Raw genomic sequence first — 115,343 nt, 5'->3', positions numbered from 1 at the left:
TGCGCCACCTGCGACGGCTTCTTCTTCAAGGGCCAGGACATCGTGGTGGTCGGCGGCGGCGACTCGGCGATGGAAGAGGCGATCTTCCTCACCAAATTCGCGGCCAGTGTCACCGTGGTGCACCGGCGCGAAGAGTTCCGCGCCTCCCGCATCATGCTCGAACGCGCCAAGGCCAACGAGAAGATCCGCTTCCACCTCAATGCCGAAGTCGTGCGGGTACACGGCGAGACCAGCGTCACCTCGCTGACCCTGCGGGACACTCGGACCGGCGAAACCTCCGAGCTCGCCGCCACGGGCCTGTTCGTGGCCATCGGTCACGATCCGCGCAGCGAACTCGTCCGCGGCCAGGTCGAGCTGAACGCCGAGGGATACGTGCAGGTCCGTGAACCGGGCACCCAGACCACCGTCGAGGGCGTCTTCGCCGCCGGTGACCTGGTCGACCACACTTATATGCAGGCGATCACCGCCGCCGGCACGGGCTGCCGCGCCGCCATCGACGCCGAACGCTGGCTCGCCGAAAGGGGCGATATCACCAGCAATACGCTCCGGAATGCCGACCAGCCGGTCGACGTCGCCGTAGCGAACTGACCCGCGGGCGCGTCGCGTCCGGGAAGATCGAGGAGAACACCCATGTCCGAAAGCACCAACACGGTCACCGTCACCGACAAGTCGTTCGCCGACGATGTGCTGCTGAGCGAGAAGCCGGTGCTGGTCGATTTCTGGGCCACCTGGTGCGGGCCGTGCAAGATGGTCGCCCCGGTGCTGGAGGAGATCGCCGGCTCGCACGGCGAGAAACTGACGGTGGCCAAACTGGACATCGACGCCAATCCCGAGACCGCCCGCGATTATCAGGTGATGAGCATCCCGACTATGATTCTTTTTGCCGGTGGCAAGCCGGTGAAACAGATCGTCGGAGCCAAGGGCAAGGCCGCTCTCCTGCGGGAACTCGAAGACGTGATCTGACGTCTCGAATACGCCAACAGGCGGCCGTGACACGGCGACGCGCCGTAGTATGCCCTGACCAAGATTGTCGAATTCCGGTCCGGGTCTGACAGAATCGACCACGCTCCGTCGTGCGAGGGTGTAGGCCGTCGCATGAGTGGGTACCCGGGATTGACGGAAGGAAGGGCCCTCACGCATGCACCGACTTCGTCACGGCGACACCGGTCCAGCCGTAGCAGAGGTTCGGAGCACCCTGGCAAGTCTGGGGTTCCTGCACGCGCACAACGGCGTGGACACCGATAGCGCGGGCGAATACTGGAAAGACACCGAAGCCACTTTCGATTACCCGCTCGATTCCGCGGTGCGTGCGTTTCAGCAGCATCGCGGACTCCTGGTCGACGGCGTCGTCGGTCCGGCCACCTATCGGGCGTTGAAAGAGGCGTCGTATCGGCTGGGCGCCCGCACCCTCATCTACCAGCTCTCCGCACCGCTCTACGGCGACGATGTGGCGACGCTGCAGCGCCGGTTGCAGGACCTCGGCTTCTACGTGCACCGGGTCGACGGGTTCTTCGGTCCGCATACCCACGAGGGATTGACCTCGTTCCAACGCGAGATCGGCCTGTCGGCCGACGGTATCTGCGGTCCGGACACGCTGCGTTCGCTGGAATTGCTCGGTGCCCGGGTCACCGGGGGCAACCCGCACCGGATCGCCGAGGAGGAAGTGGTGCACCGGGCAGGGCCGCAGCTCACCGGTAAGCGCATCGTCATCGATCCGGGTCTGGGTGGAGACGACCGCGGCCGTGCCATACCCACCGAATTCGGAGACGTGTACGAATCGGAGGTGCTGTGGGATCTGGCCAGCCGGTTGGAGGGCCGGATGGCGGCCACCGGGATGGAAACCTTCCTGTCCCGCCCGTGGGGGAGCAATCCGACCGATGTGGAGCGCGCGGAAACCTCCAACGCCTTCGACGCGGATCTGATGATCTCGCTGCGGTGCGCGTCCAATTCCAGCCCCATGGCCAACGGCGTCGCCGGGTTCTACTTCGGTAATTCGCACGGGTCGGTGTCCATGATCGGCCAGGTCCTGGCCGGGTTCATCCAGCGTGAGGTGGTGGCCCGTACCTCGCTGCAGGATTGCCGCACCCATCCACGTACCTGGGATCTACTGCGTCTGACCAAGATGCCGACTGTTCAGGTCGATCTCGGCTATGTCACCAACCAGTACGATGCCTCGGTGCTGGCCAGCCCCCGGATGCGCGACGTCATCGCGGAAGCGATCCTGATCTCGGTGAAGCGCCTCTACCTGCTCGGCCAGGACGATCAGCCCACCGGCACATACACTTTCGCCGAACTGCTGGCCGAAGAACTCGCCGCCGCCGACAGCGGCTAGCGAGTTCCCCGGTCGGCCGAGCGGCTGCTACAGCGTGAGGACCCGGGTCGGCACGGTCATCGACGCAGCCGCCAGCAGCTGATCGAGAGCATGCTCGACATCTTCCTTCCAACCGTGGTCGGAGTCGAGTTCGAGCCGCAACCGCGGGAAACGGTGGTGCGGTGCCACCACCTCGAATCCGACCTCCTCCAGGAAGTCCGATTCGATCATGCAGTTCTGCGGGCTGCAATCCATGCTGGATCCTCGCGAACCGCGGTCGGGGACGCCGATCCGTTCCATCAGGCGCATGGTCCCGGTGGGCCGATCGGACAGGGCGGTGCTCGGTGGGGTCCCGCGGATACCGAACGCTTCCAGAGCGCGCACACCCCGGCGGACCAAATCGGTGACCACGCCCTGCACCAAGCGGTAAGCGATATCGCCGTCCAGGTCGGGGTACTCCGTGCCGAGGGTGGTCAGCAGTACCGCGTCGGGGCTCACGGGGGATGTGGGGAAGAGGCCGGCACGCGGAACGACCCGGGGCGGCGCGTAGAGGGCGCAGCCGACGGTCTTGTCGTCGACGGTCGCCAATTGGCCGCAGGAACCCCATTCGAGCATGACAGTCGAGATCCAGGCTTCCTTCTCGAAAACCGGATCGCTGAATCCGCACGAGTCCGCGGCCACCGCGGGATCCATTTCCCAGAACACACAACGGCGGGCATGAGCCGGTAGCCGGCTGATGCTCTCCAGGGTTAGTCCTGTGACGCTGGTCGACACCGCTCTGCTCAGCCTCCAGCTATCCGATTCGTCTACGCTCACGCCGCATCATAATTTTCTCGACAGCCAGAATATGCGATCAAGCGAACCCGCCTCATTTCGCGTCACCGTGATCTTCGATTGATTCCCGTAGCCGCGCTCTGACCCCACGATCGACCACTGTCACAGTGACGTTTCAGCTCGAAGGGAGAGGTTACGCGGGCGACACGAGGCGAAGTATCAGTTTTCGAGTGCCGACTGCATCATCAGCTCGACAATCCGTTCCAGATCGTCGACCGATCCGAACTCGACCACGATCTTGCCTTTCCGTTTACCCAGACTCACCGAGACCTTGGTATCGAACGATGTCGATAGGCGGTCGGCCACATCCTGTAGCCCAGGGGAGTGGATCGGCGGCCGCTTAGGCACCGGCGGTTTGGGCGGCTCCTCCTCCCGGTTCGCCAACTTCACCGCCTCCTCGGTGGAACGCACCGACAACCCCTCGGCAACGATCCGAGCGGCAAGCACCTCCTGTGCGTCGGCACCACCCTCGAGACCCAGCAACGCTCGCGCGTGCCCGGCGGAGAGCACGCCCGCCGCCACCCGGCGCTGCACCGGGATCGGTAGCTTCAGCAGCCGGATCATATTGGTCACCACCGGCCGGGACCGGCCGAGCCGGGTGGCCAGTTCCTCCTGGGTCACCCCGAACTCTTCGAGTAGCTGCTGATAGGCCGCTGCCTCTTCGAGTGGGTTCAGCTGCACGCGGTGAATATTCTCCAGCAGCGCGTCCCGGAGCATGGCGTCGTCATTGGTCTCACGGACGATGGCCGGGATCGTTTCCAGACCGGCCTGCTGACAGGCCCGCCAGCGCCGCTCTCCCATGATGAGCTGGTAGCGGCCGCTGCCCGGTTCGATTTCCCGGACCACGATCGGCTGCATCAGCCCGAATTCCCGGACCGAGTGGACAAGCTCCGCGAGGGCCTCGTCGTCGAAATACTGACGCGGCTGCTTGGGATTCGCCTCGATCTTGTCCGGTGCTATCTCTCGATACACCGCGTCACCAGCCGAAGCCAGCTCCGGAACGTCCACGGGCTCCGGCACTTGATGAAGGTAGGTAGATGCTGGGCGGGGCCCGGGATCCAGCCCGATCACCGCATTGGCCGCCTCGGTCCCCAGACCCGCCGCGACCGGCGTCGGTCCCGTCGGGATCAATGCCGCCAGACCGCGTCCCAGCCCACCCTTTTTCGACTGACTCACCGGCCTACCCCTTCCCTTGCCCGCGTCCACAACCACACCCGATCACACTCGATCCGTTCACTCCGCGCCATCCGCCGCCGCGGCGTAGTTCACCGCACCGCGTGCGGCAAGCTCCCGGCCGGCATCCAGATAGCTCAAGGCACCGCGGGAGCCCGGATCATAATCCAGAACCGTCATCCCGTACCCGGGTGCCTCGGAAACCTTGACACTGCGCGGAATCACCGAGCGCAGCACCACATCGCCGAAGTGGCTGCGCACCTCTTCGGCGACCTGGTCCGCCAGCTTGGTGCGCCCGTCGTACATCGTGAGCACTACCGTCGATACATGGAGATCGGGGTTGAGATGCGACTGCACCAGGCCGATGTTCCGGATCAATTGCCCCACACCTTCCAGCGCGTAGTACTCGCACTGGATCGGGATCAGGACCTCACGCGCCGCGACCATCGCGTTGATGGTGAGCAGACCGAGCGAAGGCGGGCAATCGATCATGACGTAGTCGATGTCGTAGCCGGCGATATTGGCTTCCTGGATAGCTCCCTTGAGGCGCGCTTCCCGGGCCACCATGGAGACCAGCTCGATCTCGGCCCCGGCCAGATCGATCGTTGCCGGAATGCAGAGAAGATTATCGCTGTGCGGGCTCTGCTGGATCGCGTCCTGAACCTTGATCTCGCCGATCAGCAGTTCGTACGTGGACGGGATACCTGAATGATGTTCGACCCCCAGCGCAGTACTGGCGTTGCCCTGCGGATCGAGATCGATTACGAGCACCTTCATCCCGTGGTGCGCCAGAGCGGCGGCCAGATTCACCGTCGTCGTGGTCTTACCCACCCCGCCCTTCTGGTTGGCCACGGTGATGATGCGTTGCTCATGCGGTTTCGGCACTGTCACCTTTCCTGGATGCATTAGCTGGCTCGCGCGGTGCGCCTCGGCAGCAATCGGCGTCTCGGTGGGGGAGATGTGCCCGTATGGCGTACTCCCGAAGGCTTCCGGGCCGATATTGCTGTCGTCCAGCATTCCCGGTACGCGTGATGTTTCCCGTGAAACATTCGCTGAACCGCTCGACATAGACCGCTCCTAACGCGAGAACTGCAAGTCACGTGGCCTGACGGACGCCGGCGCCGTGTCGTCGAAACAAGCCGTACTGGTTCGAATCATGCTCCACGACGACGACCTCGGCATCTGCGTGAGGACCGGACAGCTTCGCAACGATGCGTGATCATGCGAAGCTACCTCCTCCGACGCTGACACTCAGTCGCCAGTCGACCGAGCGGAGCTTTCACCGCTGCAACACCAAGATTCCTACGTGGCACCGACGCTCACGCCCGACGCTCAATAGCTTGCCAGCCGCAGGCGCGATAAGAAAGCTGAATCGCGGCGACGCGCCTACGACACACACAACATTTCATGTTTCGGCGCCCAGCGACGGCCGCCAACGGGTCCGAGCGCGATGTTTCACGGGAAACATCGACCACGCGACGCATCGATCACTGGAAGCACTGTGGCGAACCGGCTTCCGAGACGCAGCCGGCGCCCCCTTCACCAACCACCGACGGCACGCCATTACGGCACTAATTTCCGATCCGGAGGAGGCGATCACAGGGTGGCGAAGACCGGTCCCGACGGTCAGCGCGTTGAGTGAAAGTTCTACTACCCCACCCTCGATAGCCAGCCATGTTGTCACAGTGACGGTTCGTTGGGTAGGTGTGGCTACACCCACCTCGGCCCCGCCGAGTCACTTTCCGCGCTACAGGTATACCTGCCCTTCGACGATCAGAAACAGCGGGCTCGACGGACTGGGCTCGGACGAGACAGTGCAGTCGACGAGGTGACGGCCCCCGGACCGGTCACCTCGCCTTCAACCCTTCCTGCCCACGCTTCAAGCTTCGTGACGCAGGTAGCTACCGGCCACCCCGTCGACCCACCACCGAAATCACTCCGGGTCTGTCCGAGCAACTGGCGTTCCGGCCTGCGATGCACAGCCACACTCAGACCTGTACAGCCCGATCATCCACGCCGGCCCGTGGAGATGAGCCGGAAATCGACCGAACAGCGAGCGACCGATGTTTTCGGATGACCGCACCACCACGAGCCGTAATGGCAGGAGAGTCCGCTTCGCGACCCCGTCGAGGCAAAGCGCAGCGACATTCCACTGCAATGAACTGCTCGCCCAGAGCGCGACAGCTCGGACTGCCGATCTCGAAGCAGCAGGTTTCGGCAGCCCATCACTTCGCCGCCGACTGCCGTAGGGGCCCGTCCCATCCCGTCAACAGCAACAGCAACAGCAACAGCAACAGCAATGATCAACCACCGGACTTGCCCAGCATTCGGATTCGCCCAGCATTCCAACCATTTCCATCGCACCGCGCACAACCACCAGCCCGCAGTCCAATCCGAGAACTGCGGCGGCCGAATCCGCGGGCACTTCCGAGCGCCCGGGCCGGGCGGTTCGCTGCGCCGACGCGCCGGCCGGCCGCGGCCCACTCCGTGACCCGCTTGCTGCGATAAGCCCGAGTGGGCTCGCCGAGCCGTTTCACGTGAAACCCCTCAGATGCGCGTCCGGCTGTCCCAGGCGACCCGACAACCAACGAACGGAAGATCGACTTCCTGTCGAACTGCGAGCGCTCGCAGGATCTGAGTCCTACGCCGTGAACCAGTTGCAGGCGTCGGAGTCGCACCGAGACTCATCAGGAGGGGAGCGAATCAACGAGCACCGGCGGACGAGAAAGTTCTGCCGAACCTCCCAACCCGGTCGAATCAGCTCCCAACATCCTCCCGCAACCCGAGTAACCGGGCCGCAAGTCGAACGGGCGGACGTTTCACGGGAAACATCATGCGCCGGCGGTCCGCCGTGGGAGGGGCGGTGTCGCGGGCAAGAAATATCTATGCCTTCCCCGGGTCGACCTGCGATTGCTGGTCGGCTGATCGCGGATGCGATGGTGTCGGAACCGTGGCGGGTTCGCTCCCGGCTTCCCGCCCTACTTCCGGCCGACCCGGCGCTCCGCTCGCGCGGCGCGCTTGATCTTCTTCGGCGCGCGCTCCGAGCGGCGCAGTCGTTCCGCCGACAGGACCATGGTGGGCGTGGCGACTATCCCGGCTCCACATTCCAGAACGGAGAAATTACCGGCACCGGCCCGCTCCACCGCGCCGCGGTCGCGTTCCAACTCCTCGGCCACACTGGATCCCTTGAGGGCGAGCATATGGCCGTGCTCCCGGAGCAGCGGAATCGACCACTCGGCCAGCCGCGCGAGGGGAGCGACCGCGCGGGAAGTGACGACATCCGCGCCGCCCGCCTCTTGGATGACACCGGGTTGTTCCGCCCGGCCGCGTACCACGGTGATCGCGAGTCCCGCCGCGTCGATGAATTCCTTCAAGAAGACCGTGCGGCGCAGTAGGGGTTCCACGAGGACGATACGTAGGTCCGGGCGGGCCAATGCGAGAGGGATTCCGGGCAGGCCGGCACCGCTGCCGATATCGACCACGGATGCGCCTTCGCCGATGAGTTCGCCGACGACCGCACAGTTGAGGATGTGCCGCTCCCAAAGGCGCGGCACCTCCCGCGGTCCGATCAGCCCGCGCTCCACACCGGCAGTAGCGAGTGCGGTCCAGTAGTCACGTGCCAACTCCAACCGGGCGCCGAAGACGATCTCTGCCTCGGCCGGCGGCAGCGATTCCGGTGGGCCGGCCTCCGGATCGCCGAGATCTGGTTTCACGTGAAACACCCTTCTGTGTGTAGTCGTGTCGACTCGCCTGACACGAATTTTCTCTACCGGCCCTCAACCGTAGTTGTCGCAACGCAGCGGCAAGGGAGAGATCTCGGAAACAGGCGAGGCCCGGGTCCACGGACCCGGGCCTCGCCCGACCACTCGGCGCCCGGCTACCGCACGGGCCGCGGCTTCATTCTGGTACCACTACCACTCGACGGTTCGGCTCGACGCCTTCGCTTTCACTCACGACACCCTCGATCGAGGCGACCGCATCGTGCACGATCTTGCGTTCGAACGGAGTCATGGGTGCGAGCTCCTCGGGTGCACCGGTCTGCAGAACACGCTGCGCGGCCGCGGCACCGAGCGCACTCAGATCAGTGCGGCGCTTGGCGCGCCAACCCGCTACATCGAGCATGAGCCGACTGCGAACACCGGTCGACTGCTGCACCGCGAGCCGGGTGAGTTCCTGGAGCGCGTCGAGCACCTCGCCACTGTGGCCGACCAGTTTCGTCAGGTCCTTACCACCGTCGATACTCACCACCGCGCGGTCGCCTTCGACGTCGAGATCGATATCACCGTCGAAGTCGAGCACGTCGAGCAACTGCTCGAGGTAGTCAGCGGCGATCTCACCCTCTTCGATGAGCGCCTCCTCGGCCTCGCTCACCGCATCGTCGGACTCGGTCTCCACGACGGTCGTGGATACGGTGGCGTCCCCACCTTCGGTCTCGAGAGTCATGTGTTTCCTTTATCTGCTCGCCGGATCCCGGCCTGCCCCGGCCGGGATCACGATCACAAGGGGTTGGGGGTAGCTCAGCGCCGGCGCTTCTGATTGGCCCGACCGCGGTTACCCGGTCGCTTCTGACCGCTCGACCGCCGCTGGCCCGACTGTTTACCGCCGGACTTGGTGGTCGGCTTCGCCGCTGCCGAACCATTCGTTTCCGCCTTGCCGGCGTCCGCCGTATCGGAATCCGTCTCACCGCCGGCCTTCACCGGCTTCTTCTTGATATCGACGGGTTTCGCGCCGGGCTTGGGTGCGTTCTCGGCCTGTTTCGCCGCTTTGGCCTGACGCTTGGCTTCTTCTTCTTTGGCCATCCGGCCGAAGACCAGGTGTTGCTGGCCGTAGGTCCAGATGTTGTTGGAGACCCAGTAGAGGATGATGGCGATCGGGAGGAAGGGACCACCGACGAGCACACCGAACGGGAAGACCCACAGCGCCAGCTTGTTCATCAGCGCGGCCTGCGGGTTGGCCGCGGCCTCGGCGCTCTGGCGGGCCACCGAGGCCCGCGCGTTGAAGTGGGTGGCGATCGCGGCGATAACCATCAGCGGGATCGCGACCGCGGCAATGCTGACCTTGCTCGGGATCCCGCCGTAGTCGGCGAAGGCCAGCAGCTCGTCTGCCGGTGCGGTGATGAACGCCGAGATCGGCGCACCGAAAATACGGGCGCTCAGGAAGGACTGCACATCGTCGGCGTTGAAGACATAGTTCGGAGTGTGGGCGTTGGTGTACGGGTCCATCCCGAGCTGACCGAATCCGTGACCGGTCCGGTTGAACGAACGCAGCACATGGAACAGGCCCAGGAACACCGGCACCTGCGCCAGAATCGGGAGGCAACCCATGAGCGGGTTGAAGCCGTGATCCTTCTGGAGCTTCTGCATCTCCAGCGCCATCTTCTGGCGGTCGTTCTTGTACTTCTTCTGCAGCTCTTTGATCTGCGGCTGCAGTTCCTGCATCTGCTTGGTGGTTCGAACCTGTCTCACGAACGGCCTGTAGAGCACCAAACGCAGCGTGAAGACGAGGAACACCACAGACAGAGCCCAGGAAAGGCCGTTGTCCGCCCCGAAGGCGAAGCCGAAGACCCGGTGCCAGAACCAGAGGATCCAGGACACCGGATAGTAGATGAAGTCGAGCACGGCTCTATGCACTCCCGTCGGTAGTGTCACCGATCACCGCGTGCGGTGATCCCTTACAAGCTTCGGTCCGCGGATCGTCGTGGCCGACGTTGCGCCGCCGCTCCGGTACGGGATCCCACCCACCAGGGTGCCAGGGCGCGCATTTGGCCAGTCGCACGGCCGTCAGTCCGAGACCGATCACCAGCCCACGGGTGCGCAGTGCGGTCACCGCGTACTCACTACAGGTGGGGGTGAATCGGCACACCGGCAAGCGAGTGGGGGAGACGTAGGTCCGGTACAGCTCGATCGAGAAGATCAGAATATTCGCGGGCCACCGGCGGACGGTCGCCGCGCAAGCAACCAGCGCGCTCATCGTGACGTACCCCGGCCGGCCGTCACGGCCGATAGAACACCGAGCTTGCGCAATCCGCTGCGCAGCTGGCGGCGCAACTCGCCGCTGCCGGCTGTCGCGGCTCCGGGAAGTGCGCGGATCACGATATCCACCTCGGCGGGGATGTCGGCGGTCAGTTCTGCACAGATATGACGCAGGCGGCGGGCCGTGCGGTGTCGTACGACCGCGTTGCCCACCGCCTTGCTGACGATCAGCCCGAATCGCGGACCACCGGAACGAACCGGCACGTCACGCAGTGCCTGGTCGCCCTGATCGGCCAGCACGTGAACGACCAGATCGCGATTTCCCATGCGCCTGCCGCGCCGTACCGTTCGGGAGAAGTCGGCACGGTGGTGCAGCCGGTGCGGCTCAGGAAGCACCCGGACGCCCGAGGCTCGTCGAAGCCGCCGCTGCGGCGTAGCTACCGGCGGCGTGGGTTACGGGGTTCGGCGGACCCGGCATCGGACACCGAATTCGACGGGGAATCAGGCGGTGAGGGTGCCGCGGCCCTTACGGCGGCGCGCGGAGACGATAGCGCGGCCCGCACGGGTCCGCATCCGGAGACGGAAACCGTGGACGCGCGCCCGACGACGGTTGTTCGGCTGGAACGTCCGCTTGCCCTTGGCCACGGTCAACACTCCTCGAATTGGTGGGCGCCCTGCGGCACCCGAAGCTTTTCGGTGATTCTGGCGATGTCTACCCGGCGCCGCGGTCCTGGCGAACGGTCAGCACAGAACAATCACCACGCCGGGGGGTGACTGTACGAGGGTACTTACCCAGTTCTACCGGGTCAAACTCGCCCCCCGGGTTGCGGCGTTCCTCGCGGACACCGGACGATCCGGGCGCCCGCCCGAGGTGGCGATGATCACCATGCGATCGTGGGGCACGCACAGGGGTGCAGGTCGGGCGCTCATCACCGACCCGCGCACAGCGCGGGACCGCGGGCGGCGGTCCGCCGAGATTGTCCCCATCTGTGGATAATTGTGTGGAAATACCCTGTGAATGGCATATTCGTAGGGCCGAAGGTGCCACGCCGCAGCCGGAAGATCGGGGATTCCGGGCAGCGTCCCCGGGCACCGTATCCATGGGATACGGCGGAGCGGTGGTGCGGACGTATGCGGTGTCACTGGGACGAACCAGTACAGTGGACGCACCGCGAGCCCCGGACGTCTGCGCCGAGCAACCGACTCCCGGGGAGGACACTGGATGGACGACGAGCAGAACGTACTGGCCACGGTGTGGCCGGAGGTGGTCGCGGAGTTGACCACCGGTTCGCCCGACGGTGCCATCGGCGCGGTGACCCGAGCTCAGCAGGCGTGGCTCAAACTGGTCAAACCATTGATGGTCGTGCAGGGCTTCGCGCTGCTCTCGGTTCCCTCCTCCCTCGCTCAGGAAGCCATTGAACGTGACCTGCGCGAACCCATTCTCCGGTCGCTCGGCCGCCGGCTGGGGCCCCAGGTGGAAGGTCTCGGGGTCCGGATAGCCGCGCCTCTGCCCACCGGCGCCGACAACGGTCCGGCCCGGCACGCCCGGATGACCAGCCGACCGGAGCCGGCCGGCCGGCCCGACCATTTCGGTAACGGTCGTTCCCGGCCCGCCCCGCCCTCTTTCCCCCCGACCGGACCGGCCGAGACCTCGTGGCCGGACGAGGCCGTGCGTGACCCCGAGGGGGTTGAGTACCCAGGGCGCGGATACCAGCCGGAACCCGGTTTTCCGCATCCCGCGGAGGCCTCCGGTGAACCGCGTTTTCCCGGCCGGGGCTTCTCCCATGAGGCCGAGCTGCCGCTGACCGGAGAACTGCCCCGCAATCCCACACTGCCGCGCACCACCGATCCGCTGCCGGGGGAGCCGCCGCGTCGGCCGACCCTGCCCGAGCTACCGCACGGCGGAAGTTTTCCTTCCGATCCGGTGCTACCCCGCGACACCGAGGATCCGATACGGGATCCTTATCCCGCACCACGGTCCTACCCGCGCGAATACACACCGTCCGCGGAATATCCGCGGGACACCGGATACGAGCGGGATCGGGAGTATCCGCCCGCGGAGTACCTCGACCCCTACGCGGGCAACCGCGGCGATATGGCCGACCCGGTGGCAAACGGCCGGGAGCGCGGTGCACCATCGGTCCGGGACGGCGGGCCCGACCTGGATCCGATCCTTCCGCCACGCCGTGCCGCCCGCCCCGCCCAGGAAACCCTGTTCGCACCCGACCTCGCCCCCGGTGATCGCGCACCGCGGGACGAGGTGCGCGATACCGATCTCGACAGTTTGCGCGAAAGTGTCCGCGACCCAGGGGTCGATCCGGAACCCGACGTGCCCCTCGAGGACGAGAAGGTGGTGAACGTCCGGGACTCCTGGCCCACATTCTTCGCGAAATCGCCGGGTACCGGGGATACGGCGAAACCGTCGGCCAGCCTGAACGCGAAGTACACCTTCGAAACGTTCGTCATCGGCGCATCCAACCGCTTCGCACACGCCGCGGCCGTCGCCATCGCCGAAGCCCCGGCTCGCGCCTACAATCCGCTGTTCGTCTGGGGTGCCTCGGGGCTCGGCAAAACTCATCTGCTGCACGCCGCCGGCCACTACGCCCAGCGGCTCTTCCCCGGGATGCGGGTCAAATACGTCTCCACCGAAGAATTCACCAACGACTTCATCAACAGTCTGCGCGACGACCGCAAAGTGGCGTTCAAGCGCCGCTACCGGGAGACCGACATCCTGCTCGTCGACGATATCCAGTTCATCGAAGGCAAAGAAGGCATCCAGGAAGAGTTCTTCCATACCTTCAACACCCTGCACAACGCGAACAAGCAGATCGTGGTGTCCTCTGACCGGCCGCCCAAACAGCTGGCCACGCTGGAGGAGCGGCTGCGCACCCGCTTCGAGTGGGGACTGATCACCGATGTGCAGCCGCCCGAGCTGGAAACACGCATCGCCATTCTGCGCAAGAAGGCGCGTATGGATCGTCTCGATGTGCCACACGACGTCCTGGAACTCATCGCCAGCCGGGTGGAACGCAATATCCGCGAACTCGAAGGCGCGCTGATCCGGGTGACCGCTTTCGCGTCGTTGAACGGGCAGCCTCTGGATCAATCGGTGGCCGAGGTGGTGCTGCGCGATCTGATGCCCGAATCCCAGGATGTGGAAATTACCGCGTCCACGATCATGGGCGTCACGGCCGAGTACTTCAATACTTCGATGGACGAGCTCACCGGGCCGGGTAAGGCCAGGCCGCTCGCCCAGGCCCGGCAGATCGCGATGTATCTCTGCCGGGAACTCACGGATCTGTCGCTGCCCAAGATCGGTCAGGCATTCGGGCGCGACCATACGACCGTCATGTACGCGGAGAAGAAAGTCCGCAAGGAGATGTCGGAGCGCCGCCGGGTGTACGACCAGGTCCAGGAACTCACCGCCCGGATCAAACAACGCTCCCGCTGACCGTCGCGTACGCGCGGTGTCCGGCGGATGTGCACCCGGATTTCAGTAGGCGATATCTTCACCCGATCGGCGATGAGCTGTTCGTGCGGGCGAGGTTCCCCGTCCGCATCGGCGGTGTGCCATACCAGGTGCCGATGCGGCGGCCGGGACGGCCCGGGCAGTAGAGCGGAGCCGAACCGGCGCGCGCGGCCGAAGACGCAGGGGAGGCGAGCAGAGATGTCGTTCACCGATCTACCGGTGGCCGCGGCATGGTCGCATCGGGACGCCCGGTCGGGCTTCGAGGTCGTCCACCTATGGCGGGACGGCGACGGCCATCGTATGGAGGGCTGCACTACCGCCGTCGAGGACGATCAGGCCTGGTACGTGCAGTACGAGATCACGGTCGATTCGGGCTGGACGACCCGCTCCGCGCGCATCACCGGCCGGTCGCCTACCGGATGGCATACGGTGCTGATCGAGTCGGACGGTGCCGGGCGGTGGGTGATCGACGGTACGGAGGCGCCGCATTTGGACGGCTGCCTCGACGTGGACCTGGAATCGTCGGCCATGACGAATATGTTGCCCGTCCACCGCCTGGCGCTGCCTGCCGGTGGCTGCGCCGCGGCGCCCGCGGTCTACGTGCGCGCGACCGATCTCTACGTCGCACGCCTGGAACAGAACTATCGGCGCACCAGCGACGACGGTACCCGGCAGCGCTACGACTACTCCGCCCCCGCATTCGATTTCGCCTGCCGGTTGATCTACGACGCATCGGGCCTCGTACTGAGCTATCCGGGAATCGCGACCCGCGTCGCCTGAGCGGCCGTTACCGCTCCCGCGCGGGTTGCCATGGGCCCGCGCGCGATTTCGAATTTATCGTCGCTCCCGGATCGATAGCGCGGACTCATGCCGAGAAGTTCGGTTCTCGGTCCGTTCTCGAGGCCGGCCCGCATGCGGGCCGGGCACGTGTTCTACCTCGTCCGGGCACCACTGCCACTCGGCAGGAGGCAAGAGAGCGGGCCTGGGTCGTCCACTGATCGAACCGCAATCGCCGACCGGGCGATCCGCCCCCTTTCGGGCGGCGACTCGTCGACCGCGGCGGACCTCCGGCTCGCGCGGCGAGCCCGGATGTTGTTCTGCCGCAATCCGCTTGCCCGACCGTTCGAATCACCTTTCTCCCGCTGCCGTACCCGAATACCACAAGCATCGGCGTGTCGAAAGCATCCACAGGTGTGTTGCTAACAGCTTGTGAAGGCCCTGAGCTGGGCATATGTCTTATCCACACCTGTGGATTCCCCAGGTTGTCCACCGGCTCGTCCACAGGATCAGGAGGGTACTGGGGGCAACTTGTCCACAAGCTGTTTATCCACAGTTTCCACAGGCGATTTGGTCCACAGCTACTGAGCAGCGACGTTCCGGTCAGAGGGCTGGGGACAACCTGTGGATTCCTCGAGGATTCCTCGAGGAATCCACAGGTTGTCCACGGATCCATGCACAGTGTGCACAACTGGCCAGAATCTGGGGACCGAGTTGGGGACGGCCTGTGGACGCGGTGTGGACAACAAAACCTGTCCACAGCCGCCTTCGATTCATCCTCGAGTTATCCCCTGGCCATCCACAGGCAGACACGCGGTGTGAGCTGGGGAAACCAGCGGAATCCACAGTTTCCACAGGGCCTATTACTACTCCTGTTCTTCATCTAGAGAATTTCTCTTCAAAACAGGTTGTGTGGACAAGTCTCGAGCGGACCGCGCCACCGCACAGAGCCGGAAAGAGAGACAAGGACAGCGAGGCAGACACGGGAAGTTCAGCGCTCACTCGCGGGCGGCATTCCACGGCTGCACAGATCTCCATCTGTTCGAAGACCCGGACCGGACTCGTTCCCCTGCCCGCCCTGTGGCGCTCTCACAACACCGCGCTCCGGCGCTCGTACAACGAGGTCCGGCTACGACCCACACGCCCCGTCCGAAGACCCGGAACCCGTATCGGCGATCGATCGCATATCGAGGCGCGGCCGGCGGCGTGCCGGCGTTTGCGCCACATCGATGAGAAGAGCAGCCGCCGGGCCGCCGACGAGAAGTGGTGATCCGGCCACCGCACGGGAGACCGGTTGCCCGGTTGTCCACACCGCTACCTATGAACGACTGTGGATACGGCCACACCAGGGAGAGCGCGCGGATATCGGCGACCCGACGCCCGGAGGTTCCACAGCGGCCGCATCCGCTGTTCATCCACAGTCGTACACAGCCGATCGGCCCAGGCAACGGCGATACGGCTCGATATGCCCGCCCGGCCTGGCCCGGGCACCGCCGCAGGACGTATCCTCCACTCGGAGGGGCAGCCGACCGCGTAGCTCGAAACGGGGTACGGTCTGATGTCGGCCGCTTGTGCCAGACTCCTGGGGCGGTCGGTCCGGATTTCCGGCCGCCGCATCGACCGCCGTGCCGGTGGCGGAGTCGGCACAGCGGGATACGCGGGGGCAGCACAGCCGTCGATCCACACTGAACGGGAGAGGACACCTCGGGCGATGGACCTTGCAGGCATGAAGTTTCGGGTCGCGCGTGAGGATTTCGCGGAGTCGGTCGCCTGGGTGGCGCGAAGTCTGCCGTCCCGCCCGCCGGTCCCGGTGCTCGGCGGAGTCCTGCTGGTCGCGGACGAGGACGGACTGACCGTCTCCGGATTCGACTACGAGGTCTCCGCGCAGATGCGGGTCGCTGCCGAGGTCGCCGGCCCCGGGCGTGTCCTGGTCTCGGGCAAACTGCTGGCCGATATCACCAAGGCGTTGTCCAACAAACCGGTGGACGTTTCCGTGGACGGCACCCGCGTGCTGATCCAGTGCGGTAGCGCCAAGTTCTCGCTCCCGACCATGCCGGTGGAGGACTATCCCCAGTTGCCGGAGGTCCCGCAGTCCAGCGGGGAGCTGGCGGTCGAGGTATTCGGTGAGGCGGTCGGACAGGTGGCCGTCGCCGCCGGCCGCGACGACACACTCCCCATGCTGACCGGTATCCGGGTCGAGATCGAGGGGCCGCAGGTGGTGCTGGCGGCCACCGACCGGTTCCGGCTCGCGGTACGGCACATCCAGTGGCAGCCCGCCCGCACCGATATCGAGACAGCGGTGCTCATTCCCGCCCGCACCCTGTCCGAGGCAGCCAAGACGCTGGGCGCCTCCGACCGGCTGGTGCAGTTGTCGCTGGGGTCCGGAGCGGGTGCCGACGGACTGCTGGGCATCGTCAACGGTGGTCGTCGGACCACCACCCGGCTGCTGGATGCCGAATTCCCCAAGTTCCGCCAGTTGCTCCCCAAGGAGCACACTTCGATCGCGACACTGGAGGTCGCCTCGCTCACCGAGGCGATCAAGCGTGTCGCGCTCGTGGCCGAGCGCGGTGCCCAGGTGCGACTGGAATTCTCCGGTGAAGGTCTGCTGCTGTCGGCGGGCGGCGACGACGCCGGCCGCGCCGAGGAATGGCTCACCGCCGATTTCCGGGGCGAACCGCTGACCATCGCCTTCAATCCCGGCTACCTGATCGACGGTTTGTCCGCGCTGCGCTCCGAGCGGGTCACCTTCGGGTTCACCACCCCCAGCCGCCCGGCTGTGCTGCTGCCCGCCCGCGACGAGGAACCGGAGCCGCTCGATTCCGGTGCGTATCCGGCGCTGGAGAGCGACTACATCTATCTGTTGATGCCGGTCCGGCTCCCGGGCTGAGCGGGCGTGGGTTCGGGAAAGACGAACCGGCACACATCCACCCGTTACGGCCGGTGTTGGTGTACCGTGCCTGCCGTAGCGGTCGGTAGCGATACCTCCGCAAACCAGCGCTGCGACCTGCGCTATCCCCGGTTATCCACAGCTGTGGATAACCGGGCTGTCATTTCCCGGATGGTGTGAACAGGTGCATATCCGTGCTCTGACCTTGCGTGATTTCCGATCCTGGGAGCATGCTGAGATCGAGTTATCCACAGGCCCTACGGTTTTCCTGGGGGCCAACGGTAACGGCAAGACCAACCTGCTCGAAGCGCTGGGCTATCTGTCCACGCTGGGGTCACACCGGGTCTCCACCGACGCACCGCTCGTGCGGGCCGGCGCCGATCGTGCCCGGATCGGCGCGAATGTGGTGCATCTGGGCCGCGAATTGCGGATCGATATCGAACTCAACCGCGGCGCGGCCAATCGGGCCCAGATCAACCGGTCCCCGGTGCGCCGGCCGCGAGAGATCCTCGGCATTCTGCACACCGTGTTGTTCGCCCCCGAGGATCTGGCGCTGGTCCGGGGCGACCCGGGGGAGCGCCGCCGTTTCCTGGACGAGTTGTGCACGGCGCGACGACCCGGTCTGGCCGGTGTACGCGCCGATTACGACCGGGTGCTGCGGCAGCGCTCGGCCCTGCTGAAGACCGCGGGACGGTCCGCACGGGCCGATCTCGGCACGCTGGACGTCTGGGACGGGCACCTGGCCGGCCATGCCTCGATCCTGCTCGCGGAGCGGTTGCGCCTGGTCCACGAATTCCATCCACATCTGACCCGCGCGTATGCGGCTCTCGCGCCGGAGTCCCGGCCCGCGGCGATCGGGTACCGCAGCGGGGCCCTGCCGGCCGAGTTGCTCGATCCCGGCCGGCCGCCCGAGCCCGGTGATCCGGCCCTGCTGGAGGAGATCCTGCTGCGTGAACTCGCCGCGGCGCGGGCCAAGGAGCTCGAACGAGGTGTTTGCCTGGTCGGTCCGCACCGGGACGAGTTGGAACTGATGCTCGGGGAAACCCCGGCCAAGGGTTTCGCCAGTCACGGGGAGTCCTGGTCGTTCGCGCTGGCGCTGCGGCTCGCGGCATTCGAACTCCTCCGCGCGGACGGGACCGAACCGGTCCTGTTGCTCGACGATGTCTTCGCCGAACTCGACCGGCGTCGCCGCACCGCCCTGGCCACAGTGGCGGCGGCCGCCGAGCAGGTGCTGATCACCGCGGCCGTACCCGAGGACGTGCCCGCCGAGCTGATCGGCGCCACTTTGCAGGTGACGACAACCGGTGACCCGGAGCATCGGATATCCGGTTTCGCGACCCGGCGCCCGGTCGCCGGTGGTGACCCGCCCGCGGCGATGGCCGGTGATCCGCCGGGTTGACGGACACGCGCCCGCCGTCGTCTTGCATGCGCGCCGGGCCGTTCGTAGAGTGAGCCGGTACACCGGGCCGTTATCCCCCGTCCGGTATCGAAAATCAGTTATCCACAGCCTGTGGATAACTTGTTCGACCAGGTCGTCGCCTCATACCCCGGACGGCTACCCGGTCCATTCGGAGACAACCGGCACCGGCACCGAAATACCCGTACTGAGCAGCAGATTTACCGAAAGATCGGCAGCGGTGCCGATCCCGGGGCGCGGAGTCGGGAGCGGGTTCCCGGATGTGCACAGCCTGAGGAAAAACCGGTCGAACCTGGGGATAACTCGCACCGGTGAGTGGAGCAGCGATGACCGACCAGCCCGGAACACCCGGTGGCGCCACGCCCCCGACCGAACCGGAGTTGCGCGGGATCGACCTGGCTCGCCGGGCGCTGGAGGAGGCTCGGGCGGCGGCGCGCGCCAGCGGTAAATCCGTCGGTCAGGGACGCTCCTCCCCACGCCGTGGTCTCCGTTCCGGCGCCCGCCGCCGCAGCGGATGGTCGGGTCCTCGTCCCGACGATCGCGATCCACAGCCACTGTCCAAACTCGCGACCTCGATCGCGCGCAGTCGCGGCTGGTCCACCAAAGTGGCCGAAGGCACCGTTTTCGGGCACTGGTCGGGTGTGGTCGGGGAGGACATCGCCGCCCATGCGAAACCGGTGGCGCTGGAGAACGGGGTATTGAGTGTCGCGGCCGAGTCCACGGCCTGGGCCACGCAGTTGCGTCTGCTGCAGGCGCAGTTGCTCGCGAAGATCAGCGCGGCGGTGGGGCCCGGTGTGGTCCGTTCATTGCGTATCTCCGGGCCGACGGCGCCGAGCTGGCGCAAGGGACAACGTCATATCCGGGGCCGCGGACCCCGCGATACCTACGGTTAGAACGCGGTTTCACCTCGAACGCGCGCAGTGCTCATCGTCCCCGCGCCTCAGTGAACTCTCAGGCCGAATCTGGTGCTTCGAAACGGCCGCATCGCGAGGGGACCCGTGCCGGTCCGATTTCTCTCACCCAGGAAGCCGTCAGGGGTGTCGCAGGTGCACTGTAAGTTGGGCCGCGAAGTAGGATGGAACTGTAAATCAGCGGCGATACCCTCGGCGCGTTGCGTGCAGCCCTGCGATCGGTCCCGGGCCCACGTGCGCTGTCCCACCGCCGTCCCGGGGATCAGCAAGTAAGGAGAGCTACCGACCAGTGGCTGCCAAAGACTCCAAAGCATCAGGCTCGAGCGCATCGGAAAAGCAGGACTACGGTGCCTCCTCCATCAAGGTCCTGGAAGGCCTCGAGGCGGTGCGGATGCGCCCGGGCATGTACATCGGCTCCACGGGTGAGCGCGGTTTGCACCACCTGATCTGGGAGGTTGTGGACAACTCCGTCGACGAGGCGATGGCCGGCCACGCCACCAAGGTCGAGGTAACCCTCCTCGCCGACGGCGGTGTGCAGGTCGTCGACGACGGCCGTGGTATCCCCGTCGCGATGCACGCCCAGGGCATCCCGACCATCGAGGTCGTCATGACCCAGCTGCACGCCGGCGGCAAGTTCGACTCCGACTCCTACGCCGTATCCGGCGGTCTGCACGGTGTCGGTATCTCCGTGGTCAACGCGCTGTCCAGCCGGCTCGAAGCCGAGGTCGATACCGACGGTTACCACTGGAGCCAGACCTACAAGGACGCGGTCCCGGGGCAGCTGGTCCAGGGCGAGCCGACCAAGGCCACCGGAACCACCATCCGGTTCTGGGCCGATCCCGCGGTCTTCGAGACCACCACCTACAACTTCGAGACCGTATCGCGGCGCCTGCAGGAGATGGCCTTCCTGAACAAGGGCCTGACCATCGTCCTGACCGACGAGCGCGTCAGCGATATCGAGATCACCGACGAGGTGGTCAGCGACACCGCCGAAGCGCCCAAGCACGACGACAACGGCGAGAAGCCCGCGGCCGAACCCAAGGTGAAGACCCGCACCTACCACTACCCGGGCGGTCTGGAAGATTTCGTCCGGCACATCAACCGGACCAAGCAGCCGATCCACAACTCGGTGGTCTCGTTCAACGGTAAGGGCACCGGGCATGAGCTCGAGGTCGCGATGCAGTGGAACTCCGGCTACTCCGAGTCGGTACACACCTTCGCCAACACCATCAACACCCATGAGGGCGGCACCCATGAGGAGGGCTTCCGCGCCGCGCTGACAACGGTGGTCAACCGGTACGCGAAGGAGAAGAAGCTCCTCAAGGAAAAGGACGGCAACCTCACCGGCGACGACATCCGTGAGGGTCTGGCCGCCATCGTCAGTGTGAAGGTCAGCGAACCGCAGTTCGAGGGCCAGACCAAGACCAAACTCGGGAATACCGAAGTGAAGTCTTTCGTGCAGCGTGCCTGCAACGAGCATCTGGCGCATTGGTTCGAGGCCAATCCGGCGGATGCCAAGACCATCGTCAACAAGGCGGTGTCCTCGGCGCAGGCCCGGGTCGCGGCGCGCAAGGCCCGTGAGCTGGTCCGGCGCAAGAGCGCGACCGATATCGGTGGACTGCCGGGCAAGCTGGCCGACTGCCGGTCGAAGGACCCGAGCAAATCCGAGATTTACATCGTCGAGGGCGACTCCGCCGGCGGTTCGGCCAAATCCGGCCGGGATTCCATGTACCAGGCGATCCTGCCGCTGCGCGGAAAGATCATCAACGTCGAGAAGGCACGTATCGACAAGGTCCTCAAGAACGCCGAGGTCCAGTCGATCATCACCGCTTTCGGCACCGGTATCCACGACGAGTTCGATATCGCCAAGCTGCGTTACCACAAGATCGTGCTGATGGCCGACGCCGATGTCGACGGCCAGCACATCTCGACGCTGCTGCTGACGCTGCTGTTCCGTTTCATGCGGCCGCTCATCGAGCACGGTCACGTGTTCCTGGCGCAGCCGCCCCTGTACAAGCTGAAGTGGCATCGGGTCGAGCCCGAGTTCGCCTACTCCGACCGGGAGCGCGACGGTCTGCTCGAAGCCGGTCTGGCGGCGGGGAAGAAGATCAACAAGGACGACGGCATCCAGCGGTACAAGGGTCTCGGCGAGATGAACCCCAAGGAACTGTGGGAGACCACCATGGACCCCTCGGTCCGGGTGCTCCGTCAAGTGACACTGGACGACGCGGCCGCCGCGGATGAACTGTTCAGTGTCCTGATGGGCGAGGACGTGGCGGCTCGCCGCAGCTTCATCACCCGTAATGCCAAGGACGTCCGCTTCCTCGACGTGTAGGGCGGTCCGCCCGCAGCGCTTCCGCGCGCGGTGACCTGCCGTATTCCGTCAGCACCTAGGAGATTCGCATGACCGACACCACCCTGCCGCCGGAGAGCGCAGGCGACCGGATCGAGCCGGTCGATATCCAGCAGGAGATGCAGAGCAGCTACATCGATTACGCGATGAGCGTGATCGTGGGCCGCGCGCTGCCCGAGGTCCGTGACGGCCTCAAGCCGGTGCACCGCCGGATCCTGTACGCGATGCACGACAACGGCTACCGGCCCGATCGCAGCTATGTGAAGTCCGCGCGGCCGGTGGCCGACACCATGGGTAACTACCACCCGCACGGCGATTCGGCCATCTACGACACCCTGGTCCGCATGGCCCAACCCTGGGCCATGCGGTATCCGCTGGTCGACGGCCAGGGCAACTTCGGCAGCCGCGGTAACGACGGTGCCGCCGCCATGCGGTATACCGAATGCCGGCTCACGCCGCTGGCGATGGAACTGCTGCGCGAAATCGACCACGACACGGTCGATTTCATCCCGAACTACGACGGCAAGACCCAGGAACCGGTAGTCCTGCCCAGCCGCGTGCCGAATATGCTGATGAACGGCAGCAACGGCATCGCGGTCGGCATGGCGACCAATATCCCGCCGCACAACCTGACCGAGCTGGCCGAGGCCATCTACTGGGTGCTCGACAACCACGACGCCGACGAGGAAGCCACCCTCGCGGCCTGTATGGAACGGGTGAAGGGCCCGGACTTCCCGACCGCCGGCCTGATCGTCGGCACCCAGGGGATCCACGATGCCTACACCACCGGCCGTGGGTCCATCCGGATGCGCGGTGTGGTGGAGATCGAAGAGGATTCCCGCGGTCGCACCACGATCGTCATCACCGGTCTGCCGTATCAGGTCAACACCGACAACTTCATCAACGCGATCGCCGAACAGGTCAAGGACGGCCGGATCGCCGGTGTCGCCGATATCCACGACGAGTCCTCGGACCGGGTGGGCCTGCGTATCGTGGTCACCGTCAAGCGGGACGCGATCGCCAAGGTCGTGCTGAACAACCTGTACAAGCACACCCAGCTGCAGACCAGCTTCGGCGCGAACATGCTATCCATCGTCGAGGGCGTACCGCGCACCCTGCGGTTGGATCAGATGATCCGGCTGTATGTGAACCATCAGCTGGAAGTGATCGTCCGGCGCACCCGCTACCTGCTGCGCAAGGCCGAGGAGCGGGCCCATATCCTGCGCGGCCTGGTCAAGGCGCTGGATCAGCTGGACGAGGTCATCGCGTTGATCCGCCGGTCGGCCAATACCGATACCGCGCGGACCGGCCTGATGGAACTGCTCGATATCGACGAGACCCAGGCCACCGCGATTCTGGATATGCAGTTGCGGCGCCTCTCGGCGCTGGAACGACAGAAGATCATCGACGAACTCGCCAAGCTCGAGGCCGAGATCGCCGATCTGAAGGACATTCTGGAGAAGCCGGAGCGGCAGCGCGCGATCGTCAAGGACGAGCTGGCCGAGATCGTGGAGCGCCACGGCGACGAACGGCGGACCCAGATCATCTCCGCCGACGGCGATGTGGCCGACGAGGATCTGATCGCCCGCGAGGACGTGGTGGTCACCATCACCGAGACCGGGTACGCCAAACGCACCAAGACCGATCTGTACCGCAGCCAGAAGCGCGGCGGTAAGGGTGTGCAGGGCGCGGGCCTCAAGCAGGACGATATCGTCCGCCACTTCTTCGTGACCTCGACCCACGACTGGTTGTTGTTCTTCACCAACAAAGGCCGCGTATACCGGGCCAAGGCATATGAATTGCCGGAGGCCAACCGCACCGCGCGCGGCCAGCATGTGGCGAATCTGCTGGCCTTCCAGCCGGACGAGAAGATCGCCCAGGTCATCCGGATCAAGTCCTACGAGGATGCCGCCTACCTGGTGCTGGCCACCCAGAAGGGCCTGGTGAAGAAGTCGCGCCTGGTCGACTTCGACTCCAACCGCAGCGGCGGGATCGTGGCGGTGAACCTGCGCGACAACGACGAATTGGTCGGCGCCGTACTGTGTTCGGCCGAGGACGATCTGCTGCTGGTCTCGGCGCAGGGGCAGTCGATCCGCTTCTCGGCCACCGACGAGGCGCTGCGCCCGATGGGACGCGCCACCTCCGGGGTGCAGGGTATGCGGTTCAATGCCGAGGATGCCCTATTGTCGCTGAATGTGGTCCGCGACGGGACATATTTGCTGGTAGCGACCTCGGGCGGCTATGCCAAGCGGACCGCCATCGAGGAGTACACCGCGCAGGGACGCGGCGGAAAAGGTGTATTGACGATCCAGTACGACACCCGGCGTGGCACCCTGGTGGGAGCGCTCATCGTCGACGACGACGACGAGTTGTATGCCATCACCTCCAGTGGAGGCGTTATCCGTACTGCCGCCCGGCAGGTGCGCAAGGCCGGTAGGCAGACCAAGGGCGTGCGATTGATGAACCTCGCCGAGGGCGATACCTTGCTTGCGATCGCACGTAACGCCGACGAGCCCGAGCAGATCGACGGCGGCGGTTCTCCCGAGCAGTAATCCCATATCGGCGGCAAAGAACGGATCCGAGGATTCCCATTGACCACTCCGAAACAGCCGAGCGACGAGCGGCAGCAGACGAACGGCGTGACCGAGCGGGTCACCCCGTCCCCGATTTCGCCGCGCCCGACTCAGCGGCCGGGCGAGGCCGCGGACCACGAACAGGCCGGCGGTAACCCGTCCGGTGGTTCGCCCGCGGCCGGCCCGCAGCCCGAAAAGCAGGAGCAGCAAGGCGAATTCCCGTCCGACTCGCGCAATGCCCCGGCGGACCGGAATCCCGGTCCGCCGGCCGGTGGCGGGCCGGGCGATCAGCAGGGCGGCGCGGGTAATCAGCAGGCCGGTAACGGTTCCGAGGCGAACCGTTACCAGGAGGGCTGGTCGCAGCTGCCGCAGCGGGAACCGCAGTCGAACCTCTCACGGCCCGGCCATATGCCGGTGGGCGGCGCCCAGCGGTCGGTGGGCCTGCAGGGCGGCGGCCTGCAAGGCGGCGGGGGTTTGCAGGGCGGGGTCACCAATGCCCGTACCACCAGCGACCTGGCGGCCAAGGCGGCACGTAAGGAAGCGGCCATGGCCAAATCCGTTGGCCTGGACGGGCCGACGCGCAGTATCGCGCGCCCGGAGCTGGTGAAGGATATGCCGGATCTTTCCGAGATCAGGCATCCCCTACCCCCGGAACAGCCACCCAACCAGCAGCACAACCCGTACACACCTCCGGCCGCACCCCCGCCCGCGCCGGCGGCGCCGCGTGGGCTGCCGCAGGCGGTGCTCGGCGGAGAACCGTTGCGCGCCACCGTCCAGGTGCGTCGGATCGATCCGTGGTCCACGCTGAAGATCACTCTGGTGATCAGCGTGGCCATGTTCTTCGTGTGGATGATCGCCGTCGCGCTGCTGTACATGGTGCTCGCCGGTATGGGCGTCTGGGAGCGGCTCAACAGCACCTTCACCGATATGGTGTCCCCGGACAGCGGATCGGTGGGGCTCATCGACGCGGGTACGGTCTTCGGCTACGCCGGGGTGATCGGGCTCATCAATGTCGTCCTGTTCACCGCGCTGGCCACGGTCGGCACGTTCATCTACAACCAGTGCTGCGATATGGTCGGCGGTATCCAGGTCACCCTGGCCGACCCGGACTGAATTCTTGCGTACCTGCCGGCCGGCGCCCACACCTGGGCGCCGGCCGGTTCGCTTTCTGCTGCCTCGATTCCGCCGGATCGGTCATCCGCTGTCCGTTGGTTTCGCATACCCGGGACCGCGCGGGTTCTTGGCCCTGGTCGGTGGTGGGTTGCGCTCACCGGGGCCGGCTACCGGCCTGCCCCATAGGCCCGCCCGTCACGCGCAGAGGCTCACAGGTCAAGAGTCAGCGAAGCTGATCCCGTAGGGACGCCATCGGCGCTCTCGAGTTGTGAGTGGCGCGGGATCACAATGCAGGCCACCATCGCTCAGGGTCACGCGGCCGAAGGTCGCGGATTCGGAATCCTGGTTGTTCATCCTCGGGGTTCTCGTTTGATCGATCATGTCTATGGTTGATGCGATACTTACCGGGTGCTCTTGGCATACCTAGACGAGTCGTACGACAAAGGCGTGTATTGGATTTCGGCCGTCATCTGTCCGTCGGACGAAGTGCTAGATCTTGCATCCCGTTTGGACCAGGTGGTGTCAGATGCGGCTGGCAAATGGCCAGTTGACGCTCGCGCTGAGTTACACGGAAACGACATGGTCCAGGGCAAGGGTGATTGGGCTGAGATGGCTCCGTTGGTTCGCGCGCGAATCAGCGTGTACCAAGCGGCACTAGCGGCGCTTGCGGCGACGCGGAATCTCAAAGTGATGCTCAGGGGTGTCGACCGGAAGAAGCTTGTGGCTCGGTACGAAGAGCCATGGCATCCACACCGGGCTGTCCTCGAGCACCTTCTGCAGCGGTTGAACGTGTACGCCAAGACGCAACGTCAGCCCATTTTGGTGATTGCGGACGAGGTCGGCGACCACGATACCCATCGGAAGAGCCTCTGGGAGTATCAGCACATCGGCAGCGGTCCTTGGGGTAAAAAATTGACCAACATCGCCGATACCATCCACTTTGCGCCGTCATACGACAGCCGACTCGTCCAAGCAGCCGACCTGGTCTGCTACTTGCATTACCGGATGAACTACACCACGATCACGGATGTGCGCGCAAAGAAGGCCAACGAGCTGCTCTGGTCGACTGTAGAGCCTCTGGTCACGAGCCGGCACCTGTGGGTGCCATAGATGCACGACAGCCCCGCGACGTGGGGCCGCAGGGCTGAAGGCTAATCGGACTTCCTTTGAAGTCCTGCAATGAAGTTACCAAAGCCGTCGCGGGTTCACAGTGTTATGGGTCACTTTTGTGGTCACACTATTGCATCGCTGGGCTGAAACTGTGTGCTTTACCAGCGGGAAGGCACGGGCGAGAGGAGCACCGCGCTCCCCGCGCCTCGGAGGTGAGCTGGCCACTGGAGTGACCACGGCCGGGTAACTGAACCGGATGCGCGAGCGTTCCCTGGCCACGAACCGAACCGCAACCTGTGCCCCCATGGCACCTCAAGGGGACCGGACCACAGCCAATTGACCGGGCACAGAGCCAGCGGACTCACGCTCGACTGCGGGAGGTAGGTCGGGTACGGCTCTCGTCGTGCCCACACTTCTCGGTTATCGAAAACTCGGCAATCTCGGATCGGCGGGTGTTGGCGCAGCGTGCGGCCGACGCACCGGCGCGCCGGGCGGTGAGGTACGAGCAGGGCCGTTGCGCGCCGTAGTGCAGCGCCGGCGCGCAGCGCCGGCGCCTCTTGATCCTATATAGCTGAATTCGGCAGCAACCCACTAACAGTTCGGGCGATGACTCCCCGGCGTTCACGCGACGGGCTCACGGCGGAGGGCCTCGACCAGCCGCTGAGCTTGCGCTCGCAGGGACTCGTTGTCCGGATCGTTCTCGATGATGGCGTGCTCGACCGGAAGGGCGCAGGAAGTTCCAGTCCGGCGCTGTACTTGTTCCAGTTCCAGAGTTTCCAGACTTGTTTCAGTTCAAAAGTTTCCAGGTGTCGCGGGCTGCTCCGCGTCGCCTCGGGTAGGTCGGCATCGTGTCGATCGAACACCGGACCCAGACGAATGGTGAAGTGTCCTCGGAGGTCTTCAACCAGTACGAGCACGCGGTTCGGCAAGTGGCCCTCAGGGAAGCCGGTGGGTTCCGGTTCCATGACCTGCGAGACTTTTATGGCACGATGCTGGCCGACCAGGGCTGCCGCCGCACAAGGTCGCCAAAGTGATGGGTCATGAGAAGTCCACGACCACGATGCAGTTCTACATCCGCCACCGCGACGACTTCGACGCCATTCGCGGAGCTCTGCGGGAGGAGGACGAAAGGGATCGGATTCGCGGGTAGGTGGCGGGCTGATGCTGCCTTCTCGCTGCGTGAGCGCCGGGATGTCTGTATTCTCGCCGGTCCGTAACCTGCGTTGCAGATCTCAGTCACCGGCCTTTTGTGGCTGGTCGAGCCAGGTTTCTGCAAGCGGTCTACCTGCCGTTTTGGTTGATATCATGAAATCATGTAACCTCTGTGCTCGGCGGTTGCTCGACATAGAACGACTGCCCCGCGGGTCTATAGCTCAGGCGGTTAGAGCGCTTCGCTGATAACGAAGAGGTCGGAGGTTCAAGTCCTCCTAGACCCACACTTGTACGAGAGCAGGCAGCCCCCGAACCTCACGAGGTTCGGGGGCTGGTTCGTTTCCCGGCCGGCCCGGATACCGTTCGGTCCGGAATTGAGCTGTTCCGGTGTCACAGGACTAGGCTCGAGAGTATGAAATACGTTCTCACCATCGGTCTTGTCGCTGCGGTTCTCGTCGGTATCAGCAAGCTGCGCCAGCGTGACGACGCCGACCTGTGGCACGAGGTCACCACACGCTGACCTCGTCCCGGGCGACGTTCTCCGTCGTCGCCGGCGGACTCGGTGACCTCCGGGTCCGCCGTGCTCACGGCCGGGCCAGCAGTTCGATGACCGAGTGCACCTGTTCGGTGGTCGGTGTCGGCAGATTGTCCCGGCCGTGGATCAGGCCGAGGCCGATGTAGACCATCGCGCCCGCCCGGAGCCCGGCCTGGTTCTCGTCGAACCCCAGGTCGAGCATCGTCCGGTAGACCGTTTCGAACACCCGCTGGTCGAGGGTGCGTACCGCATCGGCCACCTTGGGGTTGCTGCGCGACCATTCCCGCACCGTGGTCTCCACGATCCAGTGCCGATGGTCGACGAGCATGGCGGCCATCTTCTCGATCCGTTCCTCGACCGGAATTTCCGCGAAGCCGCCCAGCTCTCGTATCGTTTCGCTCTGTACCGCGCTCCAGCGGTCGGCCATTGCCGCCATGAGCTGTTCGATATCGTCGAAATGCCAGTAGAAGCTTCCCTTGGTTACGCCGAGTTCCTGGCACAACCGCGGAATCCTGATCGCCGCGACGCCTTCGCGGGACAACAGGTTCAGCGCGCCGTCCACCCAGTCGTCGTAGGACAACCGGGCAGTGCGCCGGCGCCGGGTCTGTTGGGCGCGAGCTTTTTTCGATCGGGGTCGTGGTGGCGCCGTCCGGTCGCCGGATGGATCGGGGTGCGAAGCCGTGGACGAACCCGCCGTCATCGGTTCGACAGGTCAACGCTGGGTCTCATACTCCGATGGTAGGGGAGGAGGCCGACGGCCTCGACGTATTCGCCCATCACGGCAGAGCGCCGGCCGCCCGGTCTGTGTCTCCGGGGGCCACGCGCGGATTTCTCCGGCGTAAATTCCATACCTTCAAGTACAGTATTTCCATACGGATTGGTATGGGTGGACCGCGCGCCATCGCGGGTACGCCACAGGTCCAGGGCGGCCGGCCGCGCGGTGAGGGGAGCAGCGATGTCGATACCAGCGGGGACACCGGGCGGCACGAAGACGGATGCGCAGTGTCCGGCCGCCTTCCGCTATTGGCAGGCACGGGAGACTCCCGCGGTCAGGCGGGCCGAGCGGGTCTTCCGGACGGTGACCGGGTCGGCGCTGTTCCCGACCGACGAGCAGGCGCGGGCGCTGTGCGCGGATATGTTCGCCGGCGACCCGGTCGCGGAACGCTTCGTGGCGGAGGTCATGCGCGGGGAGACCGGCCGTGAGTACGGCCGCCGGCTGCTGGAAACCGCGCTGCGCGACGGTATCGACGCGGTCCCCGACGCCCCCGCTTCCATGCGCGAGCTGTTCGACGAGTTCGAGACGGTGCCCGCCTGGGTTCGTCCCGAACTGGTCGAACGCGGCGCTGCGGTCTGGCGGCGCTGGGGCACGGTGCTGTTCAGTTTCGCGGGTGCGGAAACCTTGGAGATGTACACCGAATCCGCGGTCGCCACACCGCTTTCGCTGGCCGGTGGTTACGCCGGGGACAGCGCGTTGCGCCGTTTCCTGGAAACCTGCCGGTTCTGGATGGACGTCTCCCAGCCCGGCGCACTGCTGAGCCCGGGCTCGCCGGGGCGTGCCACCGCCTTGAAGGTGCGGATCATGCACGTCTCGGTGCGCGCGGGCGTGAAACGGCATCCGGAATGGGAGATTCAGCGGTGGGGGCTGCCGATCAGCCAGACCTACCAGCTGCTCACGCTGATCGCCGGGAGCACGATCCCGAGGCTGGGTCTCTGGGCGCTGGGTTACCAGACGACCCCCGCGGAGTTCCGGGCGCTTCTGCACTTCCAGAAGTACATGGGGTACCTCCTGGGCGTCCGGCTGAGCTGGCATCCGGAGACCGTGGCCGACACGCTGCGGGTTATGGCGATGACCATGGTCGCCCGGGCCTACGACTCCGGTGCCCAGGGCGCCGAACTCATCGAGTCCTATCCCGCCGCGTTCGCTCCGCGCCCGGAGCAGCGGGGCCCGGCTCGGCTGCGGGCGCACTACAACTATCGGATCAACTCGGCGTATGCGGCCCTCTACATGCTGCCCACCACCCGGCGCCGCTATCGGATGCCGGCGGCTTTCCCTTACGTGCTCGTCCCCATCGCCAGGATCCCACTGATCACCGCTGTGGAGTTCCTCCGCCGTGTCCCGCCGTTCGGCCGGGTGCACGAGCGGATCATGCTCTGGCACCGGGAGAACTGGTATCGCGAGCAGATGCAGGGCCGGGAAGCGGAGTTCGAGGCGACCGGCGCACTGCGGCGCTGATCGGTGCCCGCGGGTATCCTTGTTTGACGGTGTCCGTGCCGGAACGCTAGTGTTTCGCAGGCGACTCGCGGCTCACGCCGCACGGCTGCCCGGGGCCTTAGCTCAATTGGCAGAGCACTGCCTTTGCAAGGCAGGGGTTAGGGGTTCGATTCCCCTAGGCTCCACTTCCGGTGATCAGCAGGCGACTGCGGCCAGATGGCCGCGGTGCCTGTCTCCCCATTCCTCGAGCGGACGCAGCGCCTGCGCGAGCTCCTCGCCGAGCGGAGTCAGCGAGTATTCGACCCGCGGCGGCACCTCCGCGTACACCTCTCGCCGCACCACGCCGCTGGCCTCGAGCTGGCGCAGATTCTCGGTCAGCACCTTCTCACTCACCCCCGTCAGCGCCCGGCGGATCTCGCCGAATCGCTGCGGGCTCGCACCGAGGACCCACATCAGGTGCAGTTTCCACTTGCCACCGACCACATCGATGGCGAGCGACATACCGCACACCTGGTGATCCGCATCACTCACGCCGGCCACCTTCTCCTCCTGACGTCGTTACGGACCTGGCGGTAAGCAACCACATCCGCAGGTGCGTTCTTGTCCGACTCTACCCGCGTGACCAGCATCGGTATCGGCGCCGCAACCAGCTGAACCACTACCGAGAAGGACATCGAATGTCTCAGGAGAAGATCCGGTCCGTCAGTGTCATCGGGCTGGGGCCGATGGGCCGGGCGATGGTGCGGGCGTTGCTCGCCGCCGGTATCGAGGTCACCGTCTGGAATCGCAGCGGCGACAAGGCCGACGCGATGGTGGCCGAAGGTGCGAAACGTGCCGCGACCGTGGCCGAAGCGCTGGAGGCCAATGAGGTGACAGTGCTCAGCCTGACCCACTACGCGGCGATGTACGACGTGCTCGGCCCGGCGGTTTCCAGTCTGCCCGGCAAGGTGATCGCCAACCTGTCCTCGGATTCGCCCGACAACGCGCGTAAGGGCGCCGCGTGGGTGCGGGAGCATGGTGCCGAATTCCTTTCCGGCGGTTTCATGTCCGCGGGTGACAATATCTCGCACCCCGCCTCATATGTCTTCTACAGCGGACCGCGGGAGGTCTTCGAGGCCCATGCCGAACTCCTGCGGCCGCTGAGCCCGCAGGAGTACCTCGGGGTGGACGACGGTCTGGCGCAGGTCTTCTATCAGGCGCTGCTGACCGTCTTCCATCCGTGGATGCTCGCCTTCGACCAGGCGCTCGCCCTGATCGATCGCTCCGGTGTCGATATCGACCAGTTCCTGCCGTACGCCGTGCGGTCCAGTGAGGCGTACCCGTTCTTCATGACCGAGTACGCCGCTGCGGCGAAGGCCGGCGGCTGGGGAGATCTCGCGGCCTTCAAGATGATGGACGCGGGCGCGCAGCACATCATCGATGCCAGTACCGAGGTCGGCGTGGACGCCACCCTTTCCCGTGCGGCACAGGGGTTGTGGCGCCGGGCGCGGAGCGCGAGCGAGCGGGCCGGGCGTCCGGTACCCGTTTTCGAGATGATGCGTGGCAGCGACTCCGCATAGCTTCCGGCCGCGCCCGGCCTCCGCCGCTACCCGCGGGGGCCGGGTTCGGCTGCCGGATTCGCCAGCCGTGCCTTCTCGGTGATCTCGGCGGCGTATTCCATATGGTCGACACCCGGAAGCTGTTCCAGGGTCAGCCCTTCGATATCCCAGCGCGGCCGGGCATCGGCGATGAACCGGATGGCGTCCCGGACGAAGCGCTCGCCGGCCGGTCTACCGATATGGGCCGAGGGCGTGTACAGGCGGAGCCAGCCGAGCAGATCGGCTGCCGTGCCGTCGATTCCGGTGGCCGCCACATGCTCGTCGGCCGCGGCGGTATCCGGCAGCAGCAGGCTGGTCGGTGAGACGCCGAGCGCGGCCGCGAGCGCGATCAGATCGTCCACGTCCACCCGGCGCTCACCCCGCTCTATCCGGGACAGACCGAGTACCGGGATCGGCCGGCCGATGGCCTCGAGCCTGCGCGCGAGATCGGCATAGCCGAGGTTCATCCGGTTGCGATACCGCGTGACGTTCGCGCGCACAGTATCGCCTGTAGGGCCGAGCGGGTTCTTCTTGATCACCACCTGACCAGCGTTATCTATCGAAATGATGCCGTCAACTATCGTTTCGATGTAGAGATGGAGGCCACAGCAGTAGGGCTTTCGAGGGGTGAATAGATCAACCTGATACCTATCAAGTTGATGCTATTCGTGATCTTTTCGATAGAAAAGGTGGCTCGATCAACTCGAGCGGGTCGCCATCATGTAGGCCTGCGTAGTCCGCTCCCCGTCCTCGGCGCTACGGTCGAGCCGCAACTCGACAGTGAACCCAATCGTCGTAAGGGAATCGGCGAGCTCGTCGGTCGAGATGCGATGGAAGTCCAGCGATATGGCGTGCCCGTAGCCCTCGTCCAGATGCAGGATGTCGGTACCCGACTGGAAGGCCAGCAGCAGTTTGCCGCCGGGACGCAGAATCCGCCGGAATTCGGCGAGCACACCGCCGCGTTCGGCCGGCGGGATGTGGATGAGGGAATACCAGGCCACCACACCGGCCCGCGAGTCGTCCGGGATATCGAGCGCCGTCATGGATCCCACCTCGAAGTCGATCTCCGGATGGGTGCTCCGTGCCACCTCCACCATTGCCGGGGACAGGTCGATCCCGTGTACCCGGACCCCGCGCGCCGCCAGATGAGCGGCGATCCGGCCCGGGCCGCATCCGATATCGGCCACCGGGCCCGAATCACCGACCGCCTCGGCGAAAGCGGTCAGTACCGCCCGGTCCCAGAACCTCTTCTCCATCTCCCCCTCGGCGTGCTCCGCGTAGGCAGTGGCGATCGCGTCGTAACCGGCGCGAGTGCGAGAGAGAAAACAGGATTCGGTCACCGGTAAGACAGTAGTGTGCGGAGCGCAACCCGGGCAGCGGTCGTGACGTGCGCGGTGCCGGGGCGTAGCTTTGGTGGTGTCGACCCTGCACAGACGAGGGAGAAGACCTGGTAATGCCTGCTACGGATTTCAGCGGACCCGGGATCGACGGATCGGACTGGAGACGCGGGCGGGTCTTCTGGTTCGACTCGGAGAAGGGCTTCGGCTACATCAAACCCGACGACGGAACCGATCAGGTGTTCGTCGAATACCGGTGCATAGAGACCGACGGCTACCGCACCCTGCACGCGGGCCAGCCGGTGCTGTTCGTCAGTACTGCCCGGCCCCGGGGGCACGAGGCGGTGACGGTCCGGCCGGAGGCCGGCGCCGGCCTACCCGATACCACGCCGGGCGGCGGCCAGAGCCGGCATTAGCGCCGGACTCGCATGGCGCCACAGACCGGCGCCGGCCAATCCACCGCGGTGGTCGCCAGTTCCCGGTCGATGGCGGCCGCGGTATCGGAGGCGAAAGCCGCGGCCGCACGGCTGTGCAGATCGACGTGCACGGCGATGATCTCGAGGGTGCAGCTGAGTCGGCGGGTGGTGTCGTTGACCAGTAGTGCCATGACGTGTACGACCTTGTCCGAGCGGTCGACTCCGCGGACGTGGACCGAAATCTCCTCGCCGATACGGTTTTCGGAGTAGTACCGGATGTGGTGTTCGCCGGTGAAGAAGCCGGCGCCCCGGGTGGCGCGGTATTCGTCGGTGATCCCGGCCCGCTCGAAGACCCCGGTCGCAGCCGTTACGCACAACGCGAAATAGTGCGTGACGTTCATATGGTCGTTCTCGTCGCGATAGGCCTCCGGGACGGTGATCGGGCCCAGTTCGCGGGGCAGCGTCACCACCTGCTCGTAGCTGGGAATCGAAATCGTCCCGGTCATGATCAGCTCCTCCTCGTCCCCGGCGCAGTCTATCGGTACAGCGAACGGCCCCGGATCCATGGATCCGGGGCCGTGAACGCTGGCTCAGAGCGGTCGCACGTCGATGACCTTGCGCAACCGCGCCTTGTCGCGCTCGAGCCTGCGGGCCTCGTAGGCGATGGGGAAGTACCGCAGCCGTTCCGGCAGCAGCGGCACCAGCCGTGCGAGGAACCAGCCGAGGACACGCAGTTTGCGCTCGTCGGAAGCGGTCCAGGTGAGGCCCAGTTTGCGGCGTGCCGCCTCCGGCGTGGTGCCCACGGTGACGAAGTACTGCATCCGCCCGAACGGATCGGTCAGCACCCGCCACACCGGGTGCAGGGCCCGCGGCAGCTGCGTGGGCGGCGCGATGGTCCGGATGACCTTCAAATAGTCCTTCGAGGTCTGGGTTGCCTCCAGGTGGTTCTCCACCTGGTCGGCGAAGAATTTCTCGAAATCGGCGTAGGTCGCCGGCAGTTCTTTGGGCGGTACCGAGAAATTACGCATCAGCTGCAGGGCTTCGCGGTAGTAGTCCTCTTTCTCCGCCGCGGTGAGTGGACGCTTCGAGAAGTACTTCGCGTTCTCGGAGAAGGCGAAAGTGCCGGTGTGCAGCACCCAGGCCCACGGCCCGCTGGAGAGCGCGGTGTGCCGGACGCCTTTGGCGTCGGTGGTGTTGAGGGTGGCGTGCATCTTGCGTAGCCGGTCGGTCTCGCCCAGCGATTCCTCCCCGCCGTAAGTCCACATCATCACCGCCGAGAGGCTGCGGACCGCGCGGCCGATCGGGTCGGTGCGGAAGGTGGAGTGGGCATCGACCACTGCGGAGATGGTGGGTTCCATGGTCTGCAGGAGGAAGGCCGAGCCCGCGGTGAGGGAGAAGGTGATCAGGCCGGTTTCTTCCCAGGTCCGGGTACCGGGACCGAAGGGACGGCGCTCCACCGGAGCGTGGGTGTCGGTGGCTGCGACGGACGCGGTCATGCGGATCTCCCTTGATCTACTGCATCGATCTGATGAGACGATGATACTCCAAACATCTCACTATTGCGCCGGTGGATTTACGCGGGGCTCCCGATGGGGAGTGAGGAGTCGGCAGCTGCCGACCGTCGATGTCGCGGAGCGGAATATGGAGCGCGCCGAGGGGGAGCGGGTTCGGTTGTGCCGTGACGACGGAACCCGGATATGAGAGCGGGCCTCGGCGAAGGGGGGAGTTAGCCGAGGCCCGCGTAAGGTCGGCCCGGGGGGGAGGGGCCGACGCAAACGATCCTACGCGATATCGCGAAAATGCGCGCACAAGGCCCCCGAGAGTCTCGAACTTTTTCCGGTGCGGATCACAGTGCCGGGCCGGGGTCGGTGCACTGGGGTTGAAAGCGTTCGAAATGGTTGCCGATCAACGGGATTCACTCACCGGGCCGGTGTATTCCGCCCAACGGAACGCTGGGTGCGGGTGGCTTTCGCCGAGCGTTGCCGCGCCGACTTGTCGGACCCCGCTGTCACTATGCCGCTGTGCACTGTGAGCGTGCGCACGACCACATCCACTGTCGTGCTCGGTTGCCGGATCGGGTGGCCGCGAGAACCGCATCGAGTAGCGCGCCACGCGCGATTTCGAGACCGGGAGCGATGAATACGCGAGCCGTCCATCCCGTTTCCGTTACCCCGGGCGCGGCCTCCGGGTATGGCTCTGTGTACTGCGGGGAGGGAGCCGGGGAACCGGATAAATCGAATGAAAACGTCGGTGGCCGCGACGATACTGCACAGTATCGGCCGGGCGGCCGAAGCGCCTGAGGTCGGTGGTCCGCCACCGGCGATCTACGACTCGTCCTCGTCAATCACTCGATTCAGGAGAATTATGCCCGACGCAATAGTCGCCGAGGGTCTCGTCAAACACTACGGCCGCCGGGTTCGCGCACTCGACGGTCTCGATCTCACTGTGCCCGAAGGCACGGTCACCGCTCTACTGGGACCCAACGGGGCCGGTAAGACCACCACCGTACGAGTGCTCACCACTCTGCTGGTGCCCGATGTCGGCCGGGCGACTGTCGCCGGGATCGACGTACTGGCCCGGCCGCGTGCGCTGCGATCGCGGATCGGGGCCTCGGGTCAGTACGCGGCGGTCGACGAATACCTGACCGGCTTCGAGAACTTGGAGATGGTCGGGCGCCTCTACCACATGGGCACGCGACGCAGTAAGGAACGCGCGCGTGAGCTGCTGGAGAGGTTCCGTCTCAGCGATGCCGCAGATCGCCCGGTGCGGGGCTATTCCGGTGGTATGCGCCGCCGGCTCGACCTGGCGGGCGCGCTGGTGGCCAACCCGCCGGTCCTATTTCTCGACGAACCCACCACGGGTCTGGACCCGCGGGCCAGGCTGGACCTCTGGGATGTCATCGAGGAACTCGTCGCCGGTGGTACCACCCTGCTGCTGACGACCCAGTACATGGAAGAGGCGGACCGCCTCGCGGATGCCATCGCGGTCATCGACCGGGGCCAGGTGATTGCCCGCGGCACCGCCGACGAATTGAAGAGCATGGTCGGGGGCGACCGGATCGAATTGACCGTCGAGCACACCGACAATCTGGCCGTCGCCCAGCGAGTGCTCGCGCCGCTGGCCGACGGCGATATTCATGTCGAACCCGGGCTGCGTCGGCTGGTGGTCCCGGTCAGCGACGGTTCCCAGGCGCTGGTCGCGGCCATCGGAAAGCTGAGCGAGGAGGGGGTGAGGATCCAGGACGTCGGGTTGCGGCGGCCCTCGCTCGACGATGTGTTCCTCACGCTCACCGGACACGAGGCCGCAGAGACGGCCGGCGACGCCGGCGAATACGAGCAGGCGGCAAAGGCCGGTGGCGGCGGGCGCCCGGGAGAGGCCCCCGAGGCGGAAACCGCCGGTGGAGCCGGTCCGGCGCGTGAGATGGAAGCAATCGAGGCGATGGAAGGAAGAAGCAGATGACCGCGCTGGCGACCGTCGGCGATATCGGGGAGAACCCCACTGTGGTCGAGCGGCTGTCCATGGTGGTCAGCGACAGCCTGACCGTCACCAAGCGCAATGTGATCAAGATAAAGCGAGTGCCCGACGTGCTGATCTTCAGCACGCTCTCGCCGATCATGTTCGTCCTGCTGTTCGCCTATATCTTCGGCACCGCCATCAAGGTGCCCGGGATGGAGGGCGGCTACCGCGAATTCATCATCGCGGGCATCTTCGTGCAGACGGTGGTGTTCGGGTCCACGTTCACCGGGCTCAGCCTCGCCGAGGATATGCAGAAGGGCATCATCGATCGATTCCGCTCGCTGCCCATGGCCCCGTCCTCGGTACTGATCGGGCGTACGGTCAGCGATGTGGTGATCAACGTGGTCAGCCTGGTGGTCATGTCACTGACCGGACTGGTGGTCGGCTGGCGGATCCGAGGGTCGGTCGTGGACGCGATTCTGGCCTACATCCTCCTGCTGCTCTTCGCCTACGCGATCTCCTGGATCATGGCCGTGGTCGGCCTGATCGTGCGTACGCCCGAGGTGTTCAACAACGCCAGCTTCATGGTGATCTTCCCGCTCACCTTCTTGGCCAACACCTTCGTGCCGATGAGTGAGCTGCCGACACCGCTGCGGGTCTTCGCCGAGTGGAATCCGGTCTCGGCGCTCACCCAGGCATCCCGGGAACTGTTCGGTAATGCCGCCCCGCTGACCGCGGAATCGACGGCCTGGTCGATGCGGCACCCGGTGGCGACCACCCTCATCTGGGTGGTCATCATCATGGCCGTCTTCGTACCGCTGGCGCTGCGGCAGTACCGCAAGACCGTCAGCCGCTGAGGACGATCAGTCCGCGGTGGCTTCGGTATCGTCCGGTGCCGCCGCGGCGGCACCGTTTCGCGTATAGCCGATCCTCGGCGGCGCCGGGGCCGGTTCGGGTGGTTGCGGGCGCTTGCTGCGCACCAGCCACGCGGTACCGCCCGCCGCCGCCACCGCGGCGGCGGCCAGCAACCGGTAGCGCGAACGACTGGATGGACGCAGTGGCCTCGAGCTCATGGCTCAACTCTGGCACAGCCCGGCGGATAACGCAGACCGGCAGGTCAGGGCATTACCGGTGGCCACGAGGGCAGGACCGGCGAGCTACGGACCGCGGGCTCGCATGGCACGATGGGCTGGTGAGTACGACACGCCCGGCCAGGTCGGGAGCGCGCGGCGAAACAGCTCCGGCAACGACGCGGAGTCCGTGGTGAACCCGCAGCAGCCCTCCACACCGGCTCAGATGTGTGTCCGGCACGCCGACCGCCCGACCGGGCTGTCCTGTACCCGCTGCGGTCGTCCGGCCTGCCCGGAATGCCTGCGTCCGGCCTCGGTCGGCCAGCACTGTGTCGATTGCCTGCGCGCCGATCAGCGCAGCACCCCGCAGGTGCGGACCGTGGCGGGTTCGGCCGCTGCCCGCAGGGCGGTCCCGTTCGTCACCTACACCCTGATCGCGCTCAATGTCCTGGTCTACGCCGTGACCGCGGCACAGTCACGCAGTGTGATGGAGAACGAGCGCGGATCGGCGCTGTTCGTCGACTGGGTCATGTACCCGCCCGCCGTGGCCGGCGGCGACTGGTTCCGGGTGATCGGTTCCGGGTTCCTGCACTACGGGCTGATCCATCTGCTGCTGAATATGTTCGCGCTGTACATCGTCGGCCGCGATATCGAACTGGTGCTCGGCCGGGCCCGGTACCTGGCCGTGTATCTCGTATCGCTGCTCGGTGGATCGGCCGCGGTGATGCTGTTGGCCCAGGACAGTCTCACGGCCGGAGCGTCGGGCGCGGTGTACGGGTTGTTCGGCGCGATCACGGTCGTGCTGATCCGGTTGCGGCAGAACCCGAACAATATGCTGATCCTGATCGCGATCAACGTGTTCATCAGCTTCTCGCTGCCCGGTATCTCGCTGTGGGGTCACCTGGGCGGTCTGGCCGCGGGCACACTGGCGACACTCGGCATTCTGTTCCTGCCCGCCTGGGTGCGGGTCAGGACCCCGGAGCGGGCCCGGCTGGTCGGGTTGCTCGCGCTGGCGGCTCTGACGGTGGTGGCCGTGGCGGTGATTGCGCTCGCCACGATTTCGCTGCGCTGAGCCGCACCTACAGCTCCGATACTCCGGTGCGGATTCGCGAGTTCCGGCATGTTCAACGTGAAACATCGCGGCGCGGAGTTCGCGCGCCCACGATCCGGCCCAGGGTCGCTCAGCGTGCGGTGCCGCCGTGCAACCGAAGTTCCGTCCGCACCGTGTCGTAGACATCCTCGGGGCTGGTGCCCAGATCCCAGCGGCCGAAGATCAGCAGTCGTTCGGATCCCAGATGGTCCACGTCGATCTCCAGCATCGGCGATTTCCGGCCCAGGCGGCGGTAGCCGACCACCCGGGCCCGCAGGATCTGATCACGGTTGTACTCGGTGACGCCGGTGAGCGTGCGCAGCACCAACCGCGGGTTCTCACCGGGCACGACCGAGAGCCGTGGTCGCTGCCGCACGCCGAGTGCGGCGAGTCCCAGCAGTACCAGCGCGGCCACCCCGAGCAGGAATTTGCCGGGCAGCTCGGTCGTCAGCACCGCCGCGACCGCGAGCACCACTCCGCCTCCGGCGGCCGCGATCAACGCGGGCAGGGGCGTTGCCCAGGCAAGACGGGATTCGGTGCGGTCCGGCTGCACGCGGGTCTACCTCCATCTGAGGTCGAGGGTTATCCACAGAGTTATCCACAGGTGTGTATTAATTACACCGGTGTAATCCCTGGTAGGTGCGCTAGCGCCACCGCATCGTCATGATCAGACCCACGACCATCAGCCCGAACCCGATCAGGAAGTTCCAGGCATTGAGGTTGCTCATCCAGCTGATCTGATCGGCCGCGAGGTAGTAGACCAGCAGCCATACCAGGCCCGCGAGCATGAAGCCCAGCATGATGGTGACGTACCAGACAGGCGACGGTCCGGCTGCCTTCACCTTCACCGGCGTACGGCTGGCGGGGTTGATCGTGTAGTCGGTCTTCTTCCGGACCTTCGACTTGGGCATGATGTCCTCGTGTTCAGCGTGCAGGTCGTGTTCCAAGGCTATCCCACCAGGTAATCGGTGTGATGCCCAGCGGCCGAATGTTCCGCGCGCGGCGATGTCGGCGCAATCGCAGGCCGGACCGGGTATCTGGGCGTGCGAACACGTAATCTTTGGGCATGCGTGTACTGGTCGTCGACAACTACGACAGCTTCGTCTTCAACCTGGTCCAGTATCTGGGCCAGCTCGGCGTCGAGGCAGTGGTCTGGCGCAACGACGACCCGGAGCTGGCGGACCCCGCGGCCGTGGCCGGCGAATTCGACGGAATCCTGATCAGCCCCGGCCCCGGCACCCCCGAACGCGCGGGCGCCAGTATCGACCTGGTACGCGCCTGCGCCGACCGGAGCACCCCGCTGCTGGGCGTCTGCCTCGGGCATCAGGCCATCGGCGCGGCCTTCGGTGCCACGGTGACCCGGGCTCCGGAATTGCTGCACGGTAAGACGAGCTCGGTGTTCCATATCGGCACCGGAGTCCTGGCCGGGCTGCCCGATCCGTTCACCGCCACCCGTTACCACTCGCTCACCGTGGTGGAGAAAACGCTACCGCCCGAATTCGATGTCATCGGCCGTACCGAGACCGGGATCGTGATGGCCCTGCGCCATCACGAACTGCCGATCCACGGTGTGCAGTTCCATCCGGAATCGGTCCTCACCCAGGGCGGGCACCGGATGCTGGCGAACTGGTTGGAGGTCTGCGGCAAGCGCCCCGACGAGGGGCTGGTGCAGATGCTGGAAGCGGAAGTCGCCTCCCTGGCCGTCTGATGTACGAAACCGGGCGGCCGATTCACGGCCGCCCGGTTCCTACATCCTGCCGAGTCGCCGGGGCCGGGCCCCGGCAGCGGATCAGGGCGGTCCCAGCGGCAGAACGCCCGTATTGACCGTCACCGTCGTCGAGGAAGGCACCGTGGTACCGGCGGAGGGCTGCTGGCCGAGCACCTTGCCCGCCTGATCGGAGTTCAACGTGATCTGCGTGATCTGACGGACCTGGTTCGCGCTGCCCTGCCAGCCGCTCTCGCGCAGCTTGTCCACGACCTCCGCGGTGGTGAGCCCTACCAGATTCGGCATCGCGATCCGGTCGCTCTGCGCGACCTGGACCGTAATCGTGGAACCCTCGTCGGCCGTCGAACCGCCGGCCGGGCTGGTGGCAAGGACCTCGCCGCGCGGCCGGGTCGACTGGACCTGCTCGATCACGATCTTGAAGCCGGCGCCCTCGAGGTTCGGCTGGGCCACGTCGATCAGCTGGCCGACCACTTCCGTGACGCGGACCTGCTTGGGACCGGTGCCGATGGTCAGCGTGATCTGGCTGCCCGCGTCCATCTCGATACCGGGCGAGGGATCCTGCCCGATCACCTTGTCCTTGTCCTGCGCGCTGGACGGTTCCCGCTTCACCTCCGGGTTGGCCTGGAGTCCGACATTGTTGAGTTCTTGTTCGGCGTCCTGCTGCGACAGGCCGGTGAGCCGGGGAACCGGCACCTGCTGCGGCCCGGTGGACACCTGCACGGTGATGGTGCTGCCTTCATCGGCGCGCGACCCGCCCAGCGGCTGGGTGGCGATCACATTGCCGGCACTGATCTTGCCGTCGGGTTTCTCCTGGACGGCCACATCGAAGCCGAGCGAATCGAGCTTTTTCTGAGCTTCGGTGGCGGAGGTGTTGGACAGATCCGGGACGGCCACCTGGTCGGGTCTGCTACCCGGGCCCAGCAACACCCAGAACAGCCCGAATGCCGCTACCACCGCGGCGACCACACCCGCCGCGATATATGCCGTCCGGCGCGAACGGCCCGCGGAGTCGTGCCCGTAATCGTCGTAATGGTCGTCCTCGTCGCCGCCGCGGTAGCCACGGCCGGAACCGTCCGCGGGACCGAGCATGGTGGTGCGGTCCTCGTCGGTCATCACCATCGGCGCGCCGGGTTTCTGGCCGCCCAGCACCCGGATGAGATCCGCGCGCATCTCCGCCGCGCTCTGGTAGCGATTGGCCGGATTCTTGGCCATGGCCTCGAGCACGACCGAATCCAGCTCCCGCGGCACCCCCTCGTAGACGAGCGAGGGCAACCGGGGATCCTCCCGGACGTGCTGGTAGGCGACGGCGACCGGCGAGTCACCGGTGAACGGGGGCTGTCCGGTGAGGATTTCGAACAGCACACAACCGACCGAATAGACATCGGACCGGGCGTCCACCGTTTCGCCGCGCGCCTGCTCCGGCGACAGATATTGAGCGGTGCCGATCACGGCCGCGGTGGCGGTCATCGGATTGGCGGCGTCGGCGATCGCGCGGGCGATGCCGAAATCCATCACTTTCACCGCACCCGCGCGATTGATCATGATGTTGGCGGGCTTCATATCGCGGTGCACGATCCCGGCCTTGTGGCTGAAATCGAGAGCCGCGCACACATCGGCGACGACCTCCATCGCGCGCCGCGGCGGCAGCGGACCCTCGTTGCGCACGATATCGCGCAGCGTGTCACCGTCCACGTACTCCATCACGATGAACGGCAGTGGCCCGCCGTCGATCTCGGCTTCGCCGGTGTCGTAGACCGCCACGATGGCCGGATGGTTCAGCGCCGCGGCGTTCTGCGCCTCACGTTTGAAGCGCAGATAGAACGTGGGGTCTCGCGCCAGGTCGGCGCGCAGCACCTTGATCGCGACATCCCGGTTGAGCCGTAGATCGCGAGCTTTGTGGACTTCGGACATACCGCCGAACCCGATGATCTCGCCCAGCTCGTAGCGAGAGGAGAGCATCTTCGGGGTCGTCATGGCTGTCCTTGCGGATTAAGGGCCGGCGCGATGTTGTCGACAGGGTCTCCTGGGAAGGGGATATCGATCGTCGGGACCGGCGGGCGGCGACGCGTAGTGGTCTCCTCTTCTTCGCCGGTGGTCTCTTCGCTCGCCGTCGTCTCGGTCGTGCTCGGCGCCGTCGAAGTGGTGGTCGGCGGCTGAGTCGACGTGGTCGAGGGCTGCGGCGGGGTCGTGGTGGTGGGCGCGGCCGGCGGCGCAGTGGTGGTGGGTTCCACGGTCGGCGTCCATACCGGGGGTTCGGTCACCTCGTAGGTGGTGGTGACCGGCGGCGGCAGCGGGCGGGTGGTGGGTGCCGTGGAGGAGGTGCCCGGCGGAGTTCCCTCCGGGTTGGTGTCGCCGCCGAACAGCAGCCACACGACGGCACCGCCCAGCAGCAGCGCACCGATACCCAGCGCGATCATCCACTTCTGGTTCTTGTTGAGGCTGCCGCCGCGGGGGGTGTCGCGGTACTCGTCGTCGCCGGGGTCGTGTACGCCGCGGTCGTATGTGGTTGCCGGCGCGGCCATGGCGGCGGGCGGCGTGTTGTACCGGACGGTAGCGGCCTCGTCGTAACCCGGCAGTGGAGCCGCGATCACGCTGGTGGGCCCGGCCACCGGGAGATTGCGCGGCGGGGGCGGGCGGCGGCCCGAGCGTACCGCGGCGACCGCCTCGGCGAATTCACCGCCGTCGGCGTACCGGTGGGCCGGATCCTTGGCCAGCGTGATCTCGACCAGTTCGCGCACATTCGGCGGCAGGTCGGTGGGCATCGGCGGCGGCACTTCGCGGACGTGCTTCATCGCGACGGTGAGAGCGCCGTCTCCGGTGAACGGCCGCTGCCCGGCGAGCGCCTCGTATCCGACGACACCGAGGGAATACACATCGCTGGCCGCGGTGGCGTCCTCGCCGACCGCCTGTTCGGGCGCGATGTACTGCGCGGTGCCCATCACCATGCCGGTCTTGGTGACCGGTGAGGCATCGACCGCCTTGGCGATACCGAAATCGGTGATCTTCACCTGCCCGGTGGGGGTGACCAGGATATTTCCCGGTTTCACATCGCGGTGCACCACGCCGGCCAGATGCGCGACCTGGAGTGCGCGACCGGTCTGTTCCAGCAGGTCCAGGCCCTGGGCCACCGACAGCCGGCCGAGCCGGTTCAACACCGTGTTGAGCGGCTCGCCCTGGACCAGTTCCATCACCAGATAGGCGGTTTCCCCGCCCTGGGGGTCGTAGGTTTCGCCGTAGTCGTAGATACCCGCGATACCGGAATGGTTCAGCTGCGCGGTGGTCTTCGCCTCGGTACGGAACCGGTGCCGGAAGGTCGGGTCGGCGGAGAACTCCGACTTGAGGACCTTGACCGCGACCCGGCGATCCAGCCGGGTGTCCAGGGCTTCCCAGACCTGGCCCATCCCACCGGTGGCGATCAGCCGCTGCAGCCGGTAGCGGTCCGCGATCAACGCGCCGTTTGTCAGCATCGGGTTCCCCGCAGATTCACTCGCACATCCATCTCGTTCAGCGACCTCGCAGACCTGCGTCCAGCACCGCCCGGGCGACCGGCGCGGCGACCGACCCGCCTGTTGCCGCCAGCGCCCGGTCACCACCGTTCTCCACGATGACCGCGATGGCGATCTTCGGGTTCTCGGCAGGTGCGAAGGCTATGTACCAGGCATGCGGTGGAGTGTTCCGCGGATCGGCGCCGTGTTCGGCCGTACCGGTCTTCGACGCGATCCGATAGGACGTTCCGCCGCTGCCCGCGGTGTTCTCCTCCGAGGCGACCATCAGGTCGGTCAGCGTAGACGCTACATCGGCGCTCACGGCCTGACCGACCGAGACCGGTTCGGTGGTGGACAGCTCGCTCAGATCCGGGTTCTGCAGCTGGTCGACGAGGTAGGGCTCCATCCGGACGCCGCCGTTGGCCACGGTAGCGGCGATCACGGCATTGTCGAGCGGGGTGAGCGCGACATCACGCTGGCCGATACTGCTCTGCGCGAGAGCGGCGTTGTCCGGGATGCTGCCCACGGTGCTCTCGGCGACCGGCATCGGAATACCGCGGTGCGGTCCGATACCGAACGCCGCGGCCTCGTCTTCCAGGGCTGCCGCCCCGACATCGACACCGAGTTCCACGAACGCGGTGTTGCACGAGCGCCGGAACGCCTCGTAGAGGGTGGCGGTGGCGCCGGAACCGCAGGTCGAGCCGTTGTAGTTCTCCAGGGTCGTGCTCGTGCCCGGCAGGGTGATGTTGGGCGCCGCGGTGAACTGGGACTGGGGATCGGCCTTCCCGTTGGACAGCGCGGCCGCCGTGACGACCACCTTGAAGGTGGAGCCGGGCGGGTAGGTTTGCGAAATCGCCCGGTTGAGCATCGGCTGGTCCTCGTCGGCGCCGAGGTCCTCCCACGCCTGGGTGCCCTGGGCGCCGTCGTGCCCGGACAGCAGGTTCGGGTCATAGCTGGGGGTGGACACCATGGTCAGGATCTTGCCGGTACTGGGTTCGATCGCCACCACCGAGCCGGTGTAACCCTTGCTGGTGAGTTCGTTGTAGGCGACCTGCTGCATCACCGGGTCGATGGTGGTGACGACATTGCCGCCGCGGGGGTCACGGCCGGAGATCAGGTCGACCAGCCGGCTGCCGAAGAGCTGGGCGTCCGAACCGTTGAGCACCGGGTCCTCGGCCCGTTCCAGCCCCGTGCTGCCGTACTGCATGGAGTAGAAACCGGTGACCGGGGCGTAGGCCTGCGGATCGGTGGGGTAGACGCGCAGATACTTGTAGCGGTCGTCGGTGGCCACCGAGCTGGCCAGCACGGCGCCGCCGGCCGAGATCTGGCCGCGCTGGCGGGAGTACTCGTCGAGCAGCACCCGCGAGTTACGGGGGTCGGCGCGGTAGTCGTCGGCTTTGATGACCTGGACATAGGTCGCGTTGAGCAGCAGAGCGACGATCATCACCATGACCGCCATGGCGACGCGGCGTAATGGTGTGTTCAACGCTGCAGACCCCCTTGCCGTCGTGACACCATCACTGTCTGCGCTTCCGCCAACGGCGCCGGGGCCGGTTCGCGGCGGCGGGCCGGCGCGGGCTCACGAGCCGCGTCGGAGATCTTGATGAGCAGGGCGATCAGCACATAGTTCGCCAGCAGCGAGGAACCGCCGTAGGAGACGAACGGTGTGGTGAGACCGGTCAGCGGGATCAGCTTGGTCACGCCGCCCACCACCACGAAGACCTGGATGGCGATGGTGAACGAGAGCCCGGCCGCGAGCAGTTTGCCGAAACTGTCCCGGATCGCCAGCGCGGTGCGCATACCGCGCAGCACCAGCACCAGGAACAGGATCAGGATCGCGGTCAGGCCGATGAGACCGAGTTCCTCACCGATGGTCGTCACGATGAAGTCGGTTTTGGCGAACGGCACCTGCGATGGTCGTCCGGCGCCCAGGCCGGTACCCGCCAGACCACCGGTGGCCAGGCCGAACAGCGATTGCACGATCTGGTAGCCGGTGTTGTTGTAGTCGTCGAACGGATGCAGCCAGGTCTGCACGCGCACTCGGACATGCCCGAACAGCTGATAGGCGAAGACGAAACCGAGCGCGAGCAGACCGCCGCCGATGAGCAGCCAGCCCACGCGTTCGGTCGCGATGTAGAGCATCACCAGGACCGTGCTGAAGATCAGCAGCGAGGTGCCGAGATCCTTCTCGAACACCAGGACGCCGATGCACACGATCCACACGGCCAGGATCGGACCCATATCGCGGGCCCGCGGGAACTCCATACCGAGGAAGTGCCGCCCGGCCGCGGTGAACAGCTCACGCTTGGAGACCAGTACCGAGGCGAAGAAGATGATCAACAGAATCTTCGCGAATTCGCCGGGCTGCAGGCTCAGGCCGGGCAGCCGGATCCAGATCTTGGCGCCGTTGACCTCCGACAGCGAACCGGGCAGGAGCGCCGGGATCGCGAGAGCCACCAATCCGACGAGACCGAGGGTGTAGGCGTACTTGGCCAGTGTGCGGTAGTCGCGCAGCACCAGCAGGATCGCGACGAACATGACAATGCCCAGCGCGGTCCACAGGATCTGCTGGTTGGCGTCGGGGGAGGGGATCTCCCAGGAGTTGTAGGCGGCGGTCTGCTGATCGGCCAGATCGAGCCGGTGGATCAGCACGAGGCCGACTCCGTTGAGCAGCGCCACGATCGGCAGCAGCAACGGATCGGTGTAGGGCGCGAAACGGCGTACCGCCAGGTGCGCGACGGCGAAAAGGCCGAGATAGGCCAGGCCGAGCTTGGCTATATCCCAGGTCAGCGATTCTTCCTGGCTGGCTTCCACCAGTGCCAGTGCGGCGGTGGTGATCAGCGCCGCGAATCCGAGCAACATGAGCTCGGTATTGCGCCGGGTCGTCGGCGACGGCGCCGGAGCGAAACCGCCCGGGGGACTCGGAAAAGCCCCGGCGGACGGTGGTGCCGGTGCGGACATCAGTCCGTCACCCGGCAGTTCTCCCCGGCGATCTGGGGCACAGCGGTGGTCGTCGGAGCCGGGACGGTAGTGGTCGGGGGCGCGGGCGGCGCGGGGTTCTCACCGCCTGCGCCGGGCGCGGGCGGCTGGCCGGCCGGAGCGGGCGGAGCCGCGTCGGTGGGCGTCGGCGCGGGCGGTGCCGGAGCGGGAGCGGGGGTGGTGGTGACCACGCCCGGCTGGGCGGCCGAGGCATTCTTCTTGCACACCGGCAGCAGCTCACGGTCGGCCAGGACCGCCATCTGCTCGCGGGCCTTGTCCAGGGTGCCGGGCGGCAGCCCGCGCTCGACCTGGTCACGGCCGGTCTGTTCCAGATCGCTGACCTTCAGCACCCGGCAGCCCTGCGGCAGGGCGGCGCCGCTGTCGACAAGGCTGAGCTCGCCCTTGGCGGTGACGCAGCCGACCAGGTTCACCTCGTGGATCGAGTAGCCCAGGATCGACCCCGGCAGCCCCTGCATGACCACGACACTGTCGTTGTCGGCCCCGACGTAGTAGTTGGTCCGGATCATCTTGTAGCCGACGACCAGGCCGATCACGACCGCGAGCACGAGGGCGACCGCCAGCAGCAGCCAACGCAGTTTGTGCGACTTCTTCGGTTGCGGCTCGGGCTCACCGGCGGCCCGGCGCGGGGCGGCGGCCGGCGGTCGCATAGCGGCGGCCCGCCCGGCCGCGGTGTTCGGCGGCGGGTTGTCCTCGGCTTCCCCGGACGCGGCGCCGGCCACGATCGGATGACTCTGGCCGTAGTCGAGGTCGATGACATCGGCGACGACGACGGTCACATTGTCCGGACCGCCACTGCGCAGTGCGAGCTCGATGAGCCGGTCGGCGCATTCGTCGGTACTGCCCTCGCGCATCGTGTTGGCGATGGTTTCGTCGCTCACCACATCGGACAGACCGTCCGAGCACAGCAGATAGCGGTCCCCGGCCCGGGCCTCGCGCATCACCAGTGTCGGCTCGATCTCGTTACCGGTGAGCGCACGCATGATCAGTGAACGCTGCGGATGAGTATGAGCCTGTTCGGCGGTGATCCGGCCCTCGTCCACCAGCGACTGGACGAACGTGTCGTCGCGGGTGATCTGGGCCAGTTCGCCGTCGCGCAGCATATAGGCGCGCGAATCCCCGATATGGACCATGCCGAGCTTTTTGCCGGCGAACAGGATGGCGGTGAGCGTGGTGCCCATACCGTCGAGTTCGGGCTCTTCCTCGACCTGTTCGGCGATGGCGGCGTTACCCGCGTGGGTGGCCCGGTTCAGTTTGCCGAGCAGATCCTCGCCGGGTTCGTCGTCGTCCAGATGCGCCAGGGCGGCGATCATCAGTTGCGACGCCACTTCGCCGGCCGCGTGGCCACCCATGCCGTCGGCAAGGGCCAGCAGGCGGGCGCCGGCGTAGACGGAGTCTTCGTTGTTGGCGCGGACGAGGCCGCGGTCGCTGCGCGCTGCGTAGCGGAGAACAAGTGTCACGATCGGAGCTCGATCACTGTCTTGCCGACCCGGACAGGAGTGCCGAGCGGAACGCGGACTGCGGTGGTGACTTTGGCGCGATCCAGGTAGGTACCGTTGGTCGAGCCGAGGTCTTCGACGTACCAGTCGTCACCGCGTAGGGACAGCCGGGCATGTCGGGTGGAGGCGTAATCATCGGTGAGCACCAGCGTGGAATCGTCCGCACGGCCGATCAGCACCGGTTGGGTACCGAGCGTTATGCGGGTACCGGCGAGAGAACCTTGAGTCACCACAAGATATTTGGCGCCCTTCTGGCCCCGGCGTATGGACGGCAGTACCGCGGAACCACGCGGTCCCCGGGTCTGCAGTCGTTTACCGGAGGCCGCGTAGATATCACTGCGGAGGGTACGCAGGATTGCCCACACGAACAGCCACAGCAGCAGGAGGAACCCGGCTCGGGTCAACTGCAAGATCAATCCCTGCACGGCGCTCCACCTCCTGTTCGACCGTGTGTCGGTGCTGTAGGCGTGGTGCGACCCACCCCACTGCGATGCTCGTCCCGGCGGACCGCTGTGCGGTGCCGCGCGTGTGTTGGCACATCATAGGGCCGTCGGACGATACCGATCACGATTAGGCCGCCCCATTATGCGAGAGCCGCCCCGTGATCCGCACGGCGAGCCTACGGCATCAGACGATACGGATGAGGATCTCGGAGTGCCCGGCACGGATGACATCGCCGTCGGCGAGTTGCCAGTCCTGTACTGGAGACCCGTTCACCAGGGTGCCGTTTGTGGAGCCGAGGTCGGACAGCATCGCGGTCTGGCCGTCCCAGCGGACCTCGATATGGCGCCGGGAGACACCGGTATCGGGGAGCCGGAAATGCGCGTCCTGCCCGCGGCCGATGATGTTGCTGCCTTCCCGCAGCTGGTAGGTCCGGCCGCTGCCGTCATCGAGCGCGAGGGTCGCGGAGAAACCGGGCCCGGCCGCCGGCGTGTATCCGCCCGGTGCGCCGTATCCGCCCTGCTGGGCCTGCGGGGGGTAGCCCTGGCCCTGCGGCTGGCCGTAGGCCTGCTGGTCGTAACCCTGGTCGTAGCCGGGCTGCTGGCCGTAGCCCTGCTGGTCGTAACCCTGGTCGTACCCGGGCTGGGCATAGCCCTGCTGGTCGTAGCCCTGCTGGGCATAGCCCTGCTGGTCGTAGCCCTGGTCGTAGCCGCCCTGCTGGCCCTGGTACCCCTGGTCGTAGCCGGGCTGGCCCTGATAGCCGGCCTGGTCGTAGCCGGGCTGCTGGCCGTAGCCCTGCTGGTCGTAACCCTGGTCGTATCCGGGCTGGGCATAGCCCTGCTGACCGTAGCCCTGGTCGTAGCCACCCTGCTGGGCGCCGTAGGCCTGCTGGTCGTAGGCGGCGCCGCCCTGCTGGTAGTCGTAGCCGTTCTGATAATCCGGGCCGCCGCCGTAGGGCGCACCGGGACCGTAGTCCTCGGGGTACGCGCCGTTCTGCGGCCCGCGTCCCACGGGTCCGGGAGCGTACCCGCGATTACGTGGATCGGACTCCGCGTGCTCACGGCTCGGGTCGTAGCCAGAGTTCTGCGTCATGGGGCCAGCTCCTGGTTGCGGGTTAGCGGGTCGTTGTAGCGGTTCGGGGCGGTGAGCCGGTGCGGCTCCGCGGCCGGCGTCGGGGTCGACGCGACCGCTCGTCCTGAACATTCCGGTGTGCAGCGTAGGGGATGCCTCGAATGCCACGTGTACTTCGCCATAGGTCTGCCAGCCTTGCTCACGGATGTAATCCTGCAGATGTTTGGCGAAAGCGCGGGTTGTGAGGTCGTGATCGGCGTCGAGCTGCCGGTGGTCCGACGAGTTGATGGTGATCACGTAGCTGTTGGGTGCGAGCAGATGCCCACCACCGACATCTCGGACGTTGTCGGCGGCCTCACGCTGCAGCGCTGCCTCGACCTCCTGGGGAACGACGTTCCCGCCGAAGACTCTGGCGAAGACGTCACCGACGGCGCCCTGTAGGCGACGCTCGAAACGCGAGACGATCCCCATCCGGGCCCTCCCTTCGGTGAGTCTCTCCTCATTCTTTACGACGGCACGCGAATACGGCGTGTCGTTCTACGAGCACGTTCTCTGCATGATATCCACGTTCCGCTGTACCTGTAACTACCGCAACCGCCCCGGAGTTCCCTCCCTGGCTGCCGGCGGGCTCCGGACGCTGGTCGGCGGCGGCTCCGAAAACGTCGTGACCACGTGATTTCGCCTCGTGGACATCTCCGTGCTAGTGTCTGACCGTCGCTCGGGCGAGTGGCGGAATGGCAGACGCGCTGGCTTCAGGTGCCAGTGTCCTTCGGGACGTGGGGGTTCAAGTCCCCCTTCGCCCACCGAGAAGAAGCCGTGGATCCTCCGGGTCCACGGCTTCTTTCTTTTCTGCTGTCCAGGCGGCGGCCGGTCCGGCACGATGGTCTGCTACATCGGTGTGTCCTTGGTCATGATCGGCCGGCCGCGGTTCGTAGATCATCTAGAACGTGTTGCAGAAACATGCCGGAAAATCCGCCGAACCCGTTGACTCGCGATTCGAACCTGTTCTAATTCATGCCATGCGGAGATATGAAGGCCGTCGAGTAGTGGTGACAGGTGCGGGATCGGGGATCGGCCAGGGCGTGGCCCTGCGGCTGCTGGACGAGGGAGCGCAGCTCGTCGCCGCCGATATCAACGAGCCCGGTCTGGCGGCCACAGTGGAGAAGGCCGGCGACGCGGCCGACCGGCTCGGCACTGTGGTGGTGGACATCGCGGATATCGAGTCGGTGCGTGCGGCCGGCGAGACCGCGCTGGGAACCCTCGGCGGGTTGGACGTGCTGGTCAACTGCGCGGGGATTCTGAAACCGGCCCGCACGCACGAGATGCCGCTCGACGAGTGGAACCGGATCATCACCGTCAATCTCACGGGTACGTTCCTGGTGACCCAGGCGCTGCTGCCTGCCCTGCTGGAGTCCGGCCGGGGCGTGGTGATCAATCTGTCCTCGACATCGGCCTTCCAGTCGGCCCCTTATCTGGCCGCCTATGCCGCCTCCAAGGGCGGTGTGGCCTCGTTCACCCACGCGATAGGTTTGGAGTACGCGAAGCAGGGGCTGCGAGCGGTCAATATCGTTCCCGCCGGAATCATGAGCGGGATCACCACCGAATCCATCACCGAGCAGCCGGAGGGCGCGGACTGGTCCCTCTTCGCCCGGCTGACCGGTTGGCTGAACGGTGGTGCGCTGGGGAGCCCGGAGGATATCGCCGGGGTGGTGGCAATGGTCGGTTCCGATGACGGCCGCTACATCACCGGCACCGAGATCCGGGTCGACGGCGGCGCCCTCATGTGATCTCACGATGTTCCGAGGCCGCAACGGTGCTCGCGCCACTCGCGATCGCCGCTGCGGCCTCCTTCGTTTCGCGGCCCCGCCGAGACCGCGCCGGAAGAGTGTTCCGGCAGGTCGCGGCGGGGCCGCTGCGTTGGTCGCCCCGGCCGCGAACAGCGCGACGTACTCGCGGTATGCCTGAATGAGACCAAGGTCACACCAGAACTTTTCGATTGCGGCGGCGCTGCTGAGGGTTACCTCACCAGTCCGGTCCCGTGACCCAGTTCACGTCCCGGAATCGTCTTGGTTAACTACCGCGAGGTGTTTACCGGGCCGCCGTACGGGGGGTGCGGCGGGTTTGCGCGGGTTAAACAAACTCTAGGTATTTTTCGTTCCCTCCACCCGGCCGGCAACCGTGTTATCGGCGCGCGAACGCGCAGGTCGGCGTGGGGGCGGTCGAGTTAACGGCTGTTCGGGGGAACTGCGTGGCGAACCGGTTTGCCGTTATCCGTAACCATGGTTACGGATATGTCCGTGACCAGTAAAAACCAAATGTACTTGCAAATGAAAGCACCAATGTAAGCCCGCCACCGCCTGCTGGATGTTAGCTGAACGAGGGCCGAGTCGGGGGTGTCTGAATGTTTGCCGGACTGCGACACGTACCTGTGACCTCAGCCGCAACGGGTTGCGTAGGGGTAACGATTGTGTAGAGTCGACGGTAACGCTGGCCGCAGCTAGAGCGGCGACTCGCTGCGGCCAGCGGAATTCAAATGGGGGAATCCACGCAGGTCATTCGCTTCGCGTTGCTGCGATCACACAAAACGCCATCAATCGCTGTGTGCTCGAGGTTGTCTACCCGTTATCGCGAAAGTTGCGCTATCGCTACTTCTGCCTTCTTCGTCCCGGCGGGCCGGCCGGCGCGGCTGCCGGCGATGAAGATGTAGGCGAGAAAGGCTGTCTCGGCGGCCAGCCCGATGGTGATCCGAGTCGGCGTGGGCAGTGCGCTGGGGGTCACGAATCCCTCCAGAAGTCCGGCTACCAGCAAGGTCGGCACCAAGCCGAGGGCGATTGCGGCGGTGACGCGGCCCTGGCGGGCGACCGCTTCTGCCCGGCGCAGGCGGCCCGGATCGATCAGCGTCCAGCCCAGTTTCAGCCCCGCGCCACCCGCGATGAAAATGGCTGTCAGCTCCAACATTCCGTGCGGCAGCAGGAATCCGAAGAACGAATCCAGCCGGCCGGCCTCGGCCATCAACCCGGCCGAAATGCCGATATTCAGGGCGTTCATGAACAGTAGGTACAGTACGGGCACGATCAGCACGCCCAGGAAAAGGGCCAGCGCCGATACCCACGCATTATTGGTCCAGACCAATGCGGCGAACGCGTCGTTGGAATGCTCGGTGTAATAGGTCTCGAAAGCGCCACCGGGAGCAGTCAGGGCGCCGGTGTCGCCCCGCAGACCGAGGGTTTCCCGAGCCGACGGATCGTTCGCGATCCAGGTGGCGAACCCGGTGGACACACCCAGGAAAACCACGGCGACGGCGAGCCACCAACCCAGCGCCCGATACACCGCGCCCGGGAAACCGTGGGTGAGGAACCGGACGATCTCGGTCCAGGTGTTCGGTGCGCTGCCGACGATCCGGCCGCGGGCCCGGGCGAGCACTGCGCCGAGACCTGCCACCAGTTCCGGTTCGGGACTATGGGTCTGCAACCGGGCCAACTGCTGCGAGGTACGCCGGTACAACAGCACCAGTTCGTCGGTTTCGGCCCCGGTGAGGGCGCGTTTACGCGACAACATGTCCAGCCGGATCCACAGGTGCCGGTTCCTCGCGCTGTATGCGTCCACGTCCATGGGTTCGCCTCCCGCTCCCGCCTGTACCGCCGTCGGCTCCCCGCCGGTACCCGCCGAGGACTGCGCACAACGGCAGCACGGCCCCTACTCGGCGAACCGATGGCGACGGCTGTCCTTCCCGGGGCACCGACCCCGGGCCGCAAACCGGTCGCCGTGGAAGAATGCTATGCGATATGGCCGAATTCACGACGGGCGAAGCCGTGGCGATCGAACTGCCGGTCGCCCGGGTCCCCACCCGCGCGGCGGCATTCGTACTCGACCTTATCCTGCAGGCCGTGCTCGGGATCGCGTTGTTCACCGGCGTGCTGCTGCTGGTCCGCGGCGACGACGCCGACCCGTGGTTCACCACTTTGACCCTGGTTTCCCTGGTGACCGTGCTCGTCGGCTATCCGGTCGCGTTCGAGACCCTGTTACGCGGCGCCACCCCGGGAAAACTGGCACTCGGGTTGCGGGTGGTCCGTGCCGACGGCGGCCCCATCGATTTCCGGCACGCACTCACCCGGGGCCTCACCGGCGCCATCGTGGATTTCTGGATGCTCGGGCTCTTCGGTGTGATCGCGGTGGTGAGTTCGATGTGCTCACCGCACGCACGCCGGGTGGGCGATGTACTCGCGGGCACCGTGGTGGTGCACATGCGGCAGCGGCTGTCGGTACCCGCGCTGGCCGTCCCGCCGGTCCGGCTGACCGGCTGGTCGGCCGAACTCGACCTCGCGGCCCTGCCCGAGGATCTGGCCCTGGCCGTGCGGCAGTACCTGACCCGCATCAACTCGCTGACCCCGGCAGCGCAATACGAACTCGGTCACGCACTCGTCCACGCGGTGTGCGCCCGGCTACGGATCGCCCCACCGGCCGGGTACCCGCCGGTGCAGGTTCTCGGCAGCGTGATCGCCGAGCGCCAGCGTCGCGCACTACCGGCGCTCTCACCACCGGCGGCTTTCGCTTCGGCGCCCGTGTCGTTGCCTCCCGTGCGCTGAGGTCGACGTTGCCGGGGTCAGAGAGCCCCGCAGCGTTTGAGTTCCAGGTACTCGTCGGCGAGGGCAGCGGGCAGATCGGCTCCGGACGCCGCGACCACCGCGATCCCCATCCGGCGCAGCGATTCCTGCAGTATCGCGTGCTCGGCGATCCGCGACTCGGCGGCGGCTGCCCGGTACAGCGCCGGCAGGCTGCCGCGGTCGGCGGCCGCGGCGGCGATTTCGGGATCGGTGACGGACACGATCAGAACGCGATGCCGTTGGGCCAGGACGGGAAGCACCGGAATCAGGTTCTCGGTGACCGCCGCACCGTCGAGACCGGTGAACCAGACGATCAGGCTGCGCCGCCGGGCCCGCTGGACAGCGGCCCGGACCAGCCCGTCGGTGTCGGTGTCGACCAGGGCGGGAACGACACCCGCCAGGGCATGCATGAGCTTGGGCTGGATGCCGCGGCCGACACCGGTGGGCACCTCGGCGCGCACCGCCCGGTCGTAGGCGAGCAGACCGACCATATCGCCGCCGGCCGCGGCCAGACCGCCCAGCAGAAGGGCCGCCTCGATCGACATCTCCAAACGAGTACCCGTACCTACCCGTCCCGCGCTGGTCCGGCCGGTGTCCAGCAGCATGAGCACCTGCCGGTTGCGTTCCGGGCGCCAGGTGCGGACGAGTACATCGGTGGCTCGCGCGGTGGCTCGCCAGTCGATGGTGCGGACATCGTCGCCCGGTACGTATTCGCGGAAGGAGTCGAACTCGGTGCCCTGGCCGCGCACATCGGCCAGATTGCGGCCTTCCAGATGGTGCAGCCGTTTCACCTTGGCGGCGAGGAGCCGTTCGCTGCGGAACGGGGGCAAGGCGCGAACCCGGGCCGGGACCTCGCGGTGGAATTGGTACCCGGCCAAACCCAGCGGCCCCCACAGGCGCAGCGTCACCGGGCCGGCGGCGCGATCGCCGCGCCGGGCGGGAGCGAGGGTGGTACGCAGCCGGATCCGGCCGGACGCGGGGACGGTGATCCGGTGTTCGCGCTCGGTGGCGCGGGCACTGTCGGGCCAGTCGTCCCAGAGCAGACCCCGCACTGTCCGGGATCCGGTATTGGTCAGTGTCAGCTCGACCTCGGTGCGCGCGCCCAGCCGCAGCACCGACAACTCGGGCCGGTGCAGCGTGACATCTGCGCTCCGCGCGGCCAGTGAGCGGTCGGTCACTGCGAGCGCGAGAATCAGCGCACTGGCCACCAGGACCGTGACCCACGAAGGAGCCGGCAGCACGACCGCCGGTGCCGCGGCGGCCGCGACGACGACCAGCCGGCCGGTGACGATCACGGCCTACACCGGAACCGGGATCGACAGCAGCAGCGAAGTCATCACCTGTTCGCTGGTGACTCCATCCAGTTCGGCTTCGGGACGCAGTTGCAGCCGGTGTCGCAGAGCCGCCACGGCAACGGTTTTCACATCGTCGGGCGTGACGAATCCCCGGCCGTTCAGCCAGGCCAGTGCCCGTGCCGCGGACATGAGCGCGGTCGCGCCGCGGGTGGACGCGCCGTGCTGGACCGCCGCCGCGGTCCGGGTGGCGCGGCACAGATCGACGATATAGGCGAGAACTTCCGGACGGATCGTGATTCCGGCGATCGCCGAGCGGGCGGCGGCGATATGTGCCGGCCCGGCCACCGGCCGTAAGCCGGCCGCGGTGAGGTCGCGGGGGTCGAAACCGTCTGCGTGCCGCTGCAGAACGCGGAACTCGTCGTCCCGGCCGGGGAGATGGATATCGACCTTGAACAGGAAGCGGTCCAGTTGTGCCTCGGGCAGCGGGTAGGTGCCCTCCTGCTCGATGGGATTCTGGGTGGCGACCACGACGAAGGGGTCCGGCAGCGGCCGGGGCGCACCATCGACCGAGACCTGGCGCTCCTCCATGGATTCCAGCAGTGCCGACTGGGTTTTCGGTGGGGTGCGGTTGATCTCGTCGGCCAGGAGCAGGTTGGTGAACACCGGACCGTCGCGGAAGGTGAATTCGGCCGAGTGCGGATCGTAGATCTGTGATCCGGTGACATCGGCCGGCATCAGGTCCGGGGTGAACTGGACTCGGGCGTGCTGTAGGTCCAGGGCGGTGGCCAGTGCTCGGACCAGCAGGGTCTTCGCCACCCCGGGGACACCTTCCAGCAGTACGTGCCCGCGGCACAGCAGCGCCAGCACCAGGTACATGACGGCGTTGTCGTTACCCACCACCGCCTTGCCGATCTCGGTCCGCAGCGCCGCGAAGGCGGCGGCCGCCTCGGCGGGGCCGGGTGCCATGACTGCTCCCGAGTCGGCCTTACCGGTGTCAATGCTGGTCATCGGACCTCCGCTTCGATCCATTCGAGTTGCGCGGCAACGAGTTGCAAGGCCGATGCGTCGGGCACCGGCCCGTACAGGGCCGACCCGACGAGGGCCGGGTCGGCACCGATCCGCGCGGCGACGGCCGCCGTCAGTTCTTCCGGGGATGTCCCGGTGCCGAGCGCTCGGCGGAGTCTGCGCTCGGTCGCGGCGCGCAACACTCCCGCGATATGCGCGTGATCACCGGAGCGGCGGTAGAGCCCCGCCTGTCCGGCCAGCAGTTCATCGGCGGCGACCTCCACCGGCCGCGGTTCACCGACCACCGTGCCCCGGCGCCGCGCCCGCCACCAGACCAGCAGGGCGGCGGCGATCAGGAACTGCAGTCCGCCGTAGGCCAGCCAGCCGGGGGTTCGCCCGAAAAGGGAGTCGTCGCCGGTCGGCCGGGGCAGGTCCGGGTCGTAGTCGCCGCTCGGCGGGTCTATCGGAGGCGGGTCGATCGGCGGCGCGTCCGGGGCGCGCGGTGCGCTGGGCCCGGAGCAGCCCTGCAGGACCGCGTACAGGACCAGTAGGAGCAGGACCAGCGCGGCGAGGCCGGCCCAGAACCGGGGGTGGCGCAGTATCGCGGGCCACTCTCCCGAGCCTGGTCGCCACCACGATCCGCGGCGGGCGGGTTCGATATCGATCGGTTCGGCCGCCGGGGGCGGCGCCGCCGCGGAGAACCGGTCGGCCTGCGTCAGGCGGCGGTACTCCTCTTCATCCGCTCGGCGGCCGCCGTAGACGACCTCGTCGAACGACCTGGCCGCGGACGGAAGCTCACCGAAGTCCTCCGCGGACAGGCTCGCCGCCGCTTCGTGCGAGGTTTCGCGGGCGGTGCGCGATCGGCGCACCTCGAGCAGGCCGCGCTGTTCCAGCCCACGCAGCACCGCCCGGAAGCGTTCGCGCAGCGCGGTATCGAAGTCACCGCGGGCGGCCGCGTGGTCGGCGGCGGCCGAATGGACCGCGGCGGCATCCAGCCGGGGCGGCTCCGGGACGGTCCGGGACGGCTCGGTCACCGGCTACCTCCGCCGGGGATCCGGATATCGGCGCCCTCGCGCCGGCAGCGCAGATCCAGGTAACCGACCACCCGGGCGCTGGACTCCACGATCTCGGTGAAGGCCGCCGACAGCAGACCGGCGACGGTGACCAGTACCAGGAACGCCCACCGGTGGGTGCCCGAGATATCACCGGCGAAGAGTATGAGACCCAGCAGCGGTGCCACGAGCAGTGTGAAGAGCAGACGCTGACAGATCCAGAGACCGGCCAGGCGGGCGCGTAGGTTCGCGACCAGTGCGCCCGACCGTGACAGCGCCGCACGGGCGCCGGCACCCTCGGCGAACAGCACCGGCACGGCCACGAGATGACGCGCGCGCAGCCAGGCCAGCCAGAGCAGGCAGCAGGGGTAGGCGACCACGAACCAGAGCAGGCTGCCGAGGAAGGTGAACGGGAAGAGCACGGCGCTGATACCGAGGACCGCGATCCCGATCGCGGTGAACGAGAGCTGGGTGAGCAGCAGCGGGCCCAGCCGCCCGGCGGTGCGGCGCAGACTTTCCCGCAGCCCGATCGGCCGCAGGTCGGCCCGGGCCAGGCCGGTGCCGACCGTGACACCGCGCAGGACCAGCCGGATGACCCAGGCGCTACCGAGTGTCGCGAACAGCGCGGCGAGGGCGGTCCCCGTATCGGAGCCGTCGGTCAGATGCGAGATCAACCCGATCGACCCGGCCACCATGAGTTCTCCGGCCACCAGCAGCACCGCGGCACCTTTCGCCAGCGTCCGGATATCGGCCTGCAGGAGCGCGAACGGCGCGTCGAGCAGTTCCCGGAAACTCAGCGGGCGGATCGGAACCGTCGCTACCTGGGCTCGGCCTTCCGGATATGTTCCCGCCCCGACGGAACCGGCCGTATCAGCGGCAGGCTGCACGCGGCCGAGTCTAATGGGCGCCGGTTCGGTCCGCGCCGGTCCGGAGCGAAGGTGGCGATATGCCCGCCGGTGCGGTGGGTCGCGGCGCGCGGGCGGGCATCCGGCCCGCGCGGTGGTCAGCTGCCGGGGGGTAGTTCGCGAGGCGCGGCGATCTCGCGTTCACCACCGGCGGGCAGCGCGGCGGTGGTCCCCGGCTCGAGATGGGTCGTGGCGGAAACGATGGCCTCCGAGCCCAGGGTGATATCGGCGTCCACCGCGCCGCCACGGCGGCCGGCCCGACGGTCATCGACGATGCGCGAATCCTCGATACCGCTGTCCACGCTGACCTTTCGTGCCCGGCGCAGAGTAAAGGTGATCTCCTCGGCCTCGGTGAGTACCTGGCGAGCGGTGCGCAGCGGCCGACTCGCGGTATCGACGGCGGTGTCGATGGCCGAGCTGACGAAATCCGGGACCAGCGGGCCGATCCAGCGGGCGACGGTATCGGTGAACGGGACGGTGCCGATGATCGGGAGTTCCAGACCCGCCGGCTGCCGGCCCGCGATCTCCTTGCCCAGCGGGACCGGTAGGTCCGGCCGATCGCTTCCCGGCAGCGCAGCGTTGTTCCCGGCCGCCGCCGGCAGGGCGGGGTCGGGGTCGCGCTCGGTGACGCCGATCTCCAGTCCACCGAGCGCGGCGATGATCCGGGTGCGCTGGCGTTCCCGGTCGATGGTGGTATCGGCCTCGGCCGCGAGTTCGGCCGCGGTGAGCTGCTGTTCGAGTCGGACGGCGGCGGTATCGGCCCGGACCCGGGCCTGTTTCTCGGCGATCGCCGCATCGGCGGCGCGTTCGGCGCGGTCGCGTACGGTGTCGGCGGCCCGGCGCCGCTCCTGTGCGGTCTCACCGCGCCACCAGCGCAGGATCAGCGGCAGCAGCGCCAGGAGCGCGAAGAGCAGCCAGGTCAGCGCCCGTAGTCCCAGGGCGCTCAGCGCGCCGACGGTGTATTCGTGTGCCGCCGACCACCGCGCACCGAACCCGCGGTCCCCCTCGGCGGCCGCCAGCTGCGCGTCGCGCAGGGCCAGGCGGGCATCGGATACGCGCTGGTCGAGCGGGGCTACGCGGTTCTGCGCGGCGGTCAGCGCGGTGCGGGCATCGTCGAGCATCGCGTTGGCGGTTTGCGCCTCCGGTCCCCGGCCGGGGACCCCGGTGATCTTGGTCTGCGGACACTGCGGGGTCGGGTTGAACTCGCACCGGGCGATGATCAGGGCGTTGTCGATCTCCGCGGCGGCCGCGGCGATGGTCGCGTCCAGCGCGGTTCGGTCGGCGACCGCGCGATCCAGCTCGTCCTGGGCGGTACGGACGGTGGGGGCCGTGGCGGCCGCGGTCGCGGCACGCTCGTCGAGTAACCGGTCCACGGTGCCGCCGAACAGCACGGTCACCGCCATCTCGGCCACCACGACACCGGCCACCAGCGCGGTACCCACCCGCGTGGCGATGGCCGCGACATTGAGGGTCCCGGCGGGTAGATCGGGGCGGGCAGTGGGCTCGGCCCCGGCCAGTGCCCGGCCGAGCAGGCCCGCGAGGACTCCGGCCACCAGGGCGATGGCGGCGACCGCGCCAGGTGGTTGATCGGCGGCGCTCATGGCGGAAGCGGTGACCGCGCCGGTGACGAAGGCGAACAGCGCCACCCCTACCCCGGTGACGGTATAGCCCGTGCGCTCGTATCCCTCGGCGGTTTCGGCGGGCTGCCCGCCGCCGAGCCGGATGAACATGCCGGTGACGCTCATGGGGCCCATATCCTCTGCAGCTGTCATCGATTCGTTGTCTCAGCGTGACAGGCACGTGCCTGTCCATCGACCCTTGACGATCGGGTGTGGGGATCTTCACAAGGGTGTCGCGCAGCATACGGTGGCCGCTGTGCGAGCCGTGTCCGGGCCTTGCCGCAGACCTCCCCGAAACCCGCGCTCCCACAACGGAAGCGATGCGCGCCCGGGCCGGAAAAGTGTGTTGTAAACCACTCGAATGGTGGTTTGCTGATCATGTGCTGTGGGTGTCGAAGGCAAAAACAGGCCGAACGGTCGGATCATGTTCTGTGCTCGTCACGAGGCTGTCACGAACATCTCACCGGGGTGCGCAACAGTTAGCCGCAGGCCGATGGGTTTGCCTTCCGCGGCTGCCGGGAATTCATCTTCGATGCAGGTGAGCGTGGGTTCGGTAGATACGGCGCGGTATCGGGAAAGGCTCGCAACCGCTGAATCGCTGCTGTTCGGAGGGCCGATCCGGGATCGATTCACCCCCGAAAGCTGCTTTACACTAGAAAACGCGCATACGTGGAGGAACGAATGAAGAAGCCCAGCTAGATCCGCTTCTTAGGGCAACCTTGGTTGGTTGGGTCCCGGACCTGGCTTATCGTTTGCTCTTACGCCGCACATACCCGTGTCCGGCCGAAGAGCACGCTCGGGCGACCACCGACCAGGCCAGCCTAGTGGGCGAAATCCCGCTCCCGGGTTCCGAACGCGTAAGCGTTTCGTTACCGGCGGGTACCTGCGCACAGCGACAGGTGGAAAAACTTCAGACGTGACTGCACGCCGAACACCATCAGCGCGGCTGGTGTCGGCCAACGTACGAACGCAGTCCAAGCAGGGAGCGTTCGACAGTACCGGCGTTCGACAGGGCGTTCTCGCAAAGGCCGCACCACGTCGAGGTCGACTTTCTCGAAGGCAGAGGCATGACGCAACTACCTGGCCACAGGTCCCCCGGACCCATCGGGCTCTACGACCCGGCGAACGAACACGACGCCTGCGGTGTCGCCTTCGTCGGTGATATGCACGGCCGCCGCAGCCGTGACATCGTCGACAAGGCTATTACGGCCCTGTTGAATCTGGAGCACCGCGGTGCCGCGGGCGCCGAGCCGAACTCCGGCGACGGCGCGGGCATCCTCATCCAGGTACCGGACCGGTTCTTCCGGGCAGTCGTCGACTTCGACCTGCCGCCGGAGGGCTCCTACGCCACCGGTATCGCCTTCCTGCCGCAGGCCCGCCGCGAGGCCGCGCGCGCCTGTTACGGCGTGGAGAAGATCGTCAAGGAAGAGGGCCTGACGGTCCTGGGCTGGCGCGAGGTACCGATCGACGAGTCGTCGCTCGGCGCGCTGTCGCGTGATGCCATGCCACTGTTCCGGCAGGTGTTCATCGGTTCGCCCGCCGATTCGGCCGAGCCGCTGTCCGGGATGGATCTCGAACGGCGCGCCTACGTGGTACGCAAGCGGGTAGAGCACGAGCTCGGTCGCGCGGGCGCCGGTGAAGGCGCGGTGGGCAGGGAGTCGGTGTACTTCCCGAGCCTGTCCGGCCAGACCTTCGTCTACAAGGGCATGTTCACCACCCCGCAGCTGCGGGCCTTCTACCTGGACCTGCAGGACGACCGGGTGGAAAGCGCCCTGGGCATCGTGCACTCCCGGTTCTCCACCAACACTTTCCCGTCCTGGCCCCTGGCCCACCCGTTCCGCCGGGTGGCCCACAACGGTGAGATCAACACCGTCGCCGGCAACGAGAACTGGATGCGGGCGCGTGAGGCGCTGCTGCGTTCAGACATCTTCGGCAAGGATTCGGCCGGTAAGAACCGGCTGGACAAGATCTTCCCCGTCTGTACCCCGGGGGCCAGCGATACCGCGCGCTTCGACGAGGTCCTGGAACTGCTGCATCTCGGCGGCCGCAGCCTGCCGCACGCGGTGCTGATGATGATTCCCGAGGCCTGGGAACGCAACGAGAACATGGACCCGGAGCGCCGGGCGTTCTACGAGTACCACTCGATGCTGATGGAGCCGTGGGACGGCCCCGCATCGGTGTGCTTCACCGACGGCACCGTCATCGGCGCCGTCCTGGACCGCAACGGCCTGCGTCCGAGCCGGGTCTGGGTCACCGACGACGGTCTGGTGGTCATGGCCTCCGAGGTCGGTGTCCTCGATATCGACCAGTCCAAGGTCGTCCGCAAGATCCGCCTGCAGCCCGGCCGCATGTTCCTGGTGGACACCGCCCAGGGCCGGATCGTCGGTGACGACGAGATCAAGGCGCAGCTGGCCGCCGAACACCCCTACCGGGAATGGCTCGACGAGGGCATCAAGCACCTGTCCGATCTCCCGGACCGGCCGCATATCCACATGTCGCACGATCGCGTGCTGATCCGCCAGCAGATCTTCGGGTACACCACCGAGGAACTGAGCCTGCTGATCTCGCCGATGGCCAGGACCGGCGCCGAAGCGCTGGGTTCGATGGGTACCGACACTCCGATCGCGGTGCTGTCGGCGCGCCCGCGGCTGCTGTTCGACTACTTCTCCCAGCAGTTCGCGCAGGTCACCAACCCGCCGCTGGACGCCATCCGCGAAGAGGTCGTCACCAGCCTGCGCCGCCATATCGGCCCGGAGTCCGATCTGCTGCACCCGAGCCCGGAGTCCTGCCGGCAGATCGTGATCCAGCAGCCGATCATCGACAACGACGAACTGGCGAAGCTGGTCCACATCAACGACGACGGCAGCCAGCCCGGTCTGCGCTCGGTGGTCGTACGCGGCCTGTACGAGGTCGCGGCCGGAGGCGTCGGTCTGCGCCGGGCGCTGGACGCGATCAACACCCAGGTCTCGGCCGCCATCGACGGTGGCGCCCGGATCATCGTGCTGTCCGATCGCGAATCCAACGAGAAGCTGGCGCCGATCCCGTCGCTGCTGCTCACCGCGTCGGTGCACCACCACCTGGTCCGGGAACGCACCCGCACCATGGTCGGTCTGGTGGTCGAGGCCGGTGACGCCCGCGAGGTGCACCATATGGCGACGCTGGTCGGTTTCGGCGCCGCCGCGATCAACCCCTACATGGCCTTCGAGTCGATCGAGGACATGCTCGAGCGGGGCGCCCTGGAGATTCCCGGCAGCACCGGCGACCTGACCGCCGATTACCGCAAGGCCGTCGCGAACTACAACAAGGCCGCCAGCAAGGGCGTGCTGAAGGTGATGTCCAAGATGGGCATCTCCACCGTCGCCTCCTACAACGGCGCGCAGCTGTTCCAGGTGATCGGTCTGGCGCAGGATCTGGTCGACGAGTACTTCACCGGTCTGCGCTCGCACCTGGGCGGGATCGGCCTGGACGAGATCGCCACCGATGTGGCGACCCGGCACGCGGTCGCCTTCCTGGAGAACCGCAACGAGCGTGCGCACCGCGAGCTCGAGGTGGGCGGGGAGTACCAGTGGCGGCGTGAGGGCGAATACCACCTCTTCAACCCGGATACCGTCTTCAAACTGCAGCACGCCACCCGCAGCGGTCAGTACTCGATCTTCAAGGAGTACACCAAGCTGGTCGACGACCAGTCCGAGCGGCTGGCCTCGTTGCGCGGTCTGTTCAAGTTCAAGAAGGGCGCGCGCTCCCCGATTCCGATCGAAGAGGTCGAGCCCGCCAGCGAGATCGTGAAGCGTTTCTCCACCGGCGCCATGAGCTACGGCTCCATCTCGGCGGAGGCGCACGAAACCCTGGCCATCGCGATGAACCGCCTCGGTGGCCGCTCCAACTCCGGTGAGGGCGGCGAATCGCCGGCCCGGTTCGAACCGGAGGACAACGGCGACTGGCGGCGCAGTGCGATCAAGCAGGTGGCCTCGGGCCGCTTCGGCGTGACCGCGCACTACCTGACCAACTGCACCGATATCCAGATCAAGATGGCCCAGGGCGCCAAGCCCGGCGAGGGCGGCCAGCTGCCCGCGCACAAGGTGTACCCGTGGGTCGCCGAGGTCCGCCACTCCACCCCGGGTGTCGGCCTGATCTCGCCGCCGCCGCATCACGACATCTACTCGATCGAGGATCTGGCGCAGCTCATCCACGACCTGAAGAACGCGAATCCGCAGGCGCGGATCCACGTGAAGCTGGTCGCCGAGCCCGGCGTCGGCACGGTCGCGGCGGGTGTCTCCAAGGCGCACGCCGACGTGGTACTCATCTCCGGCCACGACGGCGGGACCGGCGCCTCCCCGCTGACCTCGCTCAAGCACGCCGGTGGTCCATGGGAGCTCGGCCTGGCCGAGACCCAGCAGACCCTGCTGCTCAACGGTCTGCGTGACCGGATCGTGGTGCAGGTCGACGGCCAGATGAAGACCGGCCGTGACGTGATGATCGCGGCCCTGCTGGGCGCCGAGGAATACGGTTTCGCGACCGCGCCGCTCGTGGTCTCGGGCTGCATCATGATGCGGGTCTGCCATCTCGACACCTGCCCGGTCGGTGTGGCCACCCAGAATCCGGTGCTGCGGGAACGCTTCACCGGTAAGGCCGAGTTCGTCGTGAACTTCTTCATGTACATCGCCGAGGAAGTCCGGGAACTGCTGGCGGAGCTGGGTTTCCGCACGCTGGACGAGGCCATCGGCCGGGTCGATCTGCTCGACACCGCCAAGGCCAAGCGGCACTGGAAGGCGAGCAAACTGGATCTGTCGCCCATCCTCGACGATGTCGAGACGGCGTTCATGTTCCAGGACCGCCGCCGGACCAAGGAGCAGGACCACGGCCTGGACAAGGCGCTGGACAATGAGCTCATCGCGCAGAGCCGCGACGCGCTCGAGTTCGGCAAGCCGGTCCGGATCGATACCAAGATCACGAACGTGAACCGCACGGTCGGCACCATGCTCGGTCACGAGGTGACCAAGCTCTACGGCGGCGCCGGTCTGCCCGACGACACCATCGATATCACCCTCACCGGATCGGCCGGCAACAGCTTCGGCGCGTTCGTCCCGGCCGGTATCACCCTGCGGGTGCAGGGCGACGCGAACGACTATGTCGGCAAGGGTCTTTCGGGTGGCCACCTGGTGGTCCGCCCGGCGCCCAACGCCCCGGCCGATTTCCGGGCCGAGGACAACATCATCGCCGGCAACGTCATCCTGTTCGGCGCGACCAGCGGCCAGGCGTTCATCAGCGGTGTGGTCGGCGAACGGTTCGCCGTGCGCAATTCCGGTGCCACCGCGGTGGTCGAGGGCGTCGGTGACCACGCCTGCGAGTACATGACCGGTGGCCGGGTCGTCATCCTCGGCGATACCGGGCGCAACTTCGGTGCCGGTATGTCCGGTGGCCTGGCATTCGTCTACGACCCCGACGGCACCTTCCCCGGCCGGCTCAACCCGGAACAGGCCGAAGCCGTCGAACCGCTGTCCGGTGACGATTTCACCTGGCTGCGCGACATCATCGGCCGGCACCGCGAGCAGACCGGCTCGGCGGTGGCCGAACGGATCCTGGGCGATTGGTCGCAGCAGGTCAACCACTTTGTAAAGGTCATGCCGCGCGAGTACAAGAAGGTACTGCTCGCCATCTCCGAGGCCGAGAAGAGCGGTAAGGACGTCGACGAGGCGATCATGGAGGCCGCTCGTGGCTAGTAAGAACATCAAGCAGGCGGCGTCGATGAGGCGCTGTGACTATTCGAGGCCGCTCGTGGCCGGTAAGAACATTCCGCAGGTGGCGTCGATGAGGCGCTGTGACTATTCGGGGGCCGCTCGTGGGTGACACCCAAGGATTTCTGAAGCACACGTCCCGTGAGCTACCCGCCCGCCGTCCGGTGCCGCTGCGCCTGATGGACTGGAAAGAGGTCTACCAGGAGGGTTTTCCGCACGAGACCCTGCAGCGGCAGGCCAGCCGCTGTATGGACTGCGGTATCCCGTTCTGCCACAACGGCTGCCCGCTGGGGAACCTGATTCCCGAGTGGAACGACCTGGTCTACAAGGACCGTTGGCGCGAGGGTATCGACCGGCTGCACGCGACCAACAACTTCCCGGAGTTCACCGGGCGGCTGTGCCCGGCGCCGTGTGAGGCGTCCTGTGTGCTCGGGATCAACCAGGATCCGGTGACCATCAAGCAGGTCGAGGTCGAGATCATCGAGAACGCCTTCGACGAGGGCTGGGTCGCGCCGGTCTACCCGACCCGGCTCACCGGTAAGAAGGTCGCGGTCGTGGGGTCCGGCCCCGCGGGCCTGGCCGCGGCGCAGCAGCTCACCCGTGCCGGTCACACCGTGACCGTATTCGAGCGGGCCGACCGCATCGGCGGTCTGATGCGGTACGGCATCCCGGAATTCAAGATGGAGAAGCGTTTCATCGACCGCCGCCTGGCCCAGATGGAGGCCGAGGGCACCATCTTCAAGCCCGGCGTCAATGTCGGTATCGATATCACCGCCGACGAGCTGCGCGAGCGGTTCGACGCGGTGGTCCTCGCCGGTGGCGCCACCCAGGCGCGTGACCTACCCATCCCGGGCCGGGAACTCGACGGAATCCACCAGGCCATGGAATTCCTGCCGTGGGCCAACCGGGTCCAGCAGGGTGACCCGGTGACCGACGACAAGGGTCTGCCGCCGATTCACGCGCACGGTAAGAAGGTCGTCATCATCGGCGGCGGTGACACCGGCGCCGACTGCCTGGGCACTTCACACCGGCAGGGCGCGGCCAGCGTGCACCAGTTCGAGATCATGCCGCGACCGCCGGAGGAGCGGGCCGGATCCACTCCGTGGCCGACCTACCCGCTCATGTACCGGGTGTCCTCGGCACACGAAGAGGGTGGCGAGCGGGTGTTCTCCGTGAACACCGAACGTTTCGTCGGCGCGGACGGCAAGGTCACCGGGCTCGAGGCGCACGAGGTCAAGATGGCCAACGGCCGGTTCGAGAAGGTGGAGGGAACCGATTTCACCCTCGAGGCGGATCTGGTGCTGCTGGCCATGGGCTTCGTCGGCCCCGACAAGCCGGGTCTGCTCACCGATCTCGGGGTGGGCTATGACCAGCGCGGCAATGTCCAGCGGGACAAGAACTGGGCCACCAACATTCCCGGTGTCTTCGTGGCCGGCGATATGGGCCGCGGTCAGTCCCTGATCGTCTGGGCGATCGCCGAGGGCCGCGCCGCCGCGTCCGCGGTGGACCGGTACCTGGAGGGTGAGACGGCGTTGCCCGCGCCGATCCCGCCCACCGCTGTCGCCCAGCGCTGATCTCGGCGCGGCGGTCCCGGACCGCTGAGCCGGGGAGGCTGCGGCACAAATGAATACGTTACGGCGCGGTGTTACCGGTTTTCTCCGGGGACACCGCGCCGACGTATTTCGGGCGGGGGCCGAATTCGGCACGCAGCCTTTCCGGTGAAATCCGGGCGATCGCTCGTCTCCGGTGGTCGGCCCGGGCTGGGCTGGCGATACCAAGATCGTCGCTCTATTGTTATCTGCGGTGTGTCCCGGTACGAGATCGTGATCCGATCGTGTAATTGTGACGCGTGGTTGTTGTTCACCTGTTACACACGTCGGTGTCATCGGCCGGGTTCAGCATCTTGGCGATGGCTTAACGGGAGCGTCCCGATCAGGGGCCAGGGTTGACTGGAGCAGAATGCAGTTCAAAAGGGTTGCCGCGGCGCTGAGTGCCTGTGCGGCGGTTGCGTCGGGATTGGTTTTCGGGGGATCGGTGGCCTCGGCCGACCCCGGATGCCCGAGTCTGTATGTAGTGGCGATTCCCGGGACCTGGGAAACCGGCCACGACAAGCGCCCGACGCCGGGCATGCTCGCCCGGGTGACCAACGGCCTACCGTCCTCGGCGAAGGTCGACTATGTCACCTACGCGGCAACCGCTTTTCCGTGGGAAGGCGATATCTACGCCGACTCCAAGAACGAGGCCGTGACCAATGCGCGCGGCATGATCACGAATATGCTCCAGCGCTGTGGTGCCACCAAGATCGCGCTGGTGGGTTACAGCCAGGGCGCCGACGCCGCCGGTGATCTCGCCGCCGAGATCGGCACGGGCCTCGGCCCGATCCGGCCGGAGAGCATCGCGGGCGTCGGGCTGATCTCCGATCCGCGGCGGGCACCCGGTGATATCCAGGTCGGTCCGCCCGCGCCGGGCGCCGGTGCCGGCGGCCCCCGCGTCGGTGGGTTCGGCTGGGTCAGCGATCGTACCCGCACGGTATGCATCCCCGACGACCTCTACTGCGCCACCGCATCCGACGATTTCGTCACCCGGTTCGCCGGGTTCCTCGCGCAGAGTTCCGACGCGAACCCGGCCAATATCTGGCGTTACCAGCTGGAAGTCGGTGCCATCGTGAGCGATCTGCTCGCCAACGGCGGTCTGCCGACGCTGCAGGCCCAGCTGACCCGCAATGCCAACGAGAAGCGGGTCAAGGATCTCGACACCTTCTACCGGTCCGAGTCGCATGTCGCCTACGGCAGCTACAAGGTCGGTGGCGGCCAGACCGCGCTGTCCTGGATGCATAACTGGATCGCCGGAATGGCCTGATCAGCCGGAGATATTGCGGGGAAGCAATTCCCAGACGTGTCCGTTCTCGTTCACGGTCGCCGCGGTGCGGCGACCGGTACGGGAGAACAGGATCCGGGTGATCGAGCAGTAATCGATCGGGAAGGTCAGCGGCCGGGCCAGACCGAGAATGTCCTGCAGGGTCACGTTGATGACGCCGCCGTGCGCGAACACCACCACGGTGTCGGCGGCGGGGGTGGTGGAGGCGATCTCGGTGATCGCGTCGTGCACCCGGTGCCGGAAGGCATCGGCATCTATCTGCAGCGGCAGGTGCCCGGCCTTGATCCGGTCGTAGGTGTCGCGGAATTCGACCTTGGCGTCCTCGATCGGGATATAGGACGGCAGGTCGCGATCGTATTCGGCCAGATCGTCCATGATGTCGACGGCCAGGCCCAGCTTCGCGGCCGTCGGCGCGGCGGTTTCGCGGGCCCGGCGTTGCGGGCTGCTGATCACCCGGACGATTCGGTGGGGTTCCAGGGCGGCCGGTACCCGTTCGGCCTGCTCCACGCCGACGGGCGCCAGGCCGGGGTCGGCGGCCTGTCCGGCATTGTCGACCCGGAGCGGCTGGCCATGGCGAACGAGTATCAATTGCACGCATCCACTCTGCCGCATCGGTCCGGTGGACCGGCAGCGAGGTCGCGGAGCCGGTCGGCCGATCGATGTAATGCCCGGTGGTATCCGAAAACACAGGGGCCGGTTCGCCGTGATCACGGCGAACCGGCCCCTGTGTACGAGGTGGGCCTATTGCCCGGTGGGCGGGTACGGCGGCTGGCCGCCCTGCGGGGGATTGGGGTAGTTCGGGTCGGACGGATAGCCGCCCTGCTGCGGATAGCCGCCTTGCGAGGGATAGCCACCTTGCTGGGGGTAACCACCCTGCTGGGGGTAACCGCCCTGCTGCGGATAGCCGCCCTGCTGGGGGTAACCCTGCGGGGGCTGGCCGGGCTGAGGGAATTGACCCGAGGAGTTGTTGTCGTTCTTCTTCTTACGGGCCAGCAGAATGACGCCGACGATGATCGCCACCACGAGCACGCAGCAGATCAGGCCGAACAGGCCGAAGCCGCCGCCCTTGCCCTTGCTCCTCTTGCGGGCGCTCAGCTCGACCGCGGACGCCAGCGTATCGGTGTTGGCCCAAGCCGAATAGTCCACCTGGCCGGCGTGGGTGAGCAGGTCCACGTAACTCAAATCGAACCCCGTTCCGAAGGTAGGCCCCTCCTCCCGGGGCCGAAGTCACTACACCGTACTTCCCCGAGCAGCGGGGCGGAAACATTCCATCCGATCAGTACGGGGAAGCCCTCGATCATCGCGGCCGGACCAACGGGAACGGCTGGGTCTCCCGGAGCGCGCGCCCGGTCAGCAGCATGATCACCCGGTCCACGCCGAGACCCAGACCGCCGGTCGGTGGCATAGCGTGTTCCAGTGCGCACAGGAACTCCTCGTCGAGTTCCATGGCCGCCTGGCCGCCGTCTGCCGCGATACGGGACTGGGCGGCGAGCCGCCGCCGCTGCTCCACCGGGTCGGTGAGTTCGCTGCACCCGGATGCCAGTTCGATACCCCACGCCACGAGGTCCCAGCGTTCGGCCAGTACGGGCTCGCGGCGGGCCGAGCGGGCCAGCGGCGACACCGAGCTTGGAAAGTCGGTATAGAAGGTCGGTTCCCGGGTGGCCTCCACCACCAGTCTCTCGTAGAGGGCGTAGACCGTCCGGCCCTCGTCCCAGCCGGGTTGCGCGACGATATCGGCCTTCTCGCACAGTTCCCGCAGGTCCGGTAGGGCGGTCCGGGGAGTGATATCGACACCTACCTCCGCCGACAGCGCCTCGTATATCGACCGCACCCGCCACTCACCGGAGATGTCCACCGCGTGCAGTGAACCGTCCGGGGTCGGCCGCATGGCGATCATCGAATCATTGGCGGCCAGTGCGGCCTGCTGCACCAGCTGCCGGCACAGCGTCATCATGCGCCGGTGATCACTGTGCGCCTCGTAGGCCTCCAGCACGGTGTATTCGGGCAGATGGCGGGTATCGGCGCGGGTGTTGCGGAAGCCCGGTCCCAGTTCGAACAGTTTCTCGACACCGCCGACACACAACCGTTTCAGCGCCGGCTCCGGAGCGGCCCGCAGATGCAGATCGGTGTTGTCGGCATCGATACGGGTGCGCAGACTGCGGGCGGCCGCGCCGCCGGGGCTGTGCTGCAGCACCGGTGTGGTGACCTCCAGGAATCCGCAGTCGTGCAAGGCATCGCGCAGGGCCCGCAGCACCGCACTGCGCCGGGCCAGCAGCTCGCGCGCTTCCCGGTCGATCATCAGGTCCAGGTAGCCGCGCCGCATCCGGACCTCCGGGTCGCTGAGGCCGCGCCATTTGTCGGGTAACGGGTGCAGGCATTTGCCGAGCATCCGCCAATCCGCCACCAGCAGGGAAAGTTCCCCGCGCCGGCTGTATCCCAGCTGACCGCTGACCGACACCAGATCTCCCAGATCGACGAGTTCACCGAATTCGTCGAGGCGTTGCCGGCCGAGCCGGTCGCGGTCGAGCAGCAGCTGGATATCGCTGGTCCAGTCCCGGACCACGCCGAAGATCACGCCCCCGTAGTCACGTCGGCGCAGCAGTCGTCCCGAGACGCGGACCGTCGTACCGCGCGGTGTCCGGCGCGCGGCGGCGACCGTATGCGTCGGCGGGAACGGCAGAGGATAGGGGTCGACGTTCGCCGCGGCGAGCCGGTCCAGTTTCTCGAGCCGCACCCGCACCTGTTCGGGGCGGTGCGCGGCGATCGGCTCCGGCTCGATCTCCGTCGGCCCGGTATGCGCGCCGGCGCGTGCGGGAGCCGGATGTTCCGGCGCGCCACGGTGCCGGCCGGTATGCGTGAAGGCTGTGGATCTTCCGTCCGCCCGCGGCAGCAGACCTTCGGCGCGCGCCGCGGCGACGGCGATCCGTGCCAGGTCGCGCGAGGAGTCGCACAGCACGTAGCGGGGATCCCACCGCGGCTGGTACCGCATGCTCGCGCGGTGCAATTGGGCCAGCTGCCACCAGCGCGAGAACGCCAGCGGCAGGGTGTGGGCACCGCGCACGAATCCGGCCGCGGTGTGCAGCGCGGCAGGTCGCTTCCGGGAGGTCGCCGGAAGGTACTCACGCGCCGCCGCCTCGAACACCGACCTGAAGAGGGTGAAGCTCAGCGAAACCTGGTGGACACCGTGCTGTTCGGCGCGCAGCGCGAGTTCCGCGATCAGCAAATCGGTCGTCTCCGTGGCGCTGCCGGGCGCCCGGCGCAGCAATTCCAATGTGACGCCCGTCTTTCCCCAGGGCACCAGGGACAGCATTCCCAGCACCCGGTCGTCGGCGTCGACGGCTTCCACCAGCAGACAGTCGCCGTCGCGGCGGTCACCGAGGCGGCCCAGGGCAAGCGGGTACCCGCGTTCGGTCTCACTGTGGCGCCACTGTTCGGCGCGTACCGTGAGCCGGGCGAGTTCGGCGGTCCCGATATCGCGGTGCCGGCGGATCCGCACTGTCACACCCGCTTTGCGGAGCCGCGTCACCGACTGCCGGACCGGCGCGAGTTCCGGGACGGCCAGGGAGAAGCTGCGGGTGTCGAGAACGGCCTCCGCGCCGGCGGTCACCGCGGTGAGCCCGGCACGCTGGTAGACCGGAACGGCGGATTCGCTCGCTCCGATCACCGCGACCCGCCAGCCGAAATCACGGGCGTGGCGTCGCCAGGTCTCCACCGCCTGCGGCCAGCAGTCACGCGCGCCGATCGGGTCACCCAGCGCCAGGCAGACCCCGTACTCCACGCGATAGCCGATGGCGGCCCTGCCGTTCGGCGTGAAGATCACCGCCCGGTCCCGCCGGGTCGTGAAGTAGTCGAGCGAGCCGGAGGGGTCGGCTCCCGCCAGTAGTTCGCGCAGCGCCGACTCGTCGGTGTCGGTGAGCGCGTACTCCGTGCGCTGGGTGCGGTGCAGGACCAGGGCGCTCGCCGCGACCGCCAGGGCGCCGAAGAGCCCGACCAGGAACTGGGCCGGGAAAGGCGGTGCGTCGGAGGTTTCCGAGGAGCCGGGTATCAGGTGCACGGTGAGTGCGGCGATCACCCACAGCGCACGCTGCGCGACGGACGTCAGCGATCCGGGGAGCGTCTGGACCACGCCCCAACCGGTGACGGCCGCCATCAACAGGCCGGCGGCCAGGGCCGACGCGGCCGGGCGCAGCGCGCAGCGGCGGATTCGCGCGCCGAACTCCGCGCGGCTCGAGACCAGTACGGTCAGTACGGCCGAGTGGATGAGCGCGGCCACAGCGGCATTCCGGTCGTGGGCGCGCACGAGATCGGCCAGGTTCGCCGGGACCCAGCCCGCCAGGTAGAGCACCAGCGCCCACCAAGCCACCCGCTTGCGCCCGGCCAGTCCGATCGTCAGCAATCCGAGCAGTCCGGCCCACAGCAGGTTGGTATCGGGTGCGTACAGGTAGTAGCGGTCCAGGTAGCGACGGGCGCCGGCGAGCGCCGCCGACAGGTCCGGGGAGAGACTCCACAGCAGGCAGGCGACCGTGAGAACACCCGAGACCAGCGTGGCGATACGCGGTATCGCCGCGAACCGCCCGGGCGTGCCGGATGGGCCGGGTGGTGCGGGGTGTCGCGGTTCCTGCGTGGATATCACGGGTCCAGTCTGCCGCCAGGAATCACCGAATCATTGGTGTGGCCCGGCGTGTTAGTGGTATATCGGGCCGGAAACGCATGTATTTCCCTGTGCGCGGGCGCGGTTGGCCGATATGGAAAACCGGGTCCCGGGCGTGGCGCGCGAAATGGCCGTGAAATGCCGGAAATGTCTTGTTGTTACGCGTCCGGCACGGTTCGCGCGCCGGGTGCCCGGGGCCGGTCGGAAAGCGCCGTGTTCGGGGGAGTAAGTATGAACCCATGTCGGATCCCATCGATGTGCCGATCGACGACGACGTCATACGGCTCGGGCAGTTCCTGAAGCTGGCCAATCTGATCGAATCGGGGGCGGAGGCCAAAACCGTTATCGCGGCCGGTCTGGTGCGCGTCAACGACGAGGTCGAATTGCGCCGCGGACGGCAGTTGCAGGTCGGTGACGTGGTCGCCATCGCCGGTCACTGTGCCAGGGTGAGCGGCGGATAACACCGGCCCCGCCCGTCGCCGGAGTCGGCCCGCGACGATCAGGGCTCGGCCCGGACCACGATGCCGTCGTGGTCGCTGTAGAGCATCTCACCGGGAATGAAGGTGACGCCACCGAACTCCACCGGTACGTTCTTCTCGCCGCTACCGGTCTGGGTGCTCTTGCGCGGGTTGGTGCCCAGGGCCTTCACGCCGATACCGAGGGTCCGCAGAATCGCGGAGTCACGGACGGCGCCGTTCACCACGACCCCGGCCCAGCCGTTGTCGACCCCGCGGCCGGCGATGATATCGCCCACCAGGGCGGTGTGCACACTCGCGCCGCCGTCGACGACCAGGACCTGCCCGGCGCCGGGCTCCCCGAGTGTCTGCTTGACCAGCAGATTGTCCTGGAAGCAGCGGATCGTGGTGATCCGGCCGGAGAAGACCTGGTGGCCGCCGAACTGGATGAACTGGGTGTCGCAGCTGCGGATATCGGGGCCGATCTCGTCGGCGAGATCCGCGGTTGCCACCTGCTGCTCTGATTCGGTCACGTTCCGATTGTGCCGGGTGCGTCGCGGCAGCCCACAGCAGCCCCCGTGCCCGGGTCCGGTCAGCCCCCCGGCGCGGACTGGTGCCGATAGCGCAGGTTGTACACCTCACGATCGCAGTCCTTGCATTTCTCGTGATCGACCAGATCCGGATCCAACCCGTGCTGGACCAACCGGTACCGGCGCCACACATACGTCAGTGCGATCGTGAAGATGATCAGCGGAACGATCATCATGACGATCAGGCCCAGCTTGAGGGTCATCGGTCCCGGGAAGAGCAGGATCAGCACGAAGAAGGGGATGATCGGGCCGACGAAGCGGATGAGGTAGCGCTGCATGGCACCGCGGCCGACGACGTCGTGGAGCACCCACTCGTGCAACTCCGCCGGCAGTTCGCTGCCCAGATCGTAGGCGATCCGTTGCTTGAAAGTCGGCTTGTCCATAGCTCCAGGCTATTCCTGTGTGATATGGCTCACCAGGGGTAATTCGGTTCGTTGGTCAGCCTCTGCCATGCCGTCGCTCGTAGGCGGCGCGCTCGCGCTCGGCACGGCGGCGGACATCGGCATCGGCCAGCGCCGGATCCAGTCCGTGCCTGACCAACCGGTTGCGCCGGAAAACGTAGGTCAGCGCCACGGTGAAGTAGATCAGCGGCAGCAGGAGCAGCGCCATCATCGACGCTCCCATCCACAGCGGGCCGGGGACCAGCAGGAACAACAGAAGCACCAGTACGAGCGGCACCAGCATCCGCACCAGGTAGCGGCGGGTCGCACCCGGGCCGGTGAGATCGTTCAGCACCCAGTCGGAGTATTCGGCGGGCAGGGTGCGGCCGCAGATGTACCCGATCCGCTGGAAGAGATTCGGAGTCCGGGCACCGGCAGCCATGCACCCAGGCTATCCCGTGATGGCCAGGGACGCCGCCAGCCCGAACACCACCGCCATCACCGAAACCTCCACCACAGCGCGCCGCAGTGAGCCCTCCGCCGGCATCTGGTGCCGGGCCGCCGCGACCACCCAGCTTCGCCGCCACCACCAGCCCAGCGCCAGCAGCACCGCCAGCAGTACCGTCTTGGCGAGCATGATCCGCCCGTAGCCGGTGGTGAACACCGGCGCGATACCGCCCAGGCGCACCAGACCGTTGATCACGCCGGTCAGCGCCACCGCGGCCATCATGGGCAGCGCTACCGCCGAATACCTGGGCAGTGCGTCGGCCCAGCCGCGGCGGCCACGGACCACCAGGGCCAACGCCAACAGCAGGCCGAGCCAGGCCGATGCCGCCAGCGCGTGCACCCCGGCCAGTACCGACCCGGCCGGTTGCTGCGACATATGCCCGGTGATCGGCCGCAAGGTCACGCTGACGGCGGCGAACACCAGCACCAGATCCGGTGAGCGCTGACCGGACAGCCGGAAGGCGATCGCGGCGTACACCGTGATCGTCGCGGTGGCCAGCAGGATGACCAGGCCGATCTGACCCGCGCTTATTCGCGCGAGATAGGTGCCGAAATCGGCCGGGCCCAGCGCCGTGACCCCCGAACCGACCACCTCCCCCGCGGCGAAGACCAGGGTGGCGAATTCCAGGCAGCACCACAGTCCGGCCAGGACCGCCACCATCCGCCAGGGGAGTTCGATCCGGTCCGCCAGCCGGGGCAGGGCGGCCAGGCCGAGCACCGCCGCACCCGCGATATCGGCGCAGAAGCGCACGGCCGACGCCGCCGGAACCCCGCCGAGCGCCCAGGCCAGCAGGACGCCGAGCAGGCCCGCCGGTATCACGAGTCCGAGCGCGAACCGGTCCACGGTCGCGCTCGGCACACCGTTTCTCACCGCTGGTTCTTGCCCTTGCCCATGTTCGAGCCGAACAGCGCGAACGCGAGACCGCCGCCGAACAGGACGATCGCACCCGCGATGTACACCCAGACCGGGATACCGCCGCCCGAGCCGCCGCTCTCACCGCGGGCGTTCGCGGCCGGACCCGGAGTGCCGTTACCCGGCTTACTCAGCGTGAAAGCGCGTTCACCGTTGACCACGTGACCGTCGGCCGAGGTGACCCGGAAGGCCATCCGGTACTCGCCGGCCGGACCGAGTTCACCGACCTCGACGCTGAGATTCCTGCCGTCTACGACCGGTTCGCCCTTCGACCACAGGTTGCCGTCGGGGCCCACCACGGTCATGGCCGGGAAGTCGGGCTGCAGCGGTTCGTTGAAGGTGATGGTGGCGCGCTGCGGCCCCACTTCGACGGTCGCACCGTCCGCGGGGTCGCTGCCCACCACCGCGGAATGGGCGGCGGCCGGTCCGGCCAGCGCGCCCAGGGTCACCATGAGCAGCGTGGCGACCAGCGCGAAGCGCCGGCCCCACCGGGCCCTACGCTGGTTCATCGCCGGCCCCGCACCACCGCGCCGACTCCGGTGCCCAGCGCCAGTGCGCCCAGCGCCAGCCCCAGGCCGCCCAGCCAGCGGGCGGTGGTGTCGCCACCGTCGTCGGCGGGCGCGGCGGCGGCCTCGTCACCGTGACCGCCGTGATCGGCCTCGGCGCCGGTCAATGTCAGGACAGGCGAGGGGTGTTCGACCGAATCGTGGTCACCGGTCTCGTTCCAGCGCACGACGGTGCCGTCGCTGTAGGTCTGTTCGGCCGGGAAGGCGACCGAATCCGAATCGGGGAAAGGCCCGAGTGAGACCGCGAAGCGCTGGAATTCACCCGGCCGGATCCCGGGGGATCCCGGGTTGGCGGTCCAGGTGACCGCGGTGACCTGATCCTTGTCGTTACGGTCGATTTTTGCGGTCCAACCGGGCACCGGTTCGGTGCGCGCGGTGGAGAACCCGGGCACGGTGATCCGTACCGAAGTGGTGGCGGCGGTATCCGATTCGGTCGGGACGCTGAAGGTGGCGACCGCGCCGTGACCGGGTGTGGCGTCCGGTGCGGAAACGCTCACGTGCGCGGCGGCGGTACCGGCCGCGGACAGTACGAAGCCCGCGGCGAAGGCCGCGGTCAGACCGCGGCGAAGGACGGGGGAGATCCCGTGGGACATGTGTTGGAAGCTTTCTCTCCGGGGGAAGGGGCGGCGGGGTCGGTGCGCGCGGGTGGTGCGCGTGGACCCGGTACTCCCTTCGGAGAGCGATGGGCCGTGACCCGGGTGGTCGCGGTGATGCGAGCCCGAGGTGGGCCAGGGATGGAGCGTGGCGGTTCGAGCAGTGCGCGCAGGACCGAGGACACACAACGGTAGAGCCGCTCGGCCGCGGTGATCGCCAGCGCGCAGACCGCGACGGCGAGCAGATGGAAGGCAACCATCGCCACACCGGACAAGGCCTCGGGGCCCGTCTCGGCGGGGGAGCCGTGATGGCCGGTGAGACCGGTCAGCGCCCAGTGACCGGCGAACTGCCCCGCCGTGAGGGCGATAAGGGTGGTCCGGCCCGGGCCGGCCCGCAACCGGTCCGATACACCGATGACCGAACCGGCGGCCGCTCCGGCCACCAGGGCCGTCAGCAGGAGCAACGCCGCTCCGGCGGAGGTCGGGTATCCGCCACCCGCGACGCCGTGGGCGGCGATGGCCAGGATCCCGGTAGTCGCGCCCACCACACAGCCGCGCAACGGCGCGGGAGAGGAGCACGTGCTGGGCATCGCGGACTTTCGGATTCAGCCGACCTGACCGGGCCCGGCTGGTCGGGGAGGGGGCAGGGCAGTGTCCATGGTCGCCGACCGGCTCCGGGTGCGCGCACCCGACCCGGAGATCGGCCCGAGAACGCCCACTCGATGACCGGCCGGAGTCAGGCGACGCCGAGGCGAGCGAGCACGTCCGCCTCGATCCGGGACAGCTCGGTGGTGATGGACGCGTACACCGAGCGTCGCCGCCCGGCGGGCAACTGGTCGGCGGTGCGGACAGCGGCGGTGAGTGCGTCGAGCCGGTTACGGGCGTCGGCCACGAACTGCTGGATGTCCTTGTCCTTACCGGACTGCCCACCCGCGATCTTGTCCAACGCGGCCTCGGTATTGCCGATCCGTGCCTGCAGCCGGCCGCCGTGCCCGGCGTAGTCGCCGAGCTGGCTCACCCCCACGCCGAGTTGTTTGGCGCGGCGGGCGTCGAGCTGCCCGCGCAGATAGGTCGCGCCGCGGTAGGCCAGCGGGGCGAGCACCGGAACCAGCACCCGTGCCACTCCGATGTATTTCCTGATCTGGGCGGGGCTGAAGGGATCGCGTTCTGCCCGCGCGGCCGCTTTGAGGGCCGCCTTCTCCTCGGCCTGCAGGGTGGCGACCTGGGCCTTGGCGACCTTGCGCTGGGAACGAGCCTCGGCCCGTTGGCGTTTGCGATCGTTCTTCGCGCCGAGTTTGGCCTCCATGGCGGCCTTGTGCTTGAGAGCCTTGGCCTCGGCCCGCCGACTCGGCCGCCGTTTGCGCTTGGTGAACAACCCCATCGAAGGCCCTCCGTAATGCTGGTTCGCTACGGCGATACGACACGGAAAACCGCACCGTCCACCCGTGTCACACGGTTCGCCGACACCCTATCGGGTTACCGGCCGCGGCGGCGAGAGACGCTGCCCTCGGCGGTGCGGCGAGGCTGTTCCCGGATGCTCGATTGGGTGGTCTGTCGGGGACAGGGACCATACTGCTTGCGTGCAACCGGGCAGTGTCGACAGCGAAGACCCCTCCCACGCCGATCACGAGCGGCGGGAGTCCGCCACGCCCGCAGGGCGGGTTTCCGCCGGTGCGGGCCGGCTCGCGTTCCTCGACGCCCGGGGTCTGATCGGCTGCCGGCACCGGCTCGGGATGGACGCCGCGCACCCGGAACTGCTCGCCGAAGTACGCGAGGACACGGGGGTGCAGCAGCGGCGCGCGGCCGCCCAGGCCCATCGCGAGCGGGTCCGCGACACTCTGGTGGCGGCCGACCCCGATGGCTGGGCGATCATCGACCCGGCGCTGCCGGCGAGCGCGCGTGCCGAGGCCACCCTGCGCGCCTGCGCGGCGGGCACGCCCCGGATCTGGGGTGGACTGCTGCCGCAGGAGCCCGATACCGGACGCCGCGGCGGCGCCGAGATCCTGCTGCGCGACGAACGAGGCGGTGGCTATATCCCGGTCATCGTGGTCAACCACAAAGTGACCGACCCGCGCCGGCCGGATCCGGCCGAATTCCATCCGCTGACCTCGGACCTGTTCTCCTGGAACCCCGTCCTCGATCGCGCCCGCAAACTCCGCCAGCAACCCCGCGACCAGCAGCGGCTGGCCCATGTGTACCGGATGCTGGAGCGGCACGGGCTGGCGCCGGCCGCCCGGGTCGGCGGAGTCATCGGTTTCCATTTCGACCGTATCCTCGTCCACGACCTGACCGCGGTCCTGCCCGAGTACGACAGTCGTTTCGCAGAACGGATCGCGGTGGTGCGCGGACAACTGGAGACCGTGCCGTCGAAGGTCCCCGAATGCCGCCAATGCATCTGGTGGAACCGCGGCGCCGAGGGCGGGTGCCAGGCCTGGCTGAACGAGCATCGCGATGTGAGTGTGGTGGCGCCGGGGTCGCGCGCGGAGGTGCTGCGCGGGCACGGGGTGCGGACCATCGACGAACTGGCCGCCTGGTCCGGGCCCGAACCCGAGGATTGGCAGCACGGGCCGTTCGATGAGGCCGTGGTCACCGCCCGGGCATGGCTGGTGCAGGCACCGCTGGTGCGCCGGTTCGACCGGGTCTGGGTGCGCCGGGCCGATGTCGAGGTGGATGTCGATCTGGAGAGTTACCAGGAGGAGGGCGCTTACCTGTGGGGGACGCTCCTCGACGGGCGGTACCGGGCGTTCGTCACCTGGGACCCACTCCCCACCGAGGACGAGGGCCGCTCCTTCGGCGAGTTCTGGACCTGGCTGATGGAGGTCAGGGCGCAGGCCCTGACGGCCGGGAAGACCTTCGCCGCGTACTGCTATTCGCGCAGCGCTGAGGACAAATGGCTCTACGAGTCGGCGCGGCGGTTCGCCGGGCGTCCCGGGGTGCCCACCGAAGCACAGGTCACCGAGTTCGTCGATTCGATCCACTGGGTCGATATGTTCCAGGCGGTCACCGATCAGTTCATCTGCCCGAGCGGTAAAGGGCTCAAGAAGATCGCGCCCGTGGCCGGTTTCGCCTGGCGCGATCCCGAGGCGGGTGGGGAGGCGTCGATGAGCTGGTACCGGCGTGCGGTCGGTTACGACGCCCAGCCCGACCTCACCCAGCGCACCCGGCTGCTGGAATACAACGAGGACGATGTGCGGGCCACCGCGGTCCTGCGTGAGTGGATGAACCCGCGGGTACCGCGGGAGCACAGCGCCGAACGCGAGGTTCCGGCATTGAGTGATTTCGCCGCGCCGCCCGGAACACCGCCCGGCCTGCGGACGAGTTCCGCACAGGCTTGATTACCATTGTCCAGCGTGACAGAGCACGTCGAACAACTCGAGTTCCAGGCCGAGACCCATCAGCTGCTCGAGCTGATGATCCACTCGGTCTACTCCAACAAAGACACGTTCCTGCGGGAGCTGATCTCGAACGCTTCCGACGCGCTGGACAAGCTGCGGCTGGAGTCCTACCGGGACAAGGATCTGCACGTAGACACCGACGACCTGCACATCGAGCTGGAGGTCGACAAGGATCAGCGGATCCTCACCGTCCGGGACAACGGCATCGGCATGTCCCGTGCCGAGGTGGTGGACCTGATCGGTACCCTCGCCAAATCCGGTACCGCCGAAGTGCGCCGGAAACTGAACGAGGCGAAATCCGAGGCCGCGGCCGGGGAGCTGATCGGTCAATTCGGTATCGGCTTCTACTCGACCTTCATGGTCGCCGACAAAGTGGTGCTCACCACCCGCCGCGCGGGGGAGACCACCGCCACCCGCTGGGAATCGACCGCCGGATCCGGCACCTACACCATCGAAACCCTCGACGAGGCCCCGCAGGGGACCGCCGTCACGCTGCACCTGAAGCCGGCGGACCCCGACGACCATCTCTTCGACTACACCCAGGAGCACAAGCTCCGCGAGATCGTCAAGAAGTACTCCGATTTCATCGCCTGGCCGATCCGGACGCAGGTCGAGCGCACGGTTACCGAGGGCGAGGGTGAGGAGAAGGAGGAGAAAACCGTCGTCGAGGAGCAGACGCTCAACTCGATGAAGGCCCTCTGGACCCGCCCGCGCAGCGAGGTGTCCGAGGAGGAGTACCAGGAGTTCTACCGGCACGTCAGCCACGCCTGGGACGAGCCGCTGGAGATCATCCCGCTCAAGGCCGAGGGTACGTTCGAGTATCAGGCGCTGCTGTTCCTGCCCTCGCAGGCGCCGTTCGATCTGTTCACCCGCGAACACAAACGCGGTGTCCAGCTCTATGTGAAGCGCGTGTTCATCATGGACAATTGCGAAGAGCTGATGCCGGAGTACCTGCGCTTCGTCAAGGGTGTGGTCGACGCGCAGGACCTCTCGCTCAACGTGTCCCGGGAGATCCTGCAGCAGGACCGGCAGATCCAGATGATCCGCAAACGCCTGGTCAAGAAGGTGCTGAGCAGTGTCAAGGATCTGCAGGGCGCCGAGGACCAGGCGAAATACCGCACCTTCTGGCAGGAATTCGGCCGGGTGCTCAAGGAGGGCCTGCTCTCCGATTTCGACAACCGGGAGACCATCCTGGAGGTCTCGTCCTTCGCCTCCACTCATTCCGAGACCGAGGCGACCACGCTGGCGCAGTACGTGGAACGGATGCCCGAGGGGCAGGACGCCATCTACTACATGACCGGCGAATCCCGTGAGCAGGTGGAGAAGTCGCCGCATCTGGAGGCGTTCCGCGCCAAGGACCGCGAAGTGCTGATCCTCACCGATCCGGTGGACGAGATGTGGGTCGGCTCGGTCACCGACTTCGACGGTAAGCCCTTCCAGTCGATCGCCAAGGGCGAGGTCGATCTGGAGACCGAGGAGGAGAAGAAGGAATCCGAGGCCCTGCGCGAACAGCAGGACAAAGATTTCGCCGAGGTACTGACCTGGCTGGGCAAAACCCTCGAGGACAGCGTCAAGGAGGTCCGTCTCAGCTCGCGCCTGACCAGTTCGCCGGTCTGCCTGGTGGGTGATGTGTTCGATATGACCCCGATGCTGGAACGGATGTACCGGGCTTCGGGCCAGGAGCTGCCGCAGTTCAAGCGGATCCTCGAGCTCAATCCCACCCATCCGCTGGTGACCGGTCTGCGCGATGCCTACGACACCCGCAAGGACGATGCCGACGCGGGTAAGGTTCCCGAGCTCACCGAGACCGCCGAACTCCTGTACGGCACGGCTGTGCTGGCCGAAGGTGGGGAACTGAAGGATCCGGCCAAATTCGCCCAGATCCTCGCCGACCGGCTGACGCGTACGCTCTGAGGGGTGCAGCCGGGCATCTCTCGTCCGCGGATCGCTTACGGCAGTAGACGAGCGCGGGCGGCAGACGCCCGGCCGTATCGGGAGACCGCGGCCGCTGCCGCGGTCTCCCGGTATGCGTTGAGGAATAGACGAGATCGGATACGACCGTGCCCGAAAACCCACTCGCCGCCGTGGATCCGTGGGATCTGGTCGCCGATGACTATGCGGTGTCCACCATTTCGGTGATGCGCCCGTTCGCCGCCGAGGCGGTGCGACTGGCCGGCCTCGCCGGACATACGCCGCGTGCCCGCGTGATCGATGTCGCGGCCGGTCCGGGCACGCTGAGTCTGCTGGCCGCGGAGCACGCCGAGCGGGTGGACGCGATCGATTTCTCGGCGCCGATGATCGAGCAGCTCGAGCGCGCGGTGACAGCGGCCGGTGCGAGCAATGTGGTGGCGCGGGTCGGTGATGGGCAGGAGTTGCCGTTCGCCGACGCCGAATTCGACGCGGCGTTCTCCATGTTCGGGCTGATGTTCTTCCCCGACCGTGCGCGCGGGTTCGCCGAACTGTCCCGGGTGCTGCGGCCCGGCGGGGTCGCGGTGGTGTCGAGCTGGGCGCCGGCCGACCGGTCGACCTGGATGCAGATGTCGTGGCGTGCGCTGGGCTCCGCCGACCCGGATATCCGCCCGCCGGTACCGAACTCCGAAAGCCTGGAGAACCCGGAAGTATTCGAGCGTGAGATGTGCGCCGCGGGTTTCGAACGGGTCTCCGTGGTGCCACATACGGTGGAAATGGTCTTCGCCGATGCCGACGCCCTGCTCGCCCGGCTCACCCGCGGTAGCGCCCCCTTGGAATTGATGCGGCGCAGTATCGGCGACCGAGCGATGGCCGGGCGTATCGAAGCCATGCGCTCCTACCTGACCGAGCATTACCGGCCGGGCAGCCCGCTGACCACCACCGCATATCTCGGGGTCGGTTACCGGTAACCACCTGTGCCGCCAGGAGAGCAGCGCGAGTTGCCCCGGAGCGGACCGCCTCCCGGATCGGGCTCGAACCGCCTCGCGGACACGGTGTTTCAGCAGTGAGCAAAGGATGCTCACCTGCCTTTTGTAAAGCGTCAGGGAGCGTGGACGATAGATCGTCCGGAACACGCGGATCGTGTTCCGGACAGGAGATCGATTATGTCGGCCACTACTGTGGCGCGCCGCGGAATGCGCCACGCCTCGCTTCGGATAGCGTTGCTCGGCGCGCTGATCATCGCCCCTGCCCTGGCGGCGATACCGGCGTCGGCGGAACCGAGCGATGCCCCGATCACGACGCACCCCACGCCCGCGGCCCCCGGAGCCGGCCTACCGGAACCGGGGGGACCGGTCACCACGCTGCCCGCCGTCCCGGAGGTCACGCCCCCGAGTGCTCCGGAAACGACGGTGCCGAGCCTTCCCACCACTCCGCCGCCGTCACCGGCCCCACCCGTGGTGTGTCCGGGTGGGGCAGCGCCCCACGGAGCCGTATGTCCCGCGCCGGAACCGCAGGATCCTTTCGGCCCCGATGGCTACGACGACTTCGGCTACGACCGCGCCGGCTTCGACCGCTTCGGCTTCGACCGCTTCGGCTACGACCGCGCCGGCTTCGACCGCTTCGGCTACGACCGCGCCGGCTACGACCACGCGGGGTACGACCGCCTCGGGCGCGATCGATTCGGATTCGATCGGTGGGGCCGCGACCGCGGTGGCTATGACCGCAGCGGACTGGACCGTGAGGGGTATACGCGGGCGGGATGCCGTGCCGACGGCAACGACCGGCCGTGGGCAGACCGCGCGGTCTGCGACAGATGGCGGGCGCGCCCGGCGACCGGAAGTGCCGGGTGACCGGTGTGGGTATGCCGCACCCGCAACACAAACGCCCGCCGTCCCGGCTTTCCGGCCGGGGCGGCGGGCGTCGTGGGGGCGGGAGGGACTACCGCGGCGCCATCCGCAGGGCGCCATCCATGCGAATGGTCTCGCCGTTGAGGTAATCGTGTTCGACGATGTACTGCGAGAGCTGCGCGTACTCATCCGGCCGGCCCAGCCGGGACGGGAACGGCACACCGGCCTCGAGGCCCTGGCGGTATTCCTCGGTGACACCGGCCAGCATCGGGGTGTCGATGATGCCGGGGGCGATGGTGTTGACCCGGATACCGTACTGCGCGAGGTCACGCGCGGCCGGCACGGTCATACCGTGTACGCCGCCCTTGGACGCCGAGTACGCGATCTGGCCGATCTGGCCCTCGAACGCCGCCACCGACGCGGTGTTGATGACGACACCGCGCTGTCCGGCCTCGTCCACGGCGTCGGTCTTGGCGATGGCGTCGGCGGCCAGGCGCATCACATTGAAGGTGCCGAGCAGGTTCACGGTGATAACCGTGCGGAACAGCTCCAGATCGTGCGGACCGTTCTTGGACAGGATGCGCCCGGCCCAGCCGACCCCGGCGCAGTTGACCACGATACGCAGCGGCGTACCCGATTCGACCACCTTGGCGACAGCGGCGGCGACCTCGTCGTGGCTGGTGACATCGGCGGCGAGCAGGGTGACCCCGTCGGGGACATTGTCGCCGGCGCGCTCGATCGACTGCGGTACATCGAGCCCGAAGACGGTGGCGCCCAGATCGGCGAAACGCTTGGCGGTGGCGGCGCCCAGACCGGACGCGCCCCCGGTAACGATGGCGGCGGAACCCGAAATCTCCACGATGGTCCTCTCGTTCGTGACAAGCCAGTTGGCCTAACGTCAATTGCACCCTAACCGGTGCGGGCGGAGAGTTCGTGGACGGTCCCCTTGCGCTGATCGGCGAAATCGTACTCAGTAAAGGGACTAGGCCCGGTGCTGCGGAATTCCGGTGACGGCGGCCTCGGTGACGAGCCGGTCCGCGGCCGTACGACGGGCCCGCAGCAGCCACAGCGCCAGGGCTGCCACAGCCGGTACGAGCAGGGCGATACCGGCCGCACCGGCGAGCGCGAGTTCCGGGAATGCGGTGTTCATGCCGGTGAGCGTCCCGATGAACAGGAAGAGCAACCCCGACCCGAAGCCGATGGCGCGTTCGGGCAGGTGCTTGCCCACCAGGATGCCCACGGCGATGGCCAGAGCATCGGCGGCGACCATGCCGATCGTCGAACCCAGCCAGACGGCCGCCCAGTTGTTGTCGGTGGCCAGCGCCGCGGTGGCGAACATGGTGCGGTCACCGAGTTCGGCCAGCAGGAAGGCCGAGAGCACGACCAAGAAGGGCGCCGTGGTGGCGAACCGTGACGGAGCCGGCTCCTCCTCGTCGTCCGCGCCGCTCACCAGCTCACGCAGTGTCCACAGGCCCACGGCGAGAAAAGTGATCGATGCCACCGCCGCGATGGCGGTGGTGGGCAGGGCCGCGCCCAGGAAATGCCCGATGGCGACCGAAATGACGTGTACCGCGGCGGTGGCGGTGGCGATTCCACCCAGCACCACCCACCAGCGGTAGCGCAGGGCGAACGTCAGGGCCATGAGCTGGGACTTGTCACCCAATTCGGCCAGGAAAACGATGCCGATGGCGAGTCCGACGGTGGCGATCATCTGACGAATGCTCCCGATCCGCCGGCCGGAAACGGGTTCGCCTCCGGCCGACAACGAAATTGCTGTAGGCCGAAGGTCTCGCCCACCGGAAGGACCGGTTCACACGACCGGACCCACCGACGAGCGGCGGGTCAGTATGTCGACCGCGTGATTGAGGGCTACTCCCCTTCGCTGTCGGCAACTCTACCGCACCCACTCCGGTGTCGCAATTACGCAACGGCGAAAAATGGCTTCTGACAATAAGTTTGGTTAAGGTAGCGGCATAGTTAGGGGGGCCTGATAACTGCTGTCCGGTCACCCGGAACGGATTTATGGCATCGCTACAGCAAACAGATCGAGAGCCCTGAACCCCGACGTGGGGGCCGCGACTATCGCACCGGGGACGGAAACGTCCTTATGAGTCATGAAGCGCTACCGGCCGCTGAACAGCCGGATCGCCGAAAGAAATGGTGCCGCGAGACCGGACGGAAGCTCGACGGAACCGGTCGATCGGTAGACTACCGACCAACGAGAGGATCACTCCAGATGTCGATCGAGAACCGCCTTGCTGTCCTGGAGGCCCAGGTCGTGCAGATCATCAACGAGCGGGATCGGGAGCCGGAATCGGTCCGGGCCCTTCGCGCTCGGATCGACAGCAACCACAATGCGGTGCTCGGCGAACTCGGGAGTCTGCACGCAGACGTCCAGGATCTTCGGACCGGCCAAGCCCGGCTCGAGGCGGGGCAGGCGAAGCTGCGTGGTGACGTTCAGGAGCTGCGTGGCGACGTTCAGGAACTGCGTGGCGACGTTCAGGAGCTGCGTGGCGGACAGGCCCGACTCGAAACGGGGCAGACGAAGCTGCGTGGCGATGTCGAAGAGCTGCGTGCGGGGCAGACCCGGCTCGAAACGGGCCAGCAAGCTCTCATGGACAGACTCGCGGAAGTCTTGTCGAAGCTGCAGTAGCCCGCGGATCGGTCGTCGAGGTCTTGCCGGACCGGCGTCGACGCCGGTCCGGAGCCTTACCGGCTCAGGCGGCCAGCAGCATGGCCAGCACAGCGGTATCGGGGTCGCTGATCGGGTCCAGACCGACCCGGCTCACCAGCGAGGTCACGGTACCGTCCGCTTCCGCCTCGGCCCAGGCCGCGCGGTGTTCGAGCCCCAGGTGGGGCAGGCCCGGCAGCAGTACGCACCCGGAGGCGGCGCCGGTGCACTCGGGCAGGGACGGATTGGTCTCCGCCGGCGGGTGCAGCATGAACAGGGCGGGTGGAATGTGCTCGGCGAATCGGCCGGGCCGTACCCCGTCCTCGCCGAGGACCGGCCCCTCGGCGATCACCAGGCCGACGGTATCCGGCTCCGGCTCGTCGGGTAGTTCCTCACGGACTCCGAAAACGGTCGAGGTTGTCAGCAGGCCGGGCATGGATGCCACTCGTACGGCGAGTACCAGCAGCTGCGACCACTCTTTGGTGGTGTCGGGCCAGCGTCCGGAGATGACGAACCCGCGTAGCGTGCCACCGGCGTGGAACGGCGTGACGCCGATCGGACTGTTGCTGCGCATGAGGCCTCCCGTGCGTAACCGGGGGCGGCTTTGCCCGTCCTCGAACTGTCGTGGAAGAAGAGGATCGCGCAGAAGGTATCTGGCACACAAGTACCAGAGAGTGCCAATTCGGGCAGAAAAGGCAAAAGACCCGCGGGCTCGGCAGCCCGCGGGTCTTTCAAGAAATGGTCGCTCAGCCGAAGATGAGACCCTGCGCCTGGCTGGTGGCCTTGGCGAAACGCTCCTGGACGTCGGCCCAGTTGACCACGTTCCAGAAGGCCTTCACATAGTCGGCCTTGACGTTCTTGTACTGCAGGTAGAAGGCGTGCTCCCACATATCGACCTGCAGCAGCGGGATGATGCCGAGCGGCACATTGGCCTGCTGGTCGTAGAGCTGGAAGGTCAGCAGCTTCCGGCCGAGGGTGTCGTAACCGAGCACCGCCCAGCCCGAACCCTGCAGTCCGTTGGCGGCAGCGGTGAACTGCGCCCGGAACTTGTCGAAGGAGCCGAACTGGTCGTCGATGGCGGCGGCCAGTTCACCGGTCGGCTTGTCGCCACCGTTGGGGGAGAGGTTCTTCCACCAGATGGAGTGGTTGACATGGCCACCGAGGTGGAAGGCGAGGTTCTTCTCGTGCAAGAAGATGGCGCCGTGATCATCGGCTTCACGCGCGGCTTCGAGCTTCTCCAGCGCGGTGTTCACTCCGGCGACGTAGGCCGCGTGGTGCTTGGAGTGGTGAATCTCGTTGATCTGCCCGGAGATATGCGGCTCCAGGGCGCCGTAGTCGTAATCCAGATCTGGCAGCGTGTACTCAGCCACGAATGTCCCTTCCTTGTCGGGTCGAGTGCGTCCTGTACGGGATGCTCCCGACCATTCGTACACCCGATCGGTCCAACTCGCCCCGACGCCCCACCATTCCACATCGGGTCACCACCGACCATTCGACATCGAACCGGTGCACGCCGCGCGGCCCGGTGGCACCTGCCCGCAGTAGTACCGAGTCGGCTCTCGGGCACGCACCGAACGCGTGGCGTAGCGTCGTCCGGCTACTGCCACCCCGTCGCCGCCCGTACGGTATCCGGCCGATACACAGTTCGCGCAGCGACGGAACCCTGCTACAGCGGCGGCGCGATACCGGGATGGGTGGCCCGGGGATCGCCTTTGGCGTGCGCGACCCACCAGCGTTCGGCCCCGGCGACCAGTTCCGGCAGCGGAACGGGTTCGCCTCCGGTGGTCCGGGCGGTGACGGTGTCGAACCACACCCGGATATCGAGAGCCCGGGGATCGACGCCCTCCTCCTGGGAGAACTCCAGCACGTGCCGGGCGATCCGGGTGTCGATGGTGGTATCGAAACTGAGCAGCTCGCTCCACAGGGTCCAGCCGCTGTCGTCCAGGTCGACGAACTCCCAGCCGTGCAGGCGGCTACCGCCGAAACTCGCTACGGCGGCGGGTAGTTCGGGCAGCTGCAGCGGCAGGACCCGCGGTTGTAGATCGTCCCACCGCTGGATTCGCAACGATGCGGCAATCCTGGTGACTCCCTGGAACACCAATCGCACCCGCCGGTGGCCGATACCCGAATCCGGTTGCGGTTCCGATATGCCCGATATTTGCTGTGGCAGGCTCAATACCTCTAGGTCGAGGTCCAGTCGTTTGGCCTCGGAATCGATTTCCAATCCCAGACATCCGGCTTCCGACAGTGCCTTGTCGAGGCCGGCCACGTCCAATCCGTCGAGTAACCCCCTGATCGCTGTCATGGCGCCAGATTACCGAGGTCATGGTCGGAAACCGGGGATTTCGCCGATTTCCGGTTCCCGGGGAACCGATCCGGGTCTCCTCGCGTCCAACTCGATATCGGGTCACGCAACGGCGCGTGACCCGATCGAGTGGCCGGGCGGCCGCTCCGGGATTTTTGGAGGGGAGTACCGGATCGGCCGTACGGTTGCATCATCAATGCAGGTCAGAATGCCTTTGATGGGTCATCCGAGATGATGGTGCGCTGAATGATAGCTGATACCAGCGAATTTGGTGGTGGGTTATGCGCATAACTCATGAGATGCTGTCGACGTCGTACTCGCATCCGTCTGCTGTCGGCGAGCCGCGTCGCCCTCGGCGAATGCACCGCATCGTCCGGCGTGTCGGCGGCCGTGACATCCGGCCGGCGAGGTCCGGGCGAGCAGGTCCCGCCCGGACGCCCGCTCCGACGAGAGCCGGGCAGCCGCCGAGGTGGTTATGGCAGGATCAAGGGGGTGACGAGCTTCGGAGTCCCGTCGGTACCGGTCGAGGCCGTACCCGCTGAATTCGACCATCCGCCCGGGGAGGCGGCTGCCGCCGTCCTGCTCGACGTGCGCGAAGACGACGAATGGCAGCTCGGCCACGCACCCGGTGCCGTGCACATTCCGCTCGCCGATGTTCCCGCGCGCTACGGCGAACTGGACCCCGATGCCGATCTGTACGTGGTCTGCCGGCAGGGCGGTCGCTCGCTCGAGGCCGTGAAGTTCCTCGCGAACGTGGGCTATGAAGCGGTGAACGTGGCAGGCGGGATGGTGGCCTGGCAGCAGACCGGTCGTCCGCTGACCGGCGAGGGTGACGAGCCCGCGAAGATCTACTGACGAAAAGCGAGGTGCGCGGTGAGTACGGTGGTGCAGCCATGTGCCCGCTGCGGTACGCGCTGGGCGGTGCAGGGCCCGCCGATGCACTGGTGTCCGCGCTGCCGCGGGGTACTGCTCTCACCGGGGCCGATCGATGCCCCGCCGGAACGCCGTAACTACCGCTGGGTCGCCCGCCGCCCCGGACGGCGCACCCACCCACACCGGGGCGCGGTCACCGGCCGTGCGAGTGCCGGGACCCCGCGCTACACCGAGATCCCGCGGTGGGGTCTGCGGGATCGGCCCGCCACCGATCGCGAAGCGGACCGGCACCGCCCGCTCAGCACGCTGACCCGCTGGGCGCACACCGCACTCTTCGCCACGGCCGTCCTGTTCGCGGTGTCCGCCGTGGCCGAATCGATCCGCTACCTGATCCTGCTGCGCAACCGCACCCGCCTCATCGAACCGCCCCTGCTCTGGTTCTCCGACGCCCTGGTGAACACCGCGGCACTGTTCGCGCTCATCATGGCCCTGGTCGCCGCGGTGGCCACGCTCGGATGGCTGATCGAGGCCCGGCGCGCGGCCTTCGCGGCCGCCGGCCGCCGCGACCCCCGCTCACCCCGCATGCTCGCGCTGGGCTGTCTGATCCCGGTGGTCAATCTGATCTGGCCCGGGGTTTTCCTCACCGAGGTCGTGTCCGGCCGTACCGACCCGCGGGCCCGGATCGCGGTCCGCGTCTGGTGGGCGGCCTGGGTGTTCGGCGGGCTGGTCGCTGTCGCGGCGCTGTACTGGCGGACCGCGGACTCGCTGCAGGCGAAGGCCGACGGTGTGCTCTTCACCGCATTCACCGACGCGGTGGCCGCCGCCGTCGCGGTGCTGACGCTGTGGGTCCTACGCACGCTGGAGGGCCGGGACCTGCGCGGTCGCAGTCGGCTCGCCCAGCGCTGGGTGATCGCCGTAGACCCAGCGACACCGTTGATCGAACCGGTGCACCCGGGGACGACCGCTACGGTGAGCACCGCGGCGGACGCCGACAGCGCCGATTCCCCCGACGGCGCCGACCGAGCACCACAGGAGGTTGTGGCCAAGTGAGCGAGGGCACTGACCAGTCGGTTCAGAACGGCCGCGCGCCGTTCGTGGTCGCGCATCGAGGTGCCTCGGCGGCGCGCCCCGAGCACACCCTGGCAGCCTATGAACTGGCCCTGGAAGAGGGGGCCGACGGAGTGGAATGCGATGTCCGGCTCACTCGGGACGGACATCTGGTGTGCGTTCACGACCGGACGGTGGACCGTACCTCCACCGGCAGCGGTCTGGTCAGCGAGCTGACGCTGGCCGAACTGAAGGACCTCGATTTCGGTGACGGCGTCCCCGCCGGTGTCCTCACCCTGAGTGAGTTGATCGGGTTGGTGCTGGACTGGCGCAGCCGGCCTACGAAACTGTTCATCGAGACCAAACACCCGGTCCGGTACGGCTCCCTGGTGGAGAACAAGGTGCTGGCGGAACTACAGCGCTTCGGCATCGCCACCCCCGCCTCGGCAGCCCATTCACGCGCGGTGGTGATGTCCTTCGCCGCCACCGCGGTCTGGCGGATCCGCCGCGCGGCACCGCTGCTGCCTACCGTGCTGCTGGGCGAATCCTCGCGCTATCTGGGTGGCAGCGCGGCGACGACAGTCGGGGCGACCGCGGTGGGTCCGTCGGTGAAAACCCTGCGTGAACACCCGGATCTGGTCGACAAGGCGGCCGCGGCCGGCCGGGCGACCTACTGCTGGACGGTCGACGAACCCGACGATATGCAGTTGTGTGCGGACCTCGGCGTGAGCTGGGTGGCGACCAATCATCCCGGCCGCGCGAAAGCCGTGCTGGCCAACAGCTGAAGTGTGTGGCCTGCGGCTGATCCGGTGCGGTGCCGTGTAGTTTGACCAGCCGTGGGTAAGAGCAAACGCAATAGTCCGAAACCCGGCGGAAACCGGGCCCAGCGGCTGGCCGAACGCCGGACGGCGTTGCAGGAGGCCGAACAGGCCGTCGTGCGGCCGTTCCAGGGCTTGGCCGCCGAATGCGATCTGGTCGCGCTGCGGGAGTTCGTGCCGTCGGCGACCGCCGAGCTGAAGCTGGCCGACGGCGTGGCCGCCGAACGTGCCGTGGTGCTGGCAACTGTCCTGCCGGGCGCGGTTTCCGCGCTGGTGCGGGCCGGGGATTCGCCCACCGGTTACGTCGGTGTGCAGGTGCAGACGCCGAGTTCGGATCCGGGCGCCGATATCGCCGCCTCCATCCTGTGGACTCAGTCGGCCGATCCGGGCGATTCGCTGGCTGTGGCACATGCCGCGCCGGGTGGGCCCACGCTGGCCGATGTGCTGGTGGCCGACGCCGCGCTCGAATTGACCGTGCACCAGGACTTCGACTGGTGGGTGCCCGAGGGCGTGCAGCCCGATCCGCAGATCGCCGCGACGATCGAACAAGCGAAACAGGCGATCATGCCGACGGATCGACTGGATCTCGGCGCGGACGCGATCGGGGCTCCCTGGTGGGTCGACGCCGGGGAAAAGGCCCACCTGCGCTGGGTACGGCCGGAATCCGAAGACGACCTGATGCTGGCGCTGGCCCGGTTGCACGCCGCCGGTGGGTTGCATCTCGGGGAGGGCTCGCGGTTCGCGGGCTCTTTCCGCACCCACGGCCTGCTGGTGCCGGTGTTCGATCTCGACCCGGACCGGCATGTGAGCGAATGGCGCTCTCCGGCAGTGGAGTTCGGGGCCCGACTGGCCGACGCGCTGGCGACGGACACGCCGCTGACCTCGGAGCAACGGCGCTCGCGGGACGGTCTCCGGTCACGGCAGGTCACCCTCCGCTGAATAAACCGGAATATTTTTAGAAAAACTCTTCTTTCCGGCGGCGATCTCGGCTAGGTTTCAGAGGTCGCCGTTTCTGGAACCCCCCGGCGACACAACGTCAGCCGACACAACGACCCGGCGCCGGCTGACGTAACGGAGCATCGGCCGCCCGACCTCGGCGCAGTGGGCCGGGACGGCCGATGCTCCAATCATCACCCGGGGCCGGCATCGGCCCGCCGCGGTTCCGTGCTCACGAAACCCATCGGCGGGTGGACGCGGACCGTTACCGATCAGACATGGCCTCCGGCGGCCGAGGGCGCACCCGACACCTTCGACGGGTCATCGCTCATCTCACGCGCGATGAACTCCTCGAGATCGAACAGGTTCGAACCCGCGCGGTCGGCGACCGTGAGCAGGGTGGTCATCTTCGCCACTTCCTCGACCTGCTCCTTGAGGAACCACTGCATGAACTGCTCGCCGAGGTAGTCGCCCTCTTCGCGGGCCGTGCTGGCCAGCTGGACGATCTGATCGGTGACCGTCTTCTCCTGTTCGAGCGCCATCGCGATCGGTTCCCGGGCATTCTCGAAATGTGATTTCGCCGCATCGATACCCGTGAGATCGACGCTGATGTCCCGATCCAGGAAGTACTGGACGATCATCATCGCGTGATTGCGTTCCTCCACGGCCTGCGCGTAGAAACGCTTGGCGAGCTGGGGAAGGTCGGCATTGTCGTACCACACCGCGATGGCGATGTACTGGTGCTCGGCATTGAACTCGTGCCGAATTTGGTCGTGCAGCAGTCCGTGGAATTTGCTGCGGGGACTCTCCGGATGATTGGACATGCCTTGACATTAACGCCGGAAAGTGAGGCTGTCATCCAAGTGCAGCCTTAATGAGGATAGTGTTGCCTCACGGAATTGAGGATAGTGTTGCCTTATCGATTACGGCCCGCCCCAGCCATTTTGGGCACGGATTGATTCGCCACCGGAACCGTCGAACGCAGCTCCCGCGCCACGAACTCCTCCACGTCGAGAAGGTTCCCGGCCGCCCGATCCGTCACAGCCAACAGTGTAGACATACCGGCCACATCCTGTTGCCGGCATTCGAGCAACCAGCTCATGAATTGCTCACCCAGAAAATCGGACCATTCTCGCGCCAAATGCGCCAACTCGGTGACCTGATCGGTTGCGGTCTCCTCTCTGGCCAGCAGGAAAGCTATTGCCGCGCGCGGCGATTCGAAAGTCTGCCGAACTTCCCCCAAACCCCCGATGGTGATCTCCAGCTCGCGGTCGATCAGATACTGCACAATTCGCAACGCGTGCCCGCGATGCTGCTCGGAACGCGCATAACAATGACCGGCCAATTGCGGTAACCGTTGGATATCGAAGTAGACCGCGGCCGCCAGGTACTGCTGGGAAGCGGTGAGTCCGTGCCGTACCTGCGCGCGCAACTGGGCGATGAACGGCTGAGCCAGATCGCTGTCGTGCATGTGATCGACGTTACTGTGTTTTCGGCGCGCCGAAAACACAGCCGGGGCTCCTATTGGTCACCCGCGAGGTCGGCCGGGATCGGGTCGCCGTCGGCCAGGGCCTGGAAGAAGCGGTCGGCGTCGGGGTCGGCCCACAGGAGCACATTTCCGCTGTCGGTGTCGGTGAAACCGCCGACCGGGACCGTGGTGGCGAGGGTATCGCCGCGTAGTGCCCAGGCGAGGCGGGCCAGGTCCCAGATGTGATCGCCCTTGTCCACGGTCAGGGAACCGGCGGTGTCACTGACCATGGGCCACAGGGCGAAGGGATTGGCCAGGGTGGCGGGGCTGGTCGCCTTCTCCAGCAGGGCGGACAGGAACAGGCGCTGGTTGTTCATCCGGTCGATATCGGCCAGCGCGGTGGCGCGGCTGCGGACGAAACCGAGGGCCTGCGGGCCGTTCAATTCCTGACAGCCGGCCGGGAGGTCGATACCGGCCAGCGGGTCGTTGATGGCCTGCGGCACGCAGACGTCGATACCGCCCAGCGCGTCCACGACGCCGGCGAAACCGGCGAATCCGATTTCCGCGTAGTGGTCGATCCGTAGTCCGGTCGCGGTCTCCACTGTTTCGGTCAGCAGCGGTGCGCCGCCGAAGGCGAACGCGGCGTTCAATTTGTCCTGTCCGTAGCCCGGGATAGCGACATAGGAGTCGCGGGGCAGGCTCACCAGCGTGGTGCGGCCCGACGGCGGGACGTGCACCAGGATGATCGTGTCGGTGCGCGGATCGCCGACCTCGCCGCCGGTGGCCAGACCACTGGTCTGCTCCTCGGAGAGTCCGGCCCGGCTGTCCGAGCCGACCAGCAACCAGTTGGTGCCGGCGGTGTTGCCGACTCGGTCTTCGTAGTCGGTGAGTGCGTCGATTCGGGTGAGTGAACCGTCGACCTTCACGACTCCGTAGATCAGCAGCGCCAGCAGGGCCAGCGCGATGGCGAGGAACCAGCGGCCGATATGGCGCTTACGGCGCGGACGCCGGGACGGCGGTGCCGCCGGGCGGCGGCCCGGTGGATTCCCCGTCGGCGGCGGCCGGCGGCGGTCGTCGCGGAACGGGACAGGGCGCTGGGTGGGGGCGTGACCGCCTTCGCGGTACGGCACCGGACGTTGCGTCGGGGCGTGGGTGGGCGGGTGCGGTTTGCCGCCGCGGCCCGGCGCGGGCGGCCGAGGGGGAGCGTGACGACCCTGCGGCGTCTGCGACCAGGCCTGTGGCGGTTCGTAGCGTTCGGTGGGACGGGGCTGCCCCGGCCCGGGATTACGGCGCGTCACCTGCGGCGGTTCGACCGGGGGCCGGCCACCCTGCGGAGGTGGGGGGCGGCGCGCGCCGGCTCGTCCGGGTCCCCCGCTGTGCGGCGGCACCCGGCGCATACGTGGGTCGTCGCCGTTCATCATCATCAAACTGTACTTATCGATCGGGACCTGTTCTGTCAGCGCAGGCGGGCGTCCGCTCGACCCGCAGGTGAGCGCGCTGCGCCGGTATAGACGGCTTACCCCGCTACGGCAGCCAGGACACCCGGCCGTGCAGCAACCCGTAGCCGACATAGGCCACGATGTCGATCACGGCGTGCGCGATGATCAGCGGCCACAGCCGGCCGGTGCGCTGCCAGAACCGGCCGAAGATCACCCCCATCACCACATTGCCGAGCCCGCCGCCCAGGCCCTGGTACAGGTGGTAGCTCCCGCGCAGGAGCGCGGACGCGGCCAGTGCCGAATTGTCCGACCAGCCCAGTGCTCGCAGCCGGGTCAGCAGAAAGGCCACCACCACGATCTCCTCGGCCGCCGAATTCGCGCAGGCCGAGAGTACGAGGGCGGGAATGCGCCACCAGTGGTCGCTCAAGGCGTCGGGCACGATCGTCACATTCACGCCGAGCGACTGCGCGACGAGATACAGTCCCAGACCCGGCAGCCCGATAGCGGCGGCGAGCGCCAGACCATACAACCAGTCGGGCCGGAACCGGGCGCGCGCGAGTCCGATCGCCCGCGGTCCGATGCCGCTACGCCACAGCAGGTAGAGCGCCAGTCCCGCCCACGCCGCCAGCCGCAGCACCCCGAGCAGTTGGAAGAGCAGATCGATGACCGACCGGGTGGCCCGCGAGGAATTCAGCGCGACCGTTTGCCCGCCGACCCCGCCGGGCGCGAGGGCGCTCTCCAGCAGTGACAGCGCCGCGTTCATACCGCTGAGCCCGAAGGTCACACCGAGGACCACCAGGATCTCGAGCCGGATCCCTCGCTGTTCGCCGGTCCGGTCGTCGACCGGGCTGCTCTCCCGCATGAACAGAATCTACGTGTGATGTGCTGTGGGCCATCCAGGGAGCGGTGACCATCGAGTCACTGCGGCGACCGCGTCCACCGTTCGATGCCGTGTGGCGGGGACATGTCGCCCACCGGTCCGCGGCGCCGCAGGCGAGGCAATGGATCGCTCAGCGGCGTAGGCCGTTCAGGAATGGGCAGCCGGCCAGGGTGCGGACGGCGCGTCCCAGGGCTTCGACGTCTTCGGCCGGGGTCGCGAAGGGGAGGCGGAAATCGTGGTCGCCGTCGATTCCTTCGATGCGCAGGGTCAGGCCGTAGCGGTCGACGGCCAAGGGGTGGATGCGGCCGTGGCGGAGTTTCGCCGGTAGATGCCGGGCCAGCTGGGCGACCACGTCGGCATGGTCGGCGTCGAGGTGCTGTAGCCAGGCCGATTCCATTCCGCAGAAAGGGTCGGGGGTGGCCAGTCGCAGTTCGTCCACACAGACGGATTCGGCTCCCGATGAGTCGGCTACCACGGCCGAATTCAGTACCAGGCGCAGCAGGGTGGTGGTATGGCCGATATCGAGCAGGCCGGGGTGCGGGTGATCCTCGGCGACGGCGCTGACCAGTGTTCGCTGGGCGCGGGCCGGTACGCCGCGGAGCCAGCCGCGTAACCAGACCAGGGCCCGTACCGGTTCCCGCAGGGGCAGTGGTGCGTGGTCGGTGAGCTCGAGAACGGCGGGTGCGCCGGCGATGGCGGTGCCGGCCGCGTACACGGCAGCGCTGTCGTTGGGTACCGCGATCACCACGTCGCCGCACTGGCGCAGGAAATGCACCGATACCGGGGTCGGGTCGGCGCCCGGGAGTGCGAGTACTGCCTGCTCGGCATGTACGCAGGCGTTGCGGACGCGTTCGGCGGTGGACGGGGCGGGTGCGGCGGCGGTCGGCGCCATCGGTACCTCCATTGCGGGCGTGCCCGACTTCACAAGCATTGATTTAGGTAAACCTAAGCTAAGTTAAACTCCGATATGGCGCAAGAGCGTCGACGCCGCCGGTGTCGGCAGGCGCATCCCCGCGCGCCGGGTATGCCCGGCGCGGCCACGGCCGCACCGGGCATACGATCTGGGTGTGGTAGCTGGGGAATCGCAGCCGGTACTCGTCGAATTGACCGTCCCGAAGCGCACGACCGAACTCGGACTGGTCGATGGCCTGGTGGTCCCGACCGGAACCTACGCCGGGGTGCGCATGGTCGAGCCGGCACTTTCCGACGAAGGGGTCGCCGACCTGCTGGCCGAGGTCGCGCACAGCCCGGACGGCTTCGCGGCCCGCGGCGACAGCGTCACCCGTGCGCTCGCCATCGTCGCCGCCACCGCCGCGGCGCTGTGCGGCGACGATATCCGCACCGCCCTGCGCAGCCCGGATACCGCCTTCCTGTCCGGCCTCTCCAGTGGCGCGGTCGACGCGGTCCGCGAGGTGCTGCTCGGAATCGAGAGCGACGAGCCCGCCGAACTCGAGCGGGCGCTGCGGGCCGCGTTGGGCTGACCGGAGTATGGCCCCGGAAGCGCCGGTCCGACAGGCCGAGCAGGTTCGAACACGCCGGCCCTGAGGCCCGTCGGTAGTAAGCCGGTCCGGCGGCGCACGCCCAACCGGTCCGGACCCCGTCCGTGGTCGCGCGATCGTCCGGAATCCCGTGGTCGGCGGGCAGGGCGCACGCACCAGTAGTCTCGTAGACGTGCCGCGTATCGCGTATTTCGGTCCGTCCGGAACTTTCACCGAGATGGCCCTCGCCGAATTCGAACGCTCGGGGTCCTTCGACGGGCCGGTCGAGCGGATCGCCGCGCCCAGCCAGTCCGCCGCCCTGGATCTGATCCGGGCAGGCGAGGTGACCGCGGCGGTGGTGCCGATCGAGAGTTCGGTCGAGGGTTCCATCTCGGCGACCCTCGATTCCCTGGCGATCGGTCCCCGGTTGCAGATCATCGCCGAGGTCGAACTGGAGGTGACCTTCACCATCGTCGCGCGTCCCGGTACCGGAATCGGCGCGGTACGCACGCTGGCGGCTTATCCTGTCGCGCTCGCGCAGGTCAGGCAGTGGGTCCAGCACACCCTGGGCGACGTGGCGCTGCACACTTCGAGTTCGAATGCCGCGGCCGCCGAAGATGTGCGGGCCGGTCTGGCCGACGCCGGGGTCTCGACCATGCTCGCCGGGGAGCGGCTCGGGCTGACCGCACTGGCCTCCGGCGTCGCCGACCACGAGCAGGCGGTCACCCGGTTCGTCCTGGTCACTGCCCCGCGGGTGGCGCCCGCGCCCACCGGTGCCGACCGGACCTCCATCGTTATCGAGGAACTGCCGAATATGCCCGGCTCGCTCATGCGCGCCTTCGCCGAATTCGCGACCCGCGGTGTCGACCTCACCCGTATCGAATCCCGGCCGACTCGCACCGGAATGGGCACCTACCGCTTCTACCTGGACTGTGTCGGCCATATCGAAGACGCCGCGGTCGCCGAGGCGCTCAAGGCGCTACACCGCACCGCGCGGATCCGATTCCTCGGATCCTGGCCGGCCACCTCGGCGACCGGTACTCCGCCGCCGTCGGACGAGGATGCCGCGATCTGGTTGACACACCTACGCAAAGGGGTGGGCGACCTGTGAGGCGATATTGCGGTACCTCCGCGACCGTTGCGGTCTCCGCGGACCGCGAGCAACGGCGTCGAAGGAGGCGCGGTGACGCGATTGCTTCGCCTTCACTGCGAGTTGTGTGGCCGCGAGCGAGCGTGACGAAGGAGGCGCTATGAGCGCGAAACTGATTCTGGTGCGGCACGGGGAAACCGAAGGCAATGTCGCCAAGATCCTGGACACGAAACTACCCGGCCTCCCGCTGACCGAGCGCGGCGCGGCGCAGGCCAAGGCATTCGGTTCGGCCCTGACCGCCCCGCCCCGTGCGCTGTTCCACTCGCGGGCCCTGCGCGCCCGCCAGACGGCCGGCTATATCGAGGCCGCCACCGGTGTGGCCGCGATCGAGCGCGACGGCGTACACGAGGTGCAGTTGGGCGCTCTGGACGGGCTGAGCACCAAGGAGGCCCACGACCGGTTCCAGGCGGTGTACCGGTTGTGGCACGAGGGCCGGCTGGACGAGCGTCTCGACGGCGGGGAATCCGCGCAGGATGTGCTGGACCGCTTCGTTCCGGTGGTCACCGAGCTGCGGACCGAGTTCCTCGACGGCAGCGACGGCGGTGATGTTCTGGTCGTCACCCACGGCGCCGCCATGCGATTGGTCGGCAGGTTCCTTGCCGGGGTGGCGCCACCGTTCACCACCAACAACCATCTGGACAACACCGAGACGATCGAACTCGTCCCGCGCCCGGACGGCGGCTGGGGATGCGTCCGCTGGGGTCGATTCACTCCGCCGTTCGGGGTGAAGGCGGAAGCCGGCGCCGACGACCCGATGGGCTGACGCCACATCAGGCGAGGTTCGGGTTCCGGGGGAACTCCGCGCGTTCGGGCAGCGAATTGATCAGATCCTGGAGCGCGATCCGGAGCCGGGCGCCGGTGCCACTGCTGAACGAGGTCCACTTGGTGCCGTCATCGGCCGGACTGGCCGTCGCGATGAACCGGCCCGCCCGGGTGTTGAATACGGCGATATGGTTTTCCGCGATATCGCGGCTCGCGTCGCCGTACACCACGCCGACGATCTCCGCGTGCGATTCGCAGTGCGCCATCGCCGAGGCGATCACCTGCGCGTCCCGCGGGGGATTGCCGACCTCCGCCAGCCGGGCCGCGGTGGCCGCCGGATCTCCCGCGTCGTCGAAGATGGGCACCAATTGCTCGGTGGGGGCGTTCATCCCGGTCAGTTCCAGCGCTTCGGCAGGGCCGAGCGCCATGATGACAGGGCCCGGCAGATCGTCGGTGGCCTCGTCGATCACATAGGTCTCCGGACCGCGCAGGGCGACGGTCACCAGATCGTCACCCTTCGCCAGACACATCCGGCTCACCTGCCCCGCCACAATCAGACGTAGCGCGACCACCCAGTGCGGCCGGTACAGGCCGCGGAGGCGCTCGGCGAGTTCCGGATGGATGCGCTCACCATCCAACAGATCCCGGTCGGTGAGCGACCGGGCCGCGGCGGCCATCGCGGCGTCGTGGTCGACCTGATTGTCATAGCGACCACGCGCATCGAGCACGACGGGTACCTCGTCGATTTCCAATGCCTCGAGGAGGTACTGCATTTCGTCGAGGGACAGCGTGACCGCCGCCAGTGTCGACGGTCCGCGCCCTGCTCCGAGCACTGTCACTTGTCCGCTCGTGGCGGTTCGCCGCCGATCACGCCGTCCGCGATATAGCGACCGTCGGCGAAGTGATCACCGCGCAGGTACTCGGCACCGTCGTGTTCCTGGTCGTCCTCGCCGGCGGCGCCGCGCGAATTGCCCAGCAGGGGACTGGTGGACGAGCCGGTGCCGGCCGGACGTACCGGCGCGGCCTCCCCTCGCGCGACCGCGACGGTTTCCGTGGCCCCGACCGTGGCATTCGCCGCCGGGGCGCCCCAGCCCTCGGGTACCTTCAGGCCACCGTGGTTCAGGCCGAGTGCCGAACCACCGGGCATCCCGCCCGCCCGGGTGGCCGCCGCGGCGGTGGCAGCTACGGCTCCGGTGACCATCGAGGGCGCCAGCGGCGCCACCGCAGCCGAGGCCGGGGCGGAGGTGGAGGCAGCGACGAGCGCGTTGGCCCCCAGATTGCCGACCGTGGTCACGCCGGTGGTCGCCACCGAGCCGGCGACATTCGCCGCCTGCGTTGCCGCACTGGCCAATCCGGGATTCTGCGCCAGCGCGGTGCCGGCGGCGGCCAGCATCTTCACCGGATCGCCGTTTGCCTCCTTCATGGCCTCTTCGGCGGAGGAGGAATCGACCTGACCGGCGCCGTTGGCAATCGGCGGCGGATTGAAGAACTCACCGGGGGTCAGCACAGTGGCGCTGATGGCCGCCTCGTAGGTCTCCATGGTGAGCGCGGCCCGCAGATCCAACGCGGCCTTGGCGGCCTCGGCCACCTCGGAGGTGCCGTTCAGGACGCCACCGGTGGAATGTGCCGCGACCCGAGCGGCATTGACCGCGGCGATCTCGGGCAGGCTCGGCATGGCGATCGAGGCGACGGTATAGGCGGTGGCCTGTGAGGCGGCCTTGGTGCCGAGGGTCGCGGCCATCGCGCCCTGCTGCTCGGCCCATCCGGTGAAGCCGACGAGCCGGGCGAGGGCACCGATACCGTTGACGCTCTGCATACCCACGCCGAGCTCGGCCATCACCCGGACGACGGTGGCAGTGGCATCCACCCACGCGCCGGTGAGCCCACCCCATGCCCCCGCGGCCGCGCTCATCGGAATGGCGTGCGAACCCGCGTTCAGCGCGATCGAATTCCCCTCGGCGAGTCTGGGCAGCCAGAACACCCCGGTGATACCTGCGGTCATGCTTGTTTCTCCCCTTGTGAACTATCGATGGTGAATCGGCGGTCTCGCCGCATCTGCGTGGTCACCGTGTTCCGCTCCTCGGCCACGGCCCTTCGTGGGTGGGCCGGCCGTGCCGCCGCGTCCGCTCCGGCCGCGGACGAGCCTCGCCCGACAGCATCACTAGACGGCGATCGACCCGAACGGCGCGCCCGTCAGCGCCAGCACACCCGCCGAAGCCGCATCCTGGACCAGGTACTGGGCCAGCTGGGTGCGCAGGATCGCGGCCGTGTGATGCAGTTCGAGGACGGCCTGGGCGAGCGAGGTCTGATGGGTGGCGGCGGCCTTGTTCATATGCATCGCACCGTGGATCGAGGCCTCGTCCGCGCCGGACGGCGCCACATAGGTGGCCGGAACGGTGGCCGCGGCCACCCCGGCCAGCCTGTCGGCGAGCAGATCCAGCTCGACCGCGGCGGCGAGGATGAGTTCCGGTGTGACGTCGACGTTGCCAATCATGTCCTCGACTCCTTCTGGTGGCGGCTCTTGGGCGGAACCACGAGAATTCCCCCTACGAGTAGATCGGACGCGATACCCCCGCCGGCGGTTCCATCGATTCCGAACTTCTTCTGTCGGCCCAGCCCCCGCCCGTGCATCCCCTGCCGGCTCGTTGCATGGACCAGACTGAGCTTAACCCCATCCCAGCTGATGAAGACGGTCTTCGTCAATCCCGAAATAGTGTGCGATTTCGTGGATCACGGTGATCCGCACTTCCTCGATCACCTCCGGCTCGTCGGCGCACACATCCAGCAGGGCGTCCCGGTAGATGGTGACGGTGTCGGGTAACGAGCCGCCGTAGTGGCTGTCGCGTTCGGTCAGCGCGATTCCGTGGTAGAGGCCGAGCAGATGCGGGTCGTCGGGATTGCGCGGTTCGATCAGGATCACCACGTTGTCGATGGCGCGGGTCAGCTCGGCCGGGATCTGGTCCAGCGCATCGCCGACCAGTTCCTCGAATCGTGCCTCGGACATGCGGACCGGCATCGTCGTACTCCGCCTACCTGGGCGCGGGACGCGGTTCCGGCTGCGGGGGCAGCGGTGCGGCGCCGGGCAGCGGCTTGGGGGTGGAGCGTCCGGAGTTGGGCGGAGGCACGGGTTCCTGGCCGTTGATCAGCAACCGGCCGCGCGCCGGACCCACGATCGGGGCGAAACCCTCCTGATCGGCGCCCTTTCCGATCATGCAGTCGAGTTTGCGGCTACCCGCCAGCCAACTGCGCACATCGATGAAGTCGAAGAACACCGTGAGCGTCTTGTCGCGGAGCACATGGGGGCCGCCGAGGTAGTCGTTGGTGAGCCGGCCGCATTCCTCTTCGAGATACTGGTCCTGATCCTCCTTGGCCGGTGGCCCGCCCGGGAAGCGCTGGGACAGATCCACGGTGGCCGCGATCTCGACCGCGTGCTCCTGAGCGCAGTCGATCGGATCGGTCGGCAGGTTCTGGCTGATGCCGAGGCAGACGCCGGGTTGGTAGACCTTCGACTGGTCGCCGTCGGACACCCGGCCGGTGGTGGCGATCGGGTTGCCGCTCAGGCCCGGCACCTGCAGCCCGCAGCGCAGGATACGGTCGCCGGAATTGAGCCAGCCGTCGTTGCTCGGGTACATCAACCCGACGGCGTAACGGCCGCGCGGATCGAGCCGCCCGTCGAGATAACGCTGCGCGGCGGGCACGCAGTGTTCCTCGCGGAGTTCGGTGAGCCGCAGGGAGTCCGGCCACGGCGCTTCGGGCCCGAATTCGGATCCGGGGTAGACACTCAGGTCGACGGTGTCGGTGACCTCGAAGAGATGGTCTTCGGCGCAATCGAGTTCGACCAGATCGGAATGGTCGGGTTTGGTCCAGGTGAGGCAGTCGCCGGTGCCGACGGAGGCGAACACCTTCTCGGCCTTGGCCACCGAACCGCCCGGGCTGCGGGCCTGCAGATTGGAATCGTTGTCGAATCCACTGACCAGCATGGTGCCCAGTGCCGCGATCACCGCGCCCACGGCGACCGCGAGCAGCCCCCAGCGCAACCGGGGCGCCGGTATCCGCCGCGGTTTCCCGCCGGTCCGGCGGGAACTGCCCGGTGCACCGGCGCGGGGCCGGCCGCGGCGTTGCCCGGCCGCCGCGCTGCGGCCTGGAGAGTCCGGCGATGCCGGTCCGTCCGACCGCGGACGCGCGGCATCGGTCCTGCGACCGCGGCCCGGGCGGGCGGCACGCGAGCGCAACGATTGGGCGCCGCGAGGGCCGCGCCGGCTGGTGGGCTCAGTTTCGGAGGACATCGCGGTCCATCATGGCAGCGCTGTACCCGAACGTGCCACGAACCCGGCCGATCGGGATGGCGTGCGTGTTGTCCGGAGCGCCTCCGCGGCCGGGCGTGGCGATACTCGGTTGAGGCGGGAAATCCGCGACCATTACGCTGGTCAGCCATGATCGACCTCCGCCTCCTGCGCGATGATCCCGAGCTGGTCCGCGCCTCGCAGCGAGCCCGGGGCGAGAACCCGGCCCTCGTCGACGCGCTGCTCACCGCCGACCAGGCGCGCCGGTCCGCGATCGCGACCGCCGACAAATTGCGTGCCGAGCACAAGGCCATGGGGAAGCAGGTCGGTAAGGCGAGCAAGGAGGAGCGCCCGGCGTTGCTCGCGCAGGCGCAGGAGATGTCGGTGCGGGTCAAGGAGGCCGAGACCGCCCAGCACACCGCCGAGGCCGAGCTGCAGGAGGCGCACCGGGCGATCTCGAATGTCGTCCAGGACGGGACACCCGCGGGCGGTGAGGACGATTACGTCCTGCTCGAGACTGTCGGCGAGGTGCCCGAATTCGATTTCACACCGCGTGATCACCTCGAACTGGGCGAGGCGCTGGGGCTGATGGATATGGAGCGCGGTGCGAAGGTCTCGGGGTCGCGGTTCTATTTCCTCACCGGGTACGGCGCGCTTCTGCAACTGGGTCTGCTGCAACTGGCGGCGCAGCGGGCGGTGGCCAACGGTTTCACCATGATGATCCCGCCGGTGCTGGTCCGTCCCGAGATCATGGCGGGTACCGGTTTCCTGGGGCAGCACTCGGCCGAGGTGTACCACCTGGAAGAAGACGATCTCTATCTGGTCGGTACCTCAGAGGTGCCGCTGGCCGGCTATCACGCCGACGAGATCCTGGATCTGGCCGCCGGGCCGAAACGCTACGCGGGCTGGTCGTCGTGTTTCCGGCGGGAGGCCGGTAGCTACGGCAAGGACACCCGCGGCATCATCCGGGTGCACCAGTTCGACAAGGTCGAGATGTTCGTCTACTGCCGTCCCGAGGACGCCGACGCCGAACACCAGCGGTTGTTGTCCTGGGAACGCGATATGCTCGCCGCCCTCGACGTGCCCTACCGGATCATCGATGTCGCCGCCGGTGACCTGGGCAGTTCGGCCGCGCGGAAATTCGACTGCGAGGCCTGGGTGCCCAGCCAGGGCACCTACCGCGAGCTGACCTCGACGTCGAACTGCACGACCTTCCAGGCCCGCCGGCTATCGGTCCGTTACCGCGACGAGAACGGTAAGCCGCAGACCGCCGCGACCCTCAACGGCACCCTCGCCACCACCCGGTGGCTGGTCGCGCTGCTGGAGAATCATCAGCAGGCCGACGGTTCGGTGCGGGTTCCCGCAGCTCTGGTGCCTTTTGTCGGAACCGAGCTGCTCACTGCGCCGAGCTGATGTGGTTGTGCGGCGAGGAATCGGGGTACTTCATATCCCCGGTTGAGTCGCCGCCGAGCTGATCAGTTGTTTAGGCTGTTCATCGTGCGAGGAAGCGGGTCTCGCGGCGATACCCGAACGCGGGTACGGGCCGCGTCTGGTGTGGCCACGGCCATGGTCATGTCCCGGACCACCGGGGCCTTCTACGTCATGGGCGGGGTCCTCGGACTGCTGGTGACCGCTCTCGCGCCCACCCAGGTGCTGCACCCGGGCGACGAGGGCAACCGGATGCTGGTCGGTTCGGCCGCCGCGGTCGCGCTGTTGCTGGGGATAAGCCTGCTCGGGTGGGGTCCTCGGATGCCGCACTGGCTGCACCACGTCTACGTCGTCGCGGCGACGGTCCTGGTGACCATCGCCGTGCATTCGTTCCCCAACACGGTCGCGGCGATCACGCTCGCCTCCTTCTATGTCTTCGTGGCCTGTGACGCCGCGCTGTTCTTCGCCTGGACACAGGCCGCGGCCCATATCGCGCTGTGTATGGCGCTGTGCCTGTGGGTGCTGCCGACCCGCGCCGGTCTGCCGTGGTGGTCCGGGCTCATCCCGGCGGGTATCACCTTCGGTGTCGGGGTCGTGGTGGGCATCCTGACCCGGATGGCGTCGGAGGCCGATATCGACACCCTCACCGGGTTGCTGAACCGCCGGGGTTTCGATCGTGCGCTCAATACCGCGCTGGAACAGGCCGATCGTTCCGGCCAGGCGCTGGCGCTGGTGCTGGTGGACCTGGACCGCTTCCAGAAGGTCAATGATCATCTGGGCCACCGCGCCGGTGACGCGGTGCTGCAGAAGGTCGCCGATACCTGGGCGGCCCTGCTGGGGCCCGATCAGCGGTTGGCCCGCTATGGCGGTGACGTGTTCGCGGCGCTGCTGCCGGGCACCACTGAGCAGGCCGCCATCCTGCTCACCGAGCAATTGCGTGCCGCGGTCAGCACCGGATGCTCGGCGGGAGTCACCTCCTGGCAGCCGGGGGAATCGGCGTCGTTGCTGGTCAGCCGGGCCGATGTGGGTCTGTACCGGGCAAAGCAGGCGGGTCGCAACCGCACAGTACTCGAGTCGGGGCACCGCACGCCGCTGGCCGTGGAACTGCGCGAAGCCATCGACAACGGCGCTTTGGACGTGCACTACCAGCCGATCGTCAGCCTGAGCGACGGCGGCGAGAAGGCGGTGGGGGTGGAAGCGCTGCTGCGCTGGTCCTCCAGCGCCCAGCCCGATGTCACCACCGAAGGGCTGATCCGGGTCGCCGAGGAGTACGACCTCATCGCCGACCTGGACGAACTGGTGCTGCGCCGGGCCTGCGCCGATGCCGCACAGCTGCAGGAGACTTTCGCCGCCCTGGAGCTCACCCTGAACGTGAATGTGAGTGGCCTGGAACTGGCGGAGTCGGGATACGCGGACAAGGTGGCCGAGATTCTCGAGACCACCGGATGGGCCGCGGAGCAACTGGTGCTCGAGGTGACCGAGACCGAACTGGCCGCCGAATCCGATACCGCCATCGCGAACCTGCATACGCTGCGCGACCGTGGTGTGCGGATCGCCATCGACGATTTCGGCACCGGGTACTCCTCGCTGAGCCGGCTGGCGACCCTGCCCAGCGACATCATCAAGGTGGACCAGTCGTTCGTGGCCGCCATCCGCTCCGATTCGCCCGCCCCGCCGCTGCTCGGCGTGATCGCGGCCCTCAGCAAATCGCTGGATTTGCAGGTCATCGCCGAAGGCGTGGAGACCGAGCACCAGGCTGCCGTGCTGACCGAACTGGGCTTCGCGCTGGCGCAGGGCTATCACTACAGCGATTCGCACCCGGTGGCCGAGCTCATCGGCGATATGAACAGCGGCCGCCTCGGCGGTGTGAACACCCGCGCGCTGGGCGATGCCGCGGCCGACGAGAACGGCTGGGTACCGCTGTGAGCTCGGGCTCGAGCCCGTAGGGACCCGCTCGCACAACGTCCGCGGTGCGTACGGGAGAAATCCGCTTGACCCGTACGTAGGTCTCGCGAATGCTGATCGCTATGCGACTGGTCTTCTACCACCGTTGAGTCCGGACCACGGATTCCGGCCGCAGGTCTGGACTACGCGCGCTCGCCCTGCGAGCGACCCTGTTCGCTGCGACCGGAGACCTGGTTCCCTATTACGCGCTGTACGCGCTCCTCTTCGCCGACCACGGCTTCGGTCCGGGGCAGATCTCGCTCCTGCTGGCCTTCTGGTCGGTGACGGCCTTCGTGTTCGAGGTCCCCTCGGGCGCGTGGGCGGATACGGTGTCCCGGCGTGGGCTGTTGATTCTGAACGGCTTGCTGATGGCGGCCGGTTTCGTGGTGTGGACGGTGGTGCCGTCCTATGTGGGCTTCGCGCTCGGATTCGTGCTGTGGGGTGTGGCCGGCTCGCTGCGCTCGGGAACTTTCGAGGCGCTGCTCTACGACGAACTCGCCTCCCGCGGCGCGGCCCGTGCCTATGCCCGGGTGATCGGTTACACCCGCACGGGGAGTGAGTCGAGCGCGGTGCTCGCGATCCTCGCCGCGACCCCGTTGTACCTGTGGGGCGGGTACGAGCTGGTGGGCTGGGTCAGTGTGGGCTGCGCCGTATTGCACACCGCGCTGGCCGCGAGCCTGCCCGTGGCGCCGAGAACCGTCTCGGCCGCCGAGGTGGGTGAGTTGGAGGAGGCGGATGCGGAGAGGGCCACTCCCGCGGTGATCGCCCCGGGCCCCCGGCCGGTGCCCACACGTCCGGGTGTCTCGCCCACGTCCGGGCCGGGAACGCTGGGGCGGTATCTGCTCATGCTGCGTACCGGTGTCACCGAGACGGTCCGGGTCCGGTTGGTCCGGCGCGGGGTGGTGCTCGGGGCACTGCTCTACGGGATCACCGCGTTCGACGAGTACTTCGGCCTGGTCGCCGGGGAAGCGGGCGCGGCCACGTCGTTCGTACCGGTCCTGGTGGGTGTGACCGTGGTCGGTTCACTGCTCGGTTCGCTGCTGGCCGGGCGGTCGGAAGCGCTTCCCGCGCGCATCCTGGCAGGGGCGCTGGGGGCGGCCGGTGTGCTGTTCGGTGCGGGCGCGGTGGTCTCCGGGCTCGCGGTGCGCTGGCCGGGCGAGGTCTACCTGTGCACCGGACTGGGTTTCGTCTCGATCGCCGCCGCCTACGGGATGGTGTACAACGCGGCGATCGTCGCCGAGGCCCGGCTCCAGGACGCCATCACCGGTCCGGCCCGGGCCACCGTGATGTCGGTGTCCGGACTGCTGGAGGAACTGCTGTCCCTGCTGGTTTTCGGTTTCGTCGCGGTGGCCACGCTGTGGCTGTCGGTCTCCTCGGCGATCGCGCTGCTGGGCGTCGCCATCCTGGCCCTGGGCGTGCTGACGCCGCGCTGGCTGCCGCCGCGACCGGAATCGGAGAGCGACACACAGACCTGAGTCGTGGGCGGCCGGTCCGGGCGGGGCGCCTCGGCCGCGTCGGTAGGGTGCGGTCATGGTTTCGCGGCGGTGGGGTCTGGGTTCCGGGTTGTTGATCGGAGCCGGGGTCGCCGTCCAGGGACGGATCAACGGTGAGCTGGGGGCGCGGCTGCAGGACGGGGTCGCGGCGGCGGTGGTGAGCTTCGGCAGCGGATTCCTGGTGCTGGCGGTGGCGGTGCTGTTCAGTTCCCGGCTCCGGGCGGGTCTGCGGGCGGTCCGTCGCTCGGTCGCCGCGGGGGAACTGCGGCCCTGGCAGTTGCTGGGCGGGTTGTTCGGCGGGTTGTTCGTGGCGAGCCAGTCGCTGACCGTCGCCGCGCTCGGGGTCACGGCGTTCACGGTCGCGGCGGTCTCCGGTCAGTTGCTGAGCAGTCTGCTCGTGGACCGGCTCGGGGTGGGCCCCGGCGCCCGCACTCCGGTCACCACCGCGCGGCTCGGCGGTGCGGTGCTGGCGGTCGGCGCGGTACTGCTGGCGGGCTCCGGTGGCTCGGCGCCGGCATCGCTGCGCACCTCGTCCTGGCTCGAAGGTGTCCCGGGACCGCTGCTGTTGCTGCTGCCCGCGGCGGCCGGCATCGGGCTGGCCTGGCAGCAGGCGTGGAACGCCCGGATCGGCGCGACCGGGAGCCCGTTCGCCGCCACGGTGATCAACTTCGCCGTCGGCCTGCTGGGTTTGCTGGTCGTGGAAGCGCTGGTGGTGGCCCGGACCGGTGCGCCCGCCGAATTCCCCCGCGAACCGTGGCTGTACCTGGGCGGTGTGATCGGAGTGCTGTTCATCGCCGCCGGAGTGCTGGTGGTGCGGTGGGTGGGGGTGCTGCTGATGGGGTTGAGCACGGTGGCAGGACAGTTGACGGCATCGCTCGTCCTGGACTGGGCGTTGCCCACTGGGGCGGGGCTGTCGCCGGTGAAGGTGCTGGGCTGTGTCCTGACACTGACCGCGGTGGTCGTCGCGGCCAGAGCCCCGGTTCCAGGGGACCGCGAACCCGTGAGCTGAACATGCGCCCGGGCCCCGGATGGAGACATCCGGGGCCCGGGCGCGGTGTGCTAGATCAGTGTGTGGGGCGGAAGTTCCGCAGCCGCAGACTGTTGCTGACCACGAACACCGAGGAGAACGCCATGGCGGCACCGGCCAGCATCGGATTGAGCAGACCGGCCATGGCCAGCGGAATCATCGCGACGTTGTAGCCGAAGGCCCAGAACAGGTTCCCCTTGATCGTGCCGAGGGTGCGGCGGGCGAGCCGGATGGCATCGGGGGCGGCGGTGAGGTCGCCCCGGACCAGGGTGAGGTCGGCGGCCTCGATGGCGATATCGGTGCCGGTGCCGATGGCCAGGCCCAGGTCGGCCCGGGCGAGCGCGGCGGCATCGTTCACACCGTCACCGACCATGGCGACGCGTTTGCCCTCCCGCTGCAGGCGTTCGATCACCGCGACCTTGTCCTGCGGCAGCACCTCCGCGATCACCTCGTCGATACCGACCTGCCGGGCGATGGCGGCCGCCGCGGTGGCATTGTCCCCGGTGAGCATGATCGGGGTCAGGCCGAGAGCCCGCAGACGGGAAACCGCTTCGGCCGAGGTCGGTTTCACCGTATCGGCGACCACGAGCACCCCGCGGGCCCGGCCGTCCCAGCCGACCGCCACCGCGGTGCGGCCCTGGCTCTCGGCCTCCCGCAGCGCCTCCTGCAGCGCCTCGTCGAGGTGCAGTGCGTAGTCGGCGAGCAGGCCCGGCCGGCCGACGACCACCGCGTGGCCGTCCACTACGCCCTCCACACCCAGTCCGGCACTGTTACGGAAACTCTCGACCGGGGACAGCCCGCTCGTCCGCTCCCGGGCCCCTTCGGCGATGGCGCGGGCGATCGGATGTTCGGAGGAGTCCTCCAGCGATCCGGCCAGCCGTAGGACTTCGTCGGTGCTCTCGCCCGCCGCGGCCACGACCGCGAGCAGCGACATCCGTCCGGTGGTCACCGTGCCTGTCTTGTCCAGCACCACCGTGTCCACCTGGCGGGTGGACTCCAGCACTTCGGGCCCCTTGATGAGGATCCCGAGCTGGGCGCCGCGCCCGGTCCCGACCATGAGCGCCGTCGGCGTGGCCAGGCCCAGCGCACACGGGCAGGCGATGATCAGTACCGCCACCGCCGCCGTGAAGGCCGCGGCCACCGAACCGCCGGTGCCGAGCCAGAATCCGAGGGTGGCCACAGCGAGCGCGATGACGATCGGTACGAAGACGCCGGAGATGCGGTCGGCGAGCCGCTGGGCCTGTGCCTTCCCGGTCTGCGCGTCCTCGACCAGTTTCGCCATCTGCGCGAGCTGGGTGTCCGAGCCGATCCGGGTGGCGCGCACGGTGATCCGGCCACCCACGTTCACGGTGGCGCCGGTGACCGTATCCTCGGGCCCGACTTCCAGCGGCACCGATTCACCGGTCAGCATGGAGACATCGACCGCCGAGGCGCCGTCGGTGATCACGCCGTCGGTCGCGATCTTCTCGCCGGGCCGCACCACGAATCGATCGCCGACGGACAGTTGTTCGACCGGTATCCGCTGTTCGGTCCAGTCTTCTGCCCCGGACCGGCGTAGCACCGACACCTCTTTGGCGCCGAGTTCGAGCAGTGCCCGCAGCGCCGCGCCGGCCCGCCGCTTGGACCGGGCCTCGAAGTACCGGCCGGCCAGGATGAAGGTGGTGACCCCGGCTGCGGCCTCCAGATAGATGCTGCCGGTTCCGTCCATCCGGGTGATCGTGAATTCGAAGGGATGGGTCATCCCCGGCGTACCGGCGGTGCCCCAGAACAGCGCGTAGATCGACCAGCCGAATGCGGCCAGGGTGCCGAGCGAGACCAGGGTGTCCATGGTCGCGGTGGCGTGCCGCAGGTTGGTCCAGGCAGCCCGGTGGAAGGGCAGGGCGCCCCACACCACGACGGGCGCGGCCAGGATCAGCGACAACCACTGCCAGTTGGTGAACTGCAGCGCCGGGATCATCGCCATGGCGATCACCGGCACGGTCAACACCAGCGAGATCAGTAGCCGGGTGCGCAGCCGGTCGGCGGGATCGGCCGGTTCGGTGGTCTGCGGTTCCGCGGTGGGCGGCTGCGGCAGGCTCGCGGTATACCCCGCCTGTTCCACGACCGCCACCAGGTCGGCCGGTGCCACGGTATCCGGGTAGTGCACCCGGGCCTTCTCCGTGGCGTAGTTGACCGTCGCGGTCACACCCTCGAGCCTGTTCAGTTTCTTCTCGATGCGATTGGCGCAGGATGCGCAGGTCATCCCACCGATCACCAATTCGACCTGCGCGGCCCGGGTATCGGTCTGCGCGGTATCCGGTGCAGTCTGAGTGCTCATCGTCGGCTCCGTTGGCCGGGGGTCAGTGCCCATGGCCGTGTCCGGTGGGTTCGGGGGCGGTCTGCGCGTCGTCCGGGGCGTGCCCGGCCGGGTCCCCGGCGGTCTCCGCGACGGGCACGGTGAACTCGCCGCGGTGCACGGCCCCGCCGTGGCGGAACTCGAAGAACAGCCGGTAGTCGCCGGTGCCGGGCGCTGTTACCGCGAAGGTTACGCCCGGTCCGGCCGGGGTGCTCCCGTCGCCCGGGTGACCGGCCGGATGGACGTGGAGATAACCGAGGTCGGCGGTCCGCAACGCCACGAGATGACCGTACGCCCCCAGATAGGGCTGCAGGTCGGTGACCGGTTCGCCGTCGCGGGTCACGGTGAAGGTGACGTCGGTGGCACGCCCGGGAACGACGGTGCCGCGCAGGGCGACGGTGTAGCCGTCCACGGTGACGGTGGGGTCCGGGGCCGGGAGTGGGCGCGGGGTGTACTGCCCGGCGACCCGCAGTTCGGCACCCAGGGTGAACGGCTGCCCGTCGGCGGTGACGAAATCGGCGAAGACCCGGTGGTCGCCGGCGCGGGTGAGATCGACCGGGGTGCTCCAGGTGCCGTCGGGTCCGAGCGCCGGGTGCAGATGCTGGTAGGCGGCGGTATCGCGGCGCACCAGGATCAGATGCAGATCTTTTTCGTGGTTCGGGGTGTACCGCGTCACCGGCCGGCCGGTGCTGTCCTCGATCCGGAACCGCAGGGTCGCCGCGCGGGCGGCGGTGGTGATCGGGTCGTCCAGGACGAGGGTGTAACCCCCGGCGCTGCTGGTCAGCCCGCCGGGGGTGGCGTCCGCGGCGGGCTCACCAGCAGCGGCGTCGTGGGTTCGCGGCTCGCTGTCCGCGGGGCCGACCAGGGCGCCGACGCCCAGCGCGACCCCGAACAACGCGACGAGTCCGAGCGCGAACCCGGCGAACTTTGTCGGCGTATTCATTCGATGCTCCGTTTCCGTGGAGGCTCCGGCGGCCCTCGGCCCGTGCCGCTCTCCAGTGGTTACGGTACCCCCCTAGGGTATTTTGTCAACAGGGCAGGTGGGATGGGTTGAATGCTGGGAGGGTGTCGGAGGTGTGTTCCCTGTTCGCGACGGTGGGGTGGACTTTGCTTGTGAAGGTGCTGTGTTTTTGGCGCCGCCT

100 protein-coding genes and 3 tRNA genes (1 of these 103 running past the window's edge) are annotated in these 115,343 nt (G+C 67.5%); 44 read left to right on the top strand and 59 right to left on the bottom strand.

Annotation, left to right across the window (positions count from 1 at the left end):
* The 3 genes from trxB to NS4_RS11230 form a co-directional block, all read left to right on the top strand.
* Positions 1–588 carry the 3' portion of a thioredoxin-disulfide reductase gene (gene trxB, locus NS4_RS11240; RefSeq protein WP_063059464.1) on the top strand. 402 nt of this gene lie to the left of the window's left edge, so 588 of the gene's 990 nt are visible here — the last part of the coding sequence; its start codon lies off the left edge, out of view; its stop codon occupies positions 586–588.
* A 42-nt stretch (positions 589–630) separates the two neighbouring features.
* The gene (trxA, locus tag NS4_RS11235) at positions 631–963 is read left to right on the top strand and encodes a thioredoxin (RefSeq protein WP_030524460.1); all 333 of its coding nucleotides are present in this window, start codon (positions 631–633) and stop codon (positions 961–963) included.
* A 175-nt stretch (positions 964–1,138) separates the two neighbouring features.
* Positions 1,139–2,332 (top strand): N-acetylmuramoyl-L-alanine amidase, encoded by a 1,194-nt coding sequence (locus NS4_RS11230; protein ID WP_063059463.1) that lies wholly within the window; start codon positions 1,139–1,141, stop codon positions 2,330–2,332.
* A 27-nt stretch (positions 2,333–2,359) separates the two neighbouring features.
* Here NS4_RS11230 and NS4_RS11225 read toward each other — a convergent pair whose 3' ends face one another.
* From NS4_RS11225 to rpmH, 9 genes are all read right to left on the bottom strand, one after another.
* Positions 2,360–3,085 carry a hypothetical protein gene (locus tag NS4_RS11225; protein WP_063059462.1) on the bottom strand — a complete coding sequence of 242 codons (726 nt, stop codon included), beginning with the start codon at positions 3,083–3,085 and terminating at the stop codon, positions 2,360–2,362.
* A gap of 219 nt (positions 3,086–3,304) precedes the next feature.
* Positions 3,305–4,321: a ParB/RepB/Spo0J family partition protein gene (locus NS4_RS11220; protein WP_063059461.1), complete on the bottom strand. Its 1,017-nt coding sequence runs from the start codon at positions 4,319–4,321 to the stop codon at positions 3,305–3,307.
* 57 nt (positions 4,322–4,378) lie between these two features.
* Complete coding sequence (locus NS4_RS11215; RefSeq protein WP_169811750.1) at positions 4,379–5,335, bottom strand: ParA family protein; 957 nt, start codon at positions 5,333–5,335, stop codon at positions 4,379–4,381.
* Between the two features lie 1,961 nt (positions 5,336–7,296).
* On the bottom strand, positions 7,297–8,040 hold the full coding sequence (rsmG, locus tag NS4_RS11210) for a 16S rRNA (guanine(527)-N(7))-methyltransferase RsmG (RefSeq protein ID WP_084487113.1): 744 nt from the start codon (positions 8,038–8,040) through the stop codon (positions 7,297–7,299).
* Between the two features lie 175 nt (positions 8,041–8,215).
* Entirely contained in the window at positions 8,216–8,761 is a 546-nt protein-coding gene (locus NS4_RS11205) for a Jag family protein (RefSeq protein WP_063059459.1), read from the bottom strand.
* Positions 8,762–8,835: 74 nt separating this feature from the next.
* Entirely contained in the window at positions 8,836–9,936 is a 1,101-nt protein-coding gene (yidC, locus tag NS4_RS11200; protein ID WP_063059458.1) for a membrane protein insertase YidC, read from the bottom strand.
* A 4-nt stretch (positions 9,937–9,940) separates the two neighbouring features.
* Positions 9,941–10,288, bottom strand: a complete 348-nt coding sequence (gene yidD, locus NS4_RS11195) for a membrane protein insertion efficiency factor YidD (protein WP_063059457.1) — start codon at positions 10,286–10,288, stop codon at positions 9,941–9,943.
* Positions 10,285–10,686: a ribonuclease P protein component gene (gene rnpA, locus NS4_RS11190; RefSeq protein WP_063059456.1), complete on the bottom strand. Its 402-nt coding sequence runs from the start codon at positions 10,684–10,686 to the stop codon at positions 10,285–10,287. The genes yidD and rnpA overlap by 4 nt, the downstream gene beginning before the upstream one ends.
* A 105-nt stretch (positions 10,687–10,791) precedes the next feature.
* The gene (rpmH, locus tag NS4_RS31440) at positions 10,792–10,935 is read right to left on the bottom strand and encodes a 50S ribosomal protein L34 (protein ID WP_058854877.1); all 144 of its coding nucleotides are present in this window, start codon (positions 10,933–10,935) and stop codon (positions 10,792–10,794) included.
* 1,237 nt (positions 10,936–12,172) lie between these two features.
* Between rpmH and dnaA the strand changes: the two genes are divergently transcribed.
* The 10 genes from dnaA to NS4_RS11140 all read left to right on the top strand — a co-directional run bounded on the left by dnaA (position 12,173) and on the right by NS4_RS11140 (position 28,336).
* Positions 12,173–13,741: a chromosomal replication initiator protein DnaA gene (gene dnaA, locus NS4_RS11185; protein WP_501193443.1), complete on the top strand. Its 1,569-nt coding sequence runs from the start codon at positions 12,173–12,175 to the stop codon at positions 13,739–13,741.
* A 216-nt stretch (positions 13,742–13,957) separates the two neighbouring features.
* Complete coding sequence (locus NS4_RS11180) at positions 13,958–14,539, top strand: putative glycolipid-binding domain-containing protein (RefSeq protein WP_063059454.1); 582 nt, start codon at positions 13,958–13,960, stop codon at positions 14,537–14,539.
* Between the two features lie 1,708 nt (positions 14,540–16,247).
* Positions 16,248–17,423: a DNA polymerase III subunit beta gene (gene dnaN / locus NS4_RS11175; RefSeq protein ID WP_063059453.1), complete on the top strand. Its 1,176-nt coding sequence runs from the start codon at positions 16,248–16,250 to the stop codon at positions 17,421–17,423.
* A gap of 184 nt (positions 17,424–17,607) precedes the next feature.
* On the top strand, positions 17,608–18,822 hold the full coding sequence (gene recF, locus NS4_RS11170) for a DNA replication/repair protein RecF (protein WP_084487112.1): 1,215 nt from the start codon (positions 17,608–17,610) through the stop codon (positions 18,820–18,822).
* 344 nt (positions 18,823–19,166) lie between these two features.
* On the top strand, positions 19,167–19,733 hold the full coding sequence (locus tag NS4_RS11165; protein WP_063059452.1) for a DUF721 family protein: 567 nt from the start codon (positions 19,167–19,169) through the stop codon (positions 19,731–19,733).
* A 307-nt stretch (positions 19,734–20,040) separates the two neighbouring features.
* On the top strand, positions 20,041–22,086 hold the full coding sequence (gene gyrB, locus NS4_RS11160; RefSeq protein WP_063059451.1) for a DNA topoisomerase (ATP-hydrolyzing) subunit B: 2,046 nt from the start codon (positions 20,041–20,043) through the stop codon (positions 22,084–22,086).
* A gap of 68 nt (positions 22,087–22,154) precedes the next feature.
* Entirely contained in the window at positions 22,155–24,656 is a 2,502-nt protein-coding gene (gene gyrA, locus NS4_RS11155) for a DNA gyrase subunit A (RefSeq protein WP_063059450.1), read from the top strand.
* A gap of 39 nt (positions 24,657–24,695) precedes the next feature.
* Complete coding sequence (locus tag NS4_RS11150) at positions 24,696–25,790, top strand: DUF3566 domain-containing protein (RefSeq protein WP_063059449.1); 1,095 nt, start codon at positions 24,696–24,698, stop codon at positions 25,788–25,790.
* Positions 25,791–26,198: 408 nt separating this feature from the next.
* Positions 26,199–26,900 carry a DUF3800 domain-containing protein gene (locus NS4_RS11145; RefSeq protein ID WP_063059448.1) on the top strand — a complete coding sequence of 234 codons (702 nt, stop codon included), beginning with the start codon at positions 26,199–26,201 and terminating at the stop codon, positions 26,898–26,900.
* Between the two features lie 1,362 nt (positions 26,901–28,262).
* A tRNA-Ile gene (locus tag NS4_RS11140) sits at positions 28,263–28,336 on the top strand.
* A 300-nt stretch (positions 28,337–28,636) separates the two neighbouring features.
* Here NS4_RS11140 and NS4_RS11135 read toward each other — a convergent pair.
* Positions 28,637–29,167, bottom strand: coding sequence for a TetR/AcrR family transcriptional regulator (locus NS4_RS11135; protein ID WP_063059447.1), 531 nt, complete (start codon positions 29,165–29,167; stop codon positions 28,637–28,639).
* 375 nt (positions 29,168–29,542) lie between these two features.
* Here NS4_RS11135 and NS4_RS11130 point away from each other — a divergent pair, with 375 nt between their 5' ends.
* Both NS4_RS11130 and NS4_RS11125 read left to right on the top strand, forming a co-directional pair.
* Complete coding sequence (locus NS4_RS11130) at positions 29,543–30,820, top strand: oxygenase MpaB family protein (protein WP_063059446.1); 1,278 nt, start codon at positions 29,543–29,545, stop codon at positions 30,818–30,820.
* Positions 30,821–30,911: 91 nt separating this feature from the next.
* Positions 30,912–30,984, top strand: a tRNA-Ala gene (locus tag NS4_RS11125).
* A gap of 10 nt (positions 30,985–30,994) precedes the next feature.
* On the opposite strand, the gene NS4_RS11120 is transcribed toward NS4_RS11125, so the two are convergent.
* Positions 30,995–31,300, bottom strand: coding sequence for a winged helix-turn-helix transcriptional regulator (locus NS4_RS11120; RefSeq protein WP_063059478.1), 306 nt, complete (start codon positions 31,298–31,300; stop codon positions 30,995–30,997).
* Here NS4_RS11120 and NS4_RS11115 point away from each other — a divergent pair.
* Positions 31,222–32,358: an NAD(P)-dependent oxidoreductase gene (locus tag NS4_RS11115; protein ID WP_281218918.1), complete on the top strand. Its 1,137-nt coding sequence runs from the start codon at positions 31,222–31,224 to the stop codon at positions 32,356–32,358. The genes NS4_RS11120 and NS4_RS11115 overlap by 79 nt on opposite strands.
* 26 nt (positions 32,359–32,384) lie before the next feature.
* On the opposite strand, the gene NS4_RS11110 is transcribed toward NS4_RS11115, so the two are convergent.
* Together NS4_RS11110 and NS4_RS11105 are read right to left on the bottom strand one after the other, a co-directional pair.
* Entirely contained in the window at positions 32,385–32,918 is a 534-nt protein-coding gene (locus NS4_RS11110) for a helix-turn-helix domain-containing protein (protein ID WP_063059444.1), read from the bottom strand.
* Between the two features lie 156 nt (positions 32,919–33,074).
* Positions 33,075–33,716, bottom strand: coding sequence for a class I SAM-dependent DNA methyltransferase (locus NS4_RS11105; RefSeq protein WP_063059443.1), 642 nt, complete (start codon positions 33,714–33,716; stop codon positions 33,075–33,077).
* Positions 33,717–33,829: 113 nt separating this feature from the next.
* On the opposite strand from NS4_RS11105, the gene NS4_RS11100 reads away from it, so the two are divergent.
* A complete protein-coding gene (locus tag NS4_RS11100) occupies positions 33,830–34,129 on the top strand; it encodes a cold-shock protein (protein WP_063059442.1) in 300 nt (99 codons plus the stop codon).
* Here NS4_RS11100 and NS4_RS11095 read toward each other — a convergent pair.
* Together NS4_RS11095 and NS4_RS11090 are read right to left on the bottom strand one after the other, a co-directional pair.
* Complete coding sequence (locus NS4_RS11095; RefSeq protein ID WP_063059477.1) at positions 34,126–34,635, bottom strand: thioesterase family protein; 510 nt, start codon at positions 34,633–34,635, stop codon at positions 34,126–34,128. The genes NS4_RS11100 and NS4_RS11095 overlap by 4 nt on opposite strands.
* A gap of 84 nt (positions 34,636–34,719) precedes the next feature.
* Positions 34,720–35,625, bottom strand: a complete 906-nt coding sequence (locus NS4_RS11090; protein ID WP_063059441.1) for an oxygenase MpaB family protein — start codon at positions 35,623–35,625, stop codon at positions 34,720–34,722.
* Between the two features lie 868 nt (positions 35,626–36,493).
* Here NS4_RS11090 and NS4_RS11085 point away from each other — a divergent pair.
* Both NS4_RS11085 and NS4_RS11080 read left to right on the top strand, forming a co-directional pair.
* On the top strand, positions 36,494–37,588 hold the full coding sequence (locus tag NS4_RS11085; protein ID WP_084487111.1) for an ATP-binding cassette domain-containing protein: 1,095 nt from the start codon (positions 36,494–36,496) through the stop codon (positions 37,586–37,588).
* 59 nt (positions 37,589–37,647) lie between these two features.
* On the top strand, positions 37,648–38,442 hold the full coding sequence (locus NS4_RS11080) for an ABC transporter permease (protein WP_063059476.1): 795 nt from the start codon (positions 37,648–37,650) through the stop codon (positions 38,440–38,442).
* Positions 38,443–38,448: 6 nt separating this feature from the next.
* Here NS4_RS11080 and NS4_RS11075 read toward each other — a convergent pair whose 3' ends face one another.
* The gene (locus NS4_RS11075; RefSeq protein WP_063059440.1) at positions 38,449–38,658 is read right to left on the bottom strand and encodes a hypothetical protein; all 210 of its coding nucleotides are present in this window, start codon (positions 38,656–38,658) and stop codon (positions 38,449–38,451) included.
* 187 nt (positions 38,659–38,845) lie between these two features.
* On the opposite strand from NS4_RS11075, the gene NS4_RS11070 reads away from it, so the two are divergent.
* Positions 38,846–39,727, top strand: coding sequence for a rhomboid family intramembrane serine protease (locus tag NS4_RS11070; protein ID WP_439955775.1), 882 nt, complete (start codon positions 38,846–38,848; stop codon positions 39,725–39,727).
* Between the two features lie 109 nt (positions 39,728–39,836).
* On the opposite strand, the gene NS4_RS11065 is transcribed toward NS4_RS11070, so the two are convergent.
* The gene (locus NS4_RS11065; RefSeq protein WP_063059439.1) at positions 39,837–40,298 is read right to left on the bottom strand and encodes a PH domain-containing protein; all 462 of its coding nucleotides are present in this window, start codon (positions 40,296–40,298) and stop codon (positions 39,837–39,839) included.
* A 91-nt stretch (positions 40,299–40,389) separates the two neighbouring features.
* Positions 40,390–40,656 (bottom strand): cell division protein CrgA, encoded by a 267-nt coding sequence (crgA, locus tag NS4_RS11060; protein WP_030524428.1) that lies wholly within the window; start codon positions 40,654–40,656, stop codon positions 40,390–40,392.
* Positions 40,657–40,811: 155 nt separating this feature from the next.
* On the opposite strand from crgA, the gene NS4_RS11055 reads away from it, so the two are divergent.
* The gene (locus NS4_RS11055; protein WP_063059438.1) at positions 40,812–41,453 is read left to right on the top strand and encodes an aminodeoxychorismate/anthranilate synthase component II; all 642 of its coding nucleotides are present in this window, start codon (positions 40,812–40,814) and stop codon (positions 41,451–41,453) included.
* An 81-nt stretch (positions 41,454–41,534) separates the two neighbouring features.
* Here the strand turns inward: NS4_RS11055 and pknB are convergent, their stop codons facing one another.
* From pknB to NS4_RS11020, 7 genes are all read right to left on the bottom strand, one after another.
* Complete coding sequence (gene pknB, locus NS4_RS11050; protein WP_063059437.1) at positions 41,535–43,445, bottom strand: Stk1 family PASTA domain-containing Ser/Thr kinase; 1,911 nt, start codon at positions 43,443–43,445, stop codon at positions 41,535–41,537.
* Complete coding sequence (locus NS4_RS11045) at positions 43,442–44,938, bottom strand: serine/threonine-protein kinase (RefSeq protein ID WP_063059436.1); 1,497 nt, start codon at positions 44,936–44,938, stop codon at positions 43,442–43,444. The genes pknB and NS4_RS11045 overlap by 4 nt, the downstream gene beginning before the upstream one ends.
* Before the next feature lie 37 nt (positions 44,939–44,975).
* Positions 44,976–46,442, bottom strand: coding sequence for a peptidoglycan D,D-transpeptidase FtsI family protein (locus tag NS4_RS11040; RefSeq protein WP_063059435.1), 1,467 nt, complete (start codon positions 46,440–46,442; stop codon positions 44,976–44,978).
* Positions 46,439–47,917, bottom strand: a complete 1,479-nt coding sequence (locus tag NS4_RS11035) for an FtsW/RodA/SpoVE family cell cycle protein (RefSeq protein ID WP_063059434.1) — start codon at positions 47,915–47,917, stop codon at positions 46,439–46,441. The genes NS4_RS11040 and NS4_RS11035 overlap by 4 nt, the downstream gene beginning before the upstream one ends.
* On the bottom strand, positions 47,917–49,413 hold the full coding sequence (locus NS4_RS11030) for a PP2C family protein-serine/threonine phosphatase (RefSeq protein WP_063059433.1): 1,497 nt from the start codon (positions 49,411–49,413) through the stop codon (positions 47,917–47,919). The genes NS4_RS11035 and NS4_RS11030 overlap by 1 nt, the downstream gene beginning before the upstream one ends.
* Positions 49,410–49,877, bottom strand: coding sequence for an FHA domain-containing protein FhaB/FipA (locus NS4_RS11025; protein WP_063059432.1), 468 nt, complete (start codon positions 49,875–49,877; stop codon positions 49,410–49,412). The genes NS4_RS11030 and NS4_RS11025 overlap by 4 nt, the downstream gene beginning before the upstream one ends.
* Positions 49,878–50,079: 202 nt before the next feature.
* On the bottom strand, positions 50,080–51,435 hold the full coding sequence (locus tag NS4_RS11020) for an FHA domain-containing protein (RefSeq protein ID WP_063059431.1): 1,356 nt from the start codon (positions 51,433–51,435) through the stop codon (positions 50,080–50,082).
* 249 nt (positions 51,436–51,684) lie between these two features.
* Here NS4_RS11020 and NS4_RS11015 point away from each other — a divergent pair.
* Both NS4_RS11015 and NS4_RS11010 read left to right on the top strand, forming a co-directional pair.
* Positions 51,685–51,767: transfer RNA gene (locus NS4_RS11015), tRNA-Leu, on the top strand.
* 216 nt (positions 51,768–51,983) lie between these two features.
* The gene (locus tag NS4_RS11010; protein WP_063059430.1) at positions 51,984–52,751 is read left to right on the top strand and encodes an SDR family NAD(P)-dependent oxidoreductase; all 768 of its coding nucleotides are present in this window, start codon (positions 51,984–51,986) and stop codon (positions 52,749–52,751) included.
* 835 nt (positions 52,752–53,586) lie between these two features.
* Here NS4_RS11010 and NS4_RS11005 read toward each other — a convergent pair.
* Positions 53,587–54,576: a stage II sporulation protein M gene (locus tag NS4_RS11005; RefSeq protein WP_063059429.1), complete on the bottom strand. Its 990-nt coding sequence runs from the start codon at positions 54,574–54,576 to the stop codon at positions 53,587–53,589.
* A gap of 173 nt (positions 54,577–54,749) precedes the next feature.
* Between NS4_RS11005 and NS4_RS11000 the strand changes: the two genes are divergently transcribed.
* On the top strand, positions 54,750–55,550 hold the full coding sequence (locus NS4_RS11000) for an RDD family protein (protein ID WP_063059428.1): 801 nt from the start codon (positions 54,750–54,752) through the stop codon (positions 55,548–55,550).
* Positions 55,551–55,567: 17 nt separating this feature from the next.
* On the opposite strand, the gene NS4_RS10995 is transcribed toward NS4_RS11000, so the two are convergent.
* From NS4_RS10995 to NS4_RS10975, 5 genes are all read right to left on the bottom strand, one after another.
* Positions 55,568–56,863: a DUF58 domain-containing protein gene (locus NS4_RS10995; RefSeq protein WP_063059427.1), complete on the bottom strand. Its 1,296-nt coding sequence runs from the start codon at positions 56,861–56,863 to the stop codon at positions 55,568–55,570.
* Positions 56,864–56,866: 3 nt separating this feature from the next.
* The gene (locus tag NS4_RS10990) at positions 56,867–57,871 is read right to left on the bottom strand and encodes an AAA family ATPase (RefSeq protein ID WP_084487109.1); all 1,005 of its coding nucleotides are present in this window, start codon (positions 57,869–57,871) and stop codon (positions 56,867–56,869) included.
* On the bottom strand, positions 57,868–58,902 hold the full coding sequence (locus tag NS4_RS10985) for a DUF4129 domain-containing protein (RefSeq protein ID WP_063059426.1): 1,035 nt from the start codon (positions 58,900–58,902) through the stop codon (positions 57,868–57,870). Before NS4_RS10985 ends, NS4_RS10990 begins: the two co-directional genes overlap by 4 nt.
* Entirely contained in the window at positions 58,899–59,807 is a 909-nt protein-coding gene (locus tag NS4_RS10980) for a hypothetical protein (protein WP_063059425.1), read from the bottom strand. Before NS4_RS10980 ends, NS4_RS10985 begins: the two co-directional genes overlap by 4 nt.
* 116 nt (positions 59,808–59,923) lie before the next feature.
* Positions 59,924–61,597: a DUF4407 domain-containing protein gene (locus NS4_RS10975; RefSeq protein WP_245665279.1), complete on the bottom strand. Its 1,674-nt coding sequence runs from the start codon at positions 61,595–61,597 to the stop codon at positions 59,924–59,926.
* Between the two features lie 914 nt (positions 61,598–62,511).
* On the opposite strand from NS4_RS10975, the gene gltB reads away from it, so the two are divergent.
* The 3 genes from gltB (at position 62,512) to NS4_RS10960 (ending at position 70,038) form a co-directional block, all read left to right on the top strand.
* Positions 62,512–67,164 carry a glutamate synthase large subunit gene (gltB, locus tag NS4_RS10970; protein ID WP_063059423.1) on the top strand — a complete coding sequence of 1,551 codons (4,653 nt, stop codon included), beginning with the start codon at positions 62,512–62,514 and terminating at the stop codon, positions 67,162–67,164.
* A gap of 119 nt (positions 67,165–67,283) precedes the next feature.
* A complete protein-coding gene (locus NS4_RS10965) occupies positions 67,284–68,753 on the top strand; it encodes a glutamate synthase subunit beta (RefSeq protein WP_063059422.1) in 1,470 nt (489 codons plus the stop codon).
* Between the two features lie 385 nt (positions 68,754–69,138).
* Entirely contained in the window at positions 69,139–70,038 is a 900-nt protein-coding gene (locus tag NS4_RS10960; RefSeq protein WP_063059421.1) for a cutinase family protein, read from the top strand.
* Here the strand turns inward: NS4_RS10960 and NS4_RS10955 are convergent, their stop codons facing one another.
* From NS4_RS10955 to lysX, 3 genes are all read right to left on the bottom strand, one after another.
* A complete protein-coding gene (locus NS4_RS10955; RefSeq protein WP_063059420.1) occupies positions 70,039–70,650 on the bottom strand; it encodes a histidine phosphatase family protein in 612 nt (203 codons plus the stop codon). It lies immediately after the preceding gene.
* A 147-nt stretch (positions 70,651–70,797) separates the two neighbouring features.
* Positions 70,798–71,238, bottom strand: coding sequence for a hypothetical protein (locus tag NS4_RS32870; RefSeq protein WP_176579721.1), 441 nt, complete (start codon positions 71,236–71,238; stop codon positions 70,798–70,800).
* A gap of 115 nt (positions 71,239–71,353) precedes the next feature.
* A complete protein-coding gene (gene lysX, locus NS4_RS10945; protein WP_084487108.1) occupies positions 71,354–74,689 on the bottom strand; it encodes a bifunctional lysylphosphatidylglycerol synthetase/lysine--tRNA ligase LysX in 3,336 nt (1,111 codons plus the stop codon).
* A gap of 257 nt (positions 74,690–74,946) precedes the next feature.
* On the opposite strand from lysX, the gene NS4_RS10940 reads away from it, so the two are divergent.
* A complete protein-coding gene (locus NS4_RS10940) occupies positions 74,947–75,168 on the top strand; it encodes an RNA-binding S4 domain-containing protein (RefSeq protein ID WP_063059418.1) in 222 nt (73 codons plus the stop codon).
* 38 nt (positions 75,169–75,206) lie between these two features.
* Here NS4_RS10940 and rraA read toward each other — a convergent pair whose 3' ends face one another.
* The 8 genes from rraA to NS4_RS10900 form a co-directional block, all read right to left on the bottom strand.
* The gene (gene rraA, locus NS4_RS10935) at positions 75,207–75,695 is read right to left on the bottom strand and encodes a ribonuclease E activity regulator RraA (protein ID WP_063059417.1); all 489 of its coding nucleotides are present in this window, start codon (positions 75,693–75,695) and stop codon (positions 75,207–75,209) included.
* Positions 75,696–75,754: 59 nt separating this feature from the next.
* Positions 75,755–76,135: a DUF5313 family protein gene (locus tag NS4_RS10930; RefSeq protein ID WP_063059416.1), complete on the bottom strand. Its 381-nt coding sequence runs from the start codon at positions 76,133–76,135 to the stop codon at positions 75,755–75,757.
* Positions 76,136–76,190: 55 nt separating this feature from the next.
* The gene (locus NS4_RS10925; protein WP_063059415.1) at positions 76,191–76,574 is read right to left on the bottom strand and encodes a DUF5313 family protein; all 384 of its coding nucleotides are present in this window, start codon (positions 76,572–76,574) and stop codon (positions 76,191–76,193) included.
* A gap of 9 nt (positions 76,575–76,583) precedes the next feature.
* Positions 76,584–77,510 (bottom strand): CopD family protein, encoded by a 927-nt coding sequence (locus NS4_RS10920; RefSeq protein ID WP_245665277.1) that lies wholly within the window; start codon positions 77,508–77,510, stop codon positions 76,584–76,586.
* Complete coding sequence (locus NS4_RS10915; RefSeq protein ID WP_063059414.1) at positions 77,507–78,061, bottom strand: copper resistance CopC family protein; 555 nt, start codon at positions 78,059–78,061, stop codon at positions 77,507–77,509. Before NS4_RS10915 ends, NS4_RS10920 begins: the two co-directional genes overlap by 4 nt.
* Complete coding sequence (locus NS4_RS10910; RefSeq protein WP_063059413.1) at positions 78,058–78,711, bottom strand: YcnI family copper-binding membrane protein; 654 nt, start codon at positions 78,709–78,711, stop codon at positions 78,058–78,060. Before NS4_RS10910 ends, NS4_RS10915 begins: the two co-directional genes overlap by 4 nt.
* Positions 78,672–79,301 carry a hypothetical protein gene (locus NS4_RS10905; RefSeq protein WP_157105996.1) on the bottom strand — a complete coding sequence of 210 codons (630 nt, stop codon included), beginning with the start codon at positions 79,299–79,301 and terminating at the stop codon, positions 78,672–78,674. Before NS4_RS10905 ends, NS4_RS10910 begins: the two co-directional genes overlap by 40 nt.
* Before the next feature lie 146 nt (positions 79,302–79,447).
* Entirely contained in the window at positions 79,448–80,092 is a 645-nt protein-coding gene (locus NS4_RS10900) for a DUF6474 family protein (RefSeq protein WP_063059411.1), read from the bottom strand.
* Between the two features lie 325 nt (positions 80,093–80,417).
* Between NS4_RS10900 and NS4_RS10895 the strand changes: the two genes are divergently transcribed.
* The 4 genes from NS4_RS10895 (at position 80,418) to NS4_RS10880 (ending at position 85,867) form a co-directional block, all read left to right on the top strand.
* The gene (locus NS4_RS10895) at positions 80,418–82,046 is read left to right on the top strand and encodes a TM0106 family RecB-like putative nuclease (protein ID WP_063059471.1); all 1,629 of its coding nucleotides are present in this window, start codon (positions 80,418–80,420) and stop codon (positions 82,044–82,046) included.
* 15 nt (positions 82,047–82,061) lie between these two features.
* Positions 82,062–84,020 carry a molecular chaperone HtpG gene (htpG, locus tag NS4_RS10890; protein ID WP_063059410.1) on the top strand — a complete coding sequence of 653 codons (1,959 nt, stop codon included), beginning with the start codon at positions 82,062–82,064 and terminating at the stop codon, positions 84,018–84,020.
* A 146-nt stretch (positions 84,021–84,166) separates the two neighbouring features.
* On the top strand, positions 84,167–84,985 hold the full coding sequence (locus NS4_RS10885) for a class I SAM-dependent methyltransferase (RefSeq protein WP_063059409.1): 819 nt from the start codon (positions 84,167–84,169) through the stop codon (positions 84,983–84,985).
* A gap of 195 nt (positions 84,986–85,180) precedes the next feature.
* Positions 85,181–85,867: a hypothetical protein gene (locus NS4_RS10880; protein WP_157105995.1), complete on the top strand. Its 687-nt coding sequence runs from the start codon at positions 85,181–85,183 to the stop codon at positions 85,865–85,867.
* An 88-nt stretch (positions 85,868–85,955) separates the two neighbouring features.
* Here the strand turns inward: NS4_RS10880 and NS4_RS10875 are convergent, their stop codons facing one another.
* Together NS4_RS10875 and NS4_RS10870 are read right to left on the bottom strand one after the other, a co-directional pair.
* Positions 85,956–86,723, bottom strand: a complete 768-nt coding sequence (locus NS4_RS10875; protein ID WP_063059407.1) for an SDR family NAD(P)-dependent oxidoreductase — start codon at positions 86,721–86,723, stop codon at positions 85,956–85,958.
* 123 nt (positions 86,724–86,846) lie between these two features.
* The gene (locus tag NS4_RS10870) at positions 86,847–87,575 is read right to left on the bottom strand and encodes a TMEM165/GDT1 family protein (RefSeq protein ID WP_063059406.1); all 729 of its coding nucleotides are present in this window, start codon (positions 87,573–87,575) and stop codon (positions 86,847–86,849) included.
* A gap of 525 nt (positions 87,576–88,100) precedes the next feature.
* On the opposite strand from NS4_RS10870, the gene NS4_RS32145 reads away from it, so the two are divergent.
* Positions 88,101–88,517 (top strand): hypothetical protein, encoded by a 417-nt coding sequence (locus NS4_RS32145; protein WP_157105994.1) that lies wholly within the window; start codon positions 88,101–88,103, stop codon positions 88,515–88,517.
* A 64-nt stretch (positions 88,518–88,581) separates the two neighbouring features.
* Here NS4_RS32145 and NS4_RS10860 read toward each other — a convergent pair whose 3' ends face one another.
* The 3 genes from NS4_RS10860 to NS4_RS10850 form a co-directional block, all read right to left on the bottom strand.
* Entirely contained in the window at positions 88,582–89,109 is a 528-nt protein-coding gene (locus NS4_RS10860) for a hypothetical protein (RefSeq protein ID WP_030524389.1), read from the bottom strand.
* A 172-nt stretch (positions 89,110–89,281) separates the two neighbouring features.
* The gene (locus tag NS4_RS10855; RefSeq protein ID WP_063059404.1) at positions 89,282–89,905 is read right to left on the bottom strand and encodes a superoxide dismutase; all 624 of its coding nucleotides are present in this window, start codon (positions 89,903–89,905) and stop codon (positions 89,282–89,284) included.
* Positions 89,906–90,201: 296 nt separating this feature from the next.
* A complete protein-coding gene (locus NS4_RS10850) occupies positions 90,202–90,840 on the bottom strand; it encodes a hypothetical protein (RefSeq protein ID WP_063059403.1) in 639 nt (212 codons plus the stop codon).
* A 492-nt stretch (positions 90,841–91,332) separates the two neighbouring features.
* Here NS4_RS10850 and NS4_RS33340 point away from each other — a divergent pair, with 492 nt between their 5' ends.
* From NS4_RS33340 to NS4_RS10830, 4 genes are read left to right on the top strand one after another with little or no spacing between them, the layout of a single operon-like run.
* On the top strand, positions 91,333–91,695 hold the full coding sequence (locus NS4_RS33340; protein WP_063059402.1) for a rhodanese-like domain-containing protein: 363 nt from the start codon (positions 91,333–91,335) through the stop codon (positions 91,693–91,695).
* An 18-nt stretch (positions 91,696–91,713) separates the two neighbouring features.
* On the top strand, positions 91,714–92,763 hold the full coding sequence (locus NS4_RS10840) for a DUF4328 domain-containing protein (RefSeq protein WP_063059401.1): 1,050 nt from the start codon (positions 91,714–91,716) through the stop codon (positions 92,761–92,763).
* Positions 92,760–93,545: a glycerophosphodiester phosphodiesterase gene (locus tag NS4_RS10835; RefSeq protein ID WP_063059400.1), complete on the top strand. Its 786-nt coding sequence runs from the start codon at positions 92,760–92,762 to the stop codon at positions 93,543–93,545. Before NS4_RS10840 ends, NS4_RS10835 begins: the two co-directional genes overlap by 4 nt.
* Before the next feature lie 51 nt (positions 93,546–93,596).
* Positions 93,597–94,517 carry a DUF5926 family protein gene (locus tag NS4_RS10830; protein WP_063059399.1) on the top strand — a complete coding sequence of 307 codons (921 nt, stop codon included), beginning with the start codon at positions 93,597–93,599 and terminating at the stop codon, positions 94,515–94,517.
* A 269-nt stretch (positions 94,518–94,786) separates the two neighbouring features.
* On the opposite strand, the gene NS4_RS10825 is transcribed toward NS4_RS10830, so the two are convergent.
* The 5 genes from NS4_RS10825 to NS4_RS10805 form a co-directional block, all read right to left on the bottom strand.
* Positions 94,787–95,338, bottom strand: a complete 552-nt coding sequence (locus NS4_RS10825; RefSeq protein ID WP_063059398.1) for a ferritin — start codon at positions 95,336–95,338, stop codon at positions 94,787–94,789.
* Positions 95,339–95,430: 92 nt separating this feature from the next.
* Positions 95,431–96,024: a ferritin gene (locus NS4_RS10820; protein ID WP_245665275.1), complete on the bottom strand. Its 594-nt coding sequence runs from the start codon at positions 96,022–96,024 to the stop codon at positions 95,431–95,433.
* Positions 96,025–96,035: 11 nt separating this feature from the next.
* On the bottom strand, positions 96,036–97,400 hold the full coding sequence (locus tag NS4_RS10815; RefSeq protein ID WP_084487115.1) for an LCP family protein: 1,365 nt from the start codon (positions 97,398–97,400) through the stop codon (positions 96,036–96,038).
* Positions 97,401–97,506: 106 nt separating this feature from the next.
* Positions 97,507–98,283 carry a CPBP family intramembrane glutamic endopeptidase gene (locus NS4_RS10810; protein ID WP_063059396.1) on the bottom strand — a complete coding sequence of 259 codons (777 nt, stop codon included), beginning with the start codon at positions 98,281–98,283 and terminating at the stop codon, positions 97,507–97,509.
* A gap of 148 nt (positions 98,284–98,431) precedes the next feature.
* Positions 98,432–99,193, bottom strand: a complete 762-nt coding sequence (locus tag NS4_RS10805) for a DUF2470 domain-containing protein (protein ID WP_063059469.1) — start codon at positions 99,191–99,193, stop codon at positions 98,432–98,434.
* A 175-nt stretch (positions 99,194–99,368) separates the two neighbouring features.
* Here NS4_RS10805 and NS4_RS10800 point away from each other — a divergent pair, with 175 nt between their 5' ends.
* The 3 genes from NS4_RS10800 (at position 99,369) to NS4_RS10790 (ending at position 101,692) form a co-directional block, all read left to right on the top strand.
* The gene (locus tag NS4_RS10800) at positions 99,369–99,782 is read left to right on the top strand and encodes a hypothetical protein (RefSeq protein WP_063059395.1); all 414 of its coding nucleotides are present in this window, start codon (positions 99,369–99,371) and stop codon (positions 99,780–99,782) included.
* A gap of 190 nt (positions 99,783–99,972) precedes the next feature.
* Positions 99,973–100,890, top strand: coding sequence for a prephenate dehydratase (pheA, locus tag NS4_RS10795; RefSeq protein ID WP_063059394.1), 918 nt, complete (start codon positions 99,973–99,975; stop codon positions 100,888–100,890).
* A gap of 139 nt (positions 100,891–101,029) precedes the next feature.
* The gene (locus tag NS4_RS10790) at positions 101,030–101,692 is read left to right on the top strand and encodes a histidine phosphatase family protein (RefSeq protein WP_063059393.1); all 663 of its coding nucleotides are present in this window, start codon (positions 101,030–101,032) and stop codon (positions 101,690–101,692) included.
* Between the two features lie 7 nt (positions 101,693–101,699).
* Here NS4_RS10790 and NS4_RS10785 read toward each other — a convergent pair whose 3' ends face one another.
* The 5 genes from NS4_RS10785 to NS4_RS10765 form a co-directional block, all read right to left on the bottom strand.
* The gene (locus NS4_RS10785) at positions 101,700–102,530 is read right to left on the bottom strand and encodes an ESX secretion-associated protein EspG (RefSeq protein ID WP_063059392.1); all 831 of its coding nucleotides are present in this window, start codon (positions 102,528–102,530) and stop codon (positions 101,700–101,702) included.
* Positions 102,527–103,693, bottom strand: a complete 1,167-nt coding sequence (locus NS4_RS10780; protein WP_063059391.1) for a PPE domain-containing protein — start codon at positions 103,691–103,693, stop codon at positions 102,527–102,529. Before NS4_RS10780 ends, NS4_RS10785 begins: the two co-directional genes overlap by 4 nt.
* Positions 103,694–103,852: 159 nt before the next feature.
* Complete coding sequence (locus tag NS4_RS10775; protein WP_039821378.1) at positions 103,853–104,185, bottom strand: PE family protein; 333 nt, start codon at positions 104,183–104,185, stop codon at positions 103,853–103,855.
* 171 nt (positions 104,186–104,356) lie between these two features.
* The gene (locus NS4_RS10770; RefSeq protein WP_063059390.1) at positions 104,357–104,707 is read right to left on the bottom strand and encodes a metallopeptidase family protein; all 351 of its coding nucleotides are present in this window, start codon (positions 104,705–104,707) and stop codon (positions 104,357–104,359) included.
* A gap of 13 nt (positions 104,708–104,720) precedes the next feature.
* Positions 104,721–105,977, bottom strand: a complete 1,257-nt coding sequence (locus NS4_RS10765; protein ID WP_084487104.1) for a septum formation family protein — start codon at positions 105,975–105,977, stop codon at positions 104,721–104,723.
* 147 nt (positions 105,978–106,124) lie between these two features.
* On the opposite strand from NS4_RS10765, the gene serS reads away from it, so the two are divergent.
* From serS to NS4_RS10745, 4 genes are all read left to right on the top strand, one after another.
* Positions 106,125–107,387 carry a serine--tRNA ligase gene (gene serS, locus NS4_RS10760; protein WP_063059389.1) on the top strand — a complete coding sequence of 421 codons (1,263 nt, stop codon included), beginning with the start codon at positions 106,125–106,127 and terminating at the stop codon, positions 107,385–107,387.
* A gap of 159 nt (positions 107,388–107,546) precedes the next feature.
* Positions 107,547–109,328 carry a putative bifunctional diguanylate cyclase/phosphodiesterase gene (locus NS4_RS10755; protein WP_245665273.1) on the top strand — a complete coding sequence of 594 codons (1,782 nt, stop codon included), beginning with the start codon at positions 107,547–107,549 and terminating at the stop codon, positions 109,326–109,328.
* Between the two features lie 176 nt (positions 109,329–109,504).
* Positions 109,505–110,821: an MFS transporter gene (locus NS4_RS10750; protein ID WP_439955774.1), complete on the top strand. Its 1,317-nt coding sequence runs from the start codon at positions 109,505–109,507 to the stop codon at positions 110,819–110,821.
* A 55-nt stretch (positions 110,822–110,876) separates the two neighbouring features.
* The gene (locus NS4_RS10745; RefSeq protein ID WP_063059387.1) at positions 110,877–111,848 is read left to right on the top strand and encodes a DMT family transporter; all 972 of its coding nucleotides are present in this window, start codon (positions 110,877–110,879) and stop codon (positions 111,846–111,848) included.
* 55 nt (positions 111,849–111,903) lie between these two features.
* Here NS4_RS10745 and NS4_RS10740 read toward each other — a convergent pair whose 3' ends face one another.
* Both NS4_RS10740 and NS4_RS10735 read right to left on the bottom strand, forming a co-directional pair.
* On the bottom strand, positions 111,904–114,183 hold the full coding sequence (locus NS4_RS10740; RefSeq protein ID WP_063059386.1) for a heavy metal translocating P-type ATPase: 2,280 nt from the start codon (positions 114,181–114,183) through the stop codon (positions 111,904–111,906).
* A gap of 22 nt (positions 114,184–114,205) precedes the next feature.
* The gene (locus tag NS4_RS10735; protein ID WP_063059385.1) at positions 114,206–115,144 is read right to left on the bottom strand and encodes a DUF8832 domain-containing protein; all 939 of its coding nucleotides are present in this window, start codon (positions 115,142–115,144) and stop codon (positions 114,206–114,208) included.
* Positions 115,145–115,343 lie beyond the last annotated feature (199 nt).

Source organism: Nocardia sienata NBRC 100364, assembly GCF_001613205.1.
Classification (GTDB): Bacteria; Actinomycetota; Actinomycetes; order Mycobacteriales; family Mycobacteriaceae; genus Nocardia; species Nocardia sienata.
The sequence above is the reverse complement of the archived record's forward strand: the minus strand, read 5'-3'. Positions and strand labels throughout refer to the sequence as shown.

What these genes read in the sequence shown, in the direction of transcription:
- NS4_RS11080 (WP_063059476.1), top strand. Translation starts at nt 37,648, where the DNA reads ATGGTGGTCAGCGACAGCCTGACCGTCACCAAGCGCAATGTGATCAAG.
- NS4_RS11090 (WP_063059441.1), bottom strand. Translation starts at nt 35,625, where the DNA reads ATGACCGCGTCCGTCGCAGCCACCGACACCCACGCTCCGGTGGAGCGC.
- NS4_RS32145 (WP_157105994.1), top strand. Translation starts at nt 88,101, where the DNA reads ATGTCGATCGAGAACCGCCTTGCTGTCCTGGAGGCCCAGGTCGTGCAG.
- NS4_RS10735 (WP_063059385.1), bottom strand. Translation starts at nt 115,144, where the DNA reads ATGAATACGCCGACAAAGTTCGCCGGGTTCGCGCTCGGACTCGTCGCG.
- NS4_RS10825 (WP_063059398.1), bottom strand. Translation starts at nt 95,338, where the DNA reads ATGTCCAATCATCCGGAGAGTCCCCGCAGCAAATTCCACGGACTGCTG.
- NS4_RS11035 (WP_063059434.1), bottom strand. Translation starts at nt 47,917, where the DNA reads ATGTCCGCACCGGCACCACCGTCCGCCGGGGCTTTTCCGAGTCCCCCG.
- pknB (WP_063059437.1), bottom strand. Translation starts at nt 43,445, where the DNA reads ATGACGACCCCGAAGATGCTCTCCTCTCGCTACGAGCTGGGCGAGATC.
- NS4_RS10755 (WP_245665273.1), top strand. Translation starts at nt 107,547, where the DNA reads ATGTCCCGGACCACCGGGGCCTTCTACGTCATGGGCGGGGTCCTCGGA.
- NS4_RS10915 (WP_063059414.1), bottom strand. Translation starts at nt 78,061, where the DNA reads ATGAACCAGCGTAGGGCCCGGTGGGGCCGGCGCTTCGCGCTGGTCGCC.
- NS4_RS10790 (WP_063059393.1), top strand. Translation starts at nt 101,030, where the DNA reads ATGAGCGCGAAACTGATTCTGGTGCGGCACGGGGAAACCGAAGGCAAT.
- NS4_RS11000 (WP_063059428.1), top strand. Translation starts at nt 54,750, where the DNA reads ATGGCCGAATTCACGACGGGCGAAGCCGTGGCGATCGAACTGCCGGTC.
- NS4_RS10900 (WP_063059411.1), bottom strand. Translation starts at nt 80,092, where the DNA reads ATGGGGTTGTTCACCAAGCGCAAACGGCGGCCGAGTCGGCGGGCCGAG.
- NS4_RS10810 (WP_063059396.1), bottom strand. Translation starts at nt 98,283, where the DNA reads ATGCGGGAGAGCAGCCCGGTCGACGACCGGACCGGCGAACAGCGAGGG.
- NS4_RS10930 (WP_063059416.1), bottom strand. Translation starts at nt 76,135, where the DNA reads ATGGACAAGCCGACTTTCAAGCAACGGATCGCCTACGATCTGGGCAGC.
- NS4_RS10780 (WP_063059391.1), bottom strand. Translation starts at nt 103,693, where the DNA reads ATGACCGCAGGTATCACCGGGGTGTTCTGGCTGCCCAGACTCGCCGAG.
- NS4_RS11045 (WP_063059436.1), bottom strand. Translation starts at nt 44,938, where the DNA reads ATGCTGACAAACGGCGCGTTGATCGCGGACCGCTACCGGCTGCAGCGG.
- NS4_RS10960 (WP_063059421.1), top strand. Translation starts at nt 69,139, where the DNA reads ATGCAGTTCAAAAGGGTTGCCGCGGCGCTGAGTGCCTGTGCGGCGGTT.
- serS (WP_063059389.1), top strand. Translation starts at nt 106,125, where the DNA reads ATGATCGACCTCCGCCTCCTGCGCGATGATCCCGAGCTGGTCCGCGCC.
- NS4_RS10990 (WP_084487109.1), bottom strand. Translation starts at nt 57,871, where the DNA reads ATGACCAGCATTGACACCGGTAAGGCCGACTCGGGAGCAGTCATGGCA.
- NS4_RS10910 (WP_063059413.1), bottom strand. Translation starts at nt 78,711, where the DNA reads ATGTCCCACGGGATCTCCCCCGTCCTTCGCCGCGGTCTGACCGCGGCC.
- gyrA (WP_063059450.1), top strand. Translation starts at nt 22,155, where the DNA reads ATGACCGACACCACCCTGCCGCCGGAGAGCGCAGGCGACCGGATCGAG.
- trxA (WP_030524460.1), top strand. Translation starts at nt 631, where the DNA reads ATGTCCGAAAGCACCAACACGGTCACCGTCACCGACAAGTCGTTCGCC.
- NS4_RS10880 (WP_157105995.1), top strand. Translation starts at nt 85,181, where the DNA reads ATGTCGGCCACTACTGTGGCGCGCCGCGGAATGCGCCACGCCTCGCTT.
- NS4_RS11165 (WP_063059452.1), top strand. Translation starts at nt 19,167, where the DNA reads ATGACCGACCAGCCCGGAACACCCGGTGGCGCCACGCCCCCGACCGAA.
- NS4_RS10765 (WP_084487104.1), bottom strand. Translation starts at nt 105,977, where the DNA reads ATGTCCTCCGAAACTGAGCCCACCAGCCGGCGCGGCCCTCGCGGCGCC.
- NS4_RS11085 (WP_084487111.1), top strand. Translation starts at nt 36,494, where the DNA reads ATGCCCGACGCAATAGTCGCCGAGGGTCTCGTCAAACACTACGGCCGC.
- dnaN (WP_063059453.1), top strand. Translation starts at nt 16,248, where the DNA reads ATGGACCTTGCAGGCATGAAGTTTCGGGTCGCGCGTGAGGATTTCGCG.
- NS4_RS11055 (WP_063059438.1), top strand. Translation starts at nt 40,812, where the DNA reads ATGCGTGTACTGGTCGTCGACAACTACGACAGCTTCGTCTTCAACCTG.
- NS4_RS11095 (WP_063059477.1), bottom strand. Translation starts at nt 34,635, where the DNA reads ATGACCGGGACGATTTCGATTCCCAGCTACGAGCAGGTGGTGACGCTG.
- NS4_RS10925 (WP_063059415.1), bottom strand. Translation starts at nt 76,574, where the DNA reads ATGGCTGCCGGTGCCCGGACTCCGAATCTCTTCCAGCGGATCGGGTAC.
- NS4_RS11020 (WP_063059431.1), bottom strand. Translation starts at nt 51,435, where the DNA reads ATGGGGATCGTCTCGCGTTTCGAGCGTCGCCTACAGGGCGCCGTCGGT.
- NS4_RS10815 (WP_084487115.1), bottom strand. Translation starts at nt 97,400, where the DNA reads ATGAACGGCGACGACCCACGTATGCGCCGGGTGCCGCCGCACAGCGGG.
- NS4_RS11005 (WP_063059429.1), bottom strand. Translation starts at nt 54,576, where the DNA reads ATGGACGTGGACGCATACAGCGCGAGGAACCGGCACCTGTGGATCCGG.
- NS4_RS10870 (WP_063059406.1), bottom strand. Translation starts at nt 87,575, where the DNA reads ATGATCGCCACCGTCGGACTCGCCATCGGCATCGTTTTCCTGGCCGAA.
- NS4_RS11230 (WP_063059463.1), top strand. Translation starts at nt 1,139, where the DNA reads ATGCACCGACTTCGTCACGGCGACACCGGTCCAGCCGTAGCAGAGGTT.
- NS4_RS10745 (WP_063059387.1), top strand. Translation starts at nt 110,877, where the DNA reads ATGGTTTCGCGGCGGTGGGGTCTGGGTTCCGGGTTGTTGATCGGAGCC.
- NS4_RS10860 (WP_030524389.1), bottom strand. Translation starts at nt 89,109, where the DNA reads ATGCGCAGCAACAGTCCGATCGGCGTCACGCCGTTCCACGCCGGTGGC.
- NS4_RS11075 (WP_063059440.1), bottom strand. Translation starts at nt 38,658, where the DNA reads ATGAGCTCGAGGCCACTGCGTCCATCCAGTCGTTCGCGCTACCGGTTG.
- gltB (WP_063059423.1), top strand. Translation starts at nt 62,512, where the DNA reads ATGACGCAACTACCTGGCCACAGGTCCCCCGGACCCATCGGGCTCTAC.
- NS4_RS10770 (WP_063059390.1), bottom strand. Translation starts at nt 104,707, where the DNA reads ATGCCGGTCCGCATGTCCGAGGCACGATTCGAGGAACTGGTCGGCGAT.
- NS4_RS11205 (WP_063059459.1), bottom strand. Translation starts at nt 8,761, where the DNA reads ATGACTCTCGAGACCGAAGGTGGGGACGCCACCGTATCCACGACCGTC.
- NS4_RS11180 (WP_063059454.1), top strand. Translation starts at nt 13,958, where the DNA reads ATGTCGTTCACCGATCTACCGGTGGCCGCGGCATGGTCGCATCGGGAC.
- crgA (WP_030524428.1), bottom strand. Translation starts at nt 40,656, where the DNA reads ATGCCCAAGTCGAAGGTCCGGAAGAAGACCGACTACACGATCAACCCC.
- NS4_RS10805 (WP_063059469.1), bottom strand. Translation starts at nt 99,193, where the DNA reads ATGGCGCCGACCGCCGCCGCACCCGCCCCGTCCACCGCCGAACGCGTC.
- NS4_RS10975 (WP_245665279.1), bottom strand. Translation starts at nt 61,597, where the DNA reads ATGACAGCTGCAGAGGATATGGGCCCCATGAGCGTCACCGGCATGTTC.
- NS4_RS10775 (WP_039821378.1), bottom strand. Translation starts at nt 104,185, where the DNA reads ATGATTGGCAACGTCGACGTCACACCGGAACTCATCCTCGCCGCCGCG.
- yidD (WP_063059457.1), bottom strand. Translation starts at nt 10,288, where the DNA reads ATGAGCGCGCTGGTTGCTTGCGCGGCGACCGTCCGCCGGTGGCCCGCG.
- NS4_RS10905 (WP_157105996.1), bottom strand. Translation starts at nt 79,301, where the DNA reads ATGCCCAGCACGTGCTCCTCTCCCGCGCCGTTGCGCGGCTGTGTGGTG.
- NS4_RS10940 (WP_063059418.1), top strand. Translation starts at nt 74,947, where the DNA reads ATGTCGGATCCCATCGATGTGCCGATCGACGACGACGTCATACGGCTC.
- NS4_RS11130 (WP_063059446.1), top strand. Translation starts at nt 29,543, where the DNA reads ATGTCGATACCAGCGGGGACACCGGGCGGCACGAAGACGGATGCGCAG.
- NS4_RS11120 (WP_063059478.1), bottom strand. Translation starts at nt 31,300, where the DNA reads ATGTCGCTCGCCATCGATGTGGTCGGTGGCAAGTGGAAACTGCACCTG.
- NS4_RS10850 (WP_063059403.1), bottom strand. Translation starts at nt 90,840, where the DNA reads ATGACAGCGATCAGGGGGTTACTCGACGGATTGGACGTGGCCGGCCTC.
- NS4_RS11010 (WP_063059430.1), top strand. Translation starts at nt 51,984, where the DNA reads ATGCGGAGATATGAAGGCCGTCGAGTAGTGGTGACAGGTGCGGGATCG.
- NS4_RS11100 (WP_063059442.1), top strand. Translation starts at nt 33,830, where the DNA reads ATGCCTGCTACGGATTTCAGCGGACCCGGGATCGACGGATCGGACTGG.
- NS4_RS11215 (WP_169811750.1), bottom strand. Translation starts at nt 5,335, where the DNA reads ATGCTGGACGACAGCAATATCGGCCCGGAAGCCTTCGGGAGTACGCCA.
- NS4_RS10740 (WP_063059386.1), bottom strand. Translation starts at nt 114,183, where the DNA reads ATGAGCACTCAGACTGCACCGGATACCGCGCAGACCGATACCCGGGCC.